This is a genomic window from Bombiscardovia apis, assembly GCF_033095945.1.
Taxonomy (GTDB): domain Bacteria; phylum Actinomycetota; class Actinomycetes; order Actinomycetales; family Bifidobacteriaceae; genus Bombiscardovia; species Bombiscardovia apis.
Genome location: NZ_AP026800.1, coordinates 1785824 through 1901166 on the forward strand (window position 1 = coordinate 1785824; position 115343 = coordinate 1901166).

The 115343-nt window shown below is 52.4% G+C and carries 82 protein-coding genes, 1 tRNA gene, 1 other RNA gene, 2 pseudogenes and 1 riboswitch (2 of these 87 running past the window's edge); of the genes and pseudogenes, 35 read left to right on the forward strand and 51 right to left on the reverse strand.

Going from position 1 to position 115343, the window contains the following annotated elements; genetic code table 11:
* The 5 genes from R8377_RS07220 to R8377_RS07240 form a co-directional block, all read right to left on the reverse strand.
* Positions 1–599, reverse strand: the start of a protein-coding gene (locus R8377_RS07220) for a phosphatase PAP2 family protein (protein WP_317642825.1). Its footprint begins 715 nt before the window's first position; 599 of the gene's 1314 nt are visible here — the first part of the coding sequence; its start codon is at positions 597–599; its stop codon lies off the left edge, out of view.
* An 89-nt stretch (positions 600–688) separates the two neighbouring features.
* Positions 689–1147, reverse strand: a complete 459-nt coding sequence (locus R8377_RS07225; protein ID WP_317642826.1) for a hypothetical protein — start codon at positions 1145–1147, stop codon at positions 689–691.
* A gap of 113 nt (positions 1148–1260) precedes the next feature.
* Positions 1261–1539, reverse strand: coding sequence for a hypothetical protein (locus R8377_RS07230; RefSeq protein WP_317642827.1), 279 nt, complete (start codon positions 1537–1539; stop codon positions 1261–1263).
* 511 nt (positions 1540–2050) lie between these two features.
* Positions 2051–2147, reverse strand: an RNA gene (gene ffs, locus R8377_RS07235) — signal recognition particle sRNA small type.
* Between the two features lie 51 nt (positions 2148–2198).
* The gene (locus R8377_RS07240) at positions 2199–3185 is read right to left on the reverse strand and encodes a GMP reductase (RefSeq protein ID WP_317642828.1); all 987 of its coding nucleotides are present in this window, start codon (positions 3183–3185) and stop codon (positions 2199–2201) included.
* Positions 3186–3545: 360 nt separating this feature from the next.
* Here R8377_RS07240 and R8377_RS07245 point away from each other — a divergent pair, with 360 nt between their 5' ends.
* Both R8377_RS07245 and glf read left to right on the forward strand, forming a co-directional pair.
* Positions 3546–7007: an RCC1 domain-containing protein gene (locus R8377_RS07245; protein WP_317642829.1), complete on the forward strand. Its 3462-nt coding sequence runs from the start codon at positions 3546–3548 to the stop codon at positions 7005–7007.
* A gap of 149 nt (positions 7008–7156) precedes the next feature.
* Positions 7157–8320: a UDP-galactopyranose mutase gene (gene glf, locus R8377_RS07250; protein WP_317642830.1), complete on the forward strand. Its 1164-nt coding sequence runs from the start codon at positions 7157–7159 to the stop codon at positions 8318–8320.
* A gap of 157 nt (positions 8321–8477) precedes the next feature.
* Here the strand turns inward: glf and R8377_RS07255 are convergent, their stop codons facing one another.
* The 3 genes from R8377_RS07255 to R8377_RS07265 all read right to left on the reverse strand — a co-directional run bounded on the left by R8377_RS07255 (position 8478) and on the right by R8377_RS07265 (position 20585).
* A complete protein-coding gene (locus R8377_RS07255; RefSeq protein ID WP_317642831.1) occupies positions 8478–12683 on the reverse strand; it encodes a S8 family peptidase in 4206 nt (1401 codons plus the stop codon).
* A gap of 288 nt (positions 12684–12971) precedes the next feature.
* A complete protein-coding gene (locus R8377_RS07260; RefSeq protein ID WP_317643738.1) occupies positions 12972–19142 on the reverse strand; it encodes a S8 family serine peptidase in 6171 nt (2056 codons plus the stop codon).
* Between the two features lie 300 nt (positions 19143–19442).
* Entirely contained in the window at positions 19443–20585 is a 1143-nt protein-coding gene (locus R8377_RS07265) for an inositol-3-phosphate synthase (protein ID WP_317642832.1), read from the reverse strand.
* 259 nt (positions 20586–20844) lie between these two features.
* Between R8377_RS07265 and R8377_RS07270 the strand changes: the two genes are divergently transcribed.
* Entirely contained in the window at positions 20845–23193 is a 2349-nt protein-coding gene (locus R8377_RS07270) for a transglycosylase domain-containing protein (protein ID WP_317642834.1), read from the forward strand.
* Positions 23194–23353: 160 nt separating this feature from the next.
* On the forward strand, positions 23354–23587 hold the full coding sequence (locus R8377_RS07275; RefSeq protein WP_317642835.1) for a DUF2188 domain-containing protein: 234 nt from the start codon (positions 23354–23356) through the stop codon (positions 23585–23587).
* A 143-nt stretch (positions 23588–23730) separates the two neighbouring features.
* Here the strand turns inward: R8377_RS07275 and R8377_RS07280 are convergent, their stop codons facing one another.
* From R8377_RS07280 to R8377_RS07330, 11 genes are all read right to left on the reverse strand, one after another.
* Entirely contained in the window at positions 23731–24447 is a 717-nt protein-coding gene (locus tag R8377_RS07280) for a hypothetical protein (RefSeq protein ID WP_317642836.1), read from the reverse strand.
* Positions 24448–24467: 20 nt separating this feature from the next.
* Positions 24468–25088: a DUF5701 family protein gene (locus R8377_RS07285; RefSeq protein ID WP_317642837.1), complete on the reverse strand. Its 621-nt coding sequence runs from the start codon at positions 25086–25088 to the stop codon at positions 24468–24470.
* A gap of 601 nt (positions 25089–25689) precedes the next feature.
* Positions 25690–26292, reverse strand: coding sequence for a recombination mediator RecR (gene recR, locus R8377_RS07290; protein ID WP_317642838.1), 603 nt, complete (start codon positions 26290–26292; stop codon positions 25690–25692).
* Positions 26292–29042 carry a DNA polymerase III subunit gamma and tau gene (locus R8377_RS07295; RefSeq protein ID WP_317642839.1) on the reverse strand — a complete coding sequence of 917 codons (2751 nt, stop codon included), beginning with the start codon at positions 29040–29042 and terminating at the stop codon, positions 26292–26294. Before R8377_RS07295 ends, recR begins: the two co-directional genes overlap by 1 nt.
* Positions 29043–29119: 77 nt before the next feature.
* On the reverse strand, positions 29120–29509 hold the full coding sequence (locus tag R8377_RS07300; RefSeq protein WP_317642840.1) for an Rv3654c family TadE-like protein: 390 nt from the start codon (positions 29507–29509) through the stop codon (positions 29120–29122).
* A complete protein-coding gene (locus tag R8377_RS07305; RefSeq protein WP_317642841.1) occupies positions 29502–29951 on the reverse strand; it encodes a TadE family type IV pilus minor pilin in 450 nt (149 codons plus the stop codon). The genes R8377_RS07300 and R8377_RS07305 overlap by 8 nt, the downstream gene beginning before the upstream one ends.
* A gap of 2 nt (positions 29952–29953) precedes the next feature.
* On the reverse strand, positions 29954–30349 hold the full coding sequence (locus R8377_RS07310) for a DUF4244 domain-containing protein (protein WP_317642842.1): 396 nt from the start codon (positions 30347–30349) through the stop codon (positions 29954–29956).
* Between the two features lie 328 nt (positions 30350–30677).
* Positions 30678–31226 (reverse strand): type II secretion system F family protein, encoded by a 549-nt coding sequence (locus R8377_RS07315; protein WP_317642843.1) that lies wholly within the window; start codon positions 31224–31226, stop codon positions 30678–30680.
* A 1-nt stretch (position 31227) separates the two neighbouring features.
* On the reverse strand, positions 31228–31890 hold the full coding sequence (locus R8377_RS07320; RefSeq protein WP_317642844.1) for a pilus assembly protein: 663 nt from the start codon (positions 31888–31890) through the stop codon (positions 31228–31230).
* Complete coding sequence (locus R8377_RS07325) at positions 31887–33071, reverse strand: TadA family conjugal transfer-associated ATPase (RefSeq protein ID WP_317642845.1); 1185 nt, start codon at positions 33069–33071, stop codon at positions 31887–31889. The genes R8377_RS07320 and R8377_RS07325 overlap by 4 nt, the downstream gene beginning before the upstream one ends.
* A complete protein-coding gene (locus R8377_RS07330) occupies positions 33068–34057 on the reverse strand; it encodes a CpaE/TadZ family protein (protein WP_317642846.1) in 990 nt (329 codons plus the stop codon). The genes R8377_RS07325 and R8377_RS07330 overlap by 4 nt, the downstream gene beginning before the upstream one ends.
* Positions 34058–34318: 261 nt before the next feature.
* On the opposite strand from R8377_RS07330, the gene R8377_RS07335 reads away from it, so the two are divergent.
* The 4 genes from R8377_RS07335 to upp all read left to right on the forward strand — a co-directional run bounded on the left by R8377_RS07335 (position 34319) and on the right by upp (position 39468).
* Positions 34319–36559 carry an RNA degradosome polyphosphate kinase gene (locus R8377_RS07335; protein ID WP_317642848.1) on the forward strand — a complete coding sequence of 747 codons (2241 nt, stop codon included), beginning with the start codon at positions 34319–34321 and terminating at the stop codon, positions 36557–36559.
* A gap of 42 nt (positions 36560–36601) precedes the next feature.
* Entirely contained in the window at positions 36602–37669 is a 1068-nt protein-coding gene (locus tag R8377_RS07340; RefSeq protein ID WP_317642849.1) for an NUDIX hydrolase, read from the forward strand.
* A gap of 55 nt (positions 37670–37724) precedes the next feature.
* Positions 37725–38402 (forward strand): thymidine phosphorylase, encoded by a 678-nt coding sequence (locus tag R8377_RS07345; RefSeq protein ID WP_425605047.1) that lies wholly within the window; start codon positions 37725–37727, stop codon positions 38400–38402.
* Positions 38403–38829: 427 nt separating this feature from the next.
* Positions 38830–39468, forward strand: a complete 639-nt coding sequence (gene upp / locus R8377_RS07350; RefSeq protein ID WP_317642851.1) for a uracil phosphoribosyltransferase — start codon at positions 38830–38832, stop codon at positions 39466–39468.
* 108 nt (positions 39469–39576) lie between these two features.
* Here upp and R8377_RS07355 read toward each other — a convergent pair whose 3' ends face one another.
* From R8377_RS07355 to R8377_RS07370, 4 genes are all read right to left on the reverse strand, one after another.
* A complete protein-coding gene (locus tag R8377_RS07355; RefSeq protein ID WP_317643739.1) occupies positions 39577–40533 on the reverse strand; it encodes a DMT family transporter in 957 nt (318 codons plus the stop codon).
* A gap of 273 nt (positions 40534–40806) precedes the next feature.
* Positions 40807–41967, reverse strand: coding sequence for a glycerophosphodiester phosphodiesterase family protein (locus R8377_RS07360; protein ID WP_317642852.1), 1161 nt, complete (start codon positions 41965–41967; stop codon positions 40807–40809).
* Positions 41968–42029: 62 nt separating this feature from the next.
* Positions 42030–43796 carry an ABC1 kinase family protein gene (locus R8377_RS07365; protein ID WP_317642853.1) on the reverse strand — a complete coding sequence of 589 codons (1767 nt, stop codon included), beginning with the start codon at positions 43794–43796 and terminating at the stop codon, positions 42030–42032.
* 125 nt (positions 43797–43921) lie between these two features.
* Positions 43922–44230, reverse strand: a complete 309-nt coding sequence (locus tag R8377_RS07370) for a phasin family protein (RefSeq protein WP_317642854.1) — start codon at positions 44228–44230, stop codon at positions 43922–43924.
* A gap of 367 nt (positions 44231–44597) precedes the next feature.
* Here R8377_RS07370 and R8377_RS07375 point away from each other — a divergent pair, with 367 nt between their 5' ends.
* The 4 genes and pseudogenes from R8377_RS07375 (at position 44598) to R8377_RS07390 (ending at position 45927) form a co-directional block, all read left to right on the forward strand.
* Complete coding sequence (locus tag R8377_RS07375) at positions 44598–44912, forward strand: AbrB/MazE/SpoVT family DNA-binding domain-containing protein (protein ID WP_317642855.1); 315 nt, start codon at positions 44598–44600, stop codon at positions 44910–44912.
* Entirely contained in the window at positions 44912–45262 is a 351-nt protein-coding gene (locus R8377_RS07380) for a type II toxin-antitoxin system PemK/MazF family toxin (protein ID WP_317642856.1), read from the forward strand. Before R8377_RS07375 ends, R8377_RS07380 begins: the two co-directional genes overlap by 1 nt.
* An 88-nt stretch (positions 45263–45350) precedes the next feature.
* Positions 45351–45599, forward strand: a pseudogene (locus R8377_RS07385) (type II toxin-antitoxin system RelB/DinJ family antitoxin); the annotation flags it as partial.
* 97 nt (positions 45600–45696) lie between these two features.
* On the forward strand, positions 45697–45927 hold the full coding sequence (locus R8377_RS07390) for a type II toxin-antitoxin system mRNA interferase toxin, RelE/StbE family (RefSeq protein ID WP_317642857.1): 231 nt from the start codon (positions 45697–45699) through the stop codon (positions 45925–45927).
* An 89-nt stretch (positions 45928–46016) separates the two neighbouring features.
* Here R8377_RS07390 and R8377_RS07395 read toward each other — a convergent pair whose 3' ends face one another.
* The 3 genes from R8377_RS07395 to dnaB all read right to left on the reverse strand — a co-directional run bounded on the left by R8377_RS07395 (position 46017) and on the right by dnaB (position 49791).
* Entirely contained in the window at positions 46017–46823 is an 807-nt protein-coding gene (locus tag R8377_RS07395; RefSeq protein WP_317643740.1) for a type 1 glutamine amidotransferase, read from the reverse strand.
* Between the two features lie 117 nt (positions 46824–46940).
* Complete coding sequence (locus R8377_RS07400) at positions 46941–48431, reverse strand: MurT ligase domain-containing protein (protein ID WP_317643741.1); 1491 nt, start codon at positions 48429–48431, stop codon at positions 46941–46943.
* Between the two features lie 22 nt (positions 48432–48453).
* A complete protein-coding gene (gene dnaB / locus R8377_RS07405) occupies positions 48454–49791 on the reverse strand; it encodes a replicative DNA helicase (protein ID WP_317643742.1) in 1338 nt (445 codons plus the stop codon).
* A 528-nt stretch (positions 49792–50319) separates the two neighbouring features.
* Between dnaB and R8377_RS07410 the strand changes: the two genes are divergently transcribed.
* On the forward strand, positions 50320–51717 hold the full coding sequence (locus R8377_RS07410; protein WP_317642858.1) for an MATE family efflux transporter: 1398 nt from the start codon (positions 50320–50322) through the stop codon (positions 51715–51717).
* A 120-nt stretch (positions 51718–51837) separates the two neighbouring features.
* Here R8377_RS07410 and R8377_RS07415 read toward each other — a convergent pair whose 3' ends face one another.
* The 4 genes and pseudogenes from R8377_RS07415 to R8377_RS07430 form a co-directional block, all read right to left on the reverse strand.
* A complete protein-coding gene (locus R8377_RS07415; protein ID WP_425605000.1) occupies positions 51838–53103 on the reverse strand; it encodes an ammonium transporter in 1266 nt (421 codons plus the stop codon).
* 41 nt (positions 53104–53144) lie between these two features.
* Positions 53145–54086, reverse strand: a pseudogene (gene ftsY / locus R8377_RS07420) (signal recognition particle-docking protein FtsY); the annotation flags it as partial.
* Positions 54087–54370: 284 nt separating this feature from the next.
* Entirely contained in the window at positions 54371–54769 is a 399-nt protein-coding gene (locus R8377_RS07425; RefSeq protein ID WP_317642860.1) for a hypothetical protein, read from the reverse strand.
* Between the two features lie 155 nt (positions 54770–54924).
* Positions 54925–55479, reverse strand: coding sequence for a GNAT family N-acetyltransferase (locus R8377_RS07430; RefSeq protein WP_317642861.1), 555 nt, complete (start codon positions 55477–55479; stop codon positions 54925–54927).
* Positions 55480–55643: 164 nt separating this feature from the next.
* Between R8377_RS07430 and R8377_RS07435 the strand changes: the two genes are divergently transcribed.
* From R8377_RS07435 to R8377_RS07445, 3 genes are all read left to right on the forward strand, one after another.
* A tRNA-Lys gene (locus R8377_RS07435) sits at positions 55644–55716 on the forward strand.
* A 343-nt stretch (positions 55717–56059) separates the two neighbouring features.
* Positions 56060–58735 carry a YhgE/Pip domain-containing protein gene (locus R8377_RS07440; RefSeq protein WP_317642862.1) on the forward strand — a complete coding sequence of 892 codons (2676 nt, stop codon included), beginning with the start codon at positions 56060–56062 and terminating at the stop codon, positions 58733–58735.
* The gene (locus R8377_RS07445) at positions 58732–60963 is read left to right on the forward strand and encodes a YhgE/Pip domain-containing protein (protein ID WP_317642863.1); all 2232 of its coding nucleotides are present in this window, start codon (positions 58732–58734) and stop codon (positions 60961–60963) included. Before R8377_RS07440 ends, R8377_RS07445 begins: the two co-directional genes overlap by 4 nt.
* A 36-nt stretch (positions 60964–60999) precedes the next feature.
* Here R8377_RS07445 and R8377_RS07450 read toward each other — a convergent pair whose 3' ends face one another.
* Entirely contained in the window at positions 61000–64563 is a 3564-nt protein-coding gene (locus R8377_RS07450; protein WP_317642864.1) for a DEAD/DEAH box helicase, read from the reverse strand.
* Between the two features lie 421 nt (positions 64564–64984).
* Positions 64985–65341 carry a MerR family transcriptional regulator gene (locus R8377_RS07455; protein ID WP_317642866.1) on the reverse strand — a complete coding sequence of 119 codons (357 nt, stop codon included), beginning with the start codon at positions 65339–65341 and terminating at the stop codon, positions 64985–64987.
* An 89-nt stretch (positions 65342–65430) separates the two neighbouring features.
* Between R8377_RS07455 and R8377_RS07460 the strand changes: the two genes are divergently transcribed.
* The 6 genes from R8377_RS07460 (at position 65431) to R8377_RS07485 (ending at position 71065) form a co-directional block, all read left to right on the forward strand.
* Positions 65431–65820: a carboxymuconolactone decarboxylase family protein gene (locus R8377_RS07460; RefSeq protein WP_317642867.1), complete on the forward strand. Its 390-nt coding sequence runs from the start codon at positions 65431–65433 to the stop codon at positions 65818–65820.
* A gap of 163 nt (positions 65821–65983) precedes the next feature.
* A complete protein-coding gene (locus tag R8377_RS07465; RefSeq protein WP_317642868.1) occupies positions 65984–66715 on the forward strand; it encodes a hypothetical protein in 732 nt (243 codons plus the stop codon).
* Between the two features lie 121 nt (positions 66716–66836).
* Entirely contained in the window at positions 66837–67295 is a 459-nt protein-coding gene (locus R8377_RS07470; RefSeq protein ID WP_317642869.1) for an HIT family protein, read from the forward strand.
* A 65-nt stretch (positions 67296–67360) separates the two neighbouring features.
* A complete protein-coding gene (locus tag R8377_RS07475; RefSeq protein ID WP_425605048.1) occupies positions 67361–67747 on the forward strand; it encodes a VOC family protein in 387 nt (128 codons plus the stop codon).
* Between the two features lie 236 nt (positions 67748–67983).
* Complete coding sequence (locus R8377_RS07480; protein WP_317642871.1) at positions 67984–69687, forward strand: MFS transporter; 1704 nt, start codon at positions 67984–67986, stop codon at positions 69685–69687.
* Positions 69688–69775: 88 nt separating this feature from the next.
* Positions 69776–71065, forward strand: coding sequence for a class I SAM-dependent methyltransferase (locus tag R8377_RS07485; protein ID WP_317642872.1), 1290 nt, complete (start codon positions 69776–69778; stop codon positions 71063–71065).
* Positions 71066–71186: 121 nt separating this feature from the next.
* Here R8377_RS07485 and R8377_RS07490 read toward each other — a convergent pair whose 3' ends face one another.
* The 3 genes from R8377_RS07490 to R8377_RS07500 form a co-directional block, all read right to left on the reverse strand.
* Positions 71187–72176 carry a hypothetical protein gene (locus R8377_RS07490; protein WP_317642873.1) on the reverse strand — a complete coding sequence of 330 codons (990 nt, stop codon included), beginning with the start codon at positions 72174–72176 and terminating at the stop codon, positions 71187–71189.
* A 274-nt stretch (positions 72177–72450) separates the two neighbouring features.
* Positions 72451–74469, reverse strand: coding sequence for a SpaA isopeptide-forming pilin-related protein (locus tag R8377_RS07495; protein WP_317642874.1), 2019 nt, complete (start codon positions 74467–74469; stop codon positions 72451–72453).
* A 235-nt stretch (positions 74470–74704) separates the two neighbouring features.
* The gene (locus R8377_RS07500; RefSeq protein WP_317643744.1) at positions 74705–76168 is read right to left on the reverse strand and encodes an amino acid permease; all 1464 of its coding nucleotides are present in this window, start codon (positions 76166–76168) and stop codon (positions 74705–74707) included.
* Between the two features lie 209 nt (positions 76169–76377).
* On the opposite strand from R8377_RS07500, the gene R8377_RS07505 reads away from it, so the two are divergent.
* Positions 76378–77859: an amino acid permease gene (locus R8377_RS07505; protein WP_317642875.1), complete on the forward strand. Its 1482-nt coding sequence runs from the start codon at positions 76378–76380 to the stop codon at positions 77857–77859.
* A gap of 27 nt (positions 77860–77886) precedes the next feature.
* Here the strand turns inward: R8377_RS07505 and R8377_RS07510 are convergent, their stop codons facing one another.
* Positions 77887–80499, reverse strand: coding sequence for a beta-L-arabinofuranosidase domain-containing protein (locus R8377_RS07510; RefSeq protein WP_317642876.1), 2613 nt, complete (start codon positions 80497–80499; stop codon positions 77887–77889).
* 151 nt (positions 80500–80650) lie between these two features.
* Positions 80651–80830: riboswitch (Lysine riboswitch) on the forward strand.
* Between the two features lie 117 nt (positions 80831–80947).
* Between R8377_RS07510 and R8377_RS07515 the strand changes: the two genes are divergently transcribed.
* Both R8377_RS07515 and R8377_RS07520 read left to right on the forward strand, forming a co-directional pair.
* Entirely contained in the window at positions 80948–82474 is a 1527-nt protein-coding gene (locus R8377_RS07515) for an amino acid permease (RefSeq protein WP_317642877.1), read from the forward strand.
* Positions 82443–84047 (forward strand): amino acid permease, encoded by a 1605-nt coding sequence (locus tag R8377_RS07520; RefSeq protein WP_317642878.1) that lies wholly within the window; start codon positions 82443–82445, stop codon positions 84045–84047. The genes R8377_RS07515 and R8377_RS07520 overlap by 32 nt, the downstream gene beginning before the upstream one ends.
* Here R8377_RS07520 and R8377_RS07525 read toward each other — a convergent pair.
* From R8377_RS07525 to fbaA, 4 genes are all read right to left on the reverse strand, one after another.
* Positions 84034–85185 carry a LacI family DNA-binding transcriptional regulator gene (locus tag R8377_RS07525; RefSeq protein ID WP_317642879.1) on the reverse strand — a complete coding sequence of 384 codons (1152 nt, stop codon included), beginning with the start codon at positions 85183–85185 and terminating at the stop codon, positions 84034–84036. The two genes, R8377_RS07520 and R8377_RS07525, sit on opposite strands and share 14 nt — an antisense overlap.
* Before the next feature lie 74 nt (positions 85186–85259).
* Complete coding sequence (locus R8377_RS07530; RefSeq protein WP_317642881.1) at positions 85260–86561, reverse strand: adenylosuccinate synthase; 1302 nt, start codon at positions 86559–86561, stop codon at positions 85260–85262.
* A gap of 215 nt (positions 86562–86776) precedes the next feature.
* A complete protein-coding gene (locus R8377_RS07535) occupies positions 86777–87514 on the reverse strand; it encodes a DUF3800 domain-containing protein (protein ID WP_317642882.1) in 738 nt (245 codons plus the stop codon).
* A gap of 32 nt (positions 87515–87546) precedes the next feature.
* Complete coding sequence (gene fbaA / locus R8377_RS07540; RefSeq protein ID WP_317642883.1) at positions 87547–88620, reverse strand: class II fructose-bisphosphate aldolase; 1074 nt, start codon at positions 88618–88620, stop codon at positions 87547–87549.
* 488 nt (positions 88621–89108) lie between these two features.
* Between fbaA and dcd the strand changes: the two genes are divergently transcribed.
* Entirely contained in the window at positions 89109–89690 is a 582-nt protein-coding gene (gene dcd, locus R8377_RS07545) for a dCTP deaminase (protein ID WP_317642884.1), read from the forward strand.
* A 132-nt stretch (positions 89691–89822) separates the two neighbouring features.
* Positions 89823–91709, forward strand: coding sequence for a DUF4012 domain-containing protein (locus R8377_RS07550; protein WP_317642885.1), 1887 nt, complete (start codon positions 89823–89825; stop codon positions 91707–91709).
* Positions 91710–91755: 46 nt separating this feature from the next.
* Here the strand turns inward: R8377_RS07550 and R8377_RS07555 are convergent, their stop codons facing one another.
* Positions 91756–92730: a glycosyltransferase family 2 protein gene (locus tag R8377_RS07555; RefSeq protein ID WP_317643745.1), complete on the reverse strand. Its 975-nt coding sequence runs from the start codon at positions 92728–92730 to the stop codon at positions 91756–91758.
* 696 nt (positions 92731–93426) lie between these two features.
* Entirely contained in the window at positions 93427–95409 is a 1983-nt protein-coding gene (locus tag R8377_RS07560) for a hypothetical protein (protein WP_317642886.1), read from the reverse strand.
* Positions 95410–95635: 226 nt separating this feature from the next.
* Here R8377_RS07560 and R8377_RS07565 point away from each other — a divergent pair, with 226 nt between their 5' ends.
* The 5 genes from R8377_RS07565 (at position 95636) to R8377_RS07580 (ending at position 100674) form a co-directional block, all read left to right on the forward strand.
* Positions 95636–96124, forward strand: a complete 489-nt coding sequence (locus tag R8377_RS07565; RefSeq protein WP_317642887.1) for a hypothetical protein — start codon at positions 95636–95638, stop codon at positions 96122–96124.
* A complete protein-coding gene (locus R8377_RS07875) occupies positions 96093–96785 on the forward strand; it encodes a hypothetical protein (protein ID WP_425605049.1) in 693 nt (230 codons plus the stop codon). The genes R8377_RS07565 and R8377_RS07875 overlap by 32 nt, the downstream gene beginning before the upstream one ends.
* A gap of 169 nt (positions 96786–96954) precedes the next feature.
* Positions 96955–98115: an acyltransferase family protein gene (locus tag R8377_RS07570; RefSeq protein ID WP_317642888.1), complete on the forward strand. Its 1161-nt coding sequence runs from the start codon at positions 96955–96957 to the stop codon at positions 98113–98115.
* Positions 98116–98317: 202 nt separating this feature from the next.
* Positions 98318–99478 carry an acyltransferase family protein gene (locus R8377_RS07575; RefSeq protein ID WP_317642889.1) on the forward strand — a complete coding sequence of 387 codons (1161 nt, stop codon included), beginning with the start codon at positions 98318–98320 and terminating at the stop codon, positions 99476–99478.
* 2 nt (positions 99479–99480) lie between these two features.
* Positions 99481–100674, forward strand: a complete 1194-nt coding sequence (locus tag R8377_RS07580; protein WP_317642890.1) for an acyltransferase family protein — start codon at positions 99481–99483, stop codon at positions 100672–100674.
* Between the two features lie 62 nt (positions 100675–100736).
* Here R8377_RS07580 and R8377_RS07585 read toward each other — a convergent pair whose 3' ends face one another.
* From R8377_RS07585 to R8377_RS07625, 9 genes are all read right to left on the reverse strand, one after another.
* Positions 100737–101576 carry a LicD family protein gene (locus tag R8377_RS07585; protein WP_317642891.1) on the reverse strand — a complete coding sequence of 280 codons (840 nt, stop codon included), beginning with the start codon at positions 101574–101576 and terminating at the stop codon, positions 100737–100739.
* A gap of 6 nt (positions 101577–101582) precedes the next feature.
* On the reverse strand, positions 101583–103013 hold the full coding sequence (locus R8377_RS07590) for an MATE family efflux transporter (protein WP_317642892.1): 1431 nt from the start codon (positions 103011–103013) through the stop codon (positions 101583–101585).
* Entirely contained in the window at positions 103010–103237 is a 228-nt protein-coding gene (locus tag R8377_RS07595) for a hypothetical protein (RefSeq protein WP_317642893.1), read from the reverse strand. Before R8377_RS07595 ends, R8377_RS07590 begins: the two co-directional genes overlap by 4 nt.
* A gap of 174 nt (positions 103238–103411) precedes the next feature.
* Entirely contained in the window at positions 103412–104266 is an 855-nt protein-coding gene (locus R8377_RS07600) for a glycosyltransferase family 2 protein (RefSeq protein ID WP_317642894.1), read from the reverse strand.
* Positions 104267–104376: 110 nt separating this feature from the next.
* Complete coding sequence (locus tag R8377_RS07605; RefSeq protein ID WP_317642895.1) at positions 104377–105741, reverse strand: DUF6056 family protein; 1365 nt, start codon at positions 105739–105741, stop codon at positions 104377–104379.
* A gap of 298 nt (positions 105742–106039) precedes the next feature.
* Positions 106040–107191, reverse strand: coding sequence for a glycosyltransferase (locus R8377_RS07610; RefSeq protein WP_317642896.1), 1152 nt, complete (start codon positions 107189–107191; stop codon positions 106040–106042).
* 141 nt (positions 107192–107332) lie between these two features.
* Positions 107333–108280, reverse strand: coding sequence for a DMT family transporter (locus R8377_RS07615; protein ID WP_317642897.1), 948 nt, complete (start codon positions 108278–108280; stop codon positions 107333–107335).
* Between the two features lies 1 nt (position 108281).
* Positions 108282–110048, reverse strand: a complete 1767-nt coding sequence (locus R8377_RS07620; RefSeq protein WP_317642898.1) for a phosphotransferase — start codon at positions 110046–110048, stop codon at positions 108282–108284.
* Between the two features lie 239 nt (positions 110049–110287).
* Positions 110288–111652, reverse strand: a complete 1365-nt coding sequence (locus tag R8377_RS07625; protein ID WP_317642899.1) for a COX15/CtaA family protein — start codon at positions 111650–111652, stop codon at positions 110288–110290.
* Between the two features lie 423 nt (positions 111653–112075).
* Between R8377_RS07625 and R8377_RS07630 the strand changes: the two genes are divergently transcribed.
* From R8377_RS07630 to R8377_RS07640, 3 genes are all read left to right on the forward strand, one after another.
* Positions 112076–112945, forward strand: coding sequence for a glycosyltransferase family 2 protein (locus tag R8377_RS07630; RefSeq protein ID WP_317642900.1), 870 nt, complete (start codon positions 112076–112078; stop codon positions 112943–112945).
* A gap of 262 nt (positions 112946–113207) precedes the next feature.
* Positions 113208–114878 (forward strand): sugar transferase, encoded by a 1671-nt coding sequence (locus tag R8377_RS07635; protein ID WP_317642901.1) that lies wholly within the window; start codon positions 113208–113210, stop codon positions 114876–114878.
* A 129-nt stretch (positions 114879–115007) separates the two neighbouring features.
* Positions 115008–115343: the 5' portion of an NAD(P)H-binding protein gene (locus tag R8377_RS07640; protein ID WP_317642902.1), read on the forward strand. 312 nt of this gene lie beyond the right edge of the window; only the first 336 of its 648 coding nucleotides appear in the window; the start codon lies at positions 115008–115010; its stop codon lies beyond the right edge, outside the window.

A 115343-nucleotide genomic window follows, 5' to 3' on the forward strand; every position in this document is an offset into this window, starting at 1 on the left:
TTGCTGATGGTAAACACGCCCAAGATGCTTTTCAGGAGCGGAACGGCCTGCAAATAGCCAGCAAAGTTGCGATAGACCTCGTCTTCGTACTGCTGCCCGGCCAGCGTGTATACGCCCAGCCACCACACTCCGGCGGCAGCAGCTAGGAACAACAGACCCAAGATTAGGCAGCTAATCCATGAGGAAGCGCGGGGCTTGCGGGTGAGCGGATCCATGCGCTCCAGCTCCTCGGCTTCCTCCGCCGCGGTTGTGTCTCCGGCTTTGGCCAATTCTTGCAGGTCTTTCAATGCAGCCTGGGTGCCAAAATCGCCATTTTGCGCCGCATAGGTCGCGTACTCTTTGAGCCCGGCTGCGTCGCTGCTTCCCAAAGGCGCAAACCGGCTATTGTATCCCTCAGCTCTCGCTTGCCCAGTGAACCCACCGGGTTCACTGAGACTGCTGACCCTGTTGAGACCGCCGAGGCCGCTCACTCCATTCAAAGCCTCCTGCTGCCCGCTTAAGGACGCAACATCACTTACACTCGCCTGCCCGCTGGGAGCAGTGGCCCCCTGCTGAGCATCCTGCCCCTCGTCCAAACCCTCGCCATTCTGATTCGTCATACCTCTAAATCTATCTACTCCTCCGGTCTACCGTGCCGTGTCACGTCCAAGTCGTGCAATGCATCCACAGGTGGGCACAATAACGACTACTACAGCTTTTTGCTACCGACTGCGGGCACGGTAGCCGTCGGCGAAGGTTCAACGTTATATTGCGCGCTATGAGCAGGAATCGACTGACCGTCCAAGGCCGAAGAAACTTCATAATGCACTACCAAACCTGCGGCGCGCGCATATCGTGTCACTTTTCCCACCAGCGAAACCAGTCCATTTTCCAACTGAGAGACGTATGCCTGCGAAACTGCACCCATCCGCCCGGCAATATCTGCTTGATTGAAGTCGTGCGCCCCCTCCTTCTCCCGCAAACGCGAGTTATATTGCCGCCCCTCAACCAGCTTGGCCAAAAGACTACTCTCTTCCTTTGCCAAAACAGCTGCCAGCTCCTTCTCATCAAACCCATGCTGCTCAAAATCTAACTCAGCAAAGCGCGCTCTAGGCTCCTCGACAGTTGCATCGCAAGCACCCGCGATCTCATTCTTCGGTTCATTCATTTTCCCTGCCCCCTTCAACCCCTAACGATTGCATTGCATTGCATTGCATCTATTATTGTATAAGCTATTACTTATATCCTATCTTGTCAAATCCCATTCCCCACATTCCAATATCACCAGCCAGCTTTACTCCCAGAACGGAATTGACTCATAGCATCTCGCATGGCCGCATTTTGCTGCTCTCGAATAATTTCGCCCTGCATCATGCTTGCCCTCTTATTCCCGTGTGGTACATCTTTAATTCCTGCCCAATGCCCTATGCACACGTCAAAGGCCAAATCCGGTTCAGACTCATACATACGCATCTGCACCACGGCATTTCTGCCCACAGACCCAGTAATAAGAGGCTGCATCGCTATCTCAAAAAGAGGCACCCCCTCGACCTGCGCCATACGAACCGGCTTATATGGACACTGCGGCAATTGCACACAATATTCGCTCGACGAACCACCCACGTTCCCCCTCAATATCGACAACGTAGCCACCAAGGCTCCATACATTTGCAACATAAGATCACGCTGCACAGCCTCACAACACAAATCTTGCCGACTATACCCCAGACTTTCCAGCGCCCACCGGCTACGCATCAAGCACGCAAAAGCAGCATCTACAGCATGCCCCACCGCTTCCTGTTCACTTTTACACGTTCCCGTTTGGGTGCGATACCACCAAAAATGCACCCCAACTCGCGAATGCTCTAATCCCAACCTGCCCACATTGCCTCCTTTATCTTTGGCCGCTATCCTACGGCCTTTGAGGGAGTCGGCGCACCTTCTACGAACAATGTGGTCGAATGTGAAAATGCAAGAGAGGAGTAGGAAGAAACGAGTCAATAATCGAGATTCACCGGCGAATCATGCGAAAGATACCAACGGTGAGGTATGGAGCTTCAAGTATTAGAAAAAAAGAAAACTCTCACGCACCCGTCAGAGGCCACTTACCCTTGCTGCATTCCTGCCCTGGGGGGATTGGGTGACATAACGCCACGTGAGAGCAAATACTATTCTAGCGGACTGCGCGGATTTTTGCAGCCCGCGAATGTTTGGACGCTTTAGTAGTTGTCGCCGTTGAGAACGGAATTGTTGACCACTACATAATCGACATGGCGGATGTCGGTGAGCTTGCTGCCTCCGGCATACGAAATGGAGGACTGAAGGTCCTGCTCAATTTCGCGCAGGGTGTCGGCAATGGCACCGCGGTAAGGCACCAGCATCTGCTTACCTTCCACGTTGCGGTAGGCGCCCTTCTGCTTCTCCGAGGCCGAGCCCCAATACTGTTTGAAGGTCTTGCCATCGATGGTGATTTTGCCGCCGGGCGACTCGTCGTGACCAGCCAACAAGGAGCCTACCATCACCATAGAAGCGCCGAAGCGAATAGACTTAGCGATGTCGCCGTTGTAGCGAATGCCACCGTCGGCAATAATTGGCTTACGAGCAGCCTTGGCGCACAAACGCACCGCCGCCAGCTGCCAACCGCCAGTACCGAAGCCGGTCTTGAGCTTGGTAATGCAAGCCTTGCCCGGCCCAATGCCCACCTTCGTAGCGTCCGCGCCCGCGTTCTCCAGCTCGCGCACCGCCTCGGGCGTACCCACGTTGCCAGCGATAACGAAAGCGCCGGGCAGGGCCTGCTTCAAGTGTTGAATCATGCGAATTACCGAGTCGGAGTGCCCGTGAGCTATGTCAATCGTGACATATTCTGGCACCAAGTCGGCAGCAGCCAGTTCGTCTACAAAGTCATGCTCGCCTTGCTTGACACCCACGGAAATCGAGGCATAGAGCCCCTTGCTGTGCATAGTGCGCACAAAATCGGCGCGGGTTTGCGGCTCAAAGCGGTGCATCACGTAAAAATACCCGTTAGCAGCCAGCCACTCGGCCAGCTCGTCGTGAATCACGGTCTCCATATTGGCAGGCACGACCGGAATCTTAAATGTGCGGGGCCCAAACTGCACCGATGCGTCCGCCTGAGAGCGGGACTCGATAATGCACTTGTTTGGAATGAGCTGCACATCGTCGTAGTCAAAGACTTCTGAAGGGATCATGGGCTCTTAAGCTCCTTCGTACGTCGGCCGAGCTTTGGCCCAGCCGTCCGTAACTACAGTCTAGCAAGAGCCCTGCCGCAAGCGAACAATCACCGAACTCTGCGCAGTCGTTTGTAAGGACCGCAAGCGCAGAGCCCGAAATCCGCAGCATTGCGCCATCAGCATGGTAGAATGATACCTTATATATGCAATACGCAGACTGTTTGCACTAGTTGGGGAACTTGCACCGCGGAGCTTTGGTCCGCTCAGCTGCTCTTGCACGATACTCGAGTCCACCACTTGCACTCATTACACAGGGGTTTCACATGCGTAATTCCCGCACTGCCAGCGCAGTTGTGTTAACGCTAGCTCTAACTATCCTTGGGGGGGGGGGCTACTCAGTTTACGCGCTCAGCCGCAGCTGACTCAGCTCCAGATGATTCTCCCAGCCAACTGACACGCGGTGGTGTCACTGGCGAGGAAACAGTTGACGGATTCACGCTCAGCCCTACTAAAGGTCTTGCAAACGCGCCAAACCAGGCAAGCATCACACCGCCCGTACCACCAAACGGCGTACACTACACCCAAATAAGCACAGGCTGGGGCCACAGCTTGGCAATCGGCAACGACGGTAAGGTCTATGCCTGGGGATTCAACGTGCACGGAGAAGTGGATCCAACAATAGTAGGGCATGTCAATAGACCAGTGCGCGTACAAGGCTTACCAAGCAACGTACGTTTTACTCAGGTTAGTGCCGGCGAGTACCATTCGCTCGCCCTCGGAGACGATCGCCAAGTATATGCTTGGGGGCAAAACTACTCCGGGCAACTTGGCAGTTCAACAGGCTTTGGAAGCATCGCAGGAAGCGGTGAAATTGTTCAAGTTTCAGGCGGCGACTTGCACGTTGGCATCACCCAAATTAGCGCAGGCGCGGGCCACTCACTGGCCCTTGGCACCGACAGACAAATCTACGCGTGGGGCAGCAATACATACGGAGAGTTGGGCAACACCACTGGCAACTCCGCACCCCCTAACCCCGCCAACATAGCACCCAAGCGAGTGACGGGGGCTGGACTGCCTCGTTATTGGGACCAAATTAGCGCAGGCTCAGGCTACAGCCTGGCTGTAGGATACAACAACCGGGTGTACGCATGGGGCAGCAACAAATACGGAACCCTAGCCACCCCCACCAACAGTGGCAGCACTATTGCGAATCCCACTCCTCATGAGATACCCAACGCAGTCTCAATATTTGGCTGGTCACCGCTGACCATCAAGGCAGGATACATATCTGCCGCAGTCATCAGCAGAGACCACAAAGTATATATGTGGGGCAATAACATGTATGGGCAACTGGGCAGTAGCGTTAATCTTGGCACGAACACCCCAGTCACCACCCCCACCTTAGTCTCCGGCGGCGCACTGCCCGCAGATATTGACAGCATAGATATAAGCTCAGGCACTCACGACGTCAATATCGTTAGCGGAGCCAGCACCCTCGCTATTGGCAGCGATCACAAAGTCTACGCATGGGGAGATAACTACTTTGGGCAGCTTGGCAACTCAACGAATTTACGCACCAACACGCCAAACCCCACGCCAACTTTGGTCTCAAGCGCAGACCTATCCGGCAATACCACACACATTGCCGCTGGCGCAGGCCACTCTATCGCTCTCAACAACGACAACCATGCATACACCTGGGGCCTCAACGGATACGGGGCTTTAGGTCAGGGAATAGCCTTATCTGTAGTCAGCCCCACACCCGGGAAAGTCCTCGAACCGGTAATCACCATTACCGGCATAAAGTTCGGCTCAACCGCAGCCGTTGCCACGTCTCAAGATGCCAACACTGGCACATGGACAGTTGATGTGCCCCAGCACTCAATAGGCAAGGTCGACGTCAGCGTGGCCTGGGCCATAGATGGAATCGCGCAAACCCCAATCACGCTGCATTATGAGTATAAGGGCACATACACGGTTCATTACGACCTTGGCGAGGGAAATGGGAAAGCAACAGGGCCAGCTGACCAAGCGGTGATGAACGGCGAGCCAGCTAATTGGCCCGAAGATCCAATCTGGACCAACCATCAGTTCACTGGTTGGTTCACAGCCGACGGCAAACCTTGGGGCTTCATCAATCCAGTAAACGAAGAGTTGACTTTGACCGCCCACTGGAACCACTACACCTTTGATATCTCCTCAACAATTGGCCCGACAACTGGCAACACTCCAGTGACCATACAGGCAAATCCCAAAACCACCAGTTTGCGCTTCACCCAAGTAAGCGGCGGCTCCGAGTACCATACCCTGGCACTCGGCTCAGACGGCAACGTTTACGCTTGGGGATGGAACGAATACGGCCAGCTGGGAGACGGCACTTTCTTTAGGGCCACTCGCTCGCAGCCATTGCGAGTATTGACTCCAGCTGGGGTCCACTTTCTCCAAGTCAGCACGGGGTTATATCACTCTCTCGCTTTAGGAGAAGACCACAAGGTGTATTCGTGGGGTTTCAATTTTAGCGGAGAACTCGGAGTAGCCAACAGTGGTAGACCACAGCCAAATCCTACTCCTATAAAGGTTACAAGCGGCAGTCTCAGCAACGCTTATATCACTCAAATCAGCGCAGCAAACGGCTATTCACTCGCCCTCGACTCCAGAGGAAACGTGCATTCCTGGGGTCATAACAGGTCCGGACAACTCGGCAACACTACCAACACCGGAGAAAACTACCCCAACCCAATACCGACACAAGTTATAGGTGGTTCCCTAACGCGGCGCAACATCATACAAATCAGCGCAGGCGGAGGCACTGTCTTTGCGCTCGACAACACCGGCCGAGTTCACGCTTGGGGAAACAACACTGCCGGCCAACTCGGCAACACTGACGGTAACGGTATCTCAGATAGCAGTCATCCCACGCCCACGCTAGTTACCGGGGGCAGCTTGCCAGACGGCAGTATCACACAAATCAGTGCAGGAGGGTCCTTTGCTCTCGCTTTAGACACTACAGGCCACGTTCACGCTTGGGGATGGAATTCGTACGGCCAGCTCGGCAACACAAACAATATCAATCTGGGCATGATGGACAAAACAGCCAACCCCACACCCACACCAGTGAACACCGGCAGTCTCAGCAACGCCACAATCACTAGCATTAGTGCAGGAGGCGGCCACTCTGTAGCAATCGACACTCAGGGACGATTACACGCCTGGGGTTGGAATTCATACGGGCAGCTCGGCAACAGCATTAACAGTAGTGTCAGTTCTGAGACAAGAGCCAACCCCATACCTGTGCTCGTGACCGGAGGAAGCCTGCCGGCCGACAGGATTATCCAGGCCGATGCCGGAGCCGATTACACCCTGGCAATTAGCCATGACGGCAGTGGCAGCGCTTGGGGAGCCAACTACAACAACCAACTCGGCGACGGCAACAGCTTATCTAGTACCGCCAATCCAACTCCCCGCGCAATTACATCGGGCGCAATCGATGTAAGCAGCATTGAATTCGGCGATTCGAGCCACGCCATAACACCGAGCTACAACGAGAGCGCCAAACAATGGAACGGCAAAAGCCCCGCCCATCCCGAAGGCACGATAGCAGTCAAAATGAAGTGGAGCACAACAGGAGCTCCCCAGCCCGACTATGTCATCACACCCGGCTTCCGCTACTACACCTTCCTAACGCTGCCCGCAGCCGGAACCGTGCCCTTGCAACGCTTCGGCGGGAGCAGCCTCCTCCTAGTCACCACCCTGGCCACCACCGCATACGCCGCCTACCAAGTAGGCAAACAAGGCCACCACCCAAAAGCCCGCCACCACCCCCACAACCGCCAGGGGTAAGCAAGCAACCACAGGCAATCGCCCCGACAAGCACCCGCGTGAAAGCTCGAAAGGAAATCGTAGACATAGCGGCCTGGTGGAGCCGGTGCCGCAGTGCCGTTGATATGATTAGCCAAGATTATGACTGATACCAAGCGAGAGGAAGCGCAATGGACGCGGATTTGGTGATTGTGGGGGCCGGGCTCTTTGGGCTTACTGTGGCGCAGCAGGCGGTGGAGGCTACCGGTGCGCGCGTACAGATTATCGACGTACGCGACCACATCGGCGGCAACGCCTACTCCTACAAGGACGAGGAAACAGGGGCCGAGATTCACCAGTACGGCGCCCACCTCTTCCACACCTCCAACAAGCGCGTGTGGGACTACACCAACCGCTTCACCGAGTTCACCGACTACAACCACCGCGTCTACACCACACATAAGGGCGAGGTCTTCCCCCTGCCTATCAATTTGGGCACTATCAACCAGTTCTTCCACGCCCACTACACGCCTGCCCAGGCCAAGGCGTTGATTCAGGAGCAGGCCGGCGAACTGGCGGGCACCGATCCCGAGAACCTGAACGACCAGGGCATTTCACTGATTGGCCGCCCCCTGTACGAAGCGTTTATTAAAAATTACACGGCAAAGCAGTGGCAGACCGACCCTTCCGAGTTGCCTGCTTCCATTATTAAGCGCCTGCCCGTGCGCTTCAACTATGACAACCACTACTTCAAGGACACCTGGGAGGGCCTGCCCAAGGACGGTTACACAGCTTGGTTTGAGCGCATGATTGACGACCCGCGCATTTCCGTCTCGCTCTCCACCGACTTCTTCGACAGCTCGCAGCCCTTCAACCGCGATGCTCTAGTCGGCAAGGTGCCCGTGGTCTACACCGGCCCCGTAGACCGCTATTTCGACTACCAGCTGGGCGAACTCAAGTGGCGCACGGTAGAGTTTAAAGAGCAGCGCTACAACGAGGATGACCACTTCGGCTGTCCAGTCATGAACTTCTCTGACTCGGATGTGCCCTACACGCGTGCCATCGAGTTCAAAAACTTCAACCCTGAGCGCTACGAGGAGCAGAACCACGAGCGCACGGTGGTCTGGGAAGAGTACTCCCGCTTCGCCAGCAAGGGCGACGAACCTTACTACCCCATCAACACGGCCGAAGACCGCAGTCTCTACACACAGTACAAGGAACTGGCCGAGAAGCAGCCGCAAGTAGTCTTCGGCGGTCGTTTGGGCACTTACGCATACTACGACATGCACCAAGTTATCAACTCGGCACTGGTGGCCTTCGAAAAACAGATTGAGCCCATGCTAGCTCAGCACTAAGCGCTTACTGGCCCCCGCAATCATATTCGGGGATTGTATTCGCCTAGCCCGCGCCAACACAGGCTCAATGGCTGAAAACTTGCAAAGATATTCCCAGCTTGCGAGTTTTCAGCCATTTTTCGTATTTCAGTGGCTGAAAACTCGCACTTTCACTGCTTTACCGGCTGATATGCATGCCGCAAATCGTCCGCTCGAACCGGCCCGAGGCAACGAGTGCCGCTGCACCAAGAGTTAGCACCACTGCGAGCGCGATGAGGAGGTCTACCTCAGCTCCGGTTGCCGCTAGCTGGGAAGGATCTTGCTGGCGAGCTGCTACTTTAGATTCCTTGCCAGCAGGTTGTATGCCGGCAGCTGCCGCACCGGGGGCACCCGCGCCAGGACCCGCGGGAGCACCGGGAGTGACCTTGCCAGAGCCATCTGAGCCGGAGCCCGGGGCAGGGTGAGAGCCGCTGCCACTGCCGGGGCCGCCGCCAGAACCAGAACCGCCGCCAGGCTGCTTGTGGTCAGTAGTAGCAGATACCAGCTGCCCTACGGCCGCCGCCAACGTCTGCTCGGCAGCATTCACATCTGCCTGATTAGCATTCGGGTCAGCTAAGACCGCCTGAGCCTGAGCCAAAGCCTGAGCAAAGGTCGCCCAGCTGGCCGCAGTGTAGTCGCCAGCCTTCAGCTTTGCCGCCGCACTCACAGCAGCCTGCAGCTTGTCCTTATTTACAGCCAGCTCGGCTTGCACCAGGCCGTTGTATGCCGTTTGCAAGACGTTATAGGCGCTATCGAGATCGGCCTGCAAGGAAGCCGGGTTGCTCAACACCTGTCGAGCCGCTGCTAGGGCCGTTTGCAAGGCCTGCCAAGAAGCCGGCGTGTACTTACTTGCGTCCAGAGCGGAATACTGGGCGATGGCAGACTGCAACTGCGCCTTATTTATCGGCGTTATGTTGCTAATATCCAAACTCAGCTGGCTACCTGGCTGCTCGGGCGCAGAACCATACGTGTGCACGTTCAGCACCTTGGCAGGGCCGGGAGTGCGAACCATGGCAGTATTGACCGGCACCACTACGCCGTCTTGGTCGTCGAAAGTAGTCTCCCCGTTGCCCGAAGCGCCGCTGGCACCAAACCAGATAGCTGGATGGTAAGCGTCGAAGGCATCGTCCGGGCCGCCGGCAGCTTGGTCCACTTCGTATGGGTTGGGTGCGTCAGCCGCGTAAATCGACTGCGTTACCACCGAATACCTGATGGGAGCAGACTGGCTAGCGCTAGTGAAACCGAGGGCGGAAAGCTTCGCCGACAGCACTACCTGATTGGAGTCAGAGATAAAAGCATCATCAATGGGCTCCTCGTCCACGAGCGTATCCATATATCCGGAATTGTCGAGCGTGTAGGTGCGCGCAAATGCCGTGTCGGTTTGAGTGCCATCGGGGGTCTCGGTCTCCACAGAGATGACGTGGTCCGCAGTACCGTCGTTGTTTGTATCCAAATAAACACTTGGCACGACAGCGCCGTTTCCAATGCGATTCCAAGTCTTATCGGTGATAATACCGAAGGAAAGCAAGCCCTGCGAGGGGTCTGCCAGCTGGGGTGCGGTAGAGGAATACCCTACTGCGCGAATGTCGCCAGCTGCCAGGCTGCGCTGAGCATGATCGCCCGGCGTGCCCACATATCCGTCGACTGGATCCTCAACTCCGTAGATCATCGGCACGAGTTTCGACGCGTAAGTCTGCTCGCCGGTGCCCTGAGCGAAGCCGTGGCCGCTAATGGCAAGCCGCTTATCGCCGCCCACGTTCTCCTGGTAGGGAGCGCTGGTCTGCGAAACAGGCTTGGGTGCCGAAGAAACAGCCACTCGCAGCCCGTAGGCATCCGGGGTACCGGTCTGCGGAACCAGCTTTACCACGCCGGAAGCGTCGGTCACATACGAACGGTGCTCGCCGGCGACTTCTGCGCTCTGCGTTGTATCGCGCGTGTGACGCAAAGCCGACTGGTCAGGAATGCTGAGCGTAACACTAAAACTGGCCGAATCATTGGCTGGCACCGTAATCGTGTTTGCACTCAATTGATAGTTGACCCCAGGAGTTGAAGTGCGTGGCGCATATGAAATGTCGTACGTGCGTGCGCTGCTACTGGTGTTTGAAACGGTGAAGGTCTTCGTAGCCGAATAGCCAGCCTGAGGCACCTGGACGATGCCGAACTGCCCGCTCACAGCCACCTCGTCGGCAGAAACATGAACAGGGTTGCTTACCGCTGCCCGTGCGTCGATACGGCCCGATCCCACGCGCATTGGGCTCATTGCTGTGGAACGATCTGCGCTGAGCACGTCGTGGTCGGCAGTGTTCATCATCTGCGCTTTGACTTGGTAAGCATTCCAATCTGGGTGAGACTGGCGAACTAGAGCCGTAACTCCGGAAGTGAGCGGGGTGGCCATAGAAGTACCGCTCATAACCTCGCGATTGTTGCCAGAGCCAGCCGAAGCGGAGATGATACCAACGCCGGGAGCTGCAACATCTGGCTTAACCGTGCCATCGTAGGAGCCGTGAATGCCGCGCGAAGTGAAGGAAGCAACTACGTCTTCCTTTTCGCTGGCATAGTTGGAGTCTACGCTCAAGCGCAAGTTATCTGCAAGCTTGAGTTCAAGACTGCCGTTGTTGATTGCGGTCTGCAAGTCTTGGTTACCATTGGCATCCTTAACCAGCTGGAAGCCGGGAATATTAGCATTGCCACCGATTCCTGCTTGAGGAACATTCTCTTTGGAACCAAATACGACACCGACAGCTCCGGCAGCCTGCGCTCGATTAAAGCGAGTGCCAGACCCGCAGACTATAGCGTTATCGTCCCACTCAACGTAAGCAATTTTGCCACTCACCCGCGCAGCATCAGCGGCAGAATAGGCCTTGCAGCCTTCCAAGTTAGTTGGGTCACTCACTCGTGCCACTGGAGCTGTAACCGAGAACCCTGGATTGTTGTAATTCCTAGAATATTGGCCTGCTAGCTTCGTGCCTACTAGGCTTGCTGGCCCTGCGGTCACCTCGACTGCGTCTTGCAAGGTTTTACCTGACTGGCTAGCAGCCACGGTGAGCGCGCTCTTGGCCGTGCCTGGCGAACCTGTCACATCGCTCACGTCGTCTTCGTTGCCAGCAGCGATGACGGAAATCACGCCATCGCGGGAAAGATTGTCGACTGCCGTATTTTCAGGATCGTCAGTCTGACCAAAAGTACTGCCCAAAGACATAGACACTACGCCAATTTTGTCTGCCAGCGCAGAGGTGAGATTGTGCTGGGCCACCCAGTCTAAGGCCTGACCGACTAAGTCGGTAGATCCGCCGCCATCTCCAAACACCTTGAGCGCATAGATGCCTGCTTCCGGTGCCGAACCTGGGCCAATGCGCATACTTGCTACATCAGCTTGGCTGAGGCCTGGGTAGGAGCCGGAGAAGCGAGTACCGTCATTCTTTACGCCGTATCCTGCTGCGGTGCCAGCAACGTGCGTGCCGTGATGGCCGTGCTCACCATCAATCGGATTAGCGTCAGGTGCTGGTGTCAGATTGGTCCTGCCGTCATAGGTAGGGCCAGCAAAATCGTAGCCACCCTTATATTTAGCGGTGTCGAGCTTGGTGCTCAGCACCGGATCGGTCAGCGGATTGGCAGTGGAGGCGAGCGCTGTTGCATAATCGGCAGCGTTGCCTGAGCCGCCAAAATCGGAGTGCGTGTAGTCCAAACCGGTGTCGACTACTGCGATGTTGACACCTTGCCCAGTTTTGCCAGTCTGGTTCCAAGTCTGAATGGCACTTACCAGCTGATCGCCGTTCTTGTTATTAGGCTGCTGACCATCTTCCGCACCTGCTGGAGACTGCGACTCGTCGACGGCTTTCATCGACCTAATGGGGGAAATGCGTGCAACGGCGGTGGAATGTTCCGACAGCTTTCGTAGAGCTGCCGCGTCGGCGTTGACTGCTACGCCCGCCACGCTATAAGAAGTATCGTAAATCAGAGCGGCCTGGGGGTCGAAGGCCTGCAATTCTTTGAAAACGTTGTCTGCGGCCTGCTTCGCTTTGTGAGCATGATCAAGGCCTTCTGCGTTTGCCTGGGTTTCTTTCTGTTCGTCCGACAGGCCCGAACGCTGCATATCTAACTGCTGACGCTTCAGCACTTTTTGCTCTACGCCAGAGGTTTCTTTGACCTCAATAAAAGCAGTTACCTTGCCATTAGCATCTTGCAGCTTTTGCGCTAACGGTCCTGGTATAGAAGCGGCCTGCCCTATTTGCGCTGCCGGCGCCCGCTCAGCTGTGTTCGCTGAGGCGCTGGCTGCTATGGAGGCTATCATCGCTGAACTGGCGAGGACTGCCAAGAAACAAGATATTTTCTTGTTCTTTCCCATCTGCCTTCTCCCTTGTCTCGTGGTATTCGTCAAGTGCCCCGAGCGAGTTCATGTCTGAGGTACTTGAATATTCACACTAGACCCCGAAGTGACACTTTTGCACAAAATGTCCACTATGTGTCACTTCTGCACATTTTGGCATGCGATTTGCCATACCTAGGCCGGACTGGTACCGCTGCCGAATTAGCAAGTTGCACTTTGAGAGTTGGGAGTTATATAACAAGGAAGGTTGCCTCCACGTTGGGAGACAACCTTCCTTTGCACGCTACTTTCTGGTGGCGCTTATTACTACATGCCACTGGTGGTTGGGCCAGATGGCTTGGAGGGGCCGCGATTATGGCGATAGACCAAGAAGAGCGCAGCGGCAGCCAATATCGTTACTAGCGCAGCTACGAGTGGAGTACGAGAGGAGCTAGAACTAGAAGACGAGCTCTCCTCGGCACTATCGGCAGCACCATACGGAGTCCTGCGGCCATCTTCCTCGGACTCATCTGCACTGTTGTCATAAGACTTTGGAGTAATCTTCGGAGCATCCTTTGGATCTGGAGTTTGCTCTGTCGGAGCCGAAGCTGCAGCCTCAGAATCAGCAGACGAAGACTCTGCTGACGACGAAGCTGCGGCGAGAGCAGACACTAGCTGAGCAGCAGCCGGAGCGGGAACCGAAGCCGGAGCTGCGGGCTGAGCCTGAGGTTGCGCCTGAGACGGTCCCTGCTGAGGAGCTTGCCCATTGCCAGCGGCCGGTCCAGGAGATGGGGTGGGCTGCTCAGTATTTCCAGATTCGGGGTGCAGACCGGAGCCCGATGGGTGGTCTTTCGAACCCGGTTCCTGGTTCCCCTCTGGTTCTGAACCTGAGCCAGGCTTCTTAGGATCATCTTGGCCGGGCTGAACCGGACCAGGCTGCTCCGGCTGCTTTGGCCCCTCAGGACCGGGCTGCTCAGGAGTCGGCTGAACCGGCTGAGTAGGAGGTGGGGTAGGCTGAACCGGCTGAACCGGACCAGGCTGCACTGGGCCAGGTTGGACCGGTCCGGGCTGCACTGGACCAGGCTGAATCGGCTGGACCGGCGGCTGCGTGGGCTTAAGTTGCAGAGCCGCAGTTGCAGACTGCAAGCGAGTAAGTGCAGCATCTACTTGGTTCTGGGTCGCATCGGCATCAGCAAGCACCGCCTGAGCAGAAGCCAAAGCAGTAGCGAATGCTGACCACGATGTCGCAGTGTAATCAGCCTGGCTATGAGCACCGGCGACAGCCACTTCTGCCTGCAACAGGGCCTTATTAGCCACCGGCACCAAAGCAGCTCGAGCGCCTTGCAGACTCGTCAGCGCAGCATCCACTTGGTTCTGAGTAGCGGCTGCATCAGCAAGCACCGATTGAGCAGAAGTCAAAGCAGTAGCCAATGCTGACCAAGAAGCCGGCGTGTAATCAGAACGCACCAAGGTCTGCACAATGGTAACTTCCGCCTGCAACGCAGCCTTATTTACTACAGGCACCGGCACCAAAGCAGCTCGGGTATTTTGCAAACTCGTTAGCGCAGCATTCACCTGAGCCTGAGTTGCGGCTGCATCAGCAAGCACTGCCTGGGCATTAGACAGGGCAGAGGCAAACGCCGGCCACGAAGACGCGACGTAATCAGAGCGCACCAAGGTTAACGCACTGGCAACTTCCGCCTGCAGCAGCGTCTTGTTGACCACCGGTACCGGCACCAAAGCGCCACGGGCCTGAGCCAAAGTGTTATAAGCAGCATCGACCTGGGCTTGAGTAGCGGTCGCATCAGCAAGTACTGACTGGGCAGCAGACAGGGCAGCAGCGAACGGAGTCCAAGTATTTTGCGTATAGTCTCCAGCCACCAGACCGCTAGCAACAGTGACCTCGGCTTGGAGCTGGGCCTTGTTGACAGTCTGCACCTGCACCAAAGCAGTGCGGGCCGCGCTCAATGTGGTGTAAGCCGCATCTACTTGAGACTGGGTCGCATTAGCATTTGCTAGCACTAACTGAGCAGCAGACAAAGCCGATGCAAACGGAGTCCAAGAGGCCGCGGTGTAGTCAGCCTGCACTAAAACAGCTGATGCAGTCACCTCGGCTTGTAGTTGGGTCTTGTTAGCTTGCACCAACACGAGAGCCTGCCTGGCCGTGTTCAAGGCAGTGTAAGCAGCGTCGACCTGAGATTGAGGAGCATTAGCGTTCGCCAATACAGTCTGAGCAGCAGACAAAGCAGCAGTAAATGGAGCCCAAGAAGCGGGCGTGTAATCAGACTGCACTAGAACAGCCGAAGCATTCACCTCTGCTTGTAACTGAGCCTTATTGACCTGCGTCAGTACGAGAGCCAAGCGAGCCGTATTCAAGGCGGTGTAGGCAGAATCTATCTGCTGCTGGCTAGCTACCGGGTTTGCCAGCACTGTTTGAGCAGTAGACAAGGCAGTAGCCACTTGAGACCAAGAAGCGGGCGTGTAATCAGACTCGACCAAAGCAGTCGCGGCATTGACCTCAGCCTGCAGCTGTGTCTTGCTCACCGTCTGCACGTGCACCAGGCCGTTGCGGGCCTGAGATAGAGCAGCGTAAGCAGCGTCGACCTGAGACTGGAGGGCAGCTGCGTTGGCTAAAGCAGCCTGAGCATCGGCCAAAGCTGCCGCAAAGGGAGTCCACGAAACCGCCGTGTAATCAGACTGAGCCAAAGCAACCGACGTGTTAACTTCAGTTTGCAAGGCCGTCTTATTAGCTGGCACAGGGCTTAGGGCCAAGCGAGCTGTATGCAAACTGTTGTAAGCAGCATCGACTTGGGACTGCGTCGGATTCGCGGCAGCCAACACCCCTTGAGCTGCAACTAGATTGCTTGCAAACAGAGCCCAAGAAGCAGCCGTGTAATCAGACTGAATCACGCCAGTTGAAGCATTGACCTCAGCTTGCAAGAGCGTGGTATTGGCTGGAATTATGCCAAGAGCTGTGCGAGCAGAGTGGAGGGCTGCGTAAGCAGCGTCGACTTGCTGCTGGGTAGCGTCCGTGTCTGCGAAGACTGACTGGGCATCAGCTAAAGCAGTGGCGAATGGTGCCCAAGTAGCAGGCGTGTAGTCAGCCTGCACTAAAGCAACCGATGTATTAATCTCTGCTTGAAGCTGGGTTTTGTTCGTAACTGGCTTAAGTACCAGGCCCGAGCGGGCTGACTGCAAAGTAGTAAGAGCAGCGTCGACCTGGTTTTGTGTGGTATTAGCATCGGCCAAGACTGACTGAGCCGCAGCCAAAGCGGTGGCAAACGGTGCCCACGATGCTGCCGTATAGTCAGCCTGCTGTAAGGCGCTCGAAGCTGTCACCTCATTTTGCAAGAGCGTCTTGTTGGCCGGAGGCGTCACGGGAACCAGAGCAGAGCGCGCAGCTTGAAGATTCGCCAAAGCCTGGTTAACTTCTGCTTGGCTAGCGTCCACATTACCCAAGACCGTTTGTGCCTGAGTCAAAGCGGTCTGCAAGCTCGCCCAGGAAGCAGGCGTGTAAGCGCTGGCATTTAGACCAGTGCAAATAGCTACCTCAGCCCGCAGTGCGGAAGCGTCGACCGTCGAAAGGTTCACGATGTCGATCACTGGAGCATCGGTGGAAGCAACGGGGGCAAGGCCCAGCGTGTGAAGCAGCAAAACCTTGTCGTTGCCGCCCTGCAGAGGGGCAGTGTGGGCAGGAATCTTTTCTCCATCTTGCTCGTCGAAGAAAGTCTGACCAGAACCGCTTGCTGCGTTCGAACCGAACCAGAGGGAAGGATGGTAGGCATCGAAAACGGTCTGCACGAAGCTACCAGCCGAGTCGACCGCGCTATACGCATAACCAGAAGCGACATCAACCTTATAAGCAATGCTGGCCTGCGTGTCGGTGGCAGTGAAGCCCAAAGCCGAGAGCTTCGTACTGAGCACCATCTGGTGGGAGTCCGATATAAAAGCGTCATCAATACTCTCCGTATTGACCCGCGCCATACGATGCCCACTAGCGTCAAGCTGGTAGGTCACAGCCTTCGCAGAATCTAGCCGCGAATTATTTGTTGTCAAATTAGTAGCTGTAATCACATAATCTGCTTGGCCATCGTTGTTCGTATCCAAGTAGACTTCCGGTTGAACAAGGTACTCATCTCCAACGCGGCCCCAAGCCTTATCCGTCACAACACCGAAGCTCACCATGCCCTGCGAGGGGTCGGCAAGCTGCGGGGCAGTAGAAGAGTGACCGATAGCCCGAATGTCACCAGAATCTAAAAGATGCCTAAAGTGGGTGAAATGAGTGTTTTTTACTGGACTTTCAGCACCGAGGACCATAGGAGCTACCTGCGATTTGTAGGTTTCCTCGTCCGCACCTTGATTCAGTCCGTGACCGCTCACCTCAAGCTGACGGCTGCCATCAATGCGCTGCTTGTAGACCGTGCTGGTCTCGGAAATCGGCTTAGGCGCTACTGCCACAGCCACTCGTAAGCTAGTTGCCCCAGTAGAAGGCGGGCCAGTTGGTGTGAGTTCAACAATACCAGTCGCGTCGCTCACATAGCTCGTATGCTCGGAATCGAACTGCGCTGCTTGGGAAGGGTCCCTAGTCTTGCGCATCAAACTTTGGTCGCTAATGCTCAGATCAACGCTAAACTGCGCGCTGCTACCGGCCGGCACTGTCAGGTTAGTGGTGCTCAGCGAATAGTTCACTCCGGGGCTACTCGTCCTGGGCTGATACGCCAGCTGGTAGCTATGGCTTTGCGAATCGGTATTGGTAACCGTTATCACTTTGCTATCCGAGTAGCCGGTCTGCGGCACTTGGGCAATGCCAAAACCTACGCTAACTACCTGCGCATCAGGTCCGGAAGCATGCACTGTATTATTGACGGCTGCCAAGGCATCGATACGCCCGGTACCGACTCTGACAGGCCCATAAGCGCCGCCCGTATACGTGACATCGTGATCGGCAGTATTGATAATCTGCTGCTTCACCTGGGCCCCGGACCAACCCGGGTGAGCCTCATACACCAAGGCCGCAGTGCCAGAAGTATAAGGAGTAGCCATCGAGGTGCCAGACTTCATGACACTATTCGTGCCCGTCTGTGAGCTAGCGGATATGATGTATTGGCCCGGGGCGCTCACATCTGGCTTATTAGTTCCGTCGTAAGAACCGTGTAGACCGCGGGAGGTGAACGAAGCTACCGCGTCTTGCGCAGGCCCAAGCGTCCAGCTCGCGGCCACAGACAAGGCAGACTTGGCAGAAGCCGGAGAGCCAGTTGAATCTGTTAAATCGCCATTATTTCCAGCGGCCGCCACAGTGAGTACGCCATCGCTAGCAAGGGCATTAATAGCATCAATCTCCGAGCAATCCGTCTGGCCAAAGATAGCTCCCAACGAGAGCGAAACGACCGAAATCTTATCTGCCAAAGGAGCGCTCAAATTGTGCTGGACCACCCAGTCGATAGCTTGTGTGCTCAGCCCTGTAGTGCCGCCATGGTCGCCAAACACTTTGAGAGCATATATGCCAGCCTTCGGTGCGCTACCTGGCGCAATTTTCATATTGTCTGTATCCGCAGAAGTGAGCTGCGTATAGTCGCCTGAGAATCTAGTGGAATCTGTCTTTACACCATAGCCCGCAGCAATACCAGCCACGTGAGTACCGTGAGCAGATGCGGCACCGTCTATAGGGTTGTCGTCAGGAGCGGGAACGTCGCTGGAGCTTTGATAAGCAGAGCCGGCAAAGTCATGACCACCCTTATACTTGCTGGCATCCACAAGTGGCCTAATGCTTGGATCCGTTAGAGGATTTGCAGTAGAAGCGCTAGCAGTTTGGTATGCCGCAGTAGTGCCCGGACCGCCAAAATCAACGTGTGTATAGTCTAAGCCGGTATCGATTACAGCGATATTCACACCTTGGCCGGTGTGTCCAGTCTGGGCCCACGCATCTACCGCACCAATATGCCCTACACTCTCGTTATACAACTGAGGCTCTGAACCGCCCTGGGGCTGGGCTCCCGAGTTCTTATTCAAAGGCTCCATCGCAGTCACGCGCGTCACACTAGCCACTGAAGGAGACTGCTCTGCCAGCGTCCGCAATGCCTGCGCATCTGCCTTAACTGCCACGCCGCTAATGGCGCTACCCGTGGTGTAAAGCTTTACAGCAGAAGGGTTCAACGATTGCAGCTGCGCAAAAGTCGAATCGGCCACCTGCTCAGCCTGCTGAGCCGTAGCCCGACCATTCTGCTTGGCCTTATCTTCTTTCTGAGTTTCACTTAAGCCTGAGCGCTGCATGTCGAGCTGGGCCTTGGTTTGCAACTTGCGCTCGATGCCGCTCGATGCCTTCACCTTAATAAAGGCCACTACGGAACCATCGGCACGCTCTATCTCTGGCGCTACATGGCCACGGCCACTCACTGCATCGCCCACAGCGTATGCTCGGCCAGGCAACCCAACGCAAGCCACCATGAGCGTGGCAATGGCTGCCAAAATTGCAACGAACTGTCCCCAGCTTTTGCGCACCAAAGGTACTCCTCTCAACCACTCCCCCAGATAGACCTGCCTGAGCGTAAACTCCCCGGAACACTGCCACAGGTTATGCTTTACTGTTTGCCGACTTTGCATCACATCTTCGGCGCATGAGAGAACCAAAAGTTTGCTAAGAACTGGCTAGAAAATATTATGCCATAAGCGCTATATCAATGCACACTTGTACCATCTCTACACATCATAAGCCATTCTGCTCAGCCGTAAGAAAGCAAAAGGGCCGCCTCCCTCAGGAAGCGACCCTACAATATGCAGTTATGCAGTATTCAGCACAACTCAGGCATGCCAAACGTCCTTGCCGTTGTCTTGAGCGGCCTTCACATCAGCATTGAGAGAATCCGCATCGGACTCAACCTTGCCTGCGATGTAATCCTCAACCAACTGGCGAGCTTCATTGTCTTCGTGCTGTACGGCAGGAGACTTCATGAAGTAGGAGGAAGGAGCCAGAATCGGGCCGCCCAAGTGGCGGTCCAAAGCAATCTTGGCGGCGCGGATGGCGTCAATCACGATGCCAGCCGAGTTGGGGGAATCCCACACCTCAAGCTTGTATTCCAAGTTCAACGGCACATCACCAAAGGTGGTGCCTTCCAAGCGCACGAATGCGAACTTGCGGTCGTCCAGCCACGCCACATAGTCAGAAGGACCAATGTGCACATCGCGCTCAGCCATCTCGTGAGGCACAATCGAAGTGACGGCGCGAGTCTTGGAGATCTTCTTGGACTCCAGGCGAGAGCGCTGCAGCATGTTCATGAAGTCCATGTTGCCGCCCACGTTGAGCTGATAAGTGCGATCCAAGCGCACACCGCGATCCTCGAACAAGCGGGCCATGGTGCGGTGGGTAATGGTTGCGCCCACCTGGCTCTTGATATCGTCGCCCACGATAGGCACGCCAGCGTCGCGGAACTTCTGAGCCCACTCAGGATCGGAAGCGATGAAGACAGGCAGGCAGTTCACGAAACCGCAGCCTGCGTCTATAGCAGCCTGAGCGTAAGCTTTGTCGGCCTCCTCAGAACCCACGGGCAGGTAAGAAACCAAGACATCAACCTTGTTGTCGCGCAACACCTGGGCCACGTCGACAGCGGGAGCCTCGGACTCGTCAATCATCTTGCTGTAGTACTCGCCCAAACCGTCGCCAGTAGGACCACGCAGGACTTCCACGCCCAAGTTCGGCACATCCGAGAACTTGTAGGTGTTGTTCTGCGAAGTGAAAATGGCTTCGCTTAAGTCTTTACCAACTTTGAGCGCGTCAACGTCGAAAGCGGTCACGAATTCCACGTCGCGAATACGATAGCCACCAAAGTTGGCATGCATAATGCCAGGAATCTTGGCGTCGTCTTTCGCGTCTTTGTAATACTCGACTCCCTGTACTAGCGACGAAGCGCAGTTGCCAACGCCGGCTATAGCTACACGGATGCTCATACAAACTCCTCTGATAATCACTAATACCAACTCCAGCATACCGTCACGGGGCGAGCAGCGAGGGCCAAGATGCCAAATATTTCACAGCACAATGTTCTTCACCCCACTTTTTCACCCCAAAGTAAGGATTTTACAGGCCCCCCTAGCTAGCGCATCGGCCGCGCGATTCCCCTAATAAAAGCCGGCCAAACGTACAAAAATTATGGAAACTTACTCTTTTAGCGCACACATGACAGGCCCAGCGATTAGCGTTAAGACTATGACATTTGAGACACGCTCACTCTCTTCGACGCCCCGAAAGCCCCGGCAGACGCGCTCGGCGGCCTCTGGCCGCACCAGCGCAGGGCGTGGACGAACAGCAAATTCACGCTCATTGAACGGGAAAAGCGGGGGCAGCAAGAAACGCCCCGGTAGTTTTGGAAACAAAGCGCCCAAGACTCGCCCAGAGCTCAAGCCCAACGGCAAACCACGCAAACGCCACCGCGTTCTCAAATGGACCCTCGGTATCATCGGCGGCCTCATCGTGGCTATGATTGCCGCTTTCGCATACCTATACATCACCACGGAAGTAGTGCCGCCCGAAAAGCAAGCTCTAGCACAAAAAACTACTGTGTATTTCTCCGACGGAACCACTCCGGTCGGCACATTTGCTGAACAAAATCGCGAGATTATCAACTGTTCCGTTATGCCCAAATATGTGGGCGACTCGATCGTAGCCTCAGAAAATCGCTCCTTCTATTCAGATTCGGGCATTGACCTCAAGGGCATTGGCCGCGCCCTGCTCAATAACGTCACCAAGGGCACCCGACAGGGCGGTTCCACCATCACTCAGCAGTACGCAGAACGCTACTATTTGGGCGAAACCACCTCCTACACAGGCAAACTGCGCGAGGCTATCCTCTCACTCAAAATTACGCAGACCGAAGACAAAGACACGATTCTGTGTAATTACATGAACACCATTTATCTAGGGCGCGGAGCGTACGGCATCCAAGCAGCTGCGCAGGCCTATTACGGTAAGGATGCTAAAGATTTAAGCATGGCTGAATCAGCTATGCTAGCCGGCATTATTCCCGGGCCTACCATTTGGGATCCAGCCGTCAATCCCAAACAGGCCGAATCGCGCTTCCACCGAGTGCTCTCCATCATGCAGGAAGACGGGTATATCACCGCCAAAGAACAGCATGACGCACTTATGCCGCAAACCATCGATTATTCTCCGCAAAATGTGTATCAGGGCCCCAACGGCTACCTCTTACGCATGGTGCGCACCGAGCTCAGTTCAGGCAAACATTCGCCCTTCACCGAAGATGAGCTCGATACAGGTGGATACAAAATTATCACCACCATCGACAAAGACAAACAGGACTTGATGAACCAGGTTTCCTCCCCTACCAACCCGGAGAAACACTTGCCAGAAGGACTGCAAGTGGGTGGCATATCTGTCAATCCCAAAGACGGTTCTATTATTTCTTTCTACGCTGGCGACGACTACTTGCAGCATCAGCTCAACAACGTGAGCCAGGCAACCTTCCAAGTGGGCTCAACGATGAAAGTGTTTACCCTCTTGGGCGCTATTCAATCCGGCGTGAACCTGAACACAGTCTTTAACGGCAATTCGCCCCGCACATTCCAGTCCGTAGGAAAATCTGTGGCCAACGCAGAGGGCATTAGCTACGGCTATGTGAACCTGTATTCAGCACTGGCCAACTCGGTCAACACTGCGTTTATGGACTTGAATGAGCACGTAACCGCAAAGAAAACCGCACAAGTAGCACACACGGCTGGCATCGAAGGCAAAATCGACGACAGCACCACTTTCGATGCCTTGGGCCTTGACGCACTGACCGCTTACGACTTGACTCAGGGCTATCAAACCCTAGCCAACGGCGGCAAAAAAGTGTCGCTACACTTAGTTGCGCAGGTCAAAGATCCCAAAGACCAAGAACTGTACACGCCTTCAATTACCGGCGAGCAAGTCTTTAACGCCGACCAGATAGCGCTCCTACAAAAGGCCATGACTGGTACTGTGCAGTACGGCACCGGCACGCAGGCTAGGGCGGTAGGTAAAACTATCGCTGCCAAGACCGGCACCGCAAACGATGATACTGCTGCCGCTATTTCTGGTTTTACGCCCTCAGTGCTCACCACGTTCGGCATCTGGTATCCGGGCGCAGACGGCTCAGCCCAGAAGATACCGGACTTCGCAGGCTACCCCCACGGTTCGGGCTACCCCACCTACATGTTTACGCAATACATGAAGCAGGCCACGGCGAACACGCCAGACGAAAAGTTCCCCAACGCCAAAGACGAAGGCAAGGTGGGCGGCCCAGACGGCACTTGGGGTACTGGCCGCGGCTCCTCATATAACTACGGTTACAACAATTACAACTACAGCTATAACAACTACAACAAGCAAAATTACGGCAACCAAAGCCTGCAACAGGGCCAAACCAACCAGAACGCTCAGCCCAAGCAGGAGCAGGCTGCACCGCAAACCCAGCAGGCCCAGCCGAGCGCCCAACCGCAGCAAAGCGCGCCGGCTCAGCCACAACCCAGTGCCCAACCCGCCCAGCCAGCCCAACCCCAGCAGTCCTCCGGTCAGTAAACCGGCCACAAGTCCAAATGAGTAGCACACATTGCCTTGTTTGGAGGCCTGTTCACGCTGTGGCGAATCATACGATTGAGACTTCGCGGCTGGTAGTTGCGGCGTAGCATTGCTTATAAGCGCACATGGACGTGTGCACTGAGTAGTGAAGGAGGCAGGTATGGCTCAGCCAGCAGTTGAAACTTACTATGAGGACGGCAAGTGGAAGATCAAGGTCGAGGGCAAGGAACGCGCTTCTAAGACCTTCGAGACTAAAGCGGAAGCACAGGCTGCGGGGCGAGAACGAGCTATGGAGCTTCATACTGAGCACGTTATTCGCAATATGGACGGCAAAATCAGCGAGAAGAACTCTTACGGCAACGATCCACGCCCACCCAAAGGTTCTCGCGGTTGAGATTTCGCCAGCAAGACCTTTGAGCAGTCACAGTCGGCACGGACAGGGGAAGCCGGGCCGACTTTTTGTTTGTAGAAGTTGCCTTATACAGCTCCTAGAGAGAAAGCGTTGAAACTACCAAACTTAGACAGACGGCAGGGAACTCAGTTGGGGAGGCTTTGCTCGCTGATTGATTCCACGATTCCGGTGGCTGGCCAGTAGTTGATGGTGAGAGGGCCATGGGCGAGAGAGTCTTTGAGCTGGTTGTGGGTGCTAGGACTTACGCGGTATTCTTTGACGTTTGCGCCTTCACCGAGGGTTCGTACTAGATAGTGGGTCGTACTATAACGACCGCCGGTACGCTCGATTTTCACTGTCCAAACCGTTGACGACACCGTTTGGAGTCCGGAGACCATATCGCTTGCGCAGTTGTAGCAAACGCGACCGCCAAATAATAAGCAAATCGGGGCAAGGATGAAGGCTAAACACAGGATCAGGCGCCCCGGCTGCACAGCCACATTCTCCGCCTGGCGCGTCTCTCGACGTGAGCGCCACCCTTTTACAAACCACCAATATGTGAAAATACCCGCTGCGATGCACACTATCCCAAAGACAATCTGAGCGCACAAGGCAGGCCAGCCCTCAGCTAAGTAACCGAGCGAATACGCAATCACCGCTATGACGAAAATCGCAATACCCAAGTACGAGACCTTGCCGAACCAACCTGTGGAATGCTTCTTGCTCTTTTTGTTGCGGCGCTGACTCGGACGCTGACTCGGACGCAGTCTCGAGAGCTGGAGTCCGCGCTTTTTAGGTTCAAACACTTCCCATGTGTCACTTTTGGGAGGCTCTTCGTTAAGTTCTATATTGGATGTGCGCATGGGCTCTCTTTCTTATTCGTTTAGCGGAAAAGTGAAACTCCGCGGCGAGACTGGCAAAAAGCGTTGCCAAGCCAAGTGTGACGGGAATTGGGCCAGACTGAGCCTAAACGGGGAGCATTTTGACTCATCCAAATACTGGGCACACGACCGTCTGCCGAGCGCGAACCGAGGAGGTTGAAACCGTTCTTTTTGGCCAGCCAATCCGGATGCTGAGTGGCGATGGCCAAGCCCTCCTCCAGGGTGAGCGGCAGGCAGTCGTCGGAATCGATAAGTTTGCGCGCCACGTCTGGCTCGCGGTTAGTGTAGCGGGTACCGGTGTGGGGCTCGACCACTATGTAGAAGGGGCCTTCTGGCGGCTCGAATCCGTCTTGCGGCAGGAAGGAGGCGATGTCGCGCGGGGGCATGGTCGTAAAACCAGCCATGCGACCAATCGAAGTTCGGGCAATGAGCGACTCGGGCGTGACCAGCTCGCGGGTGGGCACCAAGAGAATTTCAGGGCCCATATCCGCCTGTTTGAGGGCCTGAATCAAGGGCTGAGCTAGGGCTCGGAACGATGCCTCACTCAAGTCAGCCACGTCCGGATACCCCAAAGCCACAATGCGGTCCAACTGCCGCTGTGCCTCCTCAAAAGTTGTAGTCATACCTCCCAGTCTAATTCATGTGAGTCACCGAGATGGTTGCGCATTTGACAAGAACGTGTGCACATATATATGAACACGCACAAGGCAGTAGAAATTATTTATGTCTCAGCGCGAAATCCGGGATATACGCCAAAATGTGTGCGTTTTTCATGGGCTAAGCCCTTCTGCCAGTAGGTGTGAACACTGTTCGTAAGTGCTGCATCAACCTCTAGCTCATACCGGCCCACCAGTGACTGCTATGCCAAGCTACTAAGAATTACACAATATGCCGCACAAGTATCGTAACAGCTTCTTAACCCAGTATTTCTGCCAGTTCAGACCACTGAGAAGTCGCACCTGTAACCACCGATCAACACCAGTGCCAAGCAGCCAACCACATCACCAACGAAACACTTCCAAGAACCCATATGCACACATTTTGGCGCATATCCCCGGCCAAGTCCCCCCGCGGACAAAAATTTAGCTCCGGTGACATGAAATCAACCAGCGGTCATACCGGAGCTCTACCTCCTACTATACGAAGGCCCTACCCTAATTCGTAATAGTCCAGCAGAACAACTCCCTTACTCGCTAAAACTACCATTGCGGAGAAGTTCTTCTCTCACACCTCGCTGCGGCCTGTTAGGGCTCGGGCTAGGGTTACTTCGTCGGCGTATTCTAGGTCGGAGCCTACGGGGAGGCCGGAGGCTAGGCGGGTGAGCTTGAGCTCTAGAGGCCCCAGGAGTCGGCTCAGGTAGGTGGTGGTGGCTTCGCCTTCGATGTTGGGGTCTAAGGCCATGATGACTTCTTTGACCTCGTCGGTCTTGAGGCGGTCAAGTAGGCCGGGAATGCGCAAGTCGGAAGGCCCCACGTTGGCCATGGGGTTGATAGCGCCGCCGAGCACATGGTAGAGGCCCCGGTATTCGCGGGTGCGCTCGATGCTCATTACATCTTTCGGCTCTTCTACCACGCAGATGAGCGAGCGGTCGCGGCGGGGGTCCTCGCAGATTGGGCAGGGGCTCGTCTCGCACACATTGCCGCAAATCTCGCAGAAGCGTACCTTGGCCTTAGCCGTTATTACCGCGTCGGCGAGCTCTTGCGCTTCCTGCTCGTCGGCTCCCAAAATGTAGAAGGCTATACGTTGAGCGCCTTTGGGGCCAATACCGGGCAGGCGGGCGAATGAGTCGATGAGCTGCTGGATTGCACCATCATAAGCTACTGCCATTAGTCGTCTAATCCTTGCTGCCGCTTGTGTTTATTGGCATTAAGTGGGTTCTTCGGGTCGTCGGCAGCCAAATCTTCTACATGCTTGACCCTAAACATCTGCGAAAGTTCTTCGGGCCCCATCAACGAGTCTGCGCCTTGGCGAGCATCGTCGAGCGAATACGAATCTTCCTCGGCAGACACTTCCGGCACAGCGGGCGTCTGACGCGTGGCTGCAAAACCACTATTATGCACCACTTGCTGACCGCCATCTGCCGACTGAGCTACAGGCGAAGCCTCGGCAACTACCGAATCAGCCTGGGCCTCTTGCGCCTCCTGTTCTGCAGGCTGGGCAGCGCCCACGGCAGCATCTTCTTCCGGAACCGGCGAAGCAGGAGCTGCGGCAGCGCTCACAGGCGCAATCTGCCCATCTGGCTGAGCCCAAGGATCGTCTTGGTCGCTCATGTCTGGCAAGCCCATTTTCTTAGTCTTGCGCTCTTCTTCAGCCTCTTCCTGGTCTACAGAAGGCTGAAGTTGGCCCGCCTGCTGCGTTGGCCCCAAATTCACCGTTTTTGCCGGCTGTGGGTGCGCCCAAGGGTCGTCGTCATCGAGCTCGTCCGGCTTGACATACGATTCTGTGGAAGCAAAGCCAGCAGCTGGAAGCGGTTGCGAGCTAGGCGCAGGCCCGCCCGTCGCTTCGCCCTCATCTTCCTGAGGCTTACCGGCGCCAGCAGCAGGTTCACCACTATCACCACTATCACCAGTACCGGCAGCACCAGCAGTACCCGCAACTACGGCCGATTCGCTGGGTGCAGAGGCGGGGTGATGCTCGTCGGAGTCAGCAGCAGCTTCGCTCGAAGAGTCGCTTGCTGCTGAACTCTCGGCTCCAGAACGCTGACCGTGAGCCCTTCCCTTAGCTTGCTCAGCAGTATTGGAAGCAGCATCGGAGGCGGTATGAGGAGCCACACCTTGCCCCAAGTTCATAGCCGACATATTGGCCCGAGCTAGAGCAATCTGCTTCTTCACTTCCGACCGGCGCTCAGGGCTCATGCGGGCCACTGATTCAACCTTCTCACCATTGGCAGCCACTCCTGAGGGAGCAATCATCGTCTCTGGCCCAAACTCTTGACGAGCACGCGCCATCACAATGTTAGGAATCTTCGTCTCGCCCTCGACCGACCGCGAGGCCACGGCAAGTGCGAATGCGTGCTGACTGAGTGGCTGGTCAAAGGTCATAGCTAAGACCGGCCGACCCTTGGCATTACGCCCCAAGGAAACATTCGGCACCTTGCTTCGCACCACGTATTCCTGCACCCCGTCTGGCAGCGCAGCTACGAGAGCATCCCAACGCTGGTCGAGCGTCATATTCTCGTGCCCGTTGCCAGCAGCCGATTGTTCTGCCTGCTCGGAAGCAGCAGTAGGAGCCGACGCCGGAGCTTTGTTGGGAGCAGCGGCAGGAGCTGGTGATTGAGTAGGCTGCGCAACCGGTGCCTGTTGTGGCTGCGCAGGCTTTGCTTGATTTTGTCCACTATTACCAGCGGGCGCAGCGGCAGCAGCAGGCCCATTCGCCCTACGAGCTCCCACGAATCCGCCTTGAGATCCGCCGGCAGGACCAGCAGCCGCATTACCACCCTGCTGAGGCCCAGCCGCCACTTGCTGCACCATCTCAGATTCGGGCACCAACAGGCGCGCAGCTAAGAGTTCCAAGCGCATTCTGGGAGAAGTCGCTCCAGACATCGAAGCCAGAGCATCGTTGACAATGTCTGCAATTCGAGTCAGGCGCCCCAGCCCGAAAGCCTGAGCCTGGCGCTGCAAGTCGTCAACATTTTCCGCCTCGCTGTCTTCACTCAGCGAGCTTTCGGCAGACTGCCCAGCCAAGAGCAAAACCAGCAAGTCGCGCAAGCGTTGCAACAAGTCTTCCACAAAGCGCTTGGGCTCAAAACCGCCCACAACTACCTTTTGCACCACCCCGTAGAGCTTAGGCCCATCGGTATCAATTACAGCGTCGACAGCCTCTCCTATAAGACCTTCGGGCGTATACCCAAGGAGGGCCACGGCAGCGTCGTAAGTAATCGTGCCCTCGTCTGAACCAACCATCAACTGATCCAAGACGGAGAGCGTATCTCGCACCGAACCGCCGCCAGCACGCATAGCCAAGGTCAGCACGCCAGGCTCGGCCTTAATCTTCTCGTCTGCGCAAATCTGCTCAAGATAGGGCCCCATCACCTCTTGCGGCACCAGCCGGAAGGGATAGTGGTGGGTACGCGAGCGGATAGTACCGATAACCTTGTCTGGCTCGGTGGTGGCAAACATGAACATCACATGCTCAGGCGGCTCTTCCACAATCTTCAGCAGCGCGTTAAAGCCCTGCTGGGTGACCATGTGTGCCTCGTCGAGGATAAAAATCTTGAAGCGGTCGCGAACTGGCGCAAAACCGGCTCTTTCGCGCAGTTCTCGGGCATCGTCAACGCCGTTATGGCTGGCAGCATCAATCTCTACAACGTCGATGGAACCAGGGCCGCCAGTGGCCAAATCGCGGCAGCTTTCGCACTCCCCGCAAGGATGGCTGGTGGGCCCTTGAGCACAGTTAATACAGCGCGCAAAGATACGAGCGCTTGAAGTCTTACCGCAGCCCCTCGGCCCAGAAAAGAGGTAAGCATGCGTGAGCTTACCCTGATCCAAGGCGCGAGAAAGCGGTACGGTGACTTGCTTTTGCCCAATGACTCCGTCGAACGTGTCTGGGCGATACCGCCGATACAGTGCTAATGCCATATTCTAAGGCTATCCATTTCTTGAGACACGGGCCTAGTTGCGCCCGTTTGAGCCGCTAGCTTCTAGCTTACCTTGGCTCATGAGCAATCTTGCGGTCCAGCCCGAGATTGAGCCGTAACCTGCGCAGCAAACGGCACTTGCGTCGCCACCTGAACTCGAACTTGCACGTCTTGCTCGATGAGCGTACAGGAGACCAGCTCCCCTTTGTTTGCACTAGCTACTGTAGCCGCTTGCACGCAGGCAGAAGGAGAACCTTCGTCCACAGCGGACGCAGCAGCTAGTGCGGAAGCATCGGCAGCCGTCCGAGCTCTCGACTGGCAGACCAAAATATTGCCCGTAATCGCTACTACCGCTAGGCCTATTGCAGCAACCGCGACGAGCATCACGCCCATCATGGTGCCGGAGCCAGCGTCACTCTTGCGCAACCAAGCCGGAAGGCGTAACCGGGTGCGCGCCCGGCTACTCATTGAGCATCCCTACTGCTGAGCCAGAAACTCGGGCCGGAAGTACACCTAGAGGGCCTGAAATAACTGGGCAGGAGACGGAGACAGTCACAGCTTGGTTGGAACGGTTGAGCGACACTTGAGCGGCAGCACCGGCCACGCGTTGAGCCACGCCGGCAGGGTCACCTCCGCCCCGGTGGACCACTACTTCGCGCGCTGCGGACCTGGCGGCATCCTGGCAGCTGAGCGACACACTCACCGTTTGCGTGAGCCCCAAAAGCAGGGCGGCCACGGCCACTACGGCTGGCAGAATAACGGCGAACTCGGCGGTTACTGCGCCCGAATCTGAGCGCGAGCATGACTGCCAAGCGAAAGCTAAGACCCGCCGCCAGCACTGCTTTCCAGCCCACCGAGGCTGCCGCTCGCACCCCGCTAGGCTCTTTCGTGCGCTGCATAACTGATTCATAATCAGGCCACACTGAGGGCCCGCTTAACCAAGCCGAGCAAGAGCTCGCGCGCGGTGCCGGACTTGAGTACAGCCAGCAGGATGCCAGCAAAAGCGGTGGCCGCAATCAACACAACTGCGTATTCTGCCGTGGCCGCACCAGACTCGGGAGCCGACATGAGCACCTGCACTCTGGTCTCAAACTTGTAGTAAGCGCTGGTAATCGCATTCGCAGTATTGCGGTAGCGTTGGCGCAGGGCTCGGCTACTACGGCGAGCGCGGTCTGCTATCGCATGCCCCAGTCGTGCACACCTGCCCTGCCGCTTCCCGGCTCCTGCGCTAGTATCCTGCCCTTCGAGTGGGACGAGCACCTGATTGTGGGTCACGAGGCTGGCGGGGGTGAGTTGTGTCATAGTCATGAGAGTTACCTTTCTATACAGCATTGCTTATGGGAGACTGGCTTGATTCCAGCTCGCTTTCGGCGCTGGCAGCTGTCCTGTCGTGCACCGCATGACTTAACTGTGCCTTGTTTGACGCAAATACCGGGTGCTTTTTGACCAATGTGGTCGAACGTGAAGAATGTGGACAAAAAATGCGACTTATCCACATACATAGCTCGATTTGATTCGTACTTTTCCACATATATGGCGCCTTATAAACAAATATGAGAACTATTCTCGATAGCACTGAGGGCAGGGTAGGGCCTAACCTCTAAGTTGCCGGAAATCACTAGTAAGCAGAGAACTATTAGAGAGACAAACCGCCCGCAAAAGCGGCGATGCAAGGCACGACGCCAATCACAATAAAAGCCGGCAGAATGCATAAACCAGTAGGCAGCAGTATCTTGACCGTTAAGCGCGCCGAAGCTTCGTTCAGCGAGCGCCGCTGCCCCTGATCAAGCTGCTCAATCGTAGTTTCAATCCGCCCTAGCGGGGAAATACCGTGCCGCCAGGAGGGCTCCAGGCAATCTCGCACTGCCTTAAGCTGCCCCCCATAGCGCTCATGCGAGCAGGCCTGCGACCATGCGCTATACCAGTCGCTCCCCTGGTTGAGCAGCCGCGCCACCTGGCTCAACGGAGCAGATATATCACTAGAACAGGCTGCTCCTATCTGGTCGAGCGCCCGCGGAATCGAAGCGCCCTGCCGCACACAGACCGCCACCATTTCCAGCAGCAATGTAAGCGCAATGTCAGGTAAATCAGCGCTCGCGTCGATAGTTTCCAGCGAGCGCACGGGCTTGGGCAGCCATAAATACAGGGCACACCCCGCCAAAACCGCCGCCAGAAGCCCCAACATTCTACTCGCCCACTTTCTCGTCTAGTTCCTTAAGCAGGGCCCGCATCCACAACAGCCCAAGCGCATAGCTCACACCGCCAAAAATTAAGCACAGCGTGCCAATACCAGGCTTGAGTAGAAAAGCCAGCGGGCGGGCACCCAACAGGGAGCCAAAGGCAAGTGTGAGCAGAGGCAAGGCGGTCAGCAGTTTCATGGTGGCTTTCGGCATAGCAAAAGCGGCATCTTTGGCCTGGGCCAGCCGAGCCATACGCCGGTGAGCAGCCCCCACCGCATCCAAGCATCGCGAGGCCTCACAACCCAGCAAGGAGCTCAACTTGCAAGAAACGGCGAGCGCATAAGCCACCGCTCGCACCTGCTTATCGTTCTCCTGCCTGAGTTTTCGCCCCTCAAGCATGGCGCGCGCCCGCTCATAGTTAATCTTGCGCGTAGCAAAGCGCCGCCCGGACTGCTCTTCAAAAGCGCCCACCAGCGTGCCCCCGTTGCGCATGTAGGCACTCAGGGAGGAGATGGTGGCTTCGATACCAATGCGGGGCAGGTGGCGGCGCCGCTGACTCACTACTGTTGCCAAGCGCTCGCACGACTCAACCGTTGGCATCAGGCCGAAATATATAGCCAAAGCCGCCCACATCGCTGCCCAAGCAGGGCTCATAGGTTCAGCTATCATTGCCTGCTCCTCGCTCTCTGAACCCCTTGCGCCGGCAGTCTCGGCTGTGAGGGCAGAGCCAGCGTCCGCTTACCGGTACCACTCCCATTGGCACCAGTGGTCGCAATCCCCCACTGCCGAGCAAAACCGGGCCACAGCACCCCATACATCGGTTTGCCCTTACCATCCCAACTACAGACCGCCCGGCCCTGCAAGCGCCCGTCAGCACCCAGTTTGAGCACGCCAATCTGACCAATGCGCCGCTGCCCATGCTCACGCTCTAGGTGAATAACTACGTCGAACGCGCCCTCAATCAGGGCCGCCAACACTTGCGGGCTCAAACCAGCAAGCAAGCCAAGAGTCGCCAAGCGAGAGGGCACGCGCTCCACGCTGTCTGCATGCAAACTGACCATGCCTCCGTGGTGTCCGGAATTAAAAGCGCGCAAGAGGTCAGCAATCTCCTCACCTCGGCACTCGCCCAACACAATACGGTCCGGGCGCATACGCAGAGTCGCTTTTACCAGCTCCGGCAGTGCCACAGCCCCAGCACCTTCTACATTCGCCTCGCGCACCGCCAGCGACACATGATCCGCGTGGCCCGGAATAATACCCAGCTCGCGCACTTCTTCCACGGAAACAATGCGCTCACTGGGCTTGCACTGCCGCAAAAGCGCCTTGAGCAAGGTAGTTTTGCCTGAACCCGTGCCGCCGGTAACCATAATGGTGGCCCGCCTTGCCACAAGCGCCTGCAACAAGTAGAGCCAAGAACCGGGGCATAGACCAGCAGCGACTAGGGCTTGCAGCTGCGGCTCCTGCCTGTCTGGAAGTCGAATAGAAATCGAAGCCCCGGCACTAACTAGCGGCGCAATAACCGCATGAATACGCACTCCCCCGGGTGTGGAAGCGTCGGCAATAGGGCAGGAATCGTCGAGACGTTTGCCCAGTTGTGAGCACAATTGCACCGCGTACTCCCTGACCATGCCCGGGCCGGCAAAACCAGGGTGAAGTTGCCGCTCTTTCATGCCCGCCCCGGAATCTGCCCAGACCCTTCCGTCGCCCGTAACCGCGATGTCAGTCACCCGCACATCCGCTGCTAATGGCGCTAAATAGCCGAAAGCGAGGCCTCCTTCGAGCTCAGCCTCTCCCGGGGCGGTGCTGGCGTGATTAGCGAGCGCGTATTGCAGCTTCTGTGACTCTCTCATCGCTTGCCAGCCTTGGGCCAGAAGGACCGCCGGGCAGGAGCTGGCGCTTCTAAACCAATCTCTGCTTCGATGCGCTCCGCCAATGCAGCCAAGGGCTTTCGGTAAGCGCGAGGTGGCCGCTCAATGCCCATACCTGCCAGTACATCAGCGGCCAGTTGCGCCTGAGGACGCACACAGCCCAGAAAAGACCTGCCTAAAAACTCCTCAGCCTCAGCTTGACTCACCGGCGGAGCCCCCTTGAAACCACGCGGCTCTATGCCAACTAGGAGAACCTTTCCAGCAATCCCGCCCCGCTCGCCGAGTTTGCCCATAGCCTCATCTTCTCTCTCCATGCCCTGGGCCAAGCGCCGCAAGAGTACCCGCGTGCGCGCCAGCCCCAAGACCGAAAGCTCCACCAGCAGCACACACGGCTGCCCCGCCAGCAATCCCACCTGCCCCATGCACTGCCCGCCCGCAGCATCAACCAAGACCAGCTCATGGCCCCGCCCCAAGGCTCCTAGCGCCGCTTCCACATCCCACCATTGCGGTGTAGCCCCATTCCAAGGGTCACAGCTGAGAACACTCATCGCCTCCCACTTGGGCAGCTCATGATCCAAAGCCGCGGAATCAATACGGCCCAGCGGTGCTTCCACATCGCTCAAGCGCAGGCCAGAATCGGCTTCCAACCCCAGCACCACATCCATACCACCCGCTTCCACGTCCATATCCATGAGCGCACAGGCATGGCCTCGCTCCCGCAAAGTTAGGGCACACATGACTAGTAAGGTAGTCAAACCGGCCCCAGCGCAAGCCGAGAGAAAGACCACAGACCGCAAGCTACTAGCTGCCTTCGCCTCACCAATCCCTTGTTCTGCCCCAGCAACTTGCGGCGGCCAGCGTGAGCCGCGATATTGGCCTGAGTTAGTCCTAACCGCCCCACTCTCCCGGTACAGCATGCGCTTGGGCGGGCGTTGAGACCTGCTTTTTTCCTGATGTGTGCTCGTCATGCTCCCATTACACCTGCCCGCGCAAAGCAAACCAAACCCGCAGGAGCAATGTGGTCGAATGTGGCCCCAAAACCGAGGCACGCCTGCAATGGCAACGTTTGAGTTATCCACATTAGCTCAAGCAGAAAAAGCATCCAACAGAGGAGACCAACATCACAAAAGCCGGAAACAGAGCCTTTGACCAACTCAAACGCACACGGACGCACTTTCTTCACTTCACACGTTTGCGCCCAACCATTCCAACGCATACAGTACATAAGTATGGTTCAGAAATTCGACGCACCCTCAAAAGCGATTCTCAAAAGTCAGATCGCAGAGCACATAGCGGAGAGCGACAAGCTCAGCCGGCGACAGAGCGAGCCCAGCAACGCTGAGCCCCTGCCCGAAGACCGCTTCTTTGACCGGGAAATCTCCTGGCTCAAGTTCAACAAGCGCGTGCTCGAAATGGCCCAAGACGAGTCTGCGCCACTTCTGGAGCGTGCCAATTTTTCGGCGATTTTCGCCTCCAACTTGGATGAGTTCTTCATGGTCCGCGTGGCCGGTCTCAAGCGCCGAGTCGACACAGGCATCGCAGTTCCCACGCTGAGCGGTTTGAGCCCCCGCCAACAGCTGCGCGCCATCTCAGAGCAGGCACACAAGCTCCAAGAAGAGCAGGCCCGCTATACGATTGACACTATTTTGCCGGCCCTAGCCCAAGAGCACATCGTCTTGCTTAAGTGGACTCAGCTAACCGCCCCCGAGCAGGAGCGCCTCTCCCGCTTCTTCCAGCGCCAAGTATTCCCCGTTTTAACGCCGCTGGCCGTGGATCCAGCCCATCCCTTCCCCTATATTTCCGGCAATTCGCTCAATCTCGCCGTACTAGTGGAAAATCCCACCTCTGGAAAGACGCATTTTGCCCGTGTTAAGATTCCCGACAACTTGCCTCGCTTAGTAGCAGTCGACGATCTGACCGATGAGGAAGCTCGCGAGGAGCGCTTCGGTTTCATTACGATGGAAAATCTCATCATCGCCCATCTCGAATCGCTCTTCCCCGGCATGAAAATCAAGGAAGCGCGCTCCTTCCGAGTGACCCGCAACGAAGACATCGACGTAGAGGAAGACGATGCAGAGAACTTGCTCAACGCTATGGAGAAAGAGCTGCTCCAGCGCCGGTTTGGGCCGCCCATCCGCCTCGAAATCTCGGACACGGCCTCGCCCTTCCTCTCCCAACTGCTCGCCAGCAAACTGCGAGTAAGCGACGACGAAATTTACCGCCTTCCGGCACCTTTAGACCTGACTGTGCTCTTCGAGCTGCACTCCATCGACCGACCAGACCTTAAATTCCGCCCTTTCATCCCTACCACTAACCGCCAGATAGCGCGCGTGGAGTCCAGCCGAGCGCAAGATATTTTCGCCGCCATACGCGAGGGCGACATCCTCTTGCACCACCCCTACGACTCCTTCTCTACCTCGGTGCAGGCCTTCTTAGAGCAAGCCGCGGCCGACCCGTACGTGCTGGCCATTAAGCAGACCCTCTACCGTACCTCGGGCAATTCGCCGATTATCAACGCCCTAGTCGACGCTGCCCACGCCGGCAAACAGGTTTTGGCCCTGGTAGAGATTAAGGCACGCTTTGACGAAGAAGCCAACATCGCTTGGGCCCGCAAACTCGAACGAGCAGGCGTCCACGTGGTTTACGGTATTGTGGGGCTCAAAACCCACTGCAAGCTCTCACTGGTAGTGCGCCAGGAGCCCGACGGCCTACGCCGCTACTGCCATGTGGGAACCGGCAACTACAATCCTAAGACGGCCCGCTCCTACACCGATCTTGGTCTCCTAACCTGCGACCCGGTAGTCGGCCAAGATTTGGCCCGTCTCTTTAATCAGCTTTCGGGATATGCTCCCAAGTCCAGCTTCCACCGCCTCTTGGTTGCGCCGCGCACCGTACGCACCGGTCTTATCGCCCGCATCCAGCGCGAAGAAGAGGCCGCCCTCCAAGGCCACGAAGCATGGATCAAGATTAAAGTGAACTCGGTAGTCGACGAAAAAACTATCGATGCCCTTTATCGAGCCAGCCAGGCCGGAGTCAAGATAGACATCGTAGAACGCGGCATTTGCGCTCTCAAGCCCGGCGTTCCAGGCCTGAGCGACAACATCCGCGTGCGCTCTATTCTCGGGCGCTTCCTGGAGCACGGCCGCATCTTCGCCTTTGCTAATTCGCAGGGCCCGCAGATGGGCGAGGGCCCCATTTCCGGACCCGAAGTGTGGATTGGCTCGGCTGATTTGATGCACCGCAATCTGGACCGCCGAGTGGAGACGCTGGTGCGTATTTCCGACCCCGACGAAGTTCAAGAGTTGATTGACTACATTGACTTGCAGATGGCCGACACCACCTCCTCCTGGCACATGGAATCCGACGGTACTTATGTGCGCCACTCCCGAAACAGCGAGGGCGAGCCACTGGTAGATTGCCAAGAATTCTTGATTGACCAACACACGCGAGGCATTCGCAGCAGGCGGTAACACTTGATTAGAGAGTAGAACGGACAAGCTTTGGAGGCCACGATGAGTAGAACAGTTGAGGCAGCGGGAGCTATCGTTTACCGTTGGAAAACCGGCAAATCTCAGCCTTCCAAGCGCGGGTCTGACTCCAAGAGCGCGGCGCGTGAGCAATTGGAACGTATTCAGCTGTGCATGGTTCACCGCCCCAAATACGACGACTGGTCTTGGCCCAAGGGCAAGGTGGAGGCCCACGAAACGCACGCCCATACCGCGGTGCGCGAAGTCGGCGAAGAAACCGGCCATGTGATTCGCCTCGGCCCGTATTTGGGAGACATAGAATACCCGCTGGCAGACGAAGGCAAGCAAAAGCATTCGCGCAGGGGCAGGCGTAAGCATATCTCATATTGGATGGCCAGCCTCGCTGGGCAAGACCGCGCCGACCGGCTCAAAGCAGTCATCGGGCGAATCCCTTCGCCGGACCCAGATGAGGTCGATCAGGTGGCCTGGGTAGGAGTCAAAGCTGCCAGAACCAAGCTGACGCACGCCTCCGACAGGCAAATACTCGACCTGTTCGTAGACCGCGTTGAGCAGGGCGCTCTCGACTCCTCGACTATTATCATCGTGCGCCACGGCAAGTCCATCGCCCGCAAGGAGTGGAGCGGCGACGATGCACAACGCCCCCTCACCCCACGCGGTGCAGCAGCAGCCTACGCCCTCAACCGCGAGCTAGCCTGCTGGGCGCCCGACTATCTCTTCAGCTCGCCTTGGACCCGCTGCGTCCAAACCGTGCGTCCCTATGCTGCCGAGACTGAGCAAGCCATCGAAGAGGTCGAGTGTCTGACCGAAACGGCTTTCGCCGAAGAGCCTGCGGTGGCCTACGCTTGGCTCGATGCGCTCATAGCGGACTCCCTCGCCAGTCATACTACTAAACTGGTGTGCATGCACCGGCCGGTTTTGGGCGGCATCTTCGAGCATGTGCGCCCCTTGTGCTCCTCCAAGAGCCTGTCCCACCTCTTGCCAGCGCGCACCCCGTATATGCCCACCGGCACCGCGCTCACTATTCACTTGGTCAACGGCAAGCACGGTCCGCATGTCATCGACATTCAGAAAGTGAGACCAATTGTCTACTAGCGCTTCCAATCTCGGGTCTTCGTCTATCCGCTCTTCGCGCACAGGCTTTGTGGGCATGGCTGGCTCAGGCAGACCTTCACGCCCCGGACAGTTAGATTCAGCCATAGTAGACCAGCTCTCAGGCGGCATGGATCCACAAGAAATCAACGAAGTAAGCCATGTTTCCGCAGCTTCATTGCTTGACAAAGTCCACCATACGACAGACCCGGAAGTAGTGAATCGCATAGTAACGCTCGTGGACCGCGAAGGCGTAGATATAGTAGCCGAACTCTGGAGCGACGCGCCCGCAGACAGCCTACCGGGCACCCTATGGCGGCTTTACCTGCTGCGTACTTGGATGCGCCGCCAGGGAGATGCCATCAGCCGACTCTGGCGCATCGGTGAACCTACCGACACAGCCGCATCTGCCATTGCAGGTGTCGATGCTGCTCCCAATGCAGCGGACATGGCGCGCACCGCTGATTCCATTCTCTCAGGCGCTTTTACCGGCGATTTCGCCGTAGCTTTGGGGCGGGCTGCTGCCTTCTGCGAGGTCATTGCAAGGGGCTTGGCTGCCACAACGCCCACCTTCGACCGGGCTCCGCAGGCGGCCCAGCATGTGCAAGCTGCCCAACGCGCAGGCCAGGCAGGTAAGGCGCAGGCTGCAGCTCGTAAGACTGCCAATTCGCTCATGACTACAGCCCGCGACTTCGCCAAGGCAGCACAACTCTGGCGACAGGGCAAGCTCGAATAATCGCAATCAATGCGGTCATCGCAGGATTTTTCGCCCAACGCCGATCGCGTTTCCCTGCGCACAGCGTAAAAACGCCAACCACTAGCCCGCTGCCTTACTCTGCCGTAGAATGAGAATCGCGTCGGGCCGTGCTTAAGCCCCGGGCTCCATTTGTTGCCGCTGCGAGCGGCGTTTGCGCCGACAGGCGCTTTCACGGTTCGGCGCTTTTCTTCTTATCTCTTTCGAACTTCCATTGCTGAACAATATATTGCGTTCGCCTACAGCAAAATGCATCTGCATGCGAGAGACAAAAAGGGCAGAATTACTAGTTATTGTGCCCGTAAAGAAGGCACTCAGGAAAGCCACTTTTCGTTGAGGCGAGGGGCTTTTCTCCTTTTTCATGCCCAAAATCAGGTGAAATCTGCACTCCTGCGCTACTCTGGGAAGTATGGAACTCCACGTACTACAGCACCCGCTTATTGAGCACAAGCTCACTGTCTTGCGGGATAAGAACACTCCCTCCAACACCTTCCGCGAGCTGACTAGCGAATTAGTCATGCTTGAGGCCTATGAAGCGACCCGAAACCTCGACATCGTAGACGCACCGATTGAAACACCGGTCGCTTCGATGACGGGCAAGAAGCTCGCTTCCCCCCGCCCGATGGTTGTGCCCGTACTGCGCGCAGGCTTAGGCATGCTCGACGGCATGACCCGCCTGCTTCCCACCGCAGAGGTCGGCTTCTTGGGCATGAAGCGAGACGAAAGCACGCTCGACATCGTGACCTACGCCAACCGCCTGCCCGAAGATCTTTCAGGTCGCCAGTGCTTCCTGCTCGATCCCATGCTGGCCACTGGTGGCACCCTGATTGCAGCAACTAACTACTTGGCCGAGCGCGGTGCCAAAGATGTGACTTCCATCAACATTTTGGCCGCTCCCGAAGGCCTAGAGCGTTTAAAGGCTGAGATGGATCCCAATATCAACCTCAAGGTTGTGGTCTGCGCCGTCGACGACAAACTCAACGAGCAGTCTTACATCATCCCCGGCTTGGGCGATGCTGGCGACCGTCTCTACGGCGTCATCGATTAAAACACAGCTATAGTAGAGCGCAGCTGTGAGCTAGCTTCCCCTGAGAATGCTGACTCGCAGCTGCGTTTTACTATAGACTCTTACGACGCCCTCCGCAGACGCACAGCTTCAAGCCGTGACTATTACCTGCGACTTCGGCTTAGGCAGGAACTTGTTGAAGTCAACCACTGAGAGCAGAATCGCGCAGAAAATAAGAGCGAATCCCACCAAAGTAGTAGCGGTAATCTGCTCGCCCATAAACATTGCAGAAAATGCCACAGAGAAAAGCGATTCTGTACACATGATAATAGATGCAGAAGAAGCTTGAATATGCGCCAAGCCCACATTTTGCATAATCTGAGCTGCGAAAGTGGCTAAGAAAACTAGGTAGATAAAGCTCAACATAGTTGCGGTCTGGAGCCAAGAAGCGTTGGGCATGGGCTCAGTTACTAACGCCCCAAAGAAGAAGCACACTCCAGCAACAGCGAACTGCATAAAGGTCATAGAAAGCGGCGAGAAAGTACGCGTAAAGTGGCCCATCAATGCCAGATTAAACGCATAAGACAAGGCGCAAGCCAGTGTCAGCCAATCTCCAGTGGTGAGCGAAAGCGTGGCCGTACCAGGCTTCAAAGCCACGAAGCCGACACCTATCAAACAGACGAGCGCAGCAATCACATTAATTATTCGGGGGCGACGATGGAAGATTGCCCAGATTGCAAATGGGGTCATGACGCAATATGCCGCGGTAAGGAAGGCGCTTCGGCCCGGCTCCATCGTTTGCAAGGCCACTGTTTGCAGCGCCATGTGTGTGTAGTAGGTGAGTCCCACTGCAAGTGCAGGCACAATGATATTGCGCTTCAAATGAGGCACGATACGCTTATGAAAGAGCAACATGAGCAGCAGGCAGGCCCCGGCCATGCGCAGACCCATCAGCCACTGAGGCGGAATCACACGAATAGCAACCTTTGCCATCAAATAGCTACCACCCCATAGGGCTGCACAACATACCAGCATGAGACGAGCCAGATTCGGAGGGAAGGAACGGGACAGGTGAGAGTACAGCTTGTTAAAGCCAGCTTTGACCATGCGAATTCGGCTACGGAAGCCAGACCCGTCCCCGTGAAGGGCGCGTACGCCCCCTTTTACAACTCGTACACCCGTTTGAAAGCTCATGTTCGCCAGCCTGTTGCATTGGTCGATTAGCCCGTTGTACCCTTTTGGAGTGATTCAACTATAAGCTGAACGCCCGCGAAACATGCCCATGCACCACGTGAAGGTTTAGTGTATATTTTTGAGCACTTTTGGGCAGAATTTCAGGCGTTTCGCTTTTCGACACCCACTGCGAAAACTTACTAGATTTTAGTAGGCAACAGGCGGCAAATAGGACTCAAAAATAAAATAGTCAAACTGGTCGGAGGCCTTGACTTCAGCCTCCCGCGAGCGCAGGGTCCAAGCCACTGATATACCGCCCAAGGCCCGGAAAGCTCGCATAGGCAGACTAGCTCCACCGTGCCATTCGTAAGCCACAAAATCTGGTCGTCCAAGCCAATTCAACATGAGGGAGCCAGCGAGAGCTTGCACAATTTCAGCCCCGGTACGCGGCTTGCCATGGTAAGGAGCTGCCAGTTGGCCCCGGCACACGCCCGGCCGATGATAGCGATACCAAGCCAAGGCGAGAGGATTAAACGACTCGATCACGTACTGCCCGGTGTAAGCGGCCAAAATCGCGTCAGTCTTCTCCATCAGTTCCCGGTCCAGCCGAGAGCCCATCTTGTATTCAACAATCAGTGGAACGCGGCCATCTACTAGTTTGAGCACATCGGTCAGCAAAGGCGCATGAATAGGCTCAGGCTCGGTGGAATGGCGCGCATGACGGCCATGACTAGGAGCAGACTCAGCAGTTTGCGGCCCGCCAGCAGTTTGCTCCAATTCGCTCTTTGCCGGATTACTCTGCGAAGCGTGAGCATCAGCATCGGCAAGAGGACCTAGCGCAATTCGACTTAGCTCCTCATACGTCATCTCAGCTACCTTGCGCCCATCGTCGGCCATGCGCTTGAAATCATCGTCGTGAATTACAACCACTTGCCCATCTTTGGTCAAGTGCACATCAAGCTCAATCCCATAGCCAATCTGCGCAGCTGCGCCAAAAGAGGGCAAAGAATTTTCGGGAGACAGAGATGAGAAAGCGCTATTGGCCTTGGTAGCTGACCAGTCTTGCGTCACTGCCTCTGACGAGGTGCCATGCCGCCCGTTGTTGTTCGAACCCAAGGCCAGCTGCCGAGCTAAGGCCACATAGTCGCGTTCATCTTGCCCAGCTTGAGATAAGTCACGCTCTATACCCGAACCGAAATCGTGCAGACCCCGATGAGCGAAATACCTGCCAGGAACGCCGCTGGCTCCTTGCAACTTCCGCCAAACCTCACTGCGAGGTGCGAGAGCCCAAGCGCCTAGCGCTCCGGCAGCCAATCCAGCTCCCACCAACGCTTCGCCCGCTCGCACGACTCTCCCCAAACACCCCATTGCGTACCTCCTGTGCTCATCGTAGCGAGACGGTAAGTCATCCTCGCAGCGAAAGGAACGTTTTAGCTAGATTTATGGCGGGTTTGGCGACGCTTGGAAGCTCGATTTTTGATAAGGATATCGAATACAATCCAAGCCGAAAGCAGGAAGGCCACCACATAGCCCATCATGCCCACTACCGGAATACCGAAGACCACGGGTTTAATACCAGCAAAGTAAACGATTGAGGAGCCCACATAAAGTCCCACCACAATTAGAGCCATCGCCAAGCGGTTAACCATGTCGGAGAGCTGCCGCAAAGGCTCCTCTGAGCCCACCACTTGCACGTTGGCCCGTAACTGGCCGCGCGTGAGCATACGAGTAGCGGTACGCGATTCTGCTAGGGCTCCCAAGATGCCGTGCAAAGCCGAGTCCGATTCGAGGCCCAACTTTTTGCCCCCCTGCTTGAGCCTATCCTCAACCGACACCGACGATGCCACATGCTTAGTAATAATTTGAACCATATTGGCATTCGGCAGGAATTCGTCGAGCAAGCCCTCCAGAGTCACCAAGCAGCGGGCTACCATCGTGACCGAGCTAGGCACCTTAATATCGTGGCGCTGAGCCAGTAGCATGATGGAATTTACATATTCAGCAATATCAAGGTCGGCCAAGTCTACTTTGCCGTATTCTTGCACAATCGAATCGAGATCGGAAAGCAAGGCAGAGTAGTCGTCTGGCCTGGTCTCAGAAGTGCCAGTAAAGCGCAGGAGTCCCTCTGCCAAGGCAGGCGAATCCTCCTTGCCGACCGCAAAAATCATATCTTTGAGCACCGAACGAGTCTTGGTATCGAGCCGGCCCACCATGCCCAAGTCAATCAAGACAATCTTGCCCTCGCGGATGATGATATTGCCCGGATGCGGATCAGCGTGGAAGAAGCCCGCATCGAGAATCTGCGTGGCGTAATTGTCTACCAGCTTGGTGCCAATTTCGCCCAAGTCGTAGCCCGCATCTAACAGTTGGCCAGGATGGGAAACCGAAATACCTTCTACGTACTCCATTACCACTACGTGCTCGGTGCAATACTGCGGATAGGGCTTCGGGCAGTCGATGTAAGCATAGGGCTTACAGAATTCGCGGAATTGGCTCAGGTTGCGCGCCTCGACGACAAAGTTTGTCTCAGTTTGGAAGGTCTGCCACAGCTCCTCGACTACGCCTTTAATATCGACCACTTGCGAGCGCTTGGGTGCCACGCGACCGGCCCATTTCACAAATGAGCGCATGATGTCAATGTCTTGCACCATCGTCTCGCGTACACCCGGCCGCTGCACTTTGACAGCCACATCCTCGCCGGTAACGAGCCGAGCCCGGTGCACTTGAGCCAGCGATGCTGACCCTAGGGGAGTCGCGTCAATGGAACTGAAAATCTGGTCTAGCGGGCGGTCATATTCGCGCGAGAGCGTATCCATCACCGTTGCATACGGAATGGGGTCTGCATCGGCGCGCAGCTTAGATAGCTCCCGGCAGAAGGCCTCGGGCAAAATCTCGGAGCGCATAGATAAGATTTGGCCCATCTTCACAAAGGTGGGTCCTAAAGCCTCGAACATGAGTCGCATGGTCACGGGCGTGAGGCCATGAATCACATCGAATTGCGCAGCAATCTTTCGTATTTGGCGCAGGCGCATTAGCCGCGCTCGCCTGCTGGGCTTGAGCTCTTCCGCACCTTCCGAACCCCGCCCGCTCAGGCCGAAGATCCCTATCGTAGGAACCGGCTGGGCAGCGCCATCTGGGCCTGAGCTAGGCTCAGCAAACGTTCTTGGAGCGTTTACTCCCGAGTCAGTTTCAGCCATCGGCTTGCCTTCCTACTTCGCCATTGCTAGGGTGTTTTTCCAGCTCAATATTGCTGCTTTTAGCTGCGTTGAAGCGCACCACTTGCCCGCCATACGCAAGCCAGCAGCGCTTACATCGCCTAGTATTAGTCTTCGGTCTTAATGTTATAAACCGCGCCGGGAGTGGGTGTTGGAATCGAAGACTCGGGGTGATCCTCGGCTTCGGTCTTAGCTGCTTGCGCTGCATCTGCCGGAGCAGCCTGCCTATTCTGGCGCCTTGCTGCGGCCTTACGCTTAAGCTCAGTGTTGAGCTCCTTGCCTTGGTTGACGGTCAGTTCCCCCTTGTCGACCAGCTGGTCCACAATCTCTTGGCCCTTTTCCACGCCAGTTGCCAGAGCACCAATGCCCGCCAACATTACCTTGCGCAAGCCATCGCCCAAATCAAAATCACTCATCGTAACCCTCCTTAATCCGTGCCACACCACAATCTGTGTAGCCTTGTCCCCCAATTCTAGCTGCTTCACCCACAAAACCAACTGATTCAGCTTATTTCGTATTTCTTCTTGCTCTTCTCAACTGACTTATGCTCGCTTTGAATAAATAACACTTTTGCAGCCATGTCCACTCAAGCATCCATCCATACATACAGAAACTTTTGCCGCAAACCGAAAATATTCAGCCGAGTTCACGACTCAAAACGTTGCAATTACAGTCCTCCCGCACATTCGACCACATTGGCCCAAAAAAGCTACAACAAACGAGCACACCCCTTTAATCTTATGGGCACACGAAACAAATAACATACACAGATGGGATATACTTATGGATACACTTGAAACAATGAACAGACAGAAGGCGGTAGAGAACATGCCCACGGTAACGGTTTCCTCCTGGGGCAACAGCAAGGGTATTCGCCTGCCCAAAAGTCTGCGAGAACAGGCCGGAATTGAGACAGGCTCTCTACTTGATGCCGTTTATACAGATGGTTCAATCATCCTTACCCCACTCGGGGAGCAGTCTCGCTCGGTTGGCTCTTATACCGTTCCCTCAATCCAAGCGCTGTTTGCAGATTACGACGAATTACCCAATCGCCAAGAATGGAACACGGGAGCACCTACAGGTCTGGAGAGCATCTGATGAACTTCCAGCGAGGCGACCTTGTTGCGCTCAATTTCACCCCTCCAAGTGGGCACGAGCAGATAAAACGTAGATATGCAGTTGTGCTCAGCAATGATGAATTCAACCGTCGCTGCAACCTAAGAATCGTATGCCCCATTAGCAGCAACGACGACGGCTTTCCACTTCATGTCAAGATTGACGGCGCAGTTAGCGATCCTGCGGGCTACCCGTCTTCCATTACCGGCTTTGCTCAGGTGGAGCAGGCCAAATCGCTTGACCTCGATGCGCGCGACGCCGAATACGCCGGGAAAATAGCAGACAGCAAGGTGAAACGGATGACTGAACTGTTGCTGGCATGTTTGTTGTAAGCAAGCAAGATTCCCTGTCAGATACATACAATAGCGGTTATTTGTTATACAAGAGCTGTACAAACGTTAATCTTGTATAGCTCTTTGCATAACAAAACCAGACAAAAGTGAGGATCAATATGGTAAAGTCACCATTCGCGTGAGCGCTGACGATAAAAAACGCGCCAGCCATATCGTCGAACAACTGGGATTCGACCTCTCCAGCGTCACCCGCGCCTTTTACAAGCAAATCATTAGAGAACGCCGCATCCCGCTCGATCTCTGCTGCGACGACCCCCAGCCGAACGCCGAGACCCTTCAGGCCTTGCGAGAGGCCGAAGAGATGATAGCCAACGGCACCGGCATCAAATATGACACTGCCGAAGAAGCTATGCAGGCCATCTTTGACGAGGACGACCGAGAGCAAGCAGCGCTGCGTCAAGAAAGACAACGCCATGCTGAAAGTAGAACTCGCTCCGACGTACATACGGGACGTTAAAAAACTTCGACGAGACCACGTCAACACCAATCCACTGCTCGAAGTTACCCACCTGATTGCAACAGATACGTTCATGGCCAAATCTATTCTCAAGCAGCGGCACAGGGCCCATGCACTTAAAGGTGGGCAATATGCTGGCGCCTACGAATGTCATGTAGATAACGCCGGCGATTGGCTGCTCATTTGACGACGCGCAGAAGACGCGGCAGTTTTATTGCGCACAGGCAAGCACGAGCAGGTTTTCCAGTAGTACCGCGGGCAGCACAACGCACTACTTTAGCGGGGGCGGGCTGCTGCGGCTTGGCGGGCTTGGCTGGCGAACTGGTCGAGGCGGTCTAGCTCAGCTGAGTTGGGGGCTTGGGCAGGATCGAAAGCGCCTTGGCCGTAGCGGTTTTCTACAGCAGTGCGAATGAGGAAGTCGGAGATTGCTGGGTTTTTGGGCAGCAAAGAGCCATGCAAGTACGTACCCAATACGTTACCAACGCGAGCGCCCTCAGTGCCGTCCTCGCCATTGTTGCCGCAGCCCTGAGCGTCAACTCGACCTAAGGGTTCAACGCCTTCATCGAGGAAGGTTTGGCCCGAGTGATTCTCGTAACCAATGGCATCGCCAAAATCGGCCGTATGCTCCAGCAAATTGCCAATCATGCGCACGGGGCGACCCAAGCTGTAAGAGGGAATGATGCCGATGCCGTCGAGCCTATCGCCGTCAATGGTTTCAAAATAATTGCCGAAAAGCTGGTAGAGCCCGCAGACCATGAGCATGGGCACGCCCGCCTCAGCTAGCGAACGCAGGGTATCGGCCCGCTCAAATAAGTCACTAATAATCTTGCTCTGGCCATGATCTTGCCCACCGCCGCCAAGCACCATATCAACTTGGCTCGGCCAAGGGTCTGCCTGATTTACCTTGTGCACCCGCGGTTGGAAACCATACAAAGTCAAGCGGCGGCTGATGGTGAGCACGTTGCCCGAGTCGCCATAAATGTTCATATCGCGCGGATATAGCGAGACTATATCGATAACACGGCCGCTCTCTTGAGAGCCGGTCTGCGTATGCTCCACCGAATGTGCTGGCGCTTGTGTCATCTCGCCACCTTCCTCGCTCCGGGCCCTCTGCCCACTACCAAGCCCGATCAAACCGGACATCACGTCTGCTTTCAACCGCGAGCGCCGCCGCTTTCTTCCCGACTGCGCCTCCAGCTTTTACGCTCCCACACCTGCGTCGTCCACCTGCGTTATCTTGCCTAACTCTGCCCGCAACCGCAGCATAGCCGTATACGTGCAGTATATGCGCTTGGGCTTGCCTGGATTAGCGTTGACAAACTGCTGCAAGGCCGTATCTAAGTCGGATTCGACAGCTGCAAGAGGCACCCGATCATAGTCCAGCCGCAGGGCCATATCGTAGGCGCGAGTCCCCGAAACCATTGCCACACCGCCAGCTCGCAGGGAGGAGAAGTCCACATCCCACAGCCAGCTCATGTCTCGCCCGTCGGCATATTCGTCGCGAATGGCAATCATCGTATCGGTATCGGCCGGGTCGAATGAGCTGAGCGCTAGTCGGAAGCCCATCGGATTCTTGACCAAAACCAGTTCGACCGGTGCTCCTTGATAGGAGATTACTTCTCCGCGCCCAAAGGCCGGCGTTACCTGCGAAAGAGCCTCCATAAGCTGCTTATCAGAGACGGCAGAGAGGTCAGTTCCAGCTGAACCAACCGAAGTGCTCGCCCCCTGCGCATCTGCCACGATTGCGCGCACTAGAGCCAGAGCCGCCGCTGCGTTGTAGAGGTTATATACGCCTTCAAGTTTGACCGAAGTTGTCAGCTGCCGACCGTCTAGCTCGAAGCTGGCCTGATGGTCTCCCACCGATTCGAGCACCACATCGGCGGGCTTGCTATGCTCGGGCCGAGCTGCCAGCCGCATATCTTGCAGGGCAGATTCGCGCTCCTGTTCATCCGCCGAGCTCGATTGGTTGCTCGCATCTTCTGCGCCCGTAGCTCCCATGTCGATTTGGTCGCCCTCATGCATTTCATCATCTGAGGGGAAATATGAGAGCAGAGCGTCAGACAAACCAAAGTAACGAACCTTCGCACTCGCGGGGGCAAGGCTTGCTAGCTTGGCAATACGCGGATCCTCGCGGTTCAGCACCACGGTTCCGTCGGTGGCCGCGGCAACGCAGCTGAGCAGACGGGCTGTGTTGTCGATTTCACCAAAGCGGTCCAACTGGTCGCGCATAACGTTGAGCAGTAAGGAATAGCGCGGCCGCACTTGCTCTACAAAATGAACTGCGTAGGCTTCATCAAGCTCCAGCACTGCGATGTCTGCCTTAAGCTTGCCCGAGCCTGCGCTTAACTCAGTTACCAGCGCGGAAACTACGCCGCGTGTAAAGTTCGAGCCAGTGGGGTTGGTAAACACCCTAAGTCCGAGCGATTCGAGCATCAACGAAACCATACGAGTAGTGGTCGTCTTACCGTTGGTGCCCGAGACCAGCACCACGCCCATTGGTAGGCGGCCCAAAGTGCGCGCCAAAAAAGTCGGGTCGATGCGCTCCACCACTTTGCCAGGCAGAGCCGAACCGCCGTGGTGGGTCAGGCGAGACAGTGTTCGCACAGCTTTACCAGCCGGCAGGGCAGCAAAACCATACCAAGGCCGCTTATGCTGCCCTTCGCTCTCCTTGCTCTGCTCCTGCGCTTTCATCGGCTCTTGACTGCCTAACAAATCAGACCCCTCCCTGCTGGTCTTGGGGCATATTGACAAACTTCGACTTCTCACCGATGAAGAGGAGGTTGAAGGTGTCAGTCGGGCCGTTGCGGTGCTTGGCCAAAATGATATCTGCCTCGCCCGGCCGGTCTTCTTTATCGTAAAAGTCGGGGCGGTTGACCAAGAACACAGCGTCGGCGTCCTGCTCGATAGAGCCAGATTCGCGCAAATCCGAGAGCATGGGCTTCTTGTCGTTTCGGGCCTCGGGGCCACGGTTGAGCTGGCTCAGTGCCACGACCGGCACCTCAAGCTCCTTGGCCAACAACTTCAAAGCACGCGAGAACTCGGAGACCTCTTGCTGACGCGACTCCACCTGCTTACCCGAGCTCATGAGCTGGAGGTAATCGATTACTACCAGCTTCAAATCGTTGGTCTGTTTAAGTCGACGGCACTTCGCTCGAATCTCCATCAGGCTCATATTGGGCGAATCGTCAATAAAGAGCGGCGCATTTTGCAGCTTGCTCCAAAAGTCGTTGAGCACCTTCCAACGGTCAGAAGTGATGTCGTCTGCCCTGCGCAGAGCTACCAGCGGAATGTCTGTCTCGGCCGCGATGATGCGCTGAGCCAGCTCGTTCTTACTCATCTCTAAAGAGAAAATGACGGTCGCCATGTTGTTGTGGAGGGCTGCTGAACGCGCAAAATCGACGCCGAGCGTGGACTTACCCATTGCTGGTCGGCCTGCCACCACAATCATCTGGCCAGGCTGGAGGCCCTGAGTTACATCGTCAATCACCTGGAAACCGGTGGGCACGCCCTTCTCAACTTCGCCGTTTTGCATCTTGTCAAGCTGCTCAAGCGTATCTTGCACCACCGGCCCGATGGCCTCGTAGTCCTGGCGCACCTTGCCCACGCTCATCTCGTAGACTTCGGCCTGAGCCAAGTTCACGATATCTTCCGCCTGCGAACCTTCGGCCGAATAGCCCATCTGCGCAATCTTGGTGCCGGCCGCAATCACATTGCGCAGCACAGCCCTCTGGTGCACAATATCCGCATAGTAAGTGGCATTTGCCGCTGTTGGCACGGAAGCGACCAGCGAATGCAGGTAGTCGGTGCCGCCCACTTTTTCTAAGTCGCCATCTTTGAGCAAAGCGTTGGCAATTAGCACGGCATCAACCGGCTGAGACGCTGCAAACAGGGTAATAATGGCCTGATAAATAGTCTGATGCTTAGGCTGGTAGAAGTCGCTGATGTCAATCATCTGCGAAACCTCACCGATGGCGTCCTTACTCATCAGCATGCCACCTAAGACCGCCATCTCCGCATCGTCATCATGCGGGGGTACGCGGTCGAAAAGCATATCGCGTGAGTTCGTCTGCGCGCCGCCCTCTCTCTCGGGGTGCGAGAAATCTTTGTAGTGCTCATTTGCCATACGCTCGATTCTATGGCCCGCCCTCTATTTCTTAAGCTAGCTGCGCAGGCACCCACCCCTAGCGTCGCTTAGCCTTCGACGGCAGCATACTGTCGACAGACCATACTATTCCTCCACACTTTGCAGCGTGTCAGATTGTCCACTTGCAGTACGACTTATCCACCACCTTTCATGTGCATAAAATAAATAGTTATCCACATTTCATGCGTGTCGCCTGGGGAAAACCCACCTGCTTATCCACATGATGGGTATAACTATGTGCAAAACTTGGGGATAGACATCAACGGAACTTGGAGCTCCTTGCACACACAGCTCTCCTATGATAGCGAGCGAGCTTCCTTCACAAACAACCTTCGGAACGCCCTCTCACATACGTACAATTGCCCACATTACGCGCAAATGTCACTCCCCGGCAGCCGCACTTGGGTAGAATCATCTCAGCAAGTACACCAATCTATGGGGAGCCAGAACACCACTATGGGCACGAGCCACGAGAGCGAGCAAGCAACAGTCAGCGCGAATCGAGGCCCCATATATCGCACCATCGCAGCCCTGGCCATCCCCACCTTCGGCCAGCTCATTGCCGAGCCAGCCTTCATTATGATTGACACCGCCATCGTGGGCCACATCTCAGATGCCGCGCTCGCAGGCCTGTCAATCGGCTCAACAGTGGTGCTCACCACCGTCGGCTTATGCGTATTCTTGGCCTACGGCACCACCTCGCAAGTGGCCCGCCTCATGGGAGCCGGTAGGCGCAAAGAGGGCATGGAAGTCGGCATCGACGGCATGTGGCTAGCGTTCGGCATCGGAATCGCCGTCTGCACCCTCCTCGTGGCCTTCAGCGAACCCCTGTGCTATCTGATGGGTGCCCGCGGAGCCGTCCTCACCGCAGCTCGGCAATACTTAAACGCCACCATTTTCGGCCTGCCCGCCATGCTCCTCGTCTACGCAGCCAACGGCATCTTCCGCGGCCTGCAAAAAGTGAAAGTCACACTCATTGCCGCTATTTCGGGAGCTGCACTCAACACGGTTCTAGAAGTCCTCTTCGTATTCGGCATGGGCTGGGGCATTCTCGGATCGGGCGTAGCCACCCTCATCGCCGAATGGTATATGGGTATCTTCCTCACCGTGCCCGCCCTGGTTTGGGCCACTAAAGAGGGCGCCTCGTGGAAGCCGCGACTGGCTGGCATCTTGAATTCAGCCGGGGACGGCTTCCCACTCTTCCTACGCACCCTAGCCCTGCGCATCTGCCTCGCTTCGACCGTCGTAGCCGCCGCCCACCTGGGCGAGCAAGTATTAGCTGGCTACCAGGGAGTCAATTCGGCCTGGAACTTTGGCCTCAACATGCTCGACGCAGTAGGTATCGCAGGCCAGTCCTTAGTCGCCACCGAGCTTGGAGCCCGCCACAAGGCTCGCGCCCGCGCTATGACTGACATCTCCGCCCGCGCAGGCATGCTCATGGGCATCGTCGTAGGCCTGATTATGATCGCCCTCGGCCTCTTTGCAGCCCCGCTCTTTAGCCCCACCCCCGCCGTGCAGACCCTCATAACCGTCGGCATGGCCGTCGAAGGCGTGTTCATGCCGATTGCAGGCTGGATGTGGGCACTCGACGGCATCTTGATAGGCGCGGGCGACTACCGCTACTTGGCCGCCGCCTGCTCCATTACCGCGGTTATCTACGTGGCAGCGCTCGTACCGCTCACCTTGTGGGCCCAAAGCTGGACCAACTTAGCTTGGCGTATCGTCATGCTCTGGTGCGCCATCAACTTCCTCTACATCGGCATACGCGCGATTTTCAACGGCCTACGCGCCCGCGGCGACGCTTGGATGGCTACCGCGCTGGCCACCAACTAACCCCCCTCATTCCCTACAATATATACGTAAAAAGCGGCGGCGGATCGGTACAAAACCAGTTCGCCGCCGCTTACTATCAGCCCCGCAAGCTCAATCACGCCTCAAGCCCGCGGCGCCAACTTACTCAAACTTATTGGTCAGCTGATAAGCGCGCTCACCTTGGGCTGCAATATCTGCGCCAACTTCTTCCTGAGCCTCGCTCAACCGCCAGCCCAGCGTCTTCTCCAAAGTGAAAGCAATAATGCCCGTTACTACAGCCGAATAAATAATCACAATGAAGCAGACCACGAGTTGGACCAGAAGCTGCTGGAGGCCTCCACCTGAGAAGAGCCCCGTGTCGGCTGCAAAGAAGCCCAAAAGCACCATTCCCAGCAGGCCAGCAACGCCGTTAATGCCCACTACGTTGAGCGAGTCATCATATTTGAGCGCATACTTCACAGTACTGGTGAAACAGCAGGCCACGCCAGCAATAAGCCCCATCACGATTGCCCACAGAGGAGCCACGGAGGAAGCGGCCGGGCTAATGACAGCCAAGCCAGCCATGAGACCGAAAGCAGCGCCACGAGCCGTGTAGTGGCCGCTACGAATCTTCTGCGTCAGCATCCAACCTAGCGAAGAAGCGCCCGCAGCAAGAGCGGTCGAAACCCAAGCGTAGCCAGCGGTACCAGTAGCACCGAAGGCCGAGCCTGCGTTGAGCCCCAACCAGCCGAAGCAGAGCAAGGATGCACCCAGCAATGCCATAGGCAGGTTGTGAGGCCCGGTCAGGCGCTCGCCAAAGCCCTTACGCCCGCCGATAATAACAACGATAACCAGAGCAGCAATTGCCGCATTGAGCTGGACTACCGACCCGCCTGCGAAGTCGCGCAGAGGAGCACCGATAGCGTTAGAAATAGGACCGTCAGCCGCTAAAAGCCCGTGGTTCCAGACCATGTGAGCCATTGGAGCATAGTCAAAAGTGACCCACAAAGCTGCGAACACAATCCAAGTGGAGAACTTCACACGCTCGGCCAAAGCCCCCGAAATCAGCGCCACTGCAAACATAGCGAGCGCCCCTTGGAAGCCCACGTCGATAATGTGCGGATAGAGCGCATCCTTCACATCGAGCGAGGTAAATACGCCACTCTTAGAGGTCACCACGTCTTTGAGTAAAAACCCACTGCCCGGATCGCCAAAAATGCCGCCGATATCTTTGCCTGCGAAAGCGATAGACCAGCCCCAAATACCCCAGACTAGCGTTGTGACCATGCCTGCGCCCACGGAGAGCATGAGCATGTTCAGCACGCTCTTAGCGCGGACCATGCCCCCGTAAAAGAGGGCCAGCGCCGGGGTCATCACAAAAACCAAGGTCGCGGCCACCAGCATCCAAGCTGTAGAACCCGAATCCATATTCCTACCTATTCTTATCTCTGATTCAAACGTGTGAGGGCTTACTCGTCACCCAAAATGCCGTCCACAAAGGACTGCGGATTGAAGGGTGCCAAATCGTCCGGCCCCTCGCCTAGACCTACCAACTTAACCGGTACGCCCAACTCGCGTTGCACAGAAACCACAATACCGCCCTTAGCAGAGCCGTCAAGCTTGGTAAGCACTATGCCTGTAATTCCAATAGCTTCGGCGAATACTTTGGCTTGAATCATACCGTTTTGACCGGTAGTTGCGTCCAACACAAGGAGCACTTCATCTACAGGCAGATTCTTTTCAATAACTCGGCGAATCTTACCCAGTTCGTCCATCAGATTAGCCTTATTTTGCAGGCGACCAGCGGTGTCTACAATCAGCAAATCAGCTTGACTCTCCTTAGCCCGCTCCGAGGCTTCGAAAGCCACCGAAGCTGGGTCCGCTCCCTCATGATCAGAGCGAATTACCGGCACACCTACCTTGGATCCCCAGGTCTCCAGCTGGTCAGCAGCGGCAGCACGGAAGGTGTCGGCAGCACCCATTACGACCTTTTTGCCATCGGCCACAAAAAACCTAGCGAGCTTACCCGCAGTTGTGGTCTTGCCCGTACCATTTACACCCACCATGATAACAACAGAAGGCTTTGCAGAGCCGGGGCGGGAGGCCGCTAGCGAGCGGTCTTGACCGGTCTCGACAAGCGCGATGAGCTTTTCACGCAGCATAGTTCGCACCGCTTGCGGGTCTTTTTCGCCGGTTACACGCGCATCGGAACGCAATTCGCTCACGAGCTGCTCACTTGCTTCAGCTCCTACGTCGGCCCGCAGCAAGGTGTCTTCGACCTCTTCCCAGTCAGATTCGCTGAGCTGGTCCTTACTCAAAATAGCAAAGAGTGCCTTGCCGAATGGGTTGGGGCTCTTAGCGAGCTTGGCCCTGAGCCGAGTCATGCGGGAGGCCGAAGATTCGGGAGTTTCCACGCTCTGCCCTAGGCTCGCTTCGGCTTGGGCTTCCTGCGATTGGCCCGCCGGCACCTCACTGTGGGCGGCTGCAACCTCTGCGGTCACGGCAGATTGCTCGGCCGAGTGCTTGCGCTTGCTAGCTACAAACCACCATAGTCCAGCCACTACGAGGACCACGGCTAGGCAGATTAGAGCAATTATGACGTTAGTATCCATACCTCAAGAGTAAAGTCGCGAACGGACACGCGCGAATTCTGCGCAGCTCGTAACCCGGTTTGCTCCCCAAGCAGCTGCTGTGACTAGTCCTGCCCCTGCCCATCTTGAGCAACATGAGGCGCTTGGGCAGCCGAATCAGACTGCGCCCCAGGAGTTTTCATCGCTTTCATCTCTACTACGAAGTCTTCATTCACATAGACCGGGTGGTCCATCGTTTCTTCGTCATCTCCGTACGTATGGGCTTGCCTGAGCTCTTGGCCGGACTGTTGCGGCGTAAAAGCCGGGGTTGTGCCACCGATGCGAGGCAGGCGCGTTTCCTGCTCGTCCTCTTCTGGCTCACCCTTATGAGCCCTATGCCAGGCTCGTTCATCGAGCGCCTGTGTAAAGGTACGGTCGTGTGACTCGCCCTGTGCAAGGCGCAAGACAAAAACGACTAACGCCGCCGCTATCACAACCCACGCAAGTATAAAGACCCAGACCATACTCTTATTCTTGCAGTAAACCTCCGCTACATACATAGCAAAGCGCAAACATGCCAAGCTCATTCACAAGCCGCGCGTGTTACCTCTATTCGTAACTCAGCAAGTATCCACCGAGATAGGCTTGAGCTGAGTCCAGTAACTCAACGCACGCAAGATTACAGGTTAATCCAATAGCGCTGAACTAGTCCTTCTTCTGGCACACTCACCGTGTTTTCTAAGGACCCGCCGCAAGCCAAAATCGTGTGTTTACTGCCCTCGTTGGTCTCTCTGCAGGTTAAGAGCACCCGCTCTAAGCCGTGGGCGCGCGCCTGTGTCAGGCATTCTTCTAACATGTATTCAGCGTATCCCCGCCTGCGGAATTGCGGGTGCACCGAGTATCCGATATTGCCACCGTGCTCTAAAAGCGGCTCGGTGAGATCCAAACGCAGCTGAATCATCCCCACCAGCTGGCCTCGCTGGTTGATGGCGTAATACTGAATCGCCGGCACCCAGCCCTCAGGCAAATCCTCGCCCAAAGCCTCGCGTATAGCCTCCTTCACCCAGCCTTCTTCGACTTCTTCTGGGTTGTCAAAACTTTCTAGACAGCCCAAACCCGCAGTAAAGCCCTTGTCTGCTGCCTTGCAATCGCGCATAAACTGCCAAGCTGCCTGAGCGTAAACTTGCGAATCTTCGCTCACCTGCTCCAGTCGAATTTCCTGACTTGCACCCATACCCAACTCCTGCCTGTAAAAAATTGCCGCAGCAGCAGCATCGCTGCCACACTCATACCTTGTGATTATCCGAAAGCCTATGCCAAGCTCACGCCCCAAGTCAACTCGCGTCTCACTATAAGGACTTGCCTTGTGCGGACCTCGTTGTAGAATATAGTGTTGTTGCCCCTCTGGCTCAATGGTTAGAGCAGCGTCCTTTTAAGTCGTGGGTTCTCGGTTCGAATCCGAGGGGGGGCACTTTTCTTTCTGGCTTATTCTTTTTGGCAATCCGTTGTGCGACGCTTTGTGGCAAAACTCCGGCTGTGCCGCGCGACTCTACGCTGTTAGCGATTGAATGAGCGGGCGCAAGAGCACTTGTAACAAGGTTTTGTACATCTTCATCGTGGAGTCACGCTTGTAGCGCTACAGGACTACCATGAATCATCTAGTATGCTCGTGTGCTTGTGCAAGCGTTAGCTGTTCGCCCGCCATGCTCATTCTCGTGAGCCGCAGTACCAAGCGGGCCAGTCATTAGCAATAAAGGAGAGACCGTCATATCCGTCTCTCGCGACGATGTGGGCCAGGAAGACCAAGAGGAACCATGAGAAACGTGTTAACTATCTTCAAACGCGATGTGATGCGTCTGCTGAGAGTGCCCGCGGCTTGGATTATCGTTTTCGGTCTTATCTTTATCCCCCCGCTCTACGCTTGGTTCAACGTGCTCGGATTCTGGGATCCTTACGGCAATACCACCAACATTCACGTCGCTATTGTGAACGAAGACAAGGGTGCCGACAATGAGCTGATGGGCAAAGTCAATCTTGGTAGCCAAATCGTAACCCAGCTCAAGGGCAACCATCAGCTGGGATGGCAATTCGTAGACCGAGACGAAGCCATGAACCAGGTCGAATCCGGCAGGAGCTACGCAGCCATCGTCATTCCGGGAGACTTTAGCGAGCAACTTACCGGCGTAGTGACCGACCGCAATGCAAGACCCCAACTTGAGTACTTTGTCAACGAAAAAGCCAATGCGATTGCCACCAAAGTCACGGATACCGGCGCTTCAACTGTAGACAAGCAGGTCAACAACACCTTCGTTTCAACCGCCAGTAAGGTGGTATCTTCCGCCGTCAATTCGACCGGCGACGAGCTGAATGCAGCTGGGCAAAAAGCGAGCGACGAAGCTATTTCCGACCTTCTCGCCGTCCGCTCTAATTTGGCCCAAGTGCGCTCTTCAATTCGCCAAGTAAACGACAAGCTCAACCAGATTCCCTCCCAAACGCAGGAAGCTCGGCAGGCCCTCAAACGCGCGCAGACAGTCCAAATGAATGCCTCGCAGGGGCTCAACAGCGCCTCTGGTTTACTAGGTCAGACCCAATCTGGCTTGAACGATTTCGTCAACTCATCATCAAACAACCTCGACCAAGCGTCCAACCTACTCTCCCAAGCCAGCGGGCAAGCCAACATTTCGCTCTCGCAAGTCACCGGCGGCCTCACCGTAGCCAACAGCTCAGTCGGAGCCATTATCGACAAAGCCCAGAACGCCAACGACACCAACGCTCGACTTATTGCGGACTTGGAGAAACTACAACTGCCCGGCTCTACCGACGTGATTGCCCAGCTTAAGAAACAGAATGACAACCTCGGACAGTCCATCACCAACTTACAGCAGCTCAACACCGACACTGGCCAGACCATCAGCAAAACGGCATCGCTAGCAGACACGCTCAACGGCACCGCTCAGGGCACGCTCGCCACCAGCAGTGCCGCCCGCCAAAACATCACGTCTGGTGCCCTCCCCGAGCTCAACAAGGGACTCAATACGCTCTCCGGGGCCGCGAGTGCTCTAGGAGCAGGCTTGGGCACTCAAGGTACGCTGGCGAGCCAGGCCAACGCCACCCTCGATCAGTTAGACCAAACGGCTGCCGCAACGGTCAAATCACTGAGCACCACAGACAGCTATTTGGGCAGCCTTGAAGGCAAGCTCACCACCCTTTCTACCGACATGAGCGCCTTGGGCTCCTCTAATGCTCTGGCAAAATATTTCGGTTCAGATGGCAAACTCGACGTGGCCAAAGTCGCAGACTTTATGCTCTCCCCCACGGTTCTCGACACAAAAGTGGTCTACCCAGTGAGCTCCTACGGCTCCGGCATGGCCCCACTCTTCGTGAATCTGTCCCTGTGGGTGGGTGCGTTCATGCTCATGGTCATCGTTAAACTCGAAGTCGACGATGAAGATTTGGACAACCCCACACCCGGTGAGCGCTACTGGGGCCGCTGGCTCCTCCTCGCTCCTATGGCTGCAGCTCAGGGCTTGGTAACAACGGTAGGTTCGGTTCTCATTGGCGTACAGACCGCTTCCATACCGCTCTTTATTCTTACCGCGATGGTAACTTCCTTGGTCTACCTCTCAATTATGTACGCCCTATCTACCACTTTTATGCACGTAGGTAAGGCTCTCTGTATTGTCTTGGTAATCCTGCAAATTCCGGGCGGTTCGGGCCTCTACCCTATAGAGATGATGCCCACCTTCTTCAGGAAGCTCTACCCCTTCTTCCCCTTTACATACTCCATCAACGCCTTCCGAGAGACTATTGGCGGATTCTATGGCAATGATTGGTGGAAAGACATGGGCAAGCTGCTTATTTTCGCCTTTATCTTCTTTATACTCGGCCTCTTCGGAAGGCCCCGTTTGAACAATCTCAACCGTCTGTTCGCCCGCGAAATAGCAGCAAGCGACATGATTGTGACCGAGCCCGTCCAGCAGATTTGTCACGAGTTCACGCTCTCCCAGGCCCTCGCCGTGCTGGCCAACAAAGAAGAGTACCGGCAAGAAATGGTGGCTCGGGCCACGCGTTTTGCCAAGCTGTATCCCAAGCTCAAGCGCGGCGCTCTCATTGCTGCAATTATTGTGCCAGCTATCTTAGCGCTCACATTCTCCTTCACCAGCGGCACTATGCTAGTAGCTTTGGCTACCTGGATTATCTGGATCTTGGCCATCATCGCCTTCCTGATGACCATTGAGATGATGCGAGATAGCGTCGTGCGCCAAATTCGCTTGGGTACCCTAAGTGACCAGGCCATTCGCGGCATGGTATACAACTACGACAAGCCCCGGCGTAAGCGAGCCAATCTTGAGACCACAGCCAAACCTCGGCAGCAACAGACCCAATCTGACTTAGAAGACACCCTCACCATTCCAGCTCCTCCCCAACCAGAGGCCAGCGCCACGACTGCTGAGGGTAAGTCTGAAGTCGAGGGAGGCGAGCAGGCATGAAAGCTATATGGAAACTCTTTACCGGTGACATTCGACGGCTCACATCGAACGTCGTCTCCATGATTATTGCAATCGGTCTCATCGTTATCCCAGGCCTTTTTACTTGGTTTAACGTGGCCGCCAGCTGGGATCCTTTCTCCAATACCGCAAATCTTAAGTTTGCCGTTGCGAACGTCGACAAGGGTTATAAGTCCGACCTTATTCCGGTGAAAATCACTGTGGGCGACACCGTAGTTAACGAACTGCGTGCCAACAGCCAGTTGGACTGGACCTTCACCTCGCAAGAAGACGCTATCGACGGTACCAAATCAGGCAAATACTACGCTTCGGTCATCATTCCCGAAGACTTTAGTAAAGACATGATGACCTTCTTCGCTGCCGATGTGCAACATGCCAAGCTCACCTATTACACGAATGAGAAAACGAACGCGCTAGCGCCTAAGGTGACGGGCCAAGGCGCCGATCAAGTGTCAGGTCAAATCAACGAGATGTTCGCCAAAACGATTACTGGCACCGCTCTCTCTATCGCCTCGCAACTAGCTGACCAGCTCAACAAACCCGAGGCAAAAGACCAGCTCGCTTCCTTCTCTGGCAACCTAGAATCCTTCTCCAAAGACATGACCCAGGCTGCCCAACTCCTCGACTCTTTTAGCGCCTTAGGCAACGGAGCGCAAGCCCTTATCGACTCCTCTAACCAGATGACAGGCAGTCTCTCTTCCAGCGCTAATCAGGCTGGCAATAATCTCAAGGATGCCAAAAACGGGGTTAAAGATGTCTCAGGTGCCCTTAACAGCACCGCAGACACCCTCAGCCAGGCGCTTTCGCAATCGAGTTCATCCTTCGCTTCGGTCGGGCAAAGCATCGATTCTACCTTCGATTCTGCTGGGCGCACGGTGGGCGACGTTTCAAAGAGCATTCGCCACCAGGCTGATTTGGTAGACCAGCAAATCGACAAATACCAGCAATTGCGCGACACTATTGCCAAGCTTCCCGCTTCAGTCACTATTCAGGGCGACCACGGCTCGGTCACTGTGGGCGGTCAGGTGGCCGTTAATGGGCAAGATGCAAAAGACCTCGTCGTGCAGGGCATGGATAAGGTACTCACCCAGCTACGGGCATTGAGTAGTTCCCTGAACTCGACCGCGCAAAACTTACTCAGCAAGGATCAAGACCGCGAACAACAACGCAAGGAAATCAAAGATTTAGCTCAGCAGGCCAAGGCCAGCGTCGATGGAGTAAAGGGCGATTACAATAGCAAGCTCAAACCTGATCTCGACCAGATTATTAGCTCTGTCAACCAAACTACCGCAATGGTGGATCAGAGCTCTGGCCAGCTCACCAGCACTTTTGACAAACTGTCAAAAGCCACCGATGGCGCTAAAAATGATGTCGACAAGGTGCAGCAGGTGCTCAATAGCATGTCTGCCCAGCTCAACAAGGCCAGCGGCAAACTGAGCGATTTCAGCACTAGCCTCACCAACGCTCTCAACAGCGGTGACATGGACACGGTGCGCCAAGTCTTGGACCGCGACCCCGATGCAATGGCCGCCACACTTGCCGCACCAGTCAAACTCAAGCGTACGGCCTTATACCCAGTTTCCAACTTCGGCACTGCTTTAACGCCTTTCTATACCTTCGTTCCGCTCTGGGTGGGGTCCTTGCTCCTTGCTGTAACACTCAAAATTACCGTATCTCGCAAGACTCGCGCAGCTCTAGGAGACCCCAAGCCCCATCAGCTCTTCCTCGGGCACTACGGCATTTTCGCCCTTCTCTCACTGCTGCAGGCAACCTTCTCCTGCGCTGGCACCCTCCTCTTCTTGGGGGTCGAAGCGGTTCATCCTTGGCTCTTCATGGCTTCCAGTTGGATTAGCGCCTTAGTGTATTCCTTCTTTGTGTACACGCTCGTGGCATCCTTTGGCAACGTTGGTAAAGCCATAGGCGTGATTATCCTCGTTATGCAAATCTCCGGCTCTGGCGGCGCCTACCCCTTGCAAGTGTTGCCCGGCTTCGTCTCGGCGGTCAATCCTTACCTGCCTGCCACCCACTCGATTCAGGCCATGCGCGCCGCAATCGCCGGCATCTACATGAATGACTTCTGGATGGAAATGGGCAAGCTCCTCCTCTTCGTACCACCTATGCTGATTCTGGGCCTCTTCCTAAGAAAGCCCCTCGTCAAGTTCAACCAATGGACGGTAGCGAAGGTAGAAACCACCAAGCTCATGGGCTAAAATAGCCGCTACCGCACACGTCTGGTCTGTTAAAGCTCAGTTCTGCGCTTCGGCTTCTAACCCGTCGAGGATATCCTTTGTATATTTAGCGTGGCCCCAATCTTGTTTACTCCCGATTACGTATAAGCGACGTTTTGCCCGAGAAACAGCCACGTTGAGTAAGTTGGGGCTATTATTCACCCAATCACGGGAGCCAGCGCCTGCACGTCCACTTTTACTACCAAGCACCAGAAACACTACATCGGCCTCGCGCCCCTGTGATGTGTGAACCGTTCCAGCCTGCTTTCCGGCGGTGTGCTTTTCTTTCTGGGAAGATCCCTTATATGAGAGTCTCACTGCCTTTTCGAATACACTCTGCAATTCCCGCGATACAGCTTTGAACGGTGCAATCACAAGGATATTACTAGGCTCAATACCGCCTTCTATTAAGTCCTTAAGCCTTTTCTCGAGCTCGATACCTTCTGCAGGTCTCCACTGGCTCGAGCAATGCTCATTCTGTTTAGGCGGCACATCGTACCAGCAAGAGGTGGGAAGCTCGCCGCCTGCCTTGTCGCCCAGCGTATATTGGCAAGATTTGTGTGCAGGGCCAACCCGTACCATCCGATCTGAATACGCCATTTTATTGACGATAGAAAACATAGGCTCATCACAACGTCGGTGTACCGTCAAGGGCATACCGAGCCAGTGTCCGCTTACGCCATCTTGCGTGCCATAAGAAGTTTGGTAGTCTACCATCTCTTGCATATTCCCGGATTCGAGACCTATCTGGATGTTATGTGTGTCCGCAAGCAATTCTCGCATTTGCACGGGTAAAGTGTCCACTGGCTCTAACTGCATGGGATCGCCCACAGCTACCGCATGTTGCACCCGTTGAAGAAGCCCAGCAGCAGACTGTGGCGAAGCTTGGCCCGCTTCGTCGATAATGGCCCAGCCCAGAGCCTCCCTACCCAATCCTGTGAACATCTTAGAAATGGAAGCAAACGACGACGATACGACCGGTACCACGAGGAAGAAGGTCTGCCAGGCGATCAATCGCTCTTCTGAGGAATAGTTGGAAGACAGAATCACTTTACTCGCCAACCGCAAATTCTCGTAGAACCTATCTGCGGCACCTAAGACCAGTTCTTGATGCAGAGCCAAAGCAGCAATGAAAACTTTAGTCCGAGCTTCATTCCACTCCTCATCAACCCATCGGACACTCTTATCATCGAGCCGAGAAGTATGCTTCTCCTGCTTTTGATATTCCTGAATTCGCATTTCCAATTGTGCCAGCTGTTCACTCAAGGACTCTTTTTTACTCAGCTGAGTTGGCAACCATTGATCGCAACTGAGAATATTGTTTTGCAGTTCGAACTGTTCATTACCCACGCGGCCAACCGCGGAGCAAAGTTCTTGTCTCTTACGCATTGACTGTTGCATGGTGGTGTATAAAGCTAGCTCTTTTTCTCTGCGGCTCTTGCTATGAATGAAGCCACTAATCGGGTGAGCTTTCCAATATTGCAGATAAGCATTGTACTCACATTCGGATGAGTTAGACTCCTCTATAGCGGCGTCAGCACGACCCTTAGCTTCGAGGAGCTCTCTGTCCTTGACTTTTATTTGCTCTTTGTACTCCTTCAGCGCCCCACGCACATCTTCTATTTGTTTGCTTAGGCCACTCAGTTCCTGCTTGAGTCGCTCCACTTCTTCAAAGAACTGGTCCGGATTGCGGTCAAAAGCAAAACGCTCTTCTCTCTCATTGCGTAGCTTTTGTTCTTCTTGCATCGCTGAGGCGAAGGCCTGCTTTGCTCTATTCCAACCTTGGTTAGTGTTAGTTCGTGCCTTGGCTAGAGGTTGCAAAATATCGTATACGAGGCTTTTCTCGAACGGTTTAACGAAAGCGCTCTTATTGCTGCTGTTACCTAACACAGCCGCTAAGAGGCTCCAAACCGTTTGATTTTTCTGCCGAGGCGCAGAAGAGTTTTGCTTATTCTTTTTTTCAGCATTAGCCTCTTGTATTGCTTCGGCCACTCGGTAAAACGCAAAGCCGCCCTTAGGGTTACCATAAGTATCTGTGATGTATGACTGCCACTTAGGCGCAATGGCATCTAAGCTCGGTAAATCTTCACTGACATTTTCGACAGCTTTATTATTATTTGAAGCTACTACAATTTCATAGCCAGTTACGCTTGAATCGAGAAGCCAATATCTGAGCGACTTGTCTTCATCAGTTCTGCGCGCGTCTTTTGCCGCGATGAAAATATCTGCGGGGCAATTGAACCGAACGAGTTGCTCCGCGCGCGCAACAATTATTTGCGCAACGACATCCTTAAGTAGAGTCGTTTTCCCCGTTCCAGGAGGGCCATTCACCCCCAACAGCGCGGTATTCTCATAATTGTTTTTAGCAGCGCTAATTATATTTACAGCCACTTGCTGGCCTGCGGACTGAAACTGATTGCTATCACTTGGCCAGCGCCCCGGCGGTATATGCACTGGATGTATGACTTCATCGAGTAATTGTCCGTCTGGATCCTGCCGTAGGTCAAAGTGTTCAGGGTGTTCTTGGGCCAAATACTGCTTTGCCGACCTCGATAGTAGACTGTGGCCTCCGTCATGTAATCGTTTGAGGTCGGTTAGATAGAACGAATCCATCATCGGAGTCGCAGAGGTTGCTAAATCAGGCACGAAATCGCAGACAATTTCATCTGCTAATACGGGGAATCCATCTTTTGCTGAGTATAAGGGCGATGTTTTTATATCTTCTTCACTAATGCTCAAACCTGAAGAGACCCACGAAATGATGTTGCCAACAACCTCATCTGTTGTAACGAAAGCATCATTATTGCCGTCACGCCTTTGTGCGTACTGATTAAAGGATAGCTGGACGGTCCTGACTGCATCATCGAGTTCTTCAACTTGAGGCCATCCAGTTGGGCACTGCGGCCACTGCTGATGGTTAAACAAGCACGATACGGCTTTCGCATATTGAGAAATCGTCAAAGATTGAGGCACGAGGCTTCCATCGTCTTTGACCATAAAAGTCATCAGGGAAGCTATAGACCCACGCAAGCTTGAGCGATGAGCATTGCGCTCACTCAACTCTTGCAACACTTCATTCTGCCCTATTGCTTCAGAAGGCGAGAGCTCTCGCACCATTTTTGCAGCTCTAAGCAAGGCATTAAAAACCGTCTGTTGGTTGATACCTGTCTGTATTTGGAAATATTCATGCTTCAACCAATGGGCCGAATTATGTTGCGAGAAAAGAATGTCTAAACTTTGTTCAGAAGAAGAGAAAGTTCTCCCAACGGTTCTAACCCAACTCTTACTCGAATAATTCTTCCCATAATTTTTGCTATACATTGCGCTCACACAGCCTGGCAGGTCAACCACTTCAGCAATTTGAGCCGCTGCGTCTATCAAAAACTGGACAATTGCGTCTGATAGCAGCGTTCCTGCGGGGAGTTCATCCAGTCCATCTGTCAGTTGTAGCCAATCCTTTTTAGATTGTTGGGCTACAGCAGTCAGCGAAGTCGCGTCCAGTTTCACTCTTTGAGGCCGCGTATTAATCCACCGTTCGAGAGCTTGCTCATAGGAAAATGGGGCTGAAAGCCGGGCTCGCATATCTGTTTGCAGCCGATAAATCGTGCCCCTCTGCAAATCTCGATATTGTTCGGCCCAAGAAGTGCGCTTACTTGATCGAGTGCCTATTATAAGAGTAGATTGAAGCTTCCCCCACGGAATCCCACTATTATTGAGCCGAGCACTCCCATAACGTCTGTTCTTAGTATCGTTACCCAACTGGCGCAGACTAATACGATTCTGCTTATGCCAAGTCTGCGGCGAGAATAACTCAATTGCGCACCAGTAACTTAATACATCGCGCGTATGCTGATCGTCCTGTGAGCCCATAAGTCAAGCATGCGGAATACTCAGGACAAGCGCAGATCAATCAATCCATCGCAACAGCGCAGGCTCTAAAACGCTCCACGGTCTTCGGTAGCGCTGTGCAGCATGATTTCAGCCTTTGATACTGCACTCAATTTTAGTGCTTGCTGAGGGAATCATGGTAGATGCTGATTTTGCTATCGAGGTAAGCTATTTCTCCTTGGATGTGCGCTAACTGCTCTTGAAGCACTGCTCGTTGTGCGTCGAGCATGGATAAACGCTCAACTATTGTTGAATCGCCGTGGCGGCGCAGTTGAGCGTATTGTTCAATGTCTCGCAAAGGCATTCCTATCTCTAGCACACGCTGCACGAAGGCAATCCACTGCATGTCTTGCTCGCTATATTCCCGATAGCCCTGCACGTTTCGGTTGGGCTGAAGTATGCCCCGCCGCTCGTAATATCGCAGGGTCGAAATAGGCAGATGTGTTTCCCGTGAAACATCGCTAATACGCATGATCAACCCCACTTAACTTGCCCTCAACCTTGGTTCATACCCTACCTTGATAATCACAGCAGCGAAAGCCGTTGCTCAGGAAGGCAATTATGGTTGAACAAACGCGCTTTGAAGCAGGTTCACAGGCTCTCGCAGATATTGACGGAGCAGGCGGTCAAGCAGTCGTTGATTCCCTGCAAGATATAGCTCCCGACTTGGGGCGTTGGATTGTTGAGTTCGCTTTTGGAGACATCTACACCCGCACCGCTATCAGCTCCCAACAGCGCGAACTCGTCACTCTCGGCAGCCTTGTCACCCAAGGCGATACAGCTCCTCAACTCACAGTTCACATTCAAGGGGCTCTCAACGTGGGGCTAAGTCAAGAACAAGTCGTTGAAGCAATCTTGCAATGCGTTCCCTACGTCGGTTTCCCCCGAGTTATCAACGCTATACATGTAGCCCGCACAGTCTTCACCAAGCCTGCCCGCCGAGCAGTCTAGCTTCAATACAGCGTTCTCCTCCCCGCCTGAGCAGCCGTGAAAACATCTACCTTTCGTAGCGAAGCTGGGCGGGCATAACTGTTAAACTAGACCGCACTAAGGTTTTCTAGCCATTGCAGCTGTTACACAACGACAGCAGCGCTCTACAGACTTGGATACTGCTATGGGAAACAGGACTAATCTATCGCTGGCACAAGCAGATGGGGAATCCGTCGAACTGCTGGAATCGGTCACGTATTTCCCTCTGTTTTGGCTGCTGGGCACGCTGGATGAGCCCATGACAGCGCAGATTGAGCGAGTGCAGGCCACGCCCGAGCTCGACGAAGAGGATTATGATGAAGCCGCTTACGCAGATGCCTATTCCGACTGGTTTTATCAGAACAAGCTGGGAGAGGTAAGCCTTCCAATAGCCCAGTTCTCCAGCAATCTGAAAGCGCACAAGGCCTATATTGATGCCCAATACAGCCCGCTGAGCAGCTTGTATGAGCGCTTTATTGCTCTTATGGCAGCGCAAGAGCATACCCACCCAGATGCGAGTGTGAATATTGAATACTCAGAACTCACTGACTTTAGCGATACCCCCGCACAGTATCACCAAGAAATGGCACAGACCGTAGCTCAGATACACAATAACCAGCAGGTGGGCCCCGATTGGTTCGATCCCACTGATGTCTTGCTCTCCAGCATTGGCACCGACGAATACAGCGAGCATGAAGGCGAGCGCCTCTTCACCTCCGAGACCTTCGACAGCACTGAACGCCAACTCGTAGAAGCCTTCAGCAAGAAGCCCGGCCAGCAATCCGACCAGAGCGAAGCCACCGCATCAACACTTGCCTACAGCAGCGAAGCCAAAAAGCCCTCCTTCTTCCAAAGGCTCTTCCGCCGCTCCAAATAACCTCATGCAGCTTAAGCAGCAAAGCTCTCCTGTAGCAAAGTGTGATTCCTGAAAACAATTTACATATTTGTTGTGAACATTGACTCCTTATTATTCAAGTAATGCACGATATAATAGCTTGATGGACGATGATTGGAAACGAGACCGTATACGGGCGGCGCGCGAAGGGCGTAATCCTACTGTTATTGCTGAGATGCGCAGCGGATTCGCAGTTTTGGCAGACATGCAATTCTTGCCCGGTTGGTGTATTCTGCTGCCTCACCAAGAAGTGTCTTCCCTCAACGATTTAAGTATGGCCGACCGCTCACAATTTTTGCTCGACATGTCTCTTATTGGTGACGCTATATTGAATGTTTGCCATCCAAAGCGTGTAAATTATGACATCCTCGGCAACACTGATGAATACCTTCACGCCCACGTTTACCCCCGTTACGATTGGGAGCCAGCAGAGCGGCAGTCTCTCCCCGTGTGGCTTTACGAAGACCAGTACTGGTCTGACCCAGAAACCGCTTTTTCGACTACTCGAAGCGCTCAGCTCATGAACGACTTACGTGCGTATATAGCAGCTCACGTGAGCTAATCGTCGTCTAAACTGGGGGAAACGTTATAAGACACTGGCTGGGTTAGGAGCGTGATATGGCGGTTATGACGGAGTTTACTCGGGACTTGCAGCATTCGGGGATGATTGCTCGTGACTTGGATGAAACGATTGCTTTTTATACCGAGAAGATAGGCTTTGAACTCGCCGGAATCTTTACCAATGGAGACAACCGCTGCGCCTTCTTGCGCTACGGGCATCTGACTATTGAGACTTGGGAAGGCGATACCGCCCCGATGCGCACGGGAGCCATTAACCATTGGGCGCTCGATACTCCAGACATTGAAGCTGCTTTTAAGAACGCTAAGGCGCTGGGGCTCAACATTAAAGAGCGCGAGATTCAATCAATCCCTAGTTTCTGGGATCATGGCATCCGCTATTTCAACATTTGGGGCCCCAACCAAGAAACGATTGAATTCTGCCAGATTCTTTAAGGGTTGACGTTCAAGCGGCGCTTACTTCCTCCGGTCAGTGAGCGCCGCTACTGTATGCAAGACACCGCAGCGCTGATAATGTTCAACCCCACGCACGCCCCCCCTCAATCCACTGTCTGCGAAATCGTCAGTGATACAGTTGAATTATGGCCTTTCTGTGAAGAACGACCTAGCGCACGGCTCGACGCTAAATAATGCAACCAACACCACGGCACAGCGTTGCCGGGGAGGGGTATATGACAGAGACGAGTAGCGACAGCAGGAAGCCAGTCAGCGTTGGAGGCGAACACCCACAAGAACGCGCCGCAACTTCCGCGCACAAGGCCAGCAAGAGCAGCAGCCAAGCTCCAACTCCAGCAAGTGCCCATATTAAGCGCGCAACAGGCAGAAACCCACATAAAACCAACCCATACAGTTTCCACGTTTGGCGCAAACGTTTACATGTGAGTGACGTCACCGTAGTGGAGAAAACTACTTTGAAGCGCGCTGTTGCAGGCACCGTTGTCGGTAACTTCATGGAATGGTACGACGTTGGCGTCTACGGATACTTAGCTGTCACTATTGGCACCGTTTTCCTCTCTGACGCATCGCCCGCAATCCAGCGACTCTTCTCCCTTGGAGTGTTCGCAGTTACTTTCATAGCCCGCCCCCTAGGTGGCATCGTGCTCGGCCAGCTGGGAGACAGGCTGGGCCGCCAAAGCATCTTAGCCTTCACCCTGCTTTCTATGTCTGGCGCCACGCTTCTCATTGGTTTACTCCCCGGATACGAAACCATCGGCTTCTGGGCACCTGTTTTGCTCATCCTTCTGAAGTTGGCACAGGGCTTTTCGACCGGTGGTGAATACGCAGGCGCTTCGACCATGGTCACTGAATATGCGCCCGACCGCCACCGCGGCTTCTTCGCTTCCCTGCTCGACGTGGGCTCATACTTGGGCTTTGCCTTCGGCGCCGGACTAGTCTCACTGATTGAGTTTTCTCTCAGCCCCGAGGCAATGACCTCTTGGGGTTGGCGCATTCCCTTCATTTTGGCCCTGCCGCTCGCCGGAATTGCCGTCTATTTCCGAACCAAAGTGGAAGATACGCCAGCCTTCCAGCAAGCGCAGAATGCTAACGAAGAGCAGCCAGGTGATGCGGATGAGCACAAGGGGCTTATCTCTTTGATTCGTGACTATTGGCGAGAGCTGCTCATGGCTTTCGTCTTGGTTGCGGCAGCCAACACCTTGGGCTACACGCTTACCACATACATGCCCACATATTTGACAACTACCCTGCATCAGAGCATGGCTCAAGCCAACTTACTTACGCTCCCCATTTTGCTAATTGTGGCCGCCTGCATCCCTATTACTGGTGCCCTTTCCGACAAATATGGACGTAAAAAGATTTTGTTCATCGGCGCTTTAACCGGCTGCTTGTTCATGCTGCCGGCTTTTAAACTCATGGAGCGCAACGAATCAGCTACTACCTTTTTAGGGTTACTCCTGATTGCTGTTCCGGTAATTTTCTTCGTAGCAAATTTGGCTTCATCTTTGCCGGCGCTCTTCCCCACAGCCTCGCGCTATGGCGGCATGGGCTTGTCTTATAACTTAGCAGTAGCCATTTTCGGTGGCACAGCACCCCTCATTATGGAGGCCTTGGTCTCAGCGACAGGCAACGTAATGGCTCCTGCTTACTGGATTATGTTTACTTCTGCCTGCGGTCTTGTCACAGTGTTATTCCTTGCGGAATCAGCTCGTCGCCCTATGCCAGGCACGCTACCTACAGTCTCAAGCCAGCAGGAGGCGCGTGATTTGGTTGCAACGCAAGACGAGAATCCAGATTTGGATGTTTCAACACTGATTAAAGATGCTGAAGAGAATGGTACCCGTACAGTTCCAGACGGTCTCAAGGCCGCTGAAAAAGTAGTTGACCATGCTCGCTCAGAGCATCAAAGAATCGAATGAGGAGTAGGCTTAGAGTAAGAAGTACTACAAGATCGACCCCGTCTGCACTCACCGGAGCAGGCGGGGTTGTCACAAAGAAAGAGGCGGTATGAACGCACGAAGTATGACGGTGGCTCAGATGGTAAGTACCTTCTTAGAACCCGACGCACCAGTGCAAGTAAGGGCCTTTGACGGCTCACAATTCGGCTCTAGCGATGCACCCCTCCATCTTGAGGTCAAGAGTTCTCGCGCCATGTATTACATAGCTGAGAATCCCAATGACCTCGGCTTGGCCCGCGCGTATTTGCAGGGTGATTTGGATTCTCCTGAACTCTTACCAGGCAATCCTTACGACGTATTCCACAAGCTGGTGGCTCTCAAAGACTACATGAAGAAGCCCAGCAAAGCAGACATTGCTCACATAGCGGCTGCTGTGTTTTCTCACGGTATTCACGTACCTGATCCGCCCGAAATCGAAGGGCCTTCCCTGTTTACGCGTCTGCGTGAAGGTATTCGCCCTCACACCCGCCGCGGTGATGCTGCAACAGTCAGCTACCATTATGACCAGTCCAACGACTTCTACAGGCTGTTCTTAGGTTCTTCGATGACTTACACCTGCGCTGTCTTTGACAAGCCTGATGCCCCCTTGGAAGACGCTCAGTGGCATAAACTCAACATGGTCCTAGATAAGATGAATCTCAAAGACGGAGATCGCTTACTCGACATCGGCTGCGGATGGGGTTCTATGGAGATTGCAGCTGCCCGTCGTGGCATCCATGTTATCGGCGTGACTTTGGCGGAAGAGCAGGTGGAATGGGGCCAGGAGTGGATTCGGCGCGAGGGCTTCCAGGACTTAGCCGAGATTCGACTGATGGACTACCGCGATGTTCCTGAGAGCAACTTCGATGGCATCTGCTCTATTGGCATGATGGAGCACGTTGGCTTTAAACAATACCCTGCTTACTTCCACGAAATGATGGACAAGCTACGCCCCGGCGGTATCTTGCTTAACCATCAGATTACTCGTACCAATTCACACGACGGTAAGCGAGCTGGCGGTTTCATCGACCGTTACATCTTCCCAGACGGTGAGTTGGCAAGCCCAGCTGAGATTGAGATGACCATTCAAGACAACGGTTTTGAAGTTATCACGCAAGAAAATCTACGCCAACATTATGCCTTAACGCTCAAGCATTGGACGGAAAACCTTCAGGATAACTGGGAAACTGCCCGTAAGATGGTCGGCGAGCCCAAGGCTCGTTTGTGGGGCTTATACATGGCTGCCTCACGCTTCAACTTTGAATTGAATACCATTCAGATTCACCAGTTCCAGTGTATTAAACCTAATCCTGCTACAGGCACCATTACATACCCTCTGCGCCCCTGGTGGGAGCGTTAGATTACCTTGGAGTTGCGCTATGTGCCCCACCTACTTCTCGGTGGGGCTTTTGTATGAGCAAGACTCTGCAAATAGCAAATGGGGCCCCTTTCAGGAGCCCCACGCGTGTATCGTTAACTACTTATTCTTGTTCCGCATCATTCTTGTTGCGACCAGAGCGGTAAGCTCCGTACATAAGCGCAGCTGCAAGAGCGGTCAGAATCACGGCAGCAACTACAAACCCAGCCACAGCAGAGCCTGTAGCAACTAACGGACCGGAAGGTGCATAGCACGGTTCTGGTACGACGCACTTCGGGCAACTCACTGGGGTAACAGCAGGAGCAGCCGGATCTGGAGCCTTAGGCTTTGGCCTTGTCTTAGGATAAGCCGGTACAGGAGCAGCTTTCGGCTTCTTTGGTGTAGGCTGAATCGGTTGTTCCGGAGCCTTGTTGACTTTCACCTTAGGATAAACGACTAGGTTGTAGTCGGGGCTTCCTTTGTCTTTGCTAGGCAGCTGAACAATGAATGCATCTGCGGTTGCACTCGTGTCTTTGGGAGCGCCAACAAATTGGAGAAGCCAGTAAGTAGTTGTATATGTTCCCTCAGGAGACACATCCATGGGGAAGCTGGCGGGAGTTCCGCCATTCAAAGTATTGTCTTTGGGATCGTAGGTTGCACCAGCAAGCCAAGTGCCGGCTCCTACTTCGGTTTTCACAGTAATGGTTCCTTGATCATCTGTGGAACCATAGTAGATAGTGGACTGATCATTGGCCCTATCCAAGTAGTCAGTCAACTTAGCTAGTACTTTTTCAGTGGTTTCCTGGTTAGGAGCGGGAACCTCTGGATCAAGAATGGTCTGCATCGCGTCGTAGCTCAGCTTAGTGGCGCTATATACATAGCCTGCACCAACTGGCTTGGCATCTTTGGGCAGCATTTCTTGTACTTGGTCTACACCCGTAGCGTCGGACGTTGAACCATTTTCTTGCACATGCACAGTAAGAGCGGGGGATTGCTGAGAAGGTGCATCATCGGCTCGGGCTTGCACTGGATGCAGCCCGACTATTACGGCTAGCGCCAGCAAGCATGCCAATATATTGGCGCCTACTGCTGGAACTTTCGCTTTCAGCCTCATGTGACACTCCCCATTACTATTAACGATCGGTCCTCGAACCCTCTCGGGCAACTCTCAACTACAAGTTAAGAACCGCTATTCCCTCTCACTGCTCTCTCTTTCAGTGAGAGGCTCCCAAGCCCGCCCGGAGACGGGCTCAAGAACTTCTGGATTCATTATAAATCCAAAGCCATACTTCAAGAGTCACGGTTGCTAGTATACCTTGCGGCAGACTAGCAACCGTTTCTCTGATTACTGCCAGCTATAGAGCAGTAATCCGCTCTGATTCAAAGAATCAGATGTTGCGGGCCACAGAGGAGCTCTTGCGGTTTCGAACAACCAGCACGCCACCCATGATAGCCAAGCCAACAACGAGCAGCAGGAGAATACCCTTACCACCAGTCAAAGGAAGGCTGATAGGAGCATTCTGACCGTCAGCGAAGTTAGCCAGAGCGTTATCGATGGAAATCGGAGTGCCGGAAGCATCTACGATCGTGGCATCAATTGCGGAAGGCTTGTAAGCTCCGAAGTTAGGAGTTGCGACGGGGTGAATACCGGTGGGGTACATGGCGATAACCTGAGCATCGGTGACAGTGTTGGTGTCAGCGATGTCGGAGAAGTCGACACCATTGAAGCCAGCGACTGGCTGCTGGTAGCCAGCAGGAGCCTGGACCTCACGGAGACGGTACTTGCCCAAATTGGCACCCGTACGAGCATCGAGCCTGACAGGCAGACCAATGAAGGTCACGAGACCGTTAGCGTTGGAGGTAGCGGTCATCAGGGTCTTACCATCGTTGACAGCAGCGAAGGTGCCATCGTCTGCCAAGAACTTATCAGCATTGGCAGGATCTTCGAGCATGAACTTTGCACCTTGCACCACGTGGCCATCGGTGGTTACCTTAGCGAACTGGTAGCCAGCGGAAGGCACCTGACCACCTGCGTGGGGGGGATTGGTGTGAGACGAGCAGTTAGCGTTGTCAGAAGCAGCGGTGTTGGTAAGGAAGCCGCCCTGGTTGCCTTGAGAATCACCATTAGCGGTCACAGTCGACTTAATGGTCATAACAAAGCGAGGGTTGGACATCGAAGCAGCATTCATAGCATTAACCAATGCTGTGTTGGTGGTATCGTGCTTGAACGCGGCAGACACGTAAGTGCTGTCATCAGGGGTGATGTTGCTGGTGAACATGTCGGTGGTGCCATCCAAAGCCTTCGGATTAGTACCATTAGGACCAGCGATGGTCGCTTCGGTGCCTACCGGTGTAGAGATAGTTGCACCGTTAGCGTCTTCGTAGCGGAATTCTACGCCAACGTTAGCAGTGGTGGTGGTCAGAGCCGAACCCAGACGATCAGCCATAATCAGGTAGTTGGCAGACGCATAGCTTGCAGTATTCTTGATGTCATCAAGATAGAGCTTGTTGTCGTTTGGTACAGGAGTGCCCGTTTCAAGAGCATTCGTAACTTCCCAGGTAACTTCATCGCCAACTACAGCAATGTTCTCAGCAGGATCGAAGTTATTGCCGTTAATCTTAACAGCTTCCTTGGTCAGCTGCTGATCCAAGACGTTCTTCGGGAAGATGTGGAGGTGGTGAATATAGCCAGTCTCCACAGTACCGCCGTTGTCGCCAGTGGTCAGGAAGGGCATGGAGAAGATGGACTTCTCAGCAGACGAATAACCGGCATCGGTGTAAGGAGAAGCAACCTCTTCAAGGATCCAGTACTTAAGATCCGTACCGAAATCAGCGACTGCAACATCAGCAGGGTTGCTGCCGGCAGCAGTGGCCTGTTCCTTCCACTTAGCAGCATCAGCACCCAAACCGCCCACTACAGAAGCTGCAGGAGTAGTCTGCCAAATGCCGAGCTTGCCGTTATCAGTACCAGCAGTACCGTTGACAATCTTACCGTTGGCATCAGTTACACCGTAGACATCAACACCACCCGAAACAAACTGATAGTTACCAGTAGTAGGGCTAGATGCTGTGGCATCCATGTCGCTGGGCTGGTGACCAGCAGTGGCTTCAACCTGACGCAGGCGGAATGCAACGTGCACACCGACGGGAGTACCGGGCTTCTTGTCGCCGATAGTACCGGTTGCGGAAGCACCAGCAGCGTTCTGGAGGTACTTGGTAACGTCGAGCTTAGCAGCGTGAGCACCAAGAGTGGTGCTGAACTGATCATCGGTGTCAAAAGTTGGAGTAGCTTGTGCACCAGGAGCGGCAACCAAGAAGGCTGCTGCCGAGGTGAGCACGGCTACGGAGAGTCCGAGAACCCGCTTTGCGAGGTTCACGCTCCCAGCGTTCTCATTGTGAATACGCATTGAATGCGTCCCTTTCTCTTACATTATCTATAGCGCGGTCTAAAACCGGATTTTCCCCCATGTCCCCCACTGATAACAACAGTACTGCAATCAGCGTCGGTTAGACTCCGCACAGGGACAGTATACCCATAATTTTCCTCAGAGGGCAAATAATGACACGGTTCGAGCCCTACTCACGTAAAGACTTTGTAACTACACAAGTGTGATTACGAACGAGCAAGCAACCACTCAGCGCTCAACGAGCGGATTGTCTACGGTTGCGCCAGAGGCAAGCACCGCCGAAGCAAACCAGCCAAATAAGGCCACAAATGGCGGAAACTCGGGTGTCAGCAGCTAGGAAGAGCGAGGCATACACAAACACGAAGAAAGCGATTGCTAAAGCACCAGTCCACTTATATGCCGGCATGAGGAAACCATCTTCCATAAAATCGTCCGAGGCCCGATACCGGTAATGTGTGATAAGTAACAAAATATAAATAAAAATGATTACAGCACTCGAAGCCGATGCAAAGAGCACAAATGCCGAAGAGAAACCAGGTAGGGTTCGCAAGATGGGCGACAGTAGAATGAGCAGACCCGAAACGATGATGGCTCTTGCCGGCACCCTACCCCGCTTAGAGATAGTGCCCAGCGAGCGCAAAGCCGGAGACTGAGCCGAGCTCGCCAGCTGGAAGAGATTGCGCCCAGCCGAGTAAAGCAGCGAGTTCAAAGCCGAGGAAGCCGCAGTAATCACAACGAAGAAGACCAGCGCAGCGGCCCAATCCAAGCCCGCGTATCTAAAGACCATCACAAATGGAGAGGTGAAAGAGCCGTCAGCTTTGGGCTGGAAGGTGCGCCAAGGCACAATCAGCATAATGGCCACCAGAGCGCCCACATAGAAAATGAGCACGCGCACGATAATCTCGTTAATAGCCTTGGGCAAGACCTTACGCGGATTCTGCGTTTCCGAAACAGTAACGCCCACAAACTCAATCATTTCGTAAGCGAAGAAGACCATTTGGAAACTCATAAAGAAGGAGAGCCAGCCGTTCGGTGCCAGCGAGAAACCATTGACGATGTTGTCAATGCCCGCGTGGCCAGCCGGAGAGGCAGGTTCAGAACCCGACATGTGGACCGCAGGATAGTTGAAATGCACAGCTACCATCACAATCGCAGTCACAATCATGGCAATAATAAGCGTGATTTTAATCATCGAGAACCAAAACTCAGCCTCGCCGAACACTTTGACGGCAATGAGATTGATGGCCACCATAGCAAGGAGAAACGCTAGCTCAATAACGAAGCGCCAGGCGGAAAGATCGATGCCGAAAGTGTTGAAGAAGGTCACAAAATACGTACCCACAGCCGTTAGCTCAGACATACCAATCAAAATCAGCACAATCCAATACGACCAGCCAGCAAAGGAACCCCAGCCCTTGCCTAAATAGCGGGTAATAAAGGAGATGAACGTGTGCTGGTCAGGGTCGGCATACATAAGCTCGCCGATAGCGCGCATAAGTAGGAACATAATAATGCCGACGGCAATGTATACAAAGACGATGGAAGGGCCAGTCAAAGCAATCGACTTGCCGGAGCCCAGGAAGAGGCCGGTGCCAATAGTGCCACCGATAGCGATAAACTGCACATGGCGCTTGCTCAAGCCGCGCTCCATGCTGTTTTCGCTAGCTTTCAGGGCAGAGCCGGCGCTAGGTTCCTTCATATTCTCTGTATTTACGGTACGCATAGGCCTCCTATCCTAACTCGCCCGCCGGAACGAAGCAGCTTGACGGTCCACAAAGCGAGACAAAAAAGCGAGACAAAAATGAGCGGTTCCACCCGCTGAGATAGACTCATATCCAAAGCTCAAGCTCGCGGCACAAGCCCACAAGGCGCGCAAAGAGGGCAGCAAACGGGATGAAGTGGGGAGATATGAGCAACGCACAGACCACAGTCGAAGCCGCGGATAAGAGCAGCGGCGGCGGAACTTTACGACGGAACCTCAAAAACCGCCACATTCAGCTCATTTCGCTCGGCGGAGCCATCGGAACCGGGCTTTTTTACGGTTCAAGCGAGTCTATTACGCTAGCCGGTCCGGCAATTCTGATTGCCTACCTTATCGGCGGAGGCGCAATATTTATGATTGTGCGAGCTCTAAGCGAGATGAGCGTTGAAGATGCCCAAGCAGGCGCTTTCTCCTACTACGCGACCCGTTATTGGTCTAAGCGGGCGGGCTTCGTCTCCGGCTGGAATTACTGGTTTAACTACATTCTGGTTTCGATGGTAGAGCTAGCGGTCGTAGGCTCTTTTGTGAACTACTGGTTCCCTGGTATCCCCGCTTGGGTGTCTGCTGCGGCTTTTCTCGTGATTATTACTGCCACTAATCTGATGGGCGTTGCGCAGTTTGGCGAGTTTGAATTCTGGTTTGCCATCATTAAAATAGCGGCTATTATCGCTATGATTATAGGCGGCGCAGCAGTCGTCATTATGGGACTTCCCAGCGCTGGCGGCGTGGGAGCATCGTTCGCAAATTGGTTCAACGACGGTGGCTTTATGGCTACCGGGCTGCTGCGCAAGAGTGCGAGCGGCAACTGGACCGGACTGCTCATGGCGCTCACCGTGGTGATGTTCAGCTTCGGAGGCACTGAGCTCATAGGCATTACCGCAGGCGAAACCGCTGAACCGCGCAAAACAATACCGCGCGCTACTAACGACATTATTTGGCGAATCTTAGTCTTCTATATTGGCGCTCTCGGCATTATTATGGCCGTAGTTCCTTGGCGCTCAATTGGTCAGCCCGACGCAAACGGCGTGGTAGCGAGCCCCTTCGTGCAAATCTTCGATTCGGTTGGAGTCCACGCGGCCGCAGGCATTCTCAACTTCGTCTGTCTCACTGCCGTCATGAGCGTTTACAATTCTGCGCTGTACTCCAACTCCCGCATGCTCTATTCACTGGCCCAGCAGGGCAACGCACCCAAGTATCTGACTCGACTTTCGCGCTCAGGTGTGCCCTATGCTGGCGTACTCACCTCGGCCGGCATCACAGTAATCGCCGTCATCGTAGTCTTTTTGTGGCCGCAGTTTGCCTTCAACTACCTTATGAGTGTGGCCACAATCGCGGCTTTACTCAACTGGACCATCATCATGATTACCGAGATGAAGTTCCGCCGAGCCGTAGCCGCAGGAAACGGCCCCAAGGAACTCGCCGGCAAGAAGGGTCAAGAAGCGCTCGACGCCATCATCTTCAAGCTACCCTGGCCCCGAGTCACGCCGTGGGTGGTCCTCGCCTTCATGGCCCTAGTAGTAGCACTAATGTTCTTCTCACCCTCCTACCGCATCGCCCTCATCATAGGCCCAATCTGGCTAGCCCTGCTCCTAGCAGCCTACCAACTAGCTGCCAAGAACAAAGGCTGAGTTCACGCCTGATTGACACTCCTGCTCCTAAAAGTCAGCAGCTACGCGCAAGCCGTAAATGTGAGGGATAGGGGCTGAAACAGACGACAGGGTAACGCGAATCCGCGGCTTTGGCGCTTGGTTCACAAGGCTCGCTGGAATACCGATGTAGTGCCAGCTGGGTGCCGAATCCTGTTGGTTACGGTCTATATCGGAAGAGTTCCACGCGGAGTCGAGACGGAAAGCGGCTATTCGGACAGCTTGGCGTGAATACTCGGCTTCGTTCCCAGCGAGCATTTGAGATGAGTGGTCACACAAATCTGGGCATGGATCTACGAACACTGCAAAAGCGCCAGAATCCGCCGGCTCACTCGAGTCGAACTCTTCAAGCGGACAGTCAGTTAACAACGCTATATAGTTCTTATCAGAGCGCTTATCAACTGCTAATTCGTAAGAAAACCAGCCGCCAGTGTCAGCATCTCGGAAGGTCCGACCGCCCGCAACCAGGGAACGCGAATTAGCAGAGGCCTTCAACTTTTTGGAACGCTCAATATTATTGCCCTGATCTGGTGTCAAAGAATCGATAATGCGCATGTGCGAATCCTGCTCACACTTGGCATAGATCGCTTCCCCACCCCGGCCGTCGTCAAGGTCAAAGTAGAGCGCGTACAAGCTACGATGCAACTGATAATACGGCAGCAGAAGCAAAGGTTCACTAATTCTGCCACTTTCAGAAGTGCTGTTTACCGGGCCTCTATCGAGAGTAAAAGCAAAAGAAATAGACTGGGTTGGCGGCTCAACAGGCTGGATATGAGATTCGATATGCTCCAGCCAGTGCTCGCGCGAAAGCCCTTGCGGAAGGCAAATCTGAGCACGCTGAGCGGCCTGCGCGTTAAACTTTCCAACGCGAACTAAGATGCCACCGTATGAATAGTTGGAAGTGGCATCTGTAGGCCCCAAGACTCCAGCAAGCAGAACCGGACCGTATGCGAAAGCTATCCAGTTGGGATTATCCGGAGCCTCAATAAAACGCAAACGCGCAGGAAGCGTAAGTTGCAGCCTCATCCCCGGCATTATAGGAAAGGTTAACCAACCATCAGCCATCACATTGCTCGGCTTGACTTGACTGCCGTCTATTTCCAAGGCTATATCGTTGGACTCCACCCAGTCTGGAATAGGCAGGCGCAACAGTACCGGTTCAGACCGCTTGGTAGCAGCCGCGAAGTCCGCACACTGGCTAGTTTTAGAGAAATCTAACGCATCGATAGTAAAATGGACAACCGATTCTTGGGGCAAATGAGCTTCTTGGCGAATAAGCAGACCGTGTATATAGTCCTCGACGGTTGACGAGACGAACTGGTTCACTACCACTGCATGATTGCGCAACAGGTATGCCGAATCCCCTAATTGAGTAAAGTTCTCAATACCGGTGCCTTGGCAGCACCAAAACTCACCAAACGGCACGCCGAATACTTTCGGATAACCGGCCTGCATGGGCTGAAAGTAAGTGGTCATGCCAGATTCTGGATCTTGGGAAGCAAGAATGGCGTTAGTAAAAGTCTGCTGATAATAATTGCTATATTTTGCCTCGCCCGTAAGCTCGAGCAGGAGTCGGGTCAACTTGAGCATGTTGTGGGCATTGCAGGTCTCACAAGTGGAATTGTCGTTATAACCGCCGTCGGCATTGCCGTTCGTAGTTGCATCTTCCCACAGCGCGCCCGGCTGATGGAAATGCTCGGCCTGCGAGTTACTACCATTGGCGTAGGTGTGACGGTCGGCTACCAGCTCCCAAAAGTTGCGCGCAGCACGCAAATAGAGGTCATCTTCAGCGCGGCAACCCAAGACTTGATAACGAGTGACGGCACCAATTAGCTTGGGTATAGTGGCGTTCGCATGCAACCCTGGAAGGCAATCCTCACCGGCAGCCAAGACCTCAAACAAGGGCAGCTCGTCGAAGAGCTGGGCGGCCTCCAAGTGCGTAGGCTTGCCAGTAAGTGCATACAAGCGATACAGTGCCTCGTTCATGCCACCGTATTCGATAGCAAGCATGTCGATACCGGGATGCGCCTTATGCCAGCGAATCACAAAATCTGCGAAGTCGCCTGCGGCAGCAAGCGCACTGAGGCGAACGCTACCATAAGGCGCGCTGCCGGCAGCATCAATCAAACCTTGCAAGAGCTTATGTAAGTTGTAGAAGGGCACTATCAGGCCGTCTTTACCGCCCGGCAATGCATCCACACGGAAGGCCGGGAGAAAACCAGCATTGGCAGGGTCTTTTTGGGCATACGCCTCTTGGGTTTGCCGTAGATTCTCAACCAATACACGCTGTATGGTTGCCAACTTGCGTCGCTCTTGTTCGCTAGCAAAACTCGCTTGCAATGCGTGGGAAATCGCAGACAAGTAATGCCCTACAAAATGACCGGTAAAACGGGGAGGCTGGTCGGTACCATCGGGGTTGGTTTCGGCGCTATATCCCCGCTCCCAGCCTCCGTAATTCTTTACCCCTTTAGTATCTAACCCGGCCTGCTGGCGAAACTCCACCATGAGCCGATCAGAGTCGAAACGGAACAAGTAATCAAGTTCCTTCTTTGCAGCCCGTATCCAGTACTCATCGTGTATCTCTACGCGCGATGCCCCCGCTGCTCGTAGCGCCTGTGCCACTATTACCGCCCCTCATTGAGTGTGATTCCACACCTATTCTAGAAGCGGGTGCCACCAGAGTACAACACAAGACAAAACCACTCAGGAGAAGACTTGAGGTCGCGTAACATGCGGAGGTCAGAAAGTAGGGTATAGTATTGCACACATTACAAGTCACAGAAGAGGTCGCTGAACTCATCAGTAACCGAGCTGAGGTACCGCGGTACCGGCGAAGCTTGGTAAAAGGGTGTTTGGCCGAAATCTTTAGATGCCGCAGAGTCTAAAGGTTGGGACTAGATTTAATAGGTCTAGGACTGTCGCAGCGGTTTCGCTGCGGAGCGCTATGGACGGTTTATGCGTGAACCTCAACCGGTGATGCTTGAGTAGCCTTGCGCCACTTTCAGCATATTCGGTTGGCGGTTAACGTCGTTTTTACGCTCCTTCTTACATATTGCAAGGAGGATGAGATATGGCCCAGCAGAAAGTCGCGGGCAATACAGCCACTGGAAGTAGTTCCGGCAATTCTGGCGGAGTGCAACGCAATCTCAAGGCCCGTCACGTCTCAATGATTGCCTTGGGCGGCTGCATCGGCACCGGTTTATTTATGACTTCTGGCTCCACTATCGCTAAGGCAGGCCCCGGTGGCGGCTTAGTAGCATACGGCGCTATGGGACTTATGGTCTATTTCCTCATGACTTCCCTAGGCGAACTCGCCACACACCTGCCCGTTTCCGGCTCGTTCGCCACTTACAATGCCCGCTTTGTAGACCCAGCACTGGGCTTCGCTATGGGTTGGAATTACTGGTTTAACTGGGCAATCACTGTGGCGGTCGATATCTCTACTGCCGCGCTCCTGATTCAATACTGGCTACCGAGCACGCCGGGCTGGGTTTGGAGCCTGCTCGTACTCGTGGTGATTTTCCTCATCAACGCTCTAACCGTCTCAACTTTTGGAGAGACCGAATTCTGGCTCTCGCTCATTAAGGTCATCACCGTTATCGTCTTCCTCGTTATCGGTTTCGCCATGATTTTCGGCATCATGTTCCAGCCAGCAGTAGGCCTGAAGAACTTCACCATCGAAGGCGGCCCATTCGTGGGCGGATTCCCAGCCATACTTAGCGTCTTCCTTATCGCAGGTTTCTCCTTCCAGGGCACCGAGCTCGTGGGCGTCACCGCAGGCGAATCAGACAATCCTTCCAAAGCAGTGCCCAAGGCCATCAACGAAGTATTCTGGAGGATTCTACTCTTCTACGTACTCTCCATCTTCGTAATCGCAGCACTGATTCCCTATACCTCTCCCAACCTTTTGAGCGCGGCAGACGGCGACATCGCTATGTCTCCCTTCACGCTCGTATTCCAGCGGGCAGGACTCGCCGGGGCCGCCAGTATCATGAACGCAGTGGTGCTCACATCCGTCCTCTCCGCCGCCAACTCGGGTGCCTACGCCTCAACTCGTATGCTCTACGCTTTGGCTCGTGACAACTACGCTCCCAAGATGTTTGCCCGCACCACTAGGCACGGCATTCCTCTAGCGGCTTTGCTTGCCACCACCGTTATCGCTTTGGCCACTTTTGCCACCTCGATTTTCGGCGACCAAGTATACATGTGGCTGGTAGCTGCCTCTGGTTTGACTGGTTTCATCGCTTGGGTGGGCATAGCCCTGAGCCACTACCGCTTCCGGCGCGCGTTTGTTTTGCAGGGCCACAAGCTGAGCGAGCTTAAATACCACGCCAAGCTCTTCCCTCTTGGGCCCATTCTGGCCTTGGTCTTATGCCTTATCGTGATCGGCGGCCAGAACATTGAAGCCTTCGTGAATTGGAACTGGCAGGAAATTGGTGTGACGTATATCAGCGTGCCTCTCGTCCTTATCCTCTTCTTCGGGTATAAGATTAAGCACCATACCAAGCTGATTCCTCTCAACGATATTGACGTTTCATCAGCAACGGAGACAGGTGCGCAAAGCAATGAGCAAGCAGGGCAGAACGAAGGCGAGTAAGGCTAGCAATACCAGCTCCAAGCAGAGCGGTACTGCCACTACGGCTCAAGGTAATTCCGTGCATCGCAACTTGGGTACTAGGCAAATCTCTATGATTGCCCTGGGCGGTTGCATCGGCACCGGCCTCTTCATGACTTCCGGGTCCACCATCACCAAGGCGGGCCCGGGCGGAGGCCTAGTAGCTTACACGGCAATGGGCATCATGGTTTATTTCCTGATGACCTCCCTGGGCGAACTCGCCACCTATATGCCCGTTTCTGGCTCTTTTGCCACCTATTCGGCACGTTTCGTAGACCCAGCCCTCGGCTTTGCTATGGGCTGGGATTACTGGTTGAACTGGACGATTGCGGGCGCGGTAGACATTTCGACTGCCGCTATTTTGATTCAATATTGGCTCCCCGATACGCCCGGCTGGATATGGAGTCTGCTCGTTTTGGTGATTATTTTCTTCATCAACGCGCTTGCCGTCTCCGCCTTTGGAGAGACCGAATTCTGGCTCTCGCTTATTAAAGTTGCCACCATTATCGTGTTCGTAGTGGTTGGTCTCGCTATGATTTGCGGCATTATGTTTCACCCGGCTATCGGCCTAAGCAATTTTACTTACAAGGATGGGCCGTTCGTGGGCGGGCTGCCGGCGATTATGTCAGTATTTTTGATAGCTGGCTATTCCTTCCAAGGCACCGAGGTGGTGGGCGTGACTGCGGGCGAGTCCAAAGATCCTGCCAAGGCCGTGCCCAAGGCCATCAACGAAGTATTCTGGCGAATCCTACTCTTCTACATTCTCTCTATCTTCGTAATCGCAGCCATCATTCCCTACACCTCCCCCAACTTGCTGGGCGCTTCTGATGCAGATGTTGCTATGTCTCCCTTCACGCTCGTATTCCAGCGAGCGGGGATTGCCGGGGCCGCCAGCGTCATGAACGCGGTAGTACTCACTTCCATCCTCTCCGCAGTCAATACCGGCGCCTATGCCTCCTCGCGCATGCTCTACGCTATGGCCCAAGACCATTTAGCGCCCAAGTTCCTAGCTCGCACCACTAAACACGGTATTCCTATGCCCGCGCTGATTGCCACCTTGTGTATGGAATTGGCCACTTTTGCCACTTCGATTTTTGGGCAATCCTTCTATCTGTGGCTGGTCACTGCTACTGGCCTGACGGGCTTCATAGCTTGGATTGGCATAGCCCTGAGTCACTACCGCTTCCGCCGTGCCTTCCTGAAGCAAGGCCATAGCTTGAGTGAACTCAAATATCACACCAAGCTCTTCCCGCTCGGACCGCTGCTAGCGCTCGGCTTGTGCCTAATTGTGATTGCCGGGCAAGATATTCCCGCCTTCGCCAGCTGGAATTGGCAAGAAATCGGAATGACTTATTTTAGCGTGGTACTCGTTTTGGTCCTCTACTTGGGCTACAAACTCAAGTATCGGACGAAAATCGTGCATTTAGAAGATATTGATCTTACTACTGGTGCGCTCAACTCTGCTCAATCCGTGCAGCGCATCAGCCCCGATAGTGCAGATGTCCAGACTGGTACTGCAACCAGCGCTACTGCCAATACCACTACTCACTACTAAGCAAGTCCTCTATGCTACCTTCCCAGCGAGTTGATTCACCCAGTTTGACAGACATAGGAATCAGCTCACTGCCCGGAACACTGCCGGGGCGAGCGCCGTTGAGCCCAGTGCCCTCTTGCCCTGCTTGCCTTTGAGTCGCATCTGGGGCCCGGTAAACCCTGCCCGGAATGGCCTGAAGAAGCTGGCGGGCTAGGGCGTTAGCAATACCATCGAAGTCTTGCAAGATGCTGGTGAGCTTCAACCCAGCTAAATCTGATACGTACGAACCGTCGTAAGCGATAATCTGCAAATCACCGGGAATAGCTCTGCCTCTCCGAAACGCCTCTTGCACACAGAAAGCCGCCGCCAAATCAGGTGCCACAATCGCGTCTAGATCTGGGTAGCGCTCAAAAGCAAGGTGGGCCGCATTGCGGAACTGCTCCATCTGAGCCACATTCTCAATTTCGATATAGTCGTAATGAATGCCGGTCTGTTGCAAGCGCTGCTCGAATGCGAGATGGTAGCGAATAGGCGGGAAAGTGGTCTGACCGGCAATTTGAATATTGCCCAAAGATACGCTGCGGGGGCCGGAAGCAGTCTGGTAGAGTGTGCGCGGTCCGCCGATTTCTACGACGTGGTGGGCACCGGTGTGTGCAAACAAGCTGGCAGCTAAGTGGCCGCCTTGGGAATGGTCCGAGCCAACTGAGGGGATGGAACCGCCCAAAAAGCGATCGAACGCCACGATTGGTCGCTCGATGGAAGACCAATAGTCCGCCGGATAGACTGCGTGAGCACCCATAATAATGCCGTCCATTGCCCGCCTGCGGAGCATGTCTACGTATTGGCTCACATCTTGGTCTACGTCGGCGGTGGAGCACAGCACGGTGCGCATACCCTGCTCATACAAGGCGCTCTGGAGAGATGCGGTGAGCGTGGCAAAGAAGGGGTGGCGGATGGTGGGAATGATAACGCCCACTAGGTCGGTCTCGTTGCGTGAGAAGTTCCGGGCCAGCTCGTTGGGTACGTAGTTGAGCCGTTTCATAGCTTGAGAGACGCGCTCGGCCATTGCAGCAGAGACGTAGCCGTTGCCATTGACCACTAGGGAGACGGTGCTTGTAGAGACACCAGCCTCTCGAGCCACATCGCGCATACCTACCATAGGAGCCCTCCCACTTGAGTTCGGACAGGGACCCTTTGGAACTTACTTCATCGAACGTTCGACACCCTGCGCTTTTAGTCTACCAGAGAGTGAATGGAAACGATTTGATCGCGCCCGGCACCTGAGCCGATGGCAGAAATGCGGCAACCCGACATATCTTCCAAACGGTGCACGTAATCTTGAGCTTTCTGGGGGAACTCCTCGAAAGACTGAGCGCCAGAAATATCTTCGGACCAGCCTGGGAACTCCTGATACACCGGCTGCGCGGAAGCAAACTCGGCTTGATCGGTTGGCATATCGCTCACCCGAGCCGTAGAGCCGTCTGCCAGCTTCACGTCGTAGCCCACGCACACGGGGATGGTTTCTAAGCCTGAGAGCACGTCGAGCTTGGTTAGGACGATGTCGGTTAAACCGTTGACCTGCGTGGCATATCGCGAGACCAAGGCATCGAACCAGCCGCAGCGGCGGGGGCGGCCCGTCGTCACACCAAACTCGTGGCCTTGCTGGCGCAGCCATTCGCCTGCTTCGTCGTTGAGTTCTGTGGGGAAGGGGCCTTCGCCCACGCGCGTTACATAGGCCTTGGCCACGCCGATAACGCGGTCAATCTTGGCTGGGCCCACGCCGGTGCCAGTCGAAGCACCGCCAGCCGTGCAATTGGAGGAGGTTACGAAGGGATAGGTGCCGTGGTCCACGTCGAGCATAGTGGCCTGGCCGCCCTCAAAGAGGACCGACTTGCCGTCGTCGAGCGCTTGGTTGAGCAGGAGTGAAGTGTTGGCTACGTATGGGCGAATCTGCTCGGCAGCTTTCAGCAGGTCATCGACCGTTTCTTCCACGTCGATAGTGGGCAGTTCGTAGACTTTCTCCAGTATCAGATTCTTCTGATGAAGGGAAGCCTGCACCTTGTCTCGCAAGTGGTCTTCGTTAAAGAGGTCATGGACGCGAATGCCCACACGGTTGACTTTGTCTACATACGTGGGACCAATACCGCGGCCGGTGGTGCCGATTTTATGGGATCCTAGAAAACGCTCGGAAACCTTGTCAAGTGTGCGATGGAAGGGCGCAATCACGTGTGCCGCCTCGGAAATCTTGAGCTTGGAGCAGTCTACGCCGCGGGCTTGTAAGCCGTCAATCTCGCTCATGAGAGCTTCGGGATCGACCACCACACCGTTGCCAATAACGGGCGTAATTTGCGAATGTATAATGCCGGAGGGCAGGAGGTGGAGCGCATAAGTCTGGTCGCCCACCACGACGGTATGGCCTGCGTTATTGCCGCCATTGAAGCGAGCCACGTAGTCCATCTTGCTACCTATAAGGTCGGTAGCCTTGCCCTTGCCTTCGTCGCCCCACTGTGCGCCAATGATTACGATTCCGGGCATTTGGTCCTCCTCTACGCTAGGCGGGCCGACGCCACGCGCCGAATCGACCGCCACCAGCAGCCTACCCTAGAGCCTAGAGAGGATTGGGGTATTACCAACATTCTTGATTAACGTCCGAGCAGAGACTATAATGGAAAGCGGATTGGGGGTTCCCGGTCGGCGGATGGGTTTTCAGCAATGCTGGAACCCATTTTCGCTTTTTACAGTTGTTTAGGCTATGAAAAAATCTTCAGCCCAAACCCTTCAATTTCCCCTTCCGGCCCTTTCCTCATTTTCGGCAGCAGCATATCCCAAGCCCTATTGGCCTGTTTGGGATAAAGATAATGGTTACCAACAGGCCTAGCAATCATGTCTGCAAACTGCAACCCTATGCTATTGGCCTGTTTGCTAATACAACAGCAATCAAACATGTCTTTAAAGCCGTCAATAGCAGAATTCGCACGAATAGTTTCCACCGCACTTAAAAGATTGTTATCTTCTTTTTTCCCGCGGCTTTCGAAAATGATTGGAATCTGAGAGCCTCTTTGCTTTCGGCTCTGCATCTCATAAAACACCCGCTCCATACCAAGCTGAGCTGCAACGTCATACGGGGTACGTTGGCCGGTCCGTAACTTATATACACGCTTATCAAGAAGGGTGCTGGTAATGACATATTCAGCATTAACCATAATCTCATTAAGATCATGGAAAAAATCCCTACACAATTTTGGATTATTCAGGAAAGCAAAATCGCCTTCTTTTTGTCTCATCTCTCGTTCGTGAAAGATGACTGTATCTTTACCCCAATATTTAAATTTCAGCTGAGTCATCTTGGGCAATACAAAGTCGCAATAATGTTCCTTATGAAAAATACAAAAAGCTAAGACGAACACAGGGTACGCATCGTCTACCGATTTCAGACTTTGGTCTCCTGATTCGTCTACAAAAACTATGTAATCCCCAAATTGCGGCATTAAGTGTTACCTTCCTGTCGGTGCTGGAATGCCTAGCGCAGGGCGCGGCCGGCTGAGCCTAGCTGCTGACAGGCTTCTATTACTCGGGCAGCCATCGAGTTTTCGGCTTCGCGGCCCCAAGTGCGGGGGTCATACTGGCTTTTGTTGCCCACTTCGCCGTCGATTTTGAAGACTTTGTCGTAGTTACGGAACATGTGATCGGCCACGCCGCGCGTAAAAGCGTACTGGGTGTCGGTGTCAATATTCATCTTGACTACACCGTTGCGCACTGCCTGCGCAATTTCGCTGGGCTGGGAGCCGGAGCCGCCGTGGAAGACCAGCAGGAAGGGCTTGTCTTGCGGGGCTTGAGCTGCTGCCCGAGCCGACGCTGCTGACACTTGGCCTGCACTCACTGCTTGAGCGGTGTTGTCTTGAATCTCACCAAGGAGTTCGGGGCGCAACTTGACCACGCCAGGCTTATAAGCGCCGTGCACGTTGCCAAAAGTGAAGGCAGCCATATATTTGCCCTGCTCACCCAAGCCCAGTGCTTCCACGACTTTCAGCCCATCTGCAGGGCTGGAGTAGAGCTTTTCGTTGATTTCAGCAGCCTGGCCATCTTCCTCGCCACCAACCGCACCAATTTCGAGCTCCAAAATCGTGTGGGCCGCCTGAGAATCTGCCAGCAACTCCCGGGCCGTAGCCAGATTCTGGTCGAGAGGCAGGGTCGAACCATCCCACATGTGCGACTGGAAGAGGGGGGCCTCGCCGTGCTGCACTTGCTCTTTTTCGTAGGCCAAAAGCGGGCGCACCCACTCGTCTAAGTACTGCGGGGCGCAATGGTCGGTATGGAGAGCAATGGTGATGCCCTTGTACTGCGAGATGACTTCCGAGGCGAAGCGCGCGAAAGCGATGGACCCAGCCACGCGGTCCTGCAAGCGATGCCCGGAAAGATAAGCCGCCCCGCCCACAGACACCTGGATAATGCCGTCTGACTGCGCCTCAGCAAAGCCTTGAAGAGCAGCGTTGAGAGTCTGCGTAGAGGTCACATTGATAGCAGGATAGGCATAGGAGCCGAGCCGCGCAGCATCAAGCATACGGCCATATTCTTCAGGACTAGCAAGCGTCATACCCCCATTATCCTCGCCGCACTCGATAAGTGGTGAAGAGCAGCCGTGGGGTTAATCGAGCTGAGAAATATAGAAAACCCGGCGGATGGGGACCGCCGGGCTGAGAGAAAAAGAGAAAAGGACTACAGTTATCAAGTGACCGCCAGACCACCTCGGTAATCACTCGGTTAGCTTCGCTTCCATCTGTTTGCCAACTAATTATTAGTAAAGCAATCCAACCTCTGTGAAGTGCGAGAGTTAGCTGAGAGTTTTCTGATAATTGTGTGAAGATTGTGTAACGAAGAGCCATTAAGGCTTGCTATTCCAGGCCAAAACAAGAGAGTCAAAAACGTCAATTATTGTGGCACAGGCCCTGCCCAAGGCACCGAAGCTGGCCAATATGCGAAGCAATGGAGAAAACCGCCCAAAAATAATGCTTTCACAAATAGTTGCAAGTAGACTAAAGCGTAGGGACACAAGATTTTGTATCGGTAACAAGGAGATTGCACATGCTGCTCAGCGACCACGACATAGTGGCGGCCTACGAGTCGGGGAACATTTCTTTAGATCCATGGACCCCCGAAATGGTGCAGCCAGCCAGCATCGACGTGCGCCTCGATAAGTTCTTCCGTTTGTTTAACAACCACCAGTACACCTACGTCGATCCTGCCGAAAACCAAGGCGACTTGACCGAGCAGTTCGAAGTACCCGCCGGTGAGCCATGGATTCTGCACCCGGGCGAGTTTGTACTCGGCTCCACTTGGGAGTACGTCAAGCTTGGCTCCAGCACCGCAGCCCGCCTCGAAGGCAAGAGCTCGCTAGGCCGACTGGGCATTCTAACCCACTCCACTGCAGGCTTCATCGACCCCGGATTCGAGGGGCACATTACCTTGGAGCTCTCCAACGTCAGTACTTTGCCGGTCAAGCTCTGGCCCGGCATGAAAATCGGCCAAATGTGCTTCTTCCAGCTCAGCTCAGCGGCCGAGCATCCGTACGGTTCTCAAGGCACCGGTTCGCACTATCAAGGCCAGCGCGGCCCAACTCCCTCGCGTTCCTACGAGAACTTCTACAGGGCGAATATCGAAGATTAAAGTCAGAGACCGGCATCGAGCGCAGTAGAATTTGTAGAGAATTCTTTATTTCAGGGTAAAACTCAGCTCCAGCATGCAGAATTGATATGTTTAGCCATTTTATGACTAGTATCAAAGCGTCAGGAGCTGTACATGCCTAGTTCGAGTGCCTCATACAAGGTTGCCAAGCCCAACAGCGACAAGGGCAGACGCGGCTGGTTTGGGTCGCACAGCAGGCAGGTTAAGCCTAAAAAAGGGCATACACTGCGCAATGTTCTCCTGACAATATTACTTTTGCTCATCGTGATTGCTGGGTTGTGTGGTCTTTGCGGCTACAAGTTCTACAAAGACGCCATGGCGGTGAAGTCGCATGAAGAGACTGCCCTAGGCTATGTTAAGGACTTCCAAGACGAGCAGAAGCTTATGGAAGATCCAGGAGCATTGAATCGCTCTGTTCCTAAAATTCAGGGCGAAACCGATGCAGCTAAGCGCATCGCTCACGGAACGTTGTGGAACATTGCGTCCAGCTTGCCTGTCTATGGCAACGACGTCAAGACCGTTCAAGGCATGATCGACACCGTTGACAACATGGCTCAAGACACCTTCCCCACTCTGGCCAAGACCGTTGAACAACTGGCCACCGCCAAGTTCAGCGAAGGTAACGGGCAAATCAACTTGCAACCGATTGAAGATGCGAGCGCCGGTTTCGCCGCCACGAATACGAGCATGCAAGCAGAACTCAAATCACTCAAGGAACTCCCAACACCGAAAGTCGGCAAAGTTCAAGAGGTATATACACAAGGAGTCAGCCAGTTCACTGATGTGTCAGAAAAAGTAAGTCAGCTCAATAGCACTATTCAGGTACTCCCCCAGTTCTTGGGCAGCAAGGCTCCCCGTAACTACATCATCGTGGCGCAAACGCCCGCAGAAGCACGCTCAAGCGGTGGTCTTATCGGCTCTCTCGGCTCCATGAACGCCACCAACGGCAAGATCAATATTGGAGAGTTTCATCCGAATACAGAATTCGTCTTCCTCGGAGGAGGGGCGACCAAAGAAGAAGAGAGATTATTCTCTGTACCGCTAAAATTTAGCTTCGATATTCGCGATCTTTCAGCTTTCCCCGATATTTCTAGGGAGGCTGAGCTCATCAACGATCGTTGGCAGCGCTCTCCCTATGCGGGTCCAGTAGATGGCGTTATGATGATTGACCCTGTGTACATTCAAGAAATCATCAAGATTAGTGGCAACGTCAAAACCAGTACAGGCGTTGAACTAACCGGTGAAAACACTGCGCAATTCTTCATGAACGACATATACAAGACCGTGCCTGTGTCTATGCAAGACGAAGTATTCGCAGATGTGGCCTCGCAAGCCATGAACAATGCGCTTTCTGATATGAACATCAAGAAACTGCTGCAAATGGCCAAAATTATGCAGCCTATGGCCGAACAGCGGCATTTGTACACGTACACTTTCCACGAGGAGGAGGCAAAAAACTTCCAAGGCGCAGGGCTGGCAAAGAATGCTCCCGAAAGCGAGGAAAACCCAGAAATAGGCATATACCTCAACCAGAATAATCCTTCCAAATTAGACTGGTATATACAACGCAAGACTGATATAACCCGCACCAGCTGCAATCAAGATGGCTCACAAAGCTACCACGTCACTTTCACCATGACGAACACCATTCCAAAAGAAGACTTGTACAGCGGCAATGCATATATTCTAGGCGGTGTCAATAACGTCAGCTTCCCAGGAACTGCGGTAGAAAGAATGCTATTCTACGGTCCAGCCGGTGGGTCCGTCACCAACATTAGCTATACCGGTGACGCATCCACAATGACGAAAGATTCCCTTGACGGCAAGGCTTTGTGGACTAATGTCGCATCAGTAGCACCAGGCAAATCAGTGACATACGAATATGACCTTACTACCTCACCAAAGGCAAAAGCTGATTTGAAGCTTGACCAAACCCCCATGGGCCGAGAAGATTTAGGTGTAACTTACGACTACGACGCTTGCCCAGTTCAGCAGAAGTAAGTAGTCCGCAAGATACTGGAGTTCGGTGTAGCATTATAATTTTTATTTAGAGTTCGGTTTCGATACAATAACGAGGCCGGTGTTTCACTTCTAAATATATTTTGCCTACATACTCGCCGACGATTCCCAACGAAAGCATTATAAAACCGCCAATCATCCACACCGAGCACATCAATGAACCCCAACCTGCTATAGCTTTACCTGCAAACAGAGATACAAGTACATACACAAACATCAGAAAACCAACAAGAACTGAAACAGAGCCCGCAAATGTAACAAAGGATAAGGGCCTCGTTGAGAATGATGTGATGCCTTGGACGGCAAAAGCAATCATCTTTTTCAGTGGATACTTTGAGTCTCCTGCTACTCTTTCTCCCCGCTCGTAATACACCTTGCTTGTTCTGAATCCCAGCATAGGCACAATACCACGCAAGAAAAGATTAACCTCTTGGTATTCCGACAGGGCCTCAAGCGCAACACGGCTCATCAAACGATAATCCGCATGATTGGGAACAGTCTCTGCTCCCATCCAGGAGAATACCTTATAGAAAATCTCAGCACTTGTCTTCTTAAACCAAGTATCTTTCTTTCGAGCCGAACGAACGCCAAAAACGATTTCATCACCTTTGACATAATGCTCAATAAATTTTTCTACAATACCAACGTCATCTTGCAAATCTGCATCCATAGAAATAGCTGCATCGCATCCTTCCTTCAAGGCACACATTAAACCGGCATATAGCGCATTCTGGTGTCCTCTGTTGTGAGCTAGCCTTACGCCGCCAAAAAGCTTTTCATTCCCCTCATGAAGTTTATGAATAATAGACCAAGTCTGATCTTTTGAACCGTCATCCACAAAAATAATTCGGCTATCCCGGCTAATTGCCGTTTTCTGCACAAGTTGCTGATATTTTACTTCCAAAACATTAGCTGTGTGAACAAGAACCGCCTCTTCATTGCAACACGGAACCACGAAAAAGATTTTAGGAGGATGAGTAGCAGATACTGTCTTACTATGCAGAAAATCACCCCGAGAAACACTGTCAGTTGCCAAATTCTTCCCCCCTATACCCCGTAACTACAAAACTTCGACTATATACAGTACTTTTAAACACCGCAAAATAAGCACAGCTAGCTGTGCGACCCCCTCAACTATAACATCTTACACACAACAAAAAATGGTAGTGCAGAGGAAAACTTGGGCATATTTGTTGTGTCTCTATATTTTAAGATATCAGGTTTTGCTATTGTGGGTATTGCTTGGGCCGCATGGATACGAGGGAGTGTTTGATGCGCGTTATGTTGTACTAGGCGTGTAATTGTCGTTATCTGTTTTTCGGCTTACCCGCGTCATGAGAATCTCCAATAACTGTTTCTTACTAACACCATTTGAGCCCTGAAACTATTGTTATGATTCTTATAAGCGCTGGGGCAGTTTCATTAACAGGATTAATATTCAAAAAAGCAAAGAGAACCGGTCACAGCCCTTACACTCATGCTCCTCAGAGAAAACAGAGATGCACTGAGCCAAAACACATAAAAGTCGCGTCTACGTCTCAGACCACACTGATGCATAGGCCCTAGAACTTTCCCTACTCAGTTAAGTCTCCCTCCGGACTTCTTTCAGAAAGGTGCAGGGCCATATCAAATCCAGTGAACTTCTACTTTCAAAGACGAGATGGTAGCTTTTTAAACATTTGTAGGAGAGATGAAACGGTTACCTTTTGTCCTTCTCCATTGTGGAAATATAGTTGTCAAATCTGTTTTTGTACATATCCGGATCGTCTGGGTATATTTTGTCAAAATACGCCTCTACCGCTTTAACATCATCAACGGTATAAGGCGATATTTTCTCATACACATATACCTCATAATTATCATCAAAGTAGAATGTTTTCTTTTTCGTATAGTGCTTTCCTACATAGCCCGATTTGTCTTGAACTAGGGTATTTAAACCAACAACTACCTGCTCGTTCTCTGGAGACATGTGTATAGATACCGGCGAAGATGCAACTACGTACTGAGCATCGAAGAATGCAGGGTTAAACCCGTCACGCGAGTCAACATTGGCAGACGTAGTCGAAAACGACTGATTCAGTCCTTCCAACATCGAGTACGACGAAGGCAGCCCCTCATTCAAGTTTGAACTTGCTGCGGCAAAGTAAATTAAATCTTTCCCGCCAGTTTGTTCGTATAAATAATTAGTAAACTTGCCTTTTTCTCCAACATCCCCTTGCACGTATGGAGTTTGCACCGGGAAGCCTATTAATTTTTCTACATGGACATTTGTTGGGATAATTGTAAACCCTGTGAGAAGCCCGAAAATTGCAGCTGCACCAATGAGAGATTGAGTAAGCCGTCTAGCTACTTTTTGGGGAAAGACTGCTATTGCCAGAAAAATCGGCAAAAATACAGCGATATCAATAAACGGGATGACGATATACCAATGCTGAGGACTGAGATCTTGCACTCTCCAAAAAATTAGAAGAGCAATCGCTCCTCCTATATAAGATGCAGGAATAAGTATGAGAACGTCTTTACGCATATTCTTCCCAAGCAAAACATCCTTGTTACGATAAGCAAATACGATGAGGAACACCACCGCTACCCATGAAGCAAAGAGCCATGCCCAGCCCAAAAGATCACCAATATTCAACCATTTTTCTACATGTGAATACGCATTATATGCACTATACGCACTAGAGAAGTTCCCGAATAGCGATCTCTTGACAAAACCAGGGAAAAATATTAATAGTGGCAATAACGCAGCTATACATATTATTACCGCTACGATTAGAACATTCTTAGCTAATGCTATTCGCTCGTTTTTTGCAGCACTAATCAGTTTCGCTACCCAATATACAATTGCAGAGACTGTGAGACCGATTACAGCAAAAATATACCATCGTCTAATTAGAAAAGTGCCCGCTACGCCCAAGCCTATACCCACTGCACCTTTGCGCCGCAGAGGCAACTCTTTATCGAAGATAGCAGCAATTATACAAAATAGAAGAAGCTCACCAACACAGTCTAGATACCCATTAAACAGGGGACGTAAAAAAGTAGTCATCGATACAAGTACTAAGTACATCAATGCCAACGACGACCTGCTCACATTTTTTGAGTCCACACTAACTGACTCAACTTTTGTAGCTAGAAACGACGCAAAGACTAAAGCCGAAGGAATCGCTACTAGCACGAATTCTATAAAAAAAGTTCCTTTCCACGTAGGGAAAAGCATTACCGGAAAAGACATAACCCAGCAAAGCAGTTTATTGTAATCCGTAAGATTAACAGTATCCAAAGCCCATAAAACGGTATTTTTGGGCTGCTGTTTCAACAAATCGTTAAAAGATAGAGTCGATGACCAGTATGCAGCCCTATCCCACGTGGGAACAAAGTTGTATCGGTTGAAATACCAGCCCGCCGCTAGAACAGCAACTGCAGTTATAATAAATAGCAAGACTTTTTCTCTGAGCGAGCACTCTTTTAAACGTGTCCAAGTCGACGTCGGTCGCAAAATCCAGAATAACAACAAGCCAAAGATGAACAACCCAAAAAAGCTTATTGCTATCGAACGCGTAAATGGGATAATCAGTAACTCTAGCCAAAAACAGCCTAAACAAAATAATCCGCGGTAGCTGTTGATCAGAGAACCGAAATATCTCTTTATCTGAGCGCTACCTATTATCTTTACCATCTGAATATATTTCCCGTCATGAGCTGTGATTCAGCGATTGCTTCTTTATGATACATCACGCCGTGAGCTGATTCACGATTTCTACTTTTCTAGGTATTCACCCTTCCCAAACAGATTCGCAAAAAACCAATACTTCTCGCCATTATCTTGGGTTTCATCCATATATCATTGTAAACTTTGATTTAGAATTCGACAGCTTAGGCGGATTAAGGCTATTAACAAACTGATGATAGAAACAGAAACAACTCAAGTAAAAAGCTGTTATATGCGCCAAGTAAGAAATTCAAACTTTGAGATTCTTCGACTCATCGCGATGTTTCTTATTTTACTGTTTCATTTTCCCTGGGACGAGACCCGTATTGTAATCACATCAAGCCCTGCTAAAGGTGCAATTCTATCTGTTTTAGTTGCTTTTCTTTCCAACTGGGGCAAAGTTGGCGATGCTTTATTCTTTATGCTGAGCAGCTGGTTCTTATGCGAGGAACAGCAAAATCTCAAAAAGAACTTGCACAGAGCATGGGTACTAGAGATCCAAATTCTATTCTATTCTATTCTTACTGTATCGTCGCCGTTTACTATCTTGTGCTGCACGTTCCGTACCATGGGGTTCAATGGATTCCTGACCTTTCCCTTTCGTAACTGGGATCTGGTGGTATGTCACAAGCTATGGTCTCTTCCTCTTCATCTCACCTTTCCTCACTACAGCGTTACGTAAAATGGGGCCCAAACTTCACATGCTCCTTGCCTGCGGGTTGTTTATGCTTTACGGCTTCACCTCTGTACGAGCATCTGTGCTCGACATGCCAAACTGCGTCTTTGCGTTCATATACATATATATTCTCATGTCGTATATTCGGTGGTATATACCAGCTCTACTTAAATCACGCAAAACTGCTTTCGGACTTATCATATTCGGTGTCACTTTTGGATATGCATACCAATGGGTACTTACCAAGATTGCATTAACAGATTGGTGGCTCTTCCACACGCGCAACGCCACCTCACTAGCAATCAGCCTCGGACTTATCATACTGGCCATCAACAGACCAGAAACACATTCACGTATCGTCAACAAGCTAGCCTCGGCAACACTCGGTGTTTTCCTAATTCAAATTAGCTCTTTAGGCGCACAGTACTCTCTCTTAACTAAAAATGCGTCCTTGGGGGAGGGGGTACGACTATTCGTCCTAAACTTTCTATTAGCTCTCATCTTTTTTATAGCTTGCCTGACCTTTGACTTACTTAGGCAGCTGTTTTTTGCCTTTACAGTTGATAAGATTGAAGGCAAACTCTTCGAATGGTTCTACAGGAATATGCGAAAATTTGCTATATCGTATTCCGCGAGACACTTCGACTCAACGAGAGCGTTGAACTAAACAATAGTCACGAAAAGTGCACAGCATCTTTAAAAAGCAGTGATGGCCAATGTAACTGACGTGGAAATAAAGAGTTACACTTATTTCTTTGATAAAGGGGGTCCGCATCGTACTGTAAATTTGCAGCATAAGTGGTACTAGCTTAGGGGCTTGGAGTGCGAATAATCTTATGGTAGCAAGTGTAGTCCAGACAGAAAACTCCACTAATCCAAAACGCCGTGTGCGGAATTCGAACTTTGAAGCCCTGCGTCTTTTTGCCATGTTTCTTATAGTTCTCTTCCATTTCCACTGGGACAAAGCTAATATAGTGTCCACATCTAGCCCGTTCAAAAACACAATACTCGCCGGCTTAGTTACTCTGTTCTCAAACTGGGGCAACGTTGGAGATGCGTTGTTCTTCATGCTAAGTAGTTGGTTCTTGTGCGAAGAAAAACAAAGCATAAAAAAGAACTTATACAGAGCCTGGATTTTGGAACTTCAGATATTATTTTATTCCGGCTGTAGCATTGCATTTTACTATCTTGTATTGCATATTCCCTACCATGGAACCGAATGGATTCCTGCCCTTTTCCCCTTTGCGACTGGCAGCTGGTGGTATGTTACCAGCTATGGCCTCTTCCTACTTATATCCCCATTCCTCACAATAGGACTAAAAAGAATGGGCCCCAGACTCCATGCGATTCTCGCTTGCGGGCTGCTTATACTCTACGGCTTTACCTCAGCAGCCGTATTCTCACTCGATATGACAGGAAGCGTATTCATCTTTACATATGTATATATCCTTATGTCCTATATTCGATGGTACATACCGACACTTCTCGAATCCCGCAAAGCTGGAACTGTACTTATAATATTCGGTTTAGTTCTCGGATATACTAGTCAATGGACACTGGCCAAAATCGTGCCTATAAATTGGTGGCTCTTCCACATGCGCAATGCTACCTCTTTAGCAATCAGTCTCGGACTTATCGTACTGGCCATCAACAGACCGGCAACCCACTCACGCATCATCAATAAACTTGCCTCAACTACGCTCAGCATCTTCCTACTTCAAGTAAGCGTATTTGGAACATGTTATAGTCATTTCACTTATAGTAACGCCTTAGGAGACGCCCGAGGCGTTCGACTATTCCTTCTAGACTTTCTACTAGCTATCATTTTCTTCGTCGCCTGCGTAAGTTTTGATTTACTGAGACAGCTATTTTTTGCCCTCACTGTCGATAAAGCGGAAGGCAAACTCTTCGAATGGATTTACCGCAATCTACGCAGTCTGTTCTACGCAATCACGCATGCAACAGTCACCCTAAACAAAGCGGTACAAAGTCATTAACAAATCGGACCATGAACAAAGCGTGTATCCCGCACTACCTAGCCCTGGTGATAATAAACGACATCTTCCTCATCTATTCATAACTATGAAGCCCACTATTAAGTAATGAGTAAGCACTCCAATCAAGTCAGGGGTCCGCATCGTATTGTACACTTTAGGATATTCGTATGCGATCTTAAGAGCTTGGAGTTCAGATAATCTCATGGCAAACGCAAGCGTAGCTCAAACGAAGAGCTACTCTAAACGTCGTATGCGGAATTCAAATTTTGAAGTCTTGCGTATCGTTTCCATGTTTCTTATCACTCTCTTCCACTTTCCTTGGGACAACGTTAATATTGCAGTCGGGTCAGATCCGCTCAGCAGCACAATAATTTCTAACACAGCTGCTTTTCTAACAAACTGGGGATCATTCGGGAATACCTTGTTCTTCATACTAAGTAGCTGGTTCTTATGCGAGGAACAGCAAAGTCTTAAAAAGAACTTGCACAGAGTCTGGCTCATGGAACTGCAGTTAATATTTTATGCTTGGTGTATCGTCGCGTTTGACTATTTCATTCTGCACATTCCATACCATGGCACAGAATGGATACACGTCCTTTTCCCCTTTGCGACCGGAGGTTGGTGGTATGTAACAGGCTACGGTCTTTTCCTATTTGTGGCCCCCTTCCTCACCTTAGGACTTCGTAAAATTGGCCCCAAAAACCATTTATTACTTGCTTCCTCGTTGCTTCTTATTTACGGGTTTACGCCTTCGCGAACTTTCATTATCGACATGCCTGCCTGTGCGCTTGTATTTGTCTATCTATACACGATAATGTCCTACATCCGCTGGTACATACCGGAACTTCTCGAATCTCGCAAAGCTGCGATTATTCTCATCATATTTGGTGTAGTTTTTGGCTTTGTTTACCAAGGGCTACTTAGCAAAATCATATCGGTCGACTGGTGGCTCTTCCACACGCGCAACGCCACCTCACTTGCAATCAGCCTCGGACTTATCATACTAGCTATAAACAGACCCGAAACACATTCACGTATCGTCAACAAGCTAGCTTCAGCTACACTCGGTGTCTTCTTGATACAAGTAAGCTCGTTGGGAAAAAGGTATTCCGTCTTCACTAGCAGCAGCGCCTTGGGGAACGCAATTGGCGCACGTTTACTCCTTCTAGACTTGCTCCTAGCTGTCGTCTTTTTCGTAGTATGTATAGCCTTTGATTTGCTACGACAGGTAATTTTTACTTTCACCGTCGATAAAGTTGAAGCCAAGCCATTTACTTGGCTATACCAAAATATCCGAAAACTCTTCTACACGACTTCACACAAAATAATTTTACTCAATAAAACAATAGAGAGTGAAAAGTAACCATGACGAGTACTATCTCCCCAAAAATGCATAAGCCAAAAATGTACCAGTGGCGGAATTCCAACCTCGAAGCGCTTCGTTTATTCTCAATGCTCCTAATCTTGTTCTTCAACTTCCCCTGGGATAGCAACAATATCATTGCTGCTTCTACTCCACTGAAAAGCCATATTCTTTCAAGCACTCTCACTTTTCTCAGCAATTGGGGATACATTGGCTCTGATTTGTTCATTGTTTTAACTTGCTGGTTTTTATGTGAACAACCGCAAAGTATCAAAACAAACTTACATCGTGCATGGATTTTGGAATTTGAGCTGCTGTTCTACTCATACCTTACCGCAGTCGTATATCATGTTGCGTTAAGCGCTTCATACACTTATACGACGTATGACTGGCTCATAATGCTCTTCCCATTTTCTATGACAGAGTGGTGGTATACAACTAGCTATATGCTATTCCTCTTCCTCGTCCCATTCCTTACCGTAGGCCTGCGTAAAATAGGTCCTAAATTCCACGGCATACTCGCAGCCGGTCTAATAGTTGTCTATGGTTTCCTGCCATCTAAACCATTCGTCTATGATATGGATATACCGAATAACAGTTTCACTGTCCGTCTTTTTTTGTACATCTACATCACAGTATCGTTTGCCCGCTGGTATTTACCGAACCTCTTAAAATCGCGCAAATTTGGCGCGTTCCTAATAGTTGGAGGCCTAGCTTTCGGACTAATTGCTCAGTTGATTATGCGCATACTTGCCTATGATCTATTTGGCAAATGGTGGCTTTTTTACCCCAAAAATATTCCTACTCTGGCAGTTAGTCTTGGCTTGGTCATCTTTGCCGGTACTTTCCCTGAGACACACTCGCGCATCGTTAATAGACTGGCATCAGCCACACTGGCGGTCTACCTCCTGTTCCAAGGCGGCCTAGGTGGGCATTTTGCGGCTTATACGCTTGGCTCCTTCTGGGGTGGCTCTAATGGAGCGCGGCTGCTGCTTATCAATATTGCATTAGCCGTAGCAATCTATGCTGCTTGCCTGCTTATAGACCTATTACGTCAACTTGTTTTCACAGTAACCATTGACAAAGTTGAGACCCCCCTATTTGAATGGGCATACAGCCTTGTGAAGAAGACACTCAATAGAATTATGAACTCGATTATGCGAACCTTCGGTAAGCGGACTGAAGTTAGCGAATAGCTACTATGACAGTGAGTTCTTTATACCGTAACTCGCGGTCTACAAGTATAAACTAGCAAAGACTACTTTTGCCCTCTAGAAACTATCGAGTAGAAATGGTGACCTACTCGCTCTTCCTCAGGCGGGAGCTTCATATAGTTACCGTAAATACGCTGCAAAATCGCATCAGCATTGTCTGGAATACGCACTTGTAAACCTTCAAAAGTTGCCAGTTTACCTTCGCCAAAGTCGCTTTTTTTATCGATAACCTTACAACTGTTATCGTCATTCCAAATCTTGCAAGAGACATACTCTGCTTGCTCATACTCCTCGACAGTAGCCCGTTTGCAGAGTTCTCGCCAGTAATAAGCAGGACTTTTCATCATTGCAGCTCGTACCTTCTTCAAGATACGTTTAAGTTGGCCTGCACTCCGGTCGAACGAATCGGAATTTAAAGCATGCACGTATTTCATCGTCAGAGAATACGTATCCTCGTTCTCTTTCAATGCCTCATCTTGATTGCCTCGAAGCCCATCAAGCGGATAGATGTCAATAAACGTACCCATCTGAGGTATTTCGTCGCCGTACTCCCCAATCTGTTTGTACCTCGTATCGCTAACACGAGTAATCAAAAACGGGATCAGATTGTCTTCTGATGGATGAAGCGCCACTAAAGAGCCAGTATCGTGCCGAGCGTTATCAAAATACTGAAGCAACTTGTTGTAATCAGGCCTAGGCATCCAAATATCTAAATCATCGTCCCAAGGGATAAAGCCTTGGTGACGCACCACTCCGATTAGTGACCCATACGCAACATAGTAATGCAGCTCCTGACTATTGCATATCTCAATAAACTTCTTGAAAATATCTAGTGTGGCTACCTGAATCTCACCACTTGTCAACTCTTGCTTTCGATCTACCATCTGCATTTATCCTTTACTAGCAGTTTCCGACTTGCTAATATGCAGCTGTCGAATCAGTGCTTTTGCATTCTTGGAGAAACAGGCAATAAACAGTGCGTAAGCCAAAATGTAAACAACAATAGCAATTAGAGATGGAAGTAATCGAGCAACAGCAATAAATACTATTGTTAAAACCAGCTCGCCTAATGATAAGGCGCTTTTCTTCAGGTTGAACAGGCTTGTGATATAAGCCTCCGAAAGTATACTCCTTAAAGCGATGACGAGAGTAACGCCACAGAGTACAGCAGTTATAGAATGCAGAAGATAAACGCCAATAAGAGTTAGTATAAAACTCACGAAAGTGGACATCACATTGATTTTTAGCATAGTTCGCTCACGCCGCGTTACATTGAAAATAGTGACGCACAGTATGCTCATCTTGCTGTCGAATATGCACACGGGGAGTAACAAAATGAGGTAGGGGAAACTATCCGCATAACTGGGCAGCCATAGCCCTAGCAGCCACACAAGAGGGAAATATAATACATAAATAAGTGGGAACAACAGACTCATGATATTTTGCGCTGTGGCAAAGAAAGACTTGATATCTTTCTCGTTGCTTTGTCTCAGAGCGGGGAACAGTACTATACTTGCCTGTTCCACAAAAGCTAGGAAGAAATTCACCAGCGAAATAATTAAAGAAAGCTTTCCGAATTTTTCAATGCCCCACACCATATCGATGAAAAACCTGGCAATACCCAGTATGAGCATACTCGCAATATTGGCTAGCATAAGGTTGACGCCAACTTTTATACTGCTCCAGCCTTGCCTAGCTGCAGTCTTAAACCCAAGCCAAGGTGCCCCAACAAAATCCCTCAGATTCCATATACAATAAATCAGCTGGACGATAGTGGATACCGTGTATGCGAAGACGTATGGGCGGAAGGAATGGACACCAATAGCCATAAATACGACAAGTGGTATAAGGAACGAAACACGCTCAACCACCACAGAGTATGATGACTTTTTCGTCTCATTCATACTTTGCAGCACATTCGACATGTAAGTTCCAGCATTCTGAAGCACCAGATAAATGCTGGTCTGGAGAATAACGAAAGTCCTATCGGGTCCGGGATTCATAATGAAGCCAAGAGCCGCAATGACCACAGACATAATAGTCTGGTATGTCACTCCGAAAGTGAACTGAGCCTTCACCGAGGCTTTGTCCATTTTATCCCTGGGAATGCCGCCCATCTTCAAGTACACGCCAGAGCTAAGTCCAAAATGGAAGAACCCTACGTAAGAGATATAAAACAAGTAGAGTTGCCAATATCCGAACTGCTCAATGTGAAGCAACTTAGGTATAACCAAGGCTTGCAGGATGCTTAGGAACATACTGATGCCTTGAGCGAAAAATGCAATCGCCATATTGGAAAGAAGAGACTTACGATTCATCACGAACAAAAGATCATATAAGCACTTTGTGCTTCGCTGATCTTCTCCAAGTCTCTCGCTGATACGACAAGGCCGCCAAATGCCAAAACTGCTGCTAAGCCACTAACTAGGGAGAGTGCAGCATCCACTAGTGGCATTGAAATACCAATCATGCTAAAACTCAACGCAAGAACACTCACCCATTTTTGCTTATAGGGAGCAGCGAAAGTAGCTTGTTTGGTCTTCAATGATTGCTCCCCCTCAGCAACGCTCAATAAGGCAGTACAACTCACACTTTACAAGGCAATCTAGCCTTCTGCCTTATCTGACAATTACAAACATAATATCTGCGCATATCCTGAACACGCAGCTTTGTAATCTATCTCATTCAAACGAAGCGCAAATACTAAAAGTTTTCCCTTTTACAGTTCAGTAAGCACGATTTTTTCAGATCGAATTTGATTCGTCAGATATGAAATCATTCTTCGCCTTGCGTCTGCTTGTACATAATTCACACTTGAGTGTTCATCGTGTATGACTTGCAACGACGGAGTGTAACGAATCGTATACCCCTTCCGTTGACAACGGATAAACAGAAGATCCTCTTCCATGTATAGGAACGTTCTCGGATCAAACGCTACCTGCTCCTGTTCTACAAACCGCGGGCCAAAAACGATAAAAGCGCCATGAAGCACTACATTTTCATAATCACGATTGTATTCACTCTCAGTCTTGTCAGGAGTAATTTTATCGATGAACCGCTGATAAATAGTATCGAACCCTTTGAAGTTACATACGATATAAGCAAACTTTACAAGTTCATGCTTTACAATAACTTGCTTAAGTTTCTTCTTGCTTATTCCCTCAAAATGTTGTGGGTTGCTATGTTTACCTGTTTTTTCAGAGATAATATCAGGACCACAAACATCGACAGTTTCCATGACTGCTTGCAACTTAGGAATGAAATCCTTTTGCTCTATGACAATATCGTTGTTGACAGTAACCACGATATCTGCATTGAGTTTTTCCTTTGCAAAGGTATAGCCAACGTTGTTTCCCCGTGCAAAACCCAAATTCTGTTCGTTCAAGAGTACATGCACATTGCTGACTGTCTTATATTTCGTATGGAGAAGCTTCCCGCTTCCATTGGTGGATCCGTTGTCGACAACGATGATTTCACAACTTTTAGCATTCTTCAAACTCAGTATCGATTCAACGCAATCAACGGTATCGTCGTAAGTAAAAAAATGTAGTACTACAAAAGCGATTTTATTCATAACTACCCTCACCACTCTACAAACCGTTCAAACTTTCCAAGTATAACCATAGGGACTTGCATGGTCATTACTCATATCAAACATCAATTGAAAAGCTTAGCGGGATTTCTTTAATGTGTGAACGCGAAATAGACCAGATTAATGAAAGCGGGTATAACGATAATCCATCTGGTTAATGTATTACGATTCTCCGACACAAACGTCATGAGTGCCATAATTACCAACACAGAGGAAACAAAAAGGGTACGGGTGCCTGAAATATCGATGGTGGGGGAAAACGACATGATTGCAGCAGCAGCAGCAGCTCCAAGCCAAGAAAATAAAACTAAGCCCTTCTGTTTCGATAAGAGAACCGAGCTCAAAACAATGCACACAAAAAGGGAAAACCAAAAAAGATAAGACCCCACGTGGCGTAAGAAGCCATCTTGTAGAGAATTAAAGGAAAAAAGAACAGTTTCAAGACCGACAGTCCTTGAATACCCGATGATAATTAGACTGGTCACAGCCCATATCGTTGAAATATTTAGTACTCTGCTTTCAACAGGACTATTCATCTCAACAAGCTCAGATGGTTGAACAGTATCACAGCGGCGTTGTACATATGCAATAAGCATCAATATCACAACAACATATACAAGCACTAAGAAAGATGTTGTGAACTGATTGAACTGCCACTTCATGCCGTATCGAAGCTTCTGGAATATAGACATGTGTCCAAATTCAGGGAACCACCGAGCAGTCTCGTTTGGAGTTCGACTCTTATTGCCCGGTGAAACTAGTTCACTTAGCACAGCAACAAGGGAGAACGCAGTAAAGGCAATCAGTCCGCGCGGAACCTTCTTATGCTGGCGAACCAGCTGAATTACGGTAAGCGCACTGAAACCTACTAAGCATGGGCCGATCTGCTCCACGCCTAGAGAACCCAAAATAGCACATATCACACAAAGAACTGTGTGCTTAGGTGTTTCTCCACGATACAAATCTGCAAGATATGTGCCAGCAAACAAAGCAAGAGCTCCAGGCCATAAGTAAAACAAAGCACCTGCCATCCAGAAAGACGAAAGGTATATTACATTTGGAGCAATCAGCCAAAATGCAGCATAGGTGAGCACAACGGTCTCGGTAGTGAAATAGTTAAAGGTGATTCGAATAAGCGAATACACAAGCAGCGCAAGCATAAAAATGTTAACAATTCGCCACACTAGCATCGGCAGGGGGTAGAAAATAGCAACGGCAGTTTCAGAGAAGATTCGCCCTGACCACTCCATATAACGCGTTTGAACCCAAGAAAATACATTATACTGTTTCATGCGGTCTGTAAAATCAATATCATCCGCAAAGCGTTCAATTCTGCAAGTCGCTAAAAATGTCAAAAGGCTGCACACGAGCCATGCTGAAGCCCTTTGCAATCTTACTTTTTCTTCAAGTATCCGCCCGACAGAGAACATCCTTCTTACCCCACTTTGTAAATCCATATTCACCCCTTCACAGCCTCATCTCACAGTGTCCGCTCATCCGTGAAAGTCGTATAGCCTCAGCGATTATACCAACCAACACCGAAAAGGAATGACATAATTGGGTGAACTGGATCGTATGGGCCTTTTGCAATGACAGATAGTTTTGACACTGCCCATTGCACTCATAAGTCCTTCACTGTTTCAGACCACCGCCAAAACATGCTAACGCGGTCGGCATCAGTATGAACCTGCAAGCAAGCTGAAATACTGCTGCGCTAGCAAAAACCATGCGAGGAAGTTGAATAAAAAAGACAAGCTAATATTCACGCGGCTTGCCCTGTGCTCCTTCGACAACGCGCTTATAGTAGTCAGCTATTTGAGGAAAAATAGGCTTAGCAAAAACAGTTGACACAGCGCTAGCGTATTCGCCAACACTATCTGCTTCTTCTGGATTCTTCATAAGAAATTCGACCTTCTCCGCAAGATTCGAAGGAGATCCTACACGGTATAAGAAACCGTTTTTACCTTCCTTGATCAGCTCTTTAGTGAAACCGGCATCTGCACCAATTAATACATTGCCATAATACATAGCCTCAATGCTGACTCGACCGAAAGCCTCATTCCTAGAGCATACAAGCGCAATGTCGGATTGCTGGCGAATCATAGTCAAATCATCCTGCTGCCCAAGGTATCTCACGTTTTTTGTCTGCAAATATGGAGCAATATATGATACGTCGCCTGACCCACATAGAGTAAGTCGCACATTGTATCCTTTTTGTTCTAGCTCTTGAACCGCTTGAATGGCATCCAACTGGCCTTTTTCGGGAGACAAAGCGCCCACCATGAGTAATCGGCAAACACCATCTTCCATGAATTGCCGCGATTTATGGTATTTACTGTCGCGGGAAACTTTGTCTAAAATTGTCGTAGTAGTTTTGAAGGTGAAACGTCCGTTATAGGCTTTTTCAACAGCCGGAGATATAAAAATAGCGGAAGATGCTTGGGCTAACCGCTGAGCCTTGCCCTTATTAAAGTGTTCGATTTTATGGTCACTCTCCATAAATTCTCGAATATGCCAAACGTGTGGCAAACCGTTCTCGACAGCGAGCACTGCCCCATACAAAGTTGCGAAAGAATTCGAATGGACAATATCGATATTATGTGATTTAAGTTTGGCGCTCAACCGCTTTCTAGATATCGTATTGCACACAACAGCGTAAGCAATCTGCAAGAAATCGAGAATTCTTTTCTTGAATGGTCTCTTTCGTAGATGACGTACCGGAACTGAGTAATATCCAATCCATACCGTGCAACCTACATCTTCGAACGCTTGCTGAAGAGACTTATTCGGAAAAGGCAATACCACGTAGAACTGGTCTTCGGAGTCTGTTGCATCCTTGAGCCAATCCAGCAATGCTAAGTTGGCACCTGTAGCATACGGCTGATGGCAACAAATCAATATCTTCAACTATTTTTCTCCTGAATGCATCCTACGTGCTTTTCCTATCTCTAACGTCTATTCTACCTAGGACCAGCAACACAGTAACGCACGCAGGGACTGCATTCCGTGCACAACCGGCTCAAAAGTAGACCCGCAAGGTAGGCGTAGTCAGTTTTCGCAATCTGATTTGTGATGTAGAAGGTCTTTCCAGTTGCTGGAAGCGCCGATTGAACCGCACAGCACGATAAAGCAGCAAACTACCGTTATTGCATTTGGAACTGTCCCTTGCAAGACCAAACCAAAAATCACAGCCCAAGCAGAATAGGAAATATTCAAAGCCATTGCAGGAGCAGCTCCGATTGCATCTATCGCCTTGTAATAGAACAAATACGAAGCCGCGCCAGCCAAAGCAGCGAGCGCCACTATTAACGTGGCGAGAGATGGCACTGCAACTGCTGCGAAAGGCAAGGCCTTAAACAGTGGGAGCACCAGCCCTAGGTAGGCCAGTGCAGATACCGTTTCACGAATTTGTATCGCTGTCTCATTATCAACATCCCCGGCACGCATACCCCAATCGCAGAGCACTGCTTCAGAACCCCACCCCAATACGGTCAGCGATGCTCCAGCTATGCCCCAGAAGACACTGCCCTGCTGGGAAGAAGGCGCTGAGAACCATCCCATGGCCATAACAGCAAGAACGGCGGTTGCCAGTGAGGCAAGCTGTTGTACGCTCATGCGCTCCTTAAGCAAGATAAAAGCCAGAAGAGCGCCGAACGCCGGATATAGAGACGAAATGATAGCGGTATAACCAGGACCAATATTGTTAATAGCTACAACATAGCCGGTCATGCCAAGTGGCCCGCCCAGTAGCGCTCCGACAGCTACCACAAAACCACTTCGTGTTTTGAGCCCCTTCCAAGTGTCCGATAACCGGTGTTTGAACCCCATATATGAAAAGAGCCAAATGGCGCAAGCCGCATCATGCACAAAAGCCGCAACGATAGCTGCAAAGGCAAGAGAACCAACTGTTGAATCGTAGGGGCTCATTAACATCGATATACCAAGAACCACTGTGTCTAAGCCCCAAAGTGCCCCGCTAAGAATCCCGAACCGCACGTCAGGATTCCTTGTATAGTTCTAGCGTCGAATCAAGGAAGTGCTGCGCATATTCGTAGTATGTGTAAAGCCACTCACCGACTGGAGCGCCCTCCGATTCTTTATACAAAGCCCACAAGTACCAACACCATCCTGCCAGCTGCACATGGGCGAGGTTATGCCGCCTCTCGTCTGCAGTCGGAGTACGGCAAAAATAAGCCTTCAAAGCAACATCTATCTCTTGGTCATTGAGTCGGCAGCACACGCAGAAGGTGCCAAAATCGTTGGCATAGTCTCCCATTCCTGCATATTCCCAATCGATTAGTGAATATTTTCCTGTGTCGTCAATCAAGAAGTTCAAATCGAAGAAATCATTATGGCACAAGCACTGCGGTGCACTATCAGCCATGACAAAATGCTCTAGCTGGTCCACTTTCTGCGCCATTTCAGCATAACCAGTTATCTGAATTGGCCCGCGTTCAAGTAAGAGACGCTCATAGCGTTTAGCTTCATCATAGAAGTTGAACACATGGTCTATTTGAGCACCACATTCATGTAACGTTCGTGCCATGCTCATAGCTTGGGTGATTTGGGCATTGTCATGAGGATCGAGATTCTTGCAATCAGGGATAAATTTCGAAATCTTCCAACCCTTAACTGGGTCTTCGTGAACAAAAGTGTCGTCAAGGCCGAGCTTCTGGGCGACGGTCTGTGCTTTCACCTCACCGGCACGATCAACTAGTTTCTCGGTGCCCACTCCAGGATGACGATAAACATATTCGCTTTCCCCGATTGAGAAATGGCAAGACAGGTTCGTAAGCCCCTGCTTAAGTGGATACACATCGTGAATCTCGTCTTTGCTGCAGTCTAAGACCGTCACAATATTGTCAAAAATCTCAGAATCAACATTCTGGAGAAAATGCGGGTCGAATCCTCGAAGTTCGTCTAGCGAATCAAACTCATTGATAACTCCGGCCTCGTACGGCCTCATATCCATCTCGAACTCATTGACGTGCTCTATGTAGATGCTTTCCCAAAGTTTGTCAGCCGTTTCGGGCAAATCATATTCATCGCCCAAAATAGAAACGAACTTGCGCGAAAACGCACTGTCAAAGTACACATGGCCAAGCATGTACCAACTATCAGCACCGCCAATAGTCACACCGGTAATTTTATTATCAATACCGGTTGAAATACACCATTCTTTTGTGGGACCATCCGCATACTGAGCAGCGTAATATGCTTTCCACACATATTCTTCGAAAGGATTGCTCGTAAAGTAGTCATCGCTTGAACAAATGTATGTATTGCTTAGCTTGTCTTTCACTTTCCATAGTGAGCTATTATTGTTGCGGACCGCATAGTCGTCATTGACCACAATCTTAATGCCGTATTTTTCTTGGAGGTAAAAGAATAGCTCCTTTTTATAGCCAACCACCACACTAATATCTTCGATTCCAGCACTTTGCAACTGCTCAATCTGTCGCTCAATAAGCACATCTCCACGCACACAGAGCAAGCCTTTAGGCTTCTCGTACGAAATTGGGGCGAATCGTGACGAAAGACCGGCGGCCATAATGACAGCATTGCGCACTTTATACGGTTGCAGAGCTGCAATACCAGCGCGAGTAATAGTGCGCTCCGAGATGTAGCCACAAGCCTGTAGCTCTTTAATCGTTGAGTTCACACTTCCGAGAGACAATTTGGTGTGATTTGCCAATGTACGCTGCGTACTATTGGGTATCCTGTACAGTTCTGTAAGTACAAGAAACTGTTTCTTATTCAACATTTATGTCCCCAGCATGTTCAAATCTGCGATTAAAGTCCAACTCTTTGAACATGCTATACCGGAAAGCCCGCCCTAGCAAATGTCTTTACAACAGGCACGCAAGCCATAAGACACCATAAAATGCGCCGTAGCATCAAAACGGCTGAAAATGCGACACTAAACCAAAAGTGCAACGCTCTTGAGTCTCGCCAGTAATTACTAACCAGCAAGAAAGAAGGGCGTTGCACTTTCCTAGCAACTCACATTTCTACAGCATTGCTTGAACTAACTTCATGCCTTTTACTCTTCAAAAAGGGTAACTTCGAACAAACGCTCGCAAGCTTTTCTCTGATTTTTCGTTCTGTTTCCGTATCTTCCCTTTTGAAAAGAAGTCGCAACAGAATATACATAAAGATGACTTCCCAAAGCATAATGTCGCCGAAGAAGACATTCTGGAAGGACTCAAAGAAGACCAGTGGAACAAAGCAGCAATACTGCGTTGCGAGGAAAAGACTAGGCGACTTCTGCATTCGCTTGGTCAGATACCAGCAAATTGCAATCATAGCTGCGATAGGAATAAAGCAGAAAACGCCGTAGTCATAGAAGTACTCATAGAAGCCAGTGTTCACTGTAGCCGCGCCCGTCGAATACACCCTAAGGGCACTCGGAGCATCAGCATCGAGTCCCAATAAATTGTCCAACTGGCAGAAGCCGAAGTAGAAACCTCTAAACGAGTAAAGTCCCCAGAAATCATGTGCCTGAATTCCGGTTTTCAATGTCAGGTTGAGATTATTAAACGACAGAGGGAAATAACCGTAGTAAACCGATAAGACCTCAGCACCAAACTGCGGTCCAGTATAAGCAATGTAGCCCTCATACGGTCCGTTATTCCCCACATAGCGCATTCTTGCATTAGTTAGCATCGCCATGGCAACGACAGCAGCAATTGAGAACAACACTCCGCCAGATATGGCAAGTTTCCCCTTAACACTGAGCGCAGTCTTGCTTTTACGCCTCGACCAAAGTACTAAGATTACGAAGGTTGCCACCTGAACAAGTGTCATAAGAACAGAAATTCGCATGCTTCTCGTCACAACAGGAATTGCCAGGAGAACGATAACCCACGCAATAAATGATTTCTTTTTTGTAACGAAATAAGCAACTATATCGACGATGACAAAAACGAATAAATTTCGTGTAATAAAAGCTATAAGTGGAGCAGAGTACGTATGGATGTCAATGTTAACAAACGCAGGGACAATAGAACCAGAACCAAGATAACTCTCAAAGAAAAACAGTAGAACATACCCGATGTTCATCGCATGCAAAGCACCAACCCTTGCACTACGAGCATCGGGAAACAGGCTAGCATCTATTCTCACCTTATCGGCAACTGTGAAATTATATATAATCAGCGCAATGTTTAGATAGATAAAGATCAGATAGAAGTTGTTGTTAATTGCAGTATCAACGTGCCGTGACCAGTTGAGCTGCCACAACCACATCGGCAAATAGATGCCAAGAATGACGAATAGATTCAGCCCAAGGACTCTTCGCTTTATAAAAATCGAATACAGTGCCGTTACCAAGTAAACCAGTAGTGTACCAGCGAACAAATACTGCATGGCCCCGCCTTTCTAACTATTCGTCCAGTACATAGCGACCTGCTTTTTACCGCATTTAAGAATAATTAAATCTGTTCTTGCACACCACTTAGTCAGGTATCTACAAGCCTAACTTATGATACAACAACCAATTATCTCTTTGATTATAAGCGTTATTGGTCATTAGGGCTGACTGCACAATGGATTGAGAACTATTCGCTTGCTATTAGACTGTCAACCATAGCCAATCTTCACGCACAACCTATACAATTACTCTTCCGCCATAGTCCACCCCGCAGAGGTTAAACTCGAAGGTGCGAGCAAAATGCTACTCTTTAGCTAGTATGCATGTGGATGAGTCTTTACAGCGAACAACTTCGGGAGCAACTCAATGAACTTCGGCGGTTTAATAACGATACTTGAATACGTGAGAAGTCTTGCAGCATGACAGTTTCAGTAATCATCCCTACTCTTAATGCCGGAGAACAAATTACCGAGCTCCTTGAAACTCTTTCTGCTCAAGATTTGCGCCCTGACGAAATTCTAGTTGTAGATTCACAATCCGACGACGATACCGTCAAAAGAGTATCGGCTTTTGAAAACGTTAAGTTAATCAGCATCGAGCGGTCAACTTTCAACCACGGTGGCACCAGAGATATGGCTTTTAAACAAGCCCATGGCGACTATGTGCTTTTCTTGACCCAAGATGCGCTCCCCAAAAATCGAAGTTACATAAGAAATCTTCTTGCACCTTTTAGCAACCCCAAAGTTGGAATGGCCTCGGGTCGCCAAATTGCACGGGCAGATGCAAGACCATTTGAAAAACTAGTTCGTCAATTTAATTATCCAGATCAATCGTTTACCCGTTCTAAGGCGGACCTGCCGAAATTGGGTATTAAAACATTTTTTGCCTCCGATGTCTGCTCCGCATATCGCACAACTAGCTATATGGCGGTCGGCGGTTTTGGCAAAGCAGTCGACACTAATGAAGATATGCTAATTGCCGCAAAGATGATTAACTCAGGTTATGACATAGCTTATGTAGCAGATGCTGAGGTAATCCATTCTCACAATTTATCGTTCAAACAACAATATAAGCGAAACTATGCGGTAGGCAAGTTTATGGAAACCCACAAAACAGCATTTTTGGGAGCCGACAAGGGTTTGAATAACGAGGGTATCCAACTAGTCAAATATGTAATGAAGAATTTACTCCGCGAGAGACATTATCTTTCTGCTTATTCATTCTCACTAGATTGCGTCGCGAGAATAGCTGGCAATAAAGCAGGGGTAAGATCCGCCAAACGGCTGTAAATAGCGCCAGATAAGCAGATGCACTCTCAATCCTCTACTCTTGGGGGGGGGGGCATTATTGTTGAAGCAAGATGGCAGAAAGTTGGGGGAAACTGAAACCTGATGGCTTGTTGTACAAGTGGCATGGCTAATCCTAGCCTTCTTGAATTCAGAACAAGTCGACAAAGCGAATGCTTGTAGTAGAACTGCACTAGTGAATATGCTTACAAAGTTGCTACTCTATTACTTTGCTCTCGTATGGGCAAAGTAATAGAGTAGCAACATGGTTGAAGAGCGGGAAAGGTGTCTGATGAGGCAAAAGACAGTCAATGGTCTTTCATCGTTGCAAGGCGCAGACTCATCACATATCCAGGATGAGTTTATTCCTCAGCCCGACACTGCAAGCACAGATTCTCAAACGAAAATGTTCCGCTTTAGCAACCAGATATTTGATCAAGAGGATAATCTACATCCTGCATTACAACAGCTCAAAAAGACACCCACGTGGAGATATGCATACATTGGCAGCTTAGTTGCTATTGATGTAGTGGTCATGCTGGTAGCAATTATTCTTTGTGTTGCTATCAATCTTTCTGCCTATGACACGCTCGCGCAGCGCATGCCAACTTTCCTTTTTGCTATTCTTCAATGCAGCATTTGGGTCATTTGTCTACTTTTATGTGGGGCTTACCATCGGCATGTCATGTCAGAAGGATACGAGCTTTACACGAAAATTATCAATGCCGCCGTCCTCACTATCGCAGTTACAAGCTGCCTAGTATACATGCTCGGCCTCGATTTGCCCCGCACCTCTGTAATTGCAACACCAATTGTGGCTTGCGCGTTAGAGCTTGTGAGCCGCTGGAGAATGCGTCGTATTCTACATAAGTGGCGCCTTCGAGGACAATGCCAGTACCGAGCTGTGATTATGGGCTCTCCCGAAGGTATTGATGCCATGGTGGACAAGCTATATAAAAGTGATGCCAGCGGATACCGCCCTATCGCTGTTTGCCCTATTGCACTTGACCCTAAACGAAATGATGGTAGTGTCATCGCTGTCCCATACCACGGGCAATCCCCAACAGATACCGGCTATGATTTGCCCGTTATTGCTTACAATTCTCACTTACCCCGAACTGCTGAAAGCCTGGGCACGCAAATCGTCATTGTGGCAGATGTTATCGACCGAGACAATGAAATAATGCACACGCTCCCGCTTGCTGTGGAATCGCTGGGCATTGAGCTTGCTGTCTCGATTTCAGTCGCCGACATCGGTACTCACCGCATTGACTTAGACTACTCAGGCAACCAGCCTATTATGATTGCAAGTTTGCCTCAGTATTCCTTTACTACTCGTTTTATTAAACGTGCTGTGGATATTATCGGGTCCGCAATTGCTCTTATTATCGCTGGACCGTTAGTTATCTTACCTGCGGCGATTGCTATAAAGCTTGAAGACCATGGACAGGTCATATATAAGCAAAAACGTATTGGCCGTAATGAAGTACCATTTAACTGTTATAAATTGCGCTCGATGAAAGTCAACGCTGCTGCGATGGATGCTAAGTTAGCTGAATCAACAGGACAGCAACTTGGTGCTCTCTTTAAAGTCAAAGACGACCCACGCGTCACCAAGGTGGGTAAAATCATCCGCAAGTATTCGATTGACGAAGTCCCCCAATTCTGGAACGTTCTCAAGGGTGATATGTCATTGGTTGGCCCCCGACCTCAGCGTCAGTATGAGGTAGATGCTTACGGCCCCCTTTACTCCACTCGACTGCTTGTGCGCCCAGGCATTACTGGCCCTTGGCAAATTTCAGGTCGATCAGATCTATCGCAAGAAGAGGCAGAGCAGTTGGATGTCTCTTACATCCAGCGTTGGTCGATAACAGGAGACTTGGCCATTCTTGCTAAGACCTTTGAAGCCGTCATTACGCATAAGGGCTCTTATTAAACTCTTCTAGCTTTCTTAGCGCCTCTCTATTTGACTTCGAGTGGACTTGAAGTTGTAAGAATGGGGTGATGGTTTAGCTCGTGGGTCTCTTCTTTTGGTGGGGAGCAGCTGGGCCGGGTGGAGGTTGTGATGAGTCGGATACTTGTACTGGGAGCCTATGGGCAGATTGCTCAGCTTGTACGCGAGCGCATAATTAACGAAAGCGATGCTTTTCTGACCGAATACTTGCGTCGGGCGCAACGGTTAAGCGCAATTGACCCCTCGCGAGAGCATATCGTTGAGGGAGATGTCAACGACTACGATGCCTTGCTTGAATCTATGCAGGGGCAAGACGTCGTGTACGCAAATCTGGGTGGTGAGTTTGAACCCATGGCAGCAAATATCGTCAAAGCTATGGCCGAGTCTGGAGTCAAGCGGCTTATTTGGGTTACCGGTCTGGGTTTGTATCACGAAGTTCCCGGCACG

Coding starts and splice junctions, on each gene's coding strand:
- R8377_RS07225 (WP_317642826.1), bottom strand. CDS start 1,147: ATGAATGAACCGAAGAATGAGATCGCGGGTGCTTGCGATGCAACTGTC.
- R8377_RS07230 (WP_317642827.1), bottom strand. CDS start 1,539: ATGGCGCAGGTCGAGGGGGTGCCTCTTTTTGAGATAGCGATGCAGCCT.
- R8377_RS07240 (WP_317642828.1), bottom strand. CDS start 3,185: ATGATCCCTTCAGAAGTCTTTGACTACGACGATGTGCAGCTCATTCCA.
- glf (WP_317642830.1), top strand. CDS start 7,157: ATGGACGCGGATTTGGTGATTGTGGGGGCCGGGCTCTTTGGGCTTACT.
- R8377_RS07255 (WP_317642831.1), bottom strand. CDS start 12,683: ATGGGAAAGAACAAGAAAATATCTTGTTTCTTGGCAGTCCTCGCCAGT.
- R8377_RS07265 (WP_317642832.1), bottom strand. CDS start 20,585: ATGAGCATCCGTGTAGCTATAGCCGGCGTTGGCAACTGCGCTTCGTCG.
- R8377_RS07270 (WP_317642834.1), top strand. CDS start 20,845: ATGACATTTGAGACACGCTCACTCTCTTCGACGCCCCGAAAGCCCCGG.
- R8377_RS07275 (WP_317642835.1), top strand. CDS start 23,354: ATGGCTCAGCCAGCAGTTGAAACTTACTATGAGGACGGCAAGTGGAAG.
- R8377_RS07280 (WP_317642836.1), bottom strand. CDS start 24,447: ATGCGCACATCCAATATAGAACTTAACGAAGAGCCTCCCAAAAGTGAC.
- R8377_RS07285 (WP_317642837.1), bottom strand. CDS start 25,088: ATGACTACAACTTTTGAGGAGGCACAGCGGCAGTTGGACCGCATTGTG.
- recR (WP_317642838.1), bottom strand. CDS start 26,292: ATGGCAGTAGCTTATGATGGTGCAATCCAGCAGCTCATCGACTCATTC.
- R8377_RS07295 (WP_317642839.1), bottom strand. CDS start 29,042: ATGGCATTAGCACTGTATCGGCGGTATCGCCCAGACACGTTCGACGGA.
- R8377_RS07300 (WP_317642840.1), bottom strand. CDS start 29,509: ATGAGTAGCCGGGCGCGCACCCGGTTACGCCTTCCGGCTTGGTTGCGC.
- R8377_RS07305 (WP_317642841.1), bottom strand. CDS start 29,951: ATGAATCAGTTATGCAGCGCACGAAAGAGCCTAGCGGGGTGCGAGCGG.
- R8377_RS07310 (WP_317642842.1), bottom strand. CDS start 30,349: ATGACTATGACACAACTCACCCCCGCCAGCCTCGTGACCCACAATCAG.
- R8377_RS07315 (WP_317642843.1), bottom strand. CDS start 31,226: ATGTTGGGGCTTCTGGCGGCGGTTTTGGCGGGGTGTGCCCTGTATTTA.
- R8377_RS07320 (WP_317642844.1), bottom strand. CDS start 31,890: ATGATAGCTGAACCTATGAGCCCTGCTTGGGCAGCGATGTGGGCGGCT.
- R8377_RS07325 (WP_317642845.1), bottom strand. CDS start 33,071: ATGAGAGAGTCACAGAAGCTGCAATACGCGCTCGCTAATCACGCCAGC.
- R8377_RS07330 (WP_317642846.1), bottom strand. CDS start 34,057: ATGACGAGCACACATCAGGAAAAAAGCAGGTCTCAACGCCCGCCCAAG.
- R8377_RS07335 (WP_317642848.1), top strand. CDS start 34,319: ATGGTTCAGAAATTCGACGCACCCTCAAAAGCGATTCTCAAAAGTCAG.
- R8377_RS07340 (WP_317642849.1), top strand. CDS start 36,602: ATGAGTAGAACAGTTGAGGCAGCGGGAGCTATCGTTTACCGTTGGAAA.
- R8377_RS07345 (WP_425605047.1), top strand. CDS start 37,725: ATGGCTGGCTCAGGCAGACCTTCACGCCCCGGACAGTTAGATTCAGCC.
- upp (WP_317642851.1), top strand. CDS start 38,830: ATGGAACTCCACGTACTACAGCACCCGCTTATTGAGCACAAGCTCACT.
- R8377_RS07355 (WP_317643739.1), bottom strand. CDS start 40,533: ATGGTCAAAGCTGGCTTTAACAAGCTGTACTCTCACCTGTCCCGTTCC.
- R8377_RS07360 (WP_317642852.1), bottom strand. CDS start 41,967: ATGGGGTGTTTGGGGAGAGTCGTGCGAGCGGGCGAAGCGTTGGTGGGA.
- R8377_RS07365 (WP_317642853.1), bottom strand. CDS start 43,796: ATGGCTGAAACTGACTCGGGAGTAAACGCTCCAAGAACGTTTGCTGAG.
- R8377_RS07370 (WP_317642854.1), bottom strand. CDS start 44,230: ATGAGTGATTTTGATTTGGGCGATGGCTTGCGCAAGGTAATGTTGGCG.
- R8377_RS07375 (WP_317642855.1), top strand. CDS start 44,598: ATGGATACACTTGAAACAATGAACAGACAGAAGGCGGTAGAGAACATG.
- R8377_RS07380 (WP_317642856.1), top strand. CDS start 44,912: ATGAACTTCCAGCGAGGCGACCTTGTTGCGCTCAATTTCACCCCTCCA.
- R8377_RS07390 (WP_317642857.1), top strand. CDS start 45,697: ATGCTGAAAGTAGAACTCGCTCCGACGTACATACGGGACGTTAAAAAA.
- R8377_RS07395 (WP_317643740.1), bottom strand. CDS start 46,823: ATGACACAAGCGCCAGCACATTCGGTGGAGCATACGCAGACCGGCTCT.
- R8377_RS07400 (WP_317643741.1), bottom strand. CDS start 48,431: ATGAAAGCGCAGGAGCAGAGCAAGGAGAGCGAAGGGCAGCATAAGCGG.
- dnaB (WP_317643742.1), bottom strand. CDS start 49,791: ATGCTTTTCGACCGCGTACCCCCGCATGATGACGATGCGGAGATGGCG.
- R8377_RS07410 (WP_317642858.1), top strand. CDS start 50,320: ATGGGGAGCCAGAACACCACTATGGGCACGAGCCACGAGAGCGAGCAA.
- R8377_RS07415 (WP_425605000.1), bottom strand. CDS start 53,103: ATGGATTCGGGTTCTACAGCTTGGATGCTGGTGGCCGCGACCTTGGTT.
- R8377_RS07425 (WP_317642860.1), bottom strand. CDS start 54,769: ATGGTCTGGGTCTTTATACTTGCGTGGGTTGTGATAGCGGCGGCGTTA.
- R8377_RS07430 (WP_317642861.1), bottom strand. CDS start 55,479: ATGGGTGCAAGTCAGGAAATTCGACTGGAGCAGGTGAGCGAAGATTCG.
- R8377_RS07440 (WP_317642862.1), top strand. CDS start 56,060: ATGAGAAACGTGTTAACTATCTTCAAACGCGATGTGATGCGTCTGCTG.
- R8377_RS07445 (WP_317642863.1), top strand. CDS start 58,732: ATGAAAGCTATATGGAAACTCTTTACCGGTGACATTCGACGGCTCACA.
- R8377_RS07450 (WP_317642864.1), bottom strand. CDS start 64,563: ATGCGAGCCCGGCTTTCAGCCCCATTTTCCTATGAGCAAGCTCTCGAA.
- R8377_RS07455 (WP_317642866.1), bottom strand. CDS start 65,341: ATGCGTATTAGCGATGTTTCACGGGAAACACATCTGCCTATTTCGACC.
- R8377_RS07460 (WP_317642867.1), top strand. CDS start 65,431: ATGGTTGAACAAACGCGCTTTGAAGCAGGTTCACAGGCTCTCGCAGAT.
- R8377_RS07465 (WP_317642868.1), top strand. CDS start 65,984: ATGGGAAACAGGACTAATCTATCGCTGGCACAAGCAGATGGGGAATCC.
- R8377_RS07470 (WP_317642869.1), top strand. CDS start 66,837: ATGGACGATGATTGGAAACGAGACCGTATACGGGCGGCGCGCGAAGGG.
- R8377_RS07475 (WP_425605048.1), top strand. CDS start 67,361: ATGACGGAGTTTACTCGGGACTTGCAGCATTCGGGGATGATTGCTCGT.
- R8377_RS07480 (WP_317642871.1), top strand. CDS start 67,984: ATGACAGAGACGAGTAGCGACAGCAGGAAGCCAGTCAGCGTTGGAGGC.
- R8377_RS07485 (WP_317642872.1), top strand. CDS start 69,776: ATGAACGCACGAAGTATGACGGTGGCTCAGATGGTAAGTACCTTCTTA.
- R8377_RS07490 (WP_317642873.1), bottom strand. CDS start 72,176: ATGAGGCTGAAAGCGAAAGTTCCAGCAGTAGGCGCCAATATATTGGCA.
- R8377_RS07495 (WP_317642874.1), bottom strand. CDS start 74,469: ATGCGTATTCACAATGAGAACGCTGGGAGCGTGAACCTCGCAAAGCGG.
- R8377_RS07500 (WP_317643744.1), bottom strand. CDS start 76,168: ATGAAGGAACCTAGCGCCGGCTCTGCCCTGAAAGCTAGCGAAAACAGC.
- R8377_RS07505 (WP_317642875.1), top strand. CDS start 76,378: ATGAGCAACGCACAGACCACAGTCGAAGCCGCGGATAAGAGCAGCGGC.
- R8377_RS07515 (WP_317642877.1), top strand. CDS start 80,948: ATGGCCCAGCAGAAAGTCGCGGGCAATACAGCCACTGGAAGTAGTTCC.
- R8377_RS07520 (WP_317642878.1), top strand. CDS start 82,443: ATGAGCAAGCAGGGCAGAACGAAGGCGAGTAAGGCTAGCAATACCAGC.
- R8377_RS07525 (WP_317642879.1), bottom strand. CDS start 85,185: ATGGTAGGTATGCGCGATGTGGCTCGAGAGGCTGGTGTCTCTACAAGC.
- R8377_RS07530 (WP_317642881.1), bottom strand. CDS start 86,561: ATGCCCGGAATCGTAATCATTGGCGCACAGTGGGGCGACGAAGGCAAG.
- R8377_RS07535 (WP_317642882.1), bottom strand. CDS start 87,514: ATGCCGCAATTTGGGGATTACATAGTTTTTGTAGACGAATCAGGAGAC.
- fbaA (WP_317642883.1), bottom strand. CDS start 88,620: ATGACGCTTGCTAGTCCTGAAGAATATGGCCGTATGCTTGATGCTGCG.
- dcd (WP_317642884.1), top strand. CDS start 89,109: ATGCTGCTCAGCGACCACGACATAGTGGCGGCCTACGAGTCGGGGAAC.
- R8377_RS07550 (WP_317642885.1), top strand. CDS start 89,823: ATGCCTAGTTCGAGTGCCTCATACAAGGTTGCCAAGCCCAACAGCGAC.
- R8377_RS07560 (WP_317642886.1), bottom strand. CDS start 95,409: ATGGTAAAGATAATAGGTAGCGCTCAGATAAAGAGATATTTCGGTTCT.
- R8377_RS07565 (WP_317642887.1), top strand. CDS start 95,636: ATGATAGAAACAGAAACAACTCAAGTAAAAAGCTGTTATATGCGCCAA.
- R8377_RS07570 (WP_317642888.1), top strand. CDS start 96,955: ATGGTAGCAAGTGTAGTCCAGACAGAAAACTCCACTAATCCAAAACGC.
- R8377_RS07575 (WP_317642889.1), top strand. CDS start 98,318: ATGGCAAACGCAAGCGTAGCTCAAACGAAGAGCTACTCTAAACGTCGT.
- R8377_RS07580 (WP_317642890.1), top strand. CDS start 99,481: ATGACGAGTACTATCTCCCCAAAAATGCATAAGCCAAAAATGTACCAG.
- R8377_RS07585 (WP_317642891.1), bottom strand. CDS start 101,576: ATGGTAGATCGAAAGCAAGAGTTGACAAGTGGTGAGATTCAGGTAGCC.
- R8377_RS07600 (WP_317642894.1), bottom strand. CDS start 104,266: ATGAATAAAATCGCTTTTGTAGTACTACATTTTTTTACTTACGACGAT.
- R8377_RS07605 (WP_317642895.1), bottom strand. CDS start 105,741: ATGGATTTACAAAGTGGGGTAAGAAGGATGTTCTCTGTCGGGCGGATA.
- R8377_RS07620 (WP_317642898.1), bottom strand. CDS start 110,048: ATGTTGAATAAGAAACAGTTTCTTGTACTTACAGAACTGTACAGGATA.
- R8377_RS07625 (WP_317642899.1), bottom strand. CDS start 111,652: ATGCAGTATTTGTTCGCTGGTACACTACTGGTTTACTTGGTAACGGCA.
- R8377_RS07630 (WP_317642900.1), top strand. CDS start 112,076: ATGACAGTTTCAGTAATCATCCCTACTCTTAATGCCGGAGAACAAATT.
- R8377_RS07635 (WP_317642901.1), top strand. CDS start 113,208: ATGGTTGAAGAGCGGGAAAGGTGTCTGATGAGGCAAAAGACAGTCAAT.